This is a genomic window from Actibacterium mucosum KCTC 23349 (genome assembly GCF_000647975.1).
GTDB lineage: Bacteria > Pseudomonadota > Alphaproteobacteria > Rhodobacterales > Rhodobacteraceae > Actibacterium > Actibacterium mucosum.
The window spans coordinates 1-111,312 of sequence record NZ_JFKE01000004.1; the positions used below are offsets into that span (position 1 = coordinate 1).

The 111,312-nt window shown below is 61.3% G+C and carries 115 protein-coding genes and 2 tRNA genes (1 of these 117 only partly in view); 45 read left to right on the forward strand and 72 right to left on the reverse strand.

All coding sequences use genetic code 11. The features are described 5' to 3' along the window. Positions 1-88: 88 nt before the first annotated feature. The 6 genes from ACMU_RS09260 to ACMU_RS19455 all read right to left on the reverse strand — a co-directional run bounded on the left by ACMU_RS09260 (position 89) and on the right by ACMU_RS19455 (position 5,998). Complete coding sequence (locus ACMU_RS09260; RefSeq protein WP_035258935.1) at positions 89-1,717, reverse strand: alpha-D-glucose phosphate-specific phosphoglucomutase; 1,629 nt, start codon at positions 1,715-1,717, stop codon at positions 89-91. 51 nt (positions 1,718-1,768) lie between these two features. Beyond that, the gene (locus ACMU_RS09265; RefSeq protein WP_051588224.1) at positions 1,769-2,512 is read right to left on the reverse strand and encodes a DUF1868 domain-containing protein; all 744 of its coding nucleotides are present in this window, start codon (positions 2,510-2,512) and stop codon (positions 1,769-1,771) included. Next, positions 2,509-3,324, reverse strand: a complete 816-nt coding sequence (locus ACMU_RS09270; RefSeq protein WP_035258937.1) for a sugar phosphate isomerase/epimerase family protein — start codon at positions 3,322-3,324, stop codon at positions 2,509-2,511. The genes ACMU_RS09265 and ACMU_RS09270 overlap by 4 nt, the downstream gene beginning before the upstream one ends. 65 nt (positions 3,325-3,389) lie before the next feature. Then, entirely contained in the window at positions 3,390-4,328 is a 939-nt protein-coding gene (egtD, locus tag ACMU_RS09275; RefSeq protein WP_035258939.1) for an L-histidine N(alpha)-methyltransferase, read from the reverse strand. A gap of 6 nt (positions 4,329-4,334) precedes the next feature. Continuing rightward, positions 4,335-5,588 (reverse strand): ergothioneine biosynthesis protein EgtB, encoded by a 1,254-nt coding sequence (gene egtB, locus ACMU_RS09280; protein ID WP_035258941.1) that lies wholly within the window; start codon positions 5,586-5,588, stop codon positions 4,335-4,337. Then, positions 5,585-5,998, reverse strand: a complete 414-nt coding sequence (locus tag ACMU_RS19455; protein ID WP_051588225.1) for a DUF427 domain-containing protein — start codon at positions 5,996-5,998, stop codon at positions 5,585-5,587. Before ACMU_RS19455 ends, egtB begins: the two co-directional genes overlap by 4 nt. Positions 5,999-6,314: 316 nt before the next feature. Here ACMU_RS19455 and ACMU_RS09290 point away from each other — a divergent pair, with 316 nt between their 5' ends. The 5 genes from ACMU_RS09290 to ugpC all read left to right on the forward strand — a co-directional run bounded on the left by ACMU_RS09290 (position 6,315) and on the right by ugpC (position 12,142). Continuing rightward, on the forward strand, positions 6,315-7,610 hold the full coding sequence (locus ACMU_RS09290; RefSeq protein WP_152544573.1) for an extracellular solute-binding protein: 1,296 nt from the start codon (positions 6,315-6,317) through the stop codon (positions 7,608-7,610). 305 nt (positions 7,611-7,915) lie between these two features. Then, a complete protein-coding gene (locus ACMU_RS09295) occupies positions 7,916-9,214 on the forward strand; it encodes an extracellular solute-binding protein (protein WP_051588226.1) in 1,299 nt (432 codons plus the stop codon). A 64-nt stretch (positions 9,215-9,278) separates the two neighbouring features. Continuing rightward, a complete protein-coding gene (locus ACMU_RS09300; protein ID WP_035258946.1) occupies positions 9,279-10,160 on the forward strand; it encodes an ABC transporter permease subunit in 882 nt (293 codons plus the stop codon). 11 nt (positions 10,161-10,171) lie between these two features. Continuing rightward, on the forward strand, positions 10,172-11,068 hold the full coding sequence (locus ACMU_RS09305; protein WP_051588227.1) for an ABC transporter permease subunit: 897 nt from the start codon (positions 10,172-10,174) through the stop codon (positions 11,066-11,068). Between the two features lie 9 nt (positions 11,069-11,077). Continuing rightward, a complete protein-coding gene (gene ugpC / locus ACMU_RS09310) occupies positions 11,078-12,142 on the forward strand; it encodes a sn-glycerol-3-phosphate ABC transporter ATP-binding protein UgpC (protein WP_035258948.1) in 1,065 nt (354 codons plus the stop codon). A 112-nt stretch (positions 12,143-12,254) separates the two neighbouring features. Here the strand turns inward: ugpC and ACMU_RS09315 are convergent, their stop codons facing one another. Both ACMU_RS09315 and ACMU_RS09320 read right to left on the reverse strand, forming a co-directional pair. Continuing rightward, entirely contained in the window at positions 12,255-12,737 is a 483-nt protein-coding gene (locus ACMU_RS09315; RefSeq protein WP_035258950.1) for a hypothetical protein, read from the reverse strand. A gap of 107 nt (positions 12,738-12,844) precedes the next feature. After that, positions 12,845-13,264 carry a hypothetical protein gene (locus ACMU_RS09320; protein ID WP_035258952.1) on the reverse strand — a complete coding sequence of 140 codons (420 nt, stop codon included), beginning with the start codon at positions 13,262-13,264 and terminating at the stop codon, positions 12,845-12,847. Positions 13,265-13,360: 96 nt separating this feature from the next. On the opposite strand from ACMU_RS09320, the gene ACMU_RS09325 reads away from it, so the two are divergent. Both ACMU_RS09325 and ACMU_RS09330 read left to right on the forward strand, forming a co-directional pair. Next, positions 13,361-14,365, forward strand: coding sequence for a hypothetical protein (locus tag ACMU_RS09325; protein ID WP_035258953.1), 1,005 nt, complete (start codon positions 13,361-13,363; stop codon positions 14,363-14,365). A gap of 81 nt (positions 14,366-14,446) precedes the next feature. Then, on the forward strand, positions 14,447-15,736 hold the full coding sequence (locus ACMU_RS09330) for an O-acetylhomoserine aminocarboxypropyltransferase/cysteine synthase family protein (protein ID WP_035258954.1): 1,290 nt from the start codon (positions 14,447-14,449) through the stop codon (positions 15,734-15,736). A 90-nt stretch (positions 15,737-15,826) separates the two neighbouring features. Here ACMU_RS09330 and ACMU_RS09335 read toward each other — a convergent pair whose 3' ends face one another. Further along, a complete protein-coding gene (locus tag ACMU_RS09335) occupies positions 15,827-16,510 on the reverse strand; it encodes an SIMPL domain-containing protein (RefSeq protein ID WP_035258955.1) in 684 nt (227 codons plus the stop codon). 155 nt (positions 16,511-16,665) lie between these two features. Between ACMU_RS09335 and ACMU_RS09340 the strand changes: the two genes are divergently transcribed. Beyond that, positions 16,666-19,092 carry a hypothetical protein gene (locus tag ACMU_RS09340; RefSeq protein ID WP_035258956.1) on the forward strand — a complete coding sequence of 809 codons (2,427 nt, stop codon included), beginning with the start codon at positions 16,666-16,668 and terminating at the stop codon, positions 19,090-19,092. Positions 19,093-19,095: 3 nt separating this feature from the next. On the opposite strand, the gene hppD is transcribed toward ACMU_RS09340, so the two are convergent. Next, positions 19,096-20,199 (reverse strand): 4-hydroxyphenylpyruvate dioxygenase, encoded by a 1,104-nt coding sequence (gene hppD / locus ACMU_RS09345; protein WP_035258957.1) that lies wholly within the window; start codon positions 20,197-20,199, stop codon positions 19,096-19,098. 133 nt (positions 20,200-20,332) lie between these two features. Between hppD and ACMU_RS09350 the strand changes: the two genes are divergently transcribed. Continuing rightward, positions 20,333-20,803 carry an Lrp/AsnC family transcriptional regulator gene (locus ACMU_RS09350; protein WP_035259666.1) on the forward strand — a complete coding sequence of 157 codons (471 nt, stop codon included), beginning with the start codon at positions 20,333-20,335 and terminating at the stop codon, positions 20,801-20,803. Then, positions 20,803-22,698, forward strand: coding sequence for a monovalent cation:proton antiporter-2 (CPA2) family protein (locus ACMU_RS09355; RefSeq protein ID WP_035258958.1), 1,896 nt, complete (start codon positions 20,803-20,805; stop codon positions 22,696-22,698). Before ACMU_RS09350 ends, ACMU_RS09355 begins: the two co-directional genes overlap by 1 nt. A 65-nt stretch (positions 22,699-22,763) precedes the next feature. Here the strand turns inward: ACMU_RS09355 and ACMU_RS09360 are convergent, their stop codons facing one another. The 5 genes from ACMU_RS09360 to ACMU_RS09380 all read right to left on the reverse strand — a co-directional run bounded on the left by ACMU_RS09360 (position 22,764) and on the right by ACMU_RS09380 (position 27,649). Beyond that, a complete protein-coding gene (locus ACMU_RS09360) occupies positions 22,764-23,276 on the reverse strand; it encodes a CarD family transcriptional regulator (protein WP_035258959.1) in 513 nt (170 codons plus the stop codon). Between the two features lie 289 nt (positions 23,277-23,565). Next, on the reverse strand, positions 23,566-23,904 hold the full coding sequence (gene fdxA, locus ACMU_RS09365) for a ferredoxin FdxA (protein ID WP_035258960.1): 339 nt from the start codon (positions 23,902-23,904) through the stop codon (positions 23,566-23,568). A 49-nt stretch (positions 23,905-23,953) separates the two neighbouring features. Continuing rightward, positions 23,954-24,328 (reverse strand): RNA-binding S4 domain-containing protein, encoded by a 375-nt coding sequence (locus ACMU_RS09370; protein ID WP_035258961.1) that lies wholly within the window; start codon positions 24,326-24,328, stop codon positions 23,954-23,956. Continuing rightward, positions 24,328-27,078, reverse strand: coding sequence for a helicase-related protein (locus ACMU_RS09375; protein ID WP_035258962.1), 2,751 nt, complete (start codon positions 27,076-27,078; stop codon positions 24,328-24,330). Before ACMU_RS09375 ends, ACMU_RS09370 begins: the two co-directional genes overlap by 1 nt. 13 nt (positions 27,079-27,091) lie before the next feature. After that, entirely contained in the window at positions 27,092-27,649 is a 558-nt protein-coding gene (locus ACMU_RS09380) for a tetratricopeptide repeat protein (protein WP_035258963.1), read from the reverse strand. Positions 27,650-27,717: 68 nt separating this feature from the next. Here ACMU_RS09380 and ACMU_RS09385 point away from each other — a divergent pair, with 68 nt between their 5' ends. Genes ACMU_RS09385 through ACMU_RS09395 form a run of 3 tightly spaced genes read left to right on the forward strand, consistent with a single transcriptional unit; the run spans position 27,718 to position 30,835 of the window. Then, positions 27,718-28,008: an SCP2 sterol-binding domain-containing protein gene (locus ACMU_RS09385; protein WP_035258964.1), complete on the forward strand. Its 291-nt coding sequence runs from the start codon at positions 27,718-27,720 to the stop codon at positions 28,006-28,008. Positions 28,009-28,010: 2 nt separating this feature from the next. Further along, positions 28,011-28,976, forward strand: coding sequence for an alpha/beta fold hydrolase (locus ACMU_RS09390; RefSeq protein WP_035258965.1), 966 nt, complete (start codon positions 28,011-28,013; stop codon positions 28,974-28,976). Between the two features lie 32 nt (positions 28,977-29,008). Then, positions 29,009-30,835, forward strand: a complete 1,827-nt coding sequence (locus ACMU_RS09395; RefSeq protein ID WP_035258967.1) for a M3 family oligoendopeptidase — start codon at positions 29,009-29,011, stop codon at positions 30,833-30,835. 13 nt (positions 30,836-30,848) lie between these two features. Here ACMU_RS09395 and ACMU_RS09400 read toward each other — a convergent pair whose 3' ends face one another. Further along, positions 30,849-31,148, reverse strand: a complete 300-nt coding sequence (locus ACMU_RS09400) for a DUF4389 domain-containing protein (RefSeq protein ID WP_035258969.1) — start codon at positions 31,146-31,148, stop codon at positions 30,849-30,851. Positions 31,149-31,346: 198 nt separating this feature from the next. Here ACMU_RS09400 and ACMU_RS09405 point away from each other — a divergent pair, with 198 nt between their 5' ends. Beyond that, positions 31,347-32,714 carry a DUF3179 domain-containing protein gene (locus tag ACMU_RS09405; protein WP_035258971.1) on the forward strand — a complete coding sequence of 456 codons (1,368 nt, stop codon included), beginning with the start codon at positions 31,347-31,349 and terminating at the stop codon, positions 32,712-32,714. Here ACMU_RS09405 and ACMU_RS09410 read toward each other — a convergent pair. The 4 genes from ACMU_RS09410 to ACMU_RS09425 form a co-directional block, all read right to left on the reverse strand. Beyond that, positions 32,711-33,652 (reverse strand): endonuclease/exonuclease/phosphatase family protein, encoded by a 942-nt coding sequence (locus tag ACMU_RS09410; RefSeq protein WP_035258972.1) that lies wholly within the window; start codon positions 33,650-33,652, stop codon positions 32,711-32,713. The genes ACMU_RS09405 and ACMU_RS09410 overlap by 4 nt on opposite strands. A gap of 78 nt (positions 33,653-33,730) precedes the next feature. Further along, entirely contained in the window at positions 33,731-34,699 is a 969-nt protein-coding gene (locus ACMU_RS09415; RefSeq protein ID WP_035258973.1) for a Gfo/Idh/MocA family protein, read from the reverse strand. Between the two features lie 108 nt (positions 34,700-34,807). Further along, positions 34,808-35,689 carry an RNA polymerase sigma factor RpoH gene (rpoH, locus tag ACMU_RS09420; RefSeq protein ID WP_035258975.1) on the reverse strand — a complete coding sequence of 294 codons (882 nt, stop codon included), beginning with the start codon at positions 35,687-35,689 and terminating at the stop codon, positions 34,808-34,810. A gap of 148 nt (positions 35,690-35,837) precedes the next feature. After that, a complete protein-coding gene (locus ACMU_RS09425) occupies positions 35,838-36,860 on the reverse strand; it encodes an RluA family pseudouridine synthase (protein ID WP_035258976.1) in 1,023 nt (340 codons plus the stop codon). On the opposite strand from ACMU_RS09425, the gene ACMU_RS09430 reads away from it, so the two are divergent. Next, positions 36,859-37,167: a DUF6476 family protein gene (locus tag ACMU_RS09430; RefSeq protein ID WP_035258977.1), complete on the forward strand. Its 309-nt coding sequence runs from the start codon at positions 36,859-36,861 to the stop codon at positions 37,165-37,167. The genes ACMU_RS09425 and ACMU_RS09430 overlap by 2 nt on opposite strands. On the opposite strand, the gene ACMU_RS09435 is transcribed toward ACMU_RS09430, so the two are convergent. Continuing rightward, on the reverse strand, positions 37,155-37,772 hold the full coding sequence (locus ACMU_RS09435; RefSeq protein ID WP_035258979.1) for a CDP-alcohol phosphatidyltransferase family protein: 618 nt from the start codon (positions 37,770-37,772) through the stop codon (positions 37,155-37,157). The two genes, ACMU_RS09430 and ACMU_RS09435, sit on opposite strands and share 13 nt — an antisense overlap. Beyond that, a complete protein-coding gene (locus tag ACMU_RS09440; protein WP_035258981.1) occupies positions 37,772-38,353 on the reverse strand; it encodes a TetR/AcrR family transcriptional regulator in 582 nt (193 codons plus the stop codon). The genes ACMU_RS09435 and ACMU_RS09440 overlap by 1 nt, the downstream gene beginning before the upstream one ends. Before the next feature lie 206 nt (positions 38,354-38,559). Between ACMU_RS09440 and ACMU_RS09445 the strand changes: the two genes are divergently transcribed. From ACMU_RS09445 to ACMU_RS09455, 3 genes are read left to right on the forward strand one after another with little or no spacing between them, the layout of a single operon-like run. After that, entirely contained in the window at positions 38,560-39,024 is a 465-nt protein-coding gene (locus tag ACMU_RS09445; protein ID WP_035258983.1) for a nuclear transport factor 2 family protein, read from the forward strand. 15 nt (positions 39,025-39,039) lie between these two features. Then, a complete protein-coding gene (locus ACMU_RS09450; RefSeq protein WP_035258984.1) occupies positions 39,040-39,663 on the forward strand; it encodes a pyridoxamine 5'-phosphate oxidase family protein in 624 nt (207 codons plus the stop codon). Positions 39,664-39,681: 18 nt separating this feature from the next. After that, on the forward strand, positions 39,682-40,629 hold the full coding sequence (locus ACMU_RS09455) for an alpha/beta fold hydrolase (RefSeq protein WP_035258987.1): 948 nt from the start codon (positions 39,682-39,684) through the stop codon (positions 40,627-40,629). A gap of 278 nt (positions 40,630-40,907) precedes the next feature. On the opposite strand, the gene ACMU_RS09460 is transcribed toward ACMU_RS09455, so the two are convergent. Both ACMU_RS09460 and ACMU_RS19915 read right to left on the reverse strand, forming a co-directional pair. Next, positions 40,908-40,984, reverse strand: a tRNA-His gene (locus ACMU_RS09460). A gap of 64 nt (positions 40,985-41,048) precedes the next feature. Beyond that, positions 41,049-41,954 (reverse strand): bifunctional helix-turn-helix transcriptional regulator/GNAT family N-acetyltransferase, encoded by a 906-nt coding sequence (locus tag ACMU_RS19915; protein WP_035258989.1) that lies wholly within the window; start codon positions 41,952-41,954, stop codon positions 41,049-41,051. A gap of 102 nt (positions 41,955-42,056) precedes the next feature. Between ACMU_RS19915 and ACMU_RS09470 the strand changes: the two genes are divergently transcribed. After that, positions 42,057-42,254, forward strand: a complete 198-nt coding sequence (locus ACMU_RS09470; RefSeq protein ID WP_035258991.1) for a DUF6324 family protein — start codon at positions 42,057-42,059, stop codon at positions 42,252-42,254. 1 nt (position 42,255) lies between these two features. On the opposite strand, the gene ACMU_RS09475 is transcribed toward ACMU_RS09470, so the two are convergent. Both ACMU_RS09475 and ACMU_RS09480 read right to left on the reverse strand, forming a co-directional pair. Further along, on the reverse strand, positions 42,256-42,801 hold the full coding sequence (locus ACMU_RS09475) for a P-loop NTPase family protein (RefSeq protein ID WP_035259667.1): 546 nt from the start codon (positions 42,799-42,801) through the stop codon (positions 42,256-42,258). 18 nt (positions 42,802-42,819) lie between these two features. Further along, positions 42,820-43,278 carry an MmcB family DNA repair protein gene (locus tag ACMU_RS09480; RefSeq protein ID WP_035259669.1) on the reverse strand — a complete coding sequence of 153 codons (459 nt, stop codon included), beginning with the start codon at positions 43,276-43,278 and terminating at the stop codon, positions 42,820-42,822. Positions 43,279-43,392: 114 nt separating this feature from the next. Here ACMU_RS09480 and ACMU_RS09485 point away from each other — a divergent pair, with 114 nt between their 5' ends. Both ACMU_RS09485 and ACMU_RS19065 read left to right on the forward strand, forming a co-directional pair. Continuing rightward, a complete protein-coding gene (locus tag ACMU_RS09485; RefSeq protein ID WP_035258993.1) occupies positions 43,393-43,722 on the forward strand; it encodes an ArsR/SmtB family transcription factor in 330 nt (109 codons plus the stop codon). Further along, positions 43,715-44,560, forward strand: coding sequence for an SRPBCC family protein (locus tag ACMU_RS19065; protein ID WP_081805476.1), 846 nt, complete (start codon positions 43,715-43,717; stop codon positions 44,558-44,560). Before ACMU_RS09485 ends, ACMU_RS19065 begins: the two co-directional genes overlap by 8 nt. A gap of 208 nt (positions 44,561-44,768) precedes the next feature. Here ACMU_RS19065 and ACMU_RS09495 read toward each other — a convergent pair whose 3' ends face one another. Next, positions 44,769-45,410, reverse strand: coding sequence for a class I SAM-dependent methyltransferase (locus ACMU_RS09495; protein WP_035258996.1), 642 nt, complete (start codon positions 45,408-45,410; stop codon positions 44,769-44,771). Positions 45,411-45,494: 84 nt separating this feature from the next. Here ACMU_RS09495 and ACMU_RS09500 point away from each other — a divergent pair, with 84 nt between their 5' ends. Beyond that, positions 45,495-46,391, forward strand: a complete 897-nt coding sequence (locus ACMU_RS09500) for a LysR family transcriptional regulator (protein WP_035258998.1) — start codon at positions 45,495-45,497, stop codon at positions 46,389-46,391. Here the strand turns inward: ACMU_RS09500 and ACMU_RS19460 are convergent. From ACMU_RS19460 to ACMU_RS09525, 6 genes are all read right to left on the reverse strand, one after another. Continuing rightward, on the reverse strand, positions 46,388-46,528 hold the full coding sequence (locus tag ACMU_RS19460; RefSeq protein WP_161635658.1) for a hypothetical protein: 141 nt from the start codon (positions 46,526-46,528) through the stop codon (positions 46,388-46,390). The two genes, ACMU_RS09500 and ACMU_RS19460, sit on opposite strands and share 4 nt — an antisense overlap. A gap of 105 nt (positions 46,529-46,633) precedes the next feature. Beyond that, on the reverse strand, positions 46,634-47,098 hold the full coding sequence (gene nusB, locus ACMU_RS09505; RefSeq protein WP_035259000.1) for a transcription antitermination factor NusB: 465 nt from the start codon (positions 47,096-47,098) through the stop codon (positions 46,634-46,636). Beyond that, positions 47,095-47,637 (reverse strand): 6,7-dimethyl-8-ribityllumazine synthase, encoded by a 543-nt coding sequence (locus ACMU_RS09510; protein WP_035259002.1) that lies wholly within the window; start codon positions 47,635-47,637, stop codon positions 47,095-47,097. Before ACMU_RS09510 ends, nusB begins: the two co-directional genes overlap by 4 nt. A 3-nt stretch (positions 47,638-47,640) precedes the next feature. Further along, positions 47,641-48,750, reverse strand: a complete 1,110-nt coding sequence (gene ribB, locus ACMU_RS09515) for a 3,4-dihydroxy-2-butanone-4-phosphate synthase (protein ID WP_035259004.1) — start codon at positions 48,748-48,750, stop codon at positions 47,641-47,643. Between the two features lie 89 nt (positions 48,751-48,839). Next, on the reverse strand, positions 48,840-49,409 hold the full coding sequence (locus ACMU_RS09520) for a hypothetical protein (protein ID WP_035259673.1): 570 nt from the start codon (positions 49,407-49,409) through the stop codon (positions 48,840-48,842). After that, the gene (locus tag ACMU_RS09525) at positions 49,406-50,020 is read right to left on the reverse strand and encodes a riboflavin synthase (RefSeq protein ID WP_035259007.1); all 615 of its coding nucleotides are present in this window, start codon (positions 50,018-50,020) and stop codon (positions 49,406-49,408) included. Before ACMU_RS09525 ends, ACMU_RS09520 begins: the two co-directional genes overlap by 4 nt. Before the next feature lie 163 nt (positions 50,021-50,183). Here ACMU_RS09525 and ACMU_RS09530 point away from each other — a divergent pair, with 163 nt between their 5' ends. The 3 genes from ACMU_RS09530 to ACMU_RS09540 all read left to right on the forward strand — a co-directional run bounded on the left by ACMU_RS09530 (position 50,184) and on the right by ACMU_RS09540 (position 54,796). Then, the gene (locus tag ACMU_RS09530) at positions 50,184-51,515 is read left to right on the forward strand and encodes a capsule biosynthesis protein (protein ID WP_051588228.1); all 1,332 of its coding nucleotides are present in this window, start codon (positions 50,184-50,186) and stop codon (positions 51,513-51,515) included. Positions 51,516-51,633: 118 nt separating this feature from the next. Beyond that, positions 51,634-52,764 carry a polysaccharide biosynthesis/export family protein gene (locus tag ACMU_RS09535; RefSeq protein WP_236626231.1) on the forward strand — a complete coding sequence of 377 codons (1,131 nt, stop codon included), beginning with the start codon at positions 51,634-51,636 and terminating at the stop codon, positions 52,762-52,764. A 16-nt stretch (positions 52,765-52,780) separates the two neighbouring features. Further along, positions 52,781-54,796, forward strand: coding sequence for a capsular polysaccharide biosynthesis protein (locus ACMU_RS09540; RefSeq protein WP_035259009.1), 2,016 nt, complete (start codon positions 52,781-52,783; stop codon positions 54,794-54,796). Here ACMU_RS09540 and ribD read toward each other — a convergent pair. The 3 genes from ribD to ACMU_RS09555 all read right to left on the reverse strand — a co-directional run bounded on the left by ribD (position 54,764) and on the right by ACMU_RS09555 (position 57,121). Next, complete coding sequence (ribD, locus tag ACMU_RS09545) at positions 54,764-55,894, reverse strand: bifunctional diaminohydroxyphosphoribosylaminopyrimidine deaminase/5-amino-6-(5-phosphoribosylamino)uracil reductase RibD (RefSeq protein WP_236626232.1); 1,131 nt, start codon at positions 55,892-55,894, stop codon at positions 54,764-54,766. The genes ACMU_RS09540 and ribD overlap by 33 nt on opposite strands. Continuing rightward, positions 55,891-56,361: a transcriptional regulator NrdR gene (nrdR, locus tag ACMU_RS09550; RefSeq protein WP_035259011.1), complete on the reverse strand. Its 471-nt coding sequence runs from the start codon at positions 56,359-56,361 to the stop codon at positions 55,891-55,893. The genes ribD and nrdR overlap by 4 nt, the downstream gene beginning before the upstream one ends. Positions 56,362-56,446: 85 nt before the next feature. After that, positions 56,447-57,121: a glutathione S-transferase family protein gene (locus ACMU_RS09555; protein ID WP_035259012.1), complete on the reverse strand. Its 675-nt coding sequence runs from the start codon at positions 57,119-57,121 to the stop codon at positions 56,447-56,449. Positions 57,122-57,209: 88 nt separating this feature from the next. Between ACMU_RS09555 and ACMU_RS09560 the strand changes: the two genes are divergently transcribed. Beyond that, on the forward strand, positions 57,210-57,638 hold the full coding sequence (locus tag ACMU_RS09560; RefSeq protein ID WP_035259014.1) for a MarR family winged helix-turn-helix transcriptional regulator: 429 nt from the start codon (positions 57,210-57,212) through the stop codon (positions 57,636-57,638). Between the two features lie 54 nt (positions 57,639-57,692). Here ACMU_RS09560 and ACMU_RS09565 read toward each other — a convergent pair whose 3' ends face one another. Continuing rightward, positions 57,693-58,106, reverse strand: coding sequence for a secondary thiamine-phosphate synthase enzyme YjbQ (locus ACMU_RS09565; protein ID WP_035259678.1), 414 nt, complete (start codon positions 58,104-58,106; stop codon positions 57,693-57,695). Positions 58,107-58,179: 73 nt separating this feature from the next. Here ACMU_RS09565 and yghX point away from each other — a divergent pair, with 73 nt between their 5' ends. Further along, positions 58,180-59,076 (forward strand): YghX family hydrolase, encoded by an 897-nt coding sequence (gene yghX, locus ACMU_RS09570; protein WP_035259679.1) that lies wholly within the window; start codon positions 58,180-58,182, stop codon positions 59,074-59,076. Between the two features lie 16 nt (positions 59,077-59,092). Here the strand turns inward: yghX and ACMU_RS09575 are convergent, their stop codons facing one another. The 6 genes from ACMU_RS09575 to ACMU_RS09600 all read right to left on the reverse strand — a co-directional run bounded on the left by ACMU_RS09575 (position 59,093) and on the right by ACMU_RS09600 (position 66,062). Next, the gene (locus ACMU_RS09575) at positions 59,093-59,587 is read right to left on the reverse strand and encodes an SRPBCC family protein (RefSeq protein WP_236626246.1); all 495 of its coding nucleotides are present in this window, start codon (positions 59,585-59,587) and stop codon (positions 59,093-59,095) included. A 110-nt stretch (positions 59,588-59,697) separates the two neighbouring features. After that, on the reverse strand, positions 59,698-59,982 hold the full coding sequence (locus ACMU_RS09580; RefSeq protein ID WP_035259018.1) for an HlyU family transcriptional regulator: 285 nt from the start codon (positions 59,980-59,982) through the stop codon (positions 59,698-59,700). Beyond that, entirely contained in the window at positions 59,982-61,967 is a 1,986-nt protein-coding gene (gene rpoD / locus ACMU_RS09585) for an RNA polymerase sigma factor RpoD (RefSeq protein WP_035259020.1), read from the reverse strand. Before rpoD ends, ACMU_RS09580 begins: the two co-directional genes overlap by 1 nt. Before the next feature lie 118 nt (positions 61,968-62,085). Then, entirely contained in the window at positions 62,086-64,035 is a 1,950-nt protein-coding gene (gene dnaG, locus ACMU_RS09590) for a DNA primase (RefSeq protein ID WP_035259022.1), read from the reverse strand. 50 nt (positions 64,036-64,085) lie between these two features. Continuing rightward, positions 64,086-64,550 carry a hypothetical protein gene (locus ACMU_RS09595; protein WP_035259024.1) on the reverse strand — a complete coding sequence of 155 codons (465 nt, stop codon included), beginning with the start codon at positions 64,548-64,550 and terminating at the stop codon, positions 64,086-64,088. Positions 64,551-64,631: 81 nt separating this feature from the next. Beyond that, positions 64,632-66,062: a Glu/Leu/Phe/Val family dehydrogenase gene (locus ACMU_RS09600; RefSeq protein WP_035259026.1), complete on the reverse strand. Its 1,431-nt coding sequence runs from the start codon at positions 66,060-66,062 to the stop codon at positions 64,632-64,634. Between the two features lie 302 nt (positions 66,063-66,364). Between ACMU_RS09600 and ACMU_RS09605 the strand changes: the two genes are divergently transcribed. The 3 genes from ACMU_RS09605 to ACMU_RS09615 are packed head-to-tail and all read left to right on the forward strand — an operon-like array spanning position 66,365 to position 69,177. Next, positions 66,365-68,038: a TadE/TadG family type IV pilus assembly protein gene (locus ACMU_RS09605; protein WP_161635659.1), complete on the forward strand. Its 1,674-nt coding sequence runs from the start codon at positions 66,365-66,367 to the stop codon at positions 68,036-68,038. Next, on the forward strand, positions 68,035-68,595 hold the full coding sequence (locus tag ACMU_RS09610; protein WP_035259028.1) for a TadE/TadG family type IV pilus assembly protein: 561 nt from the start codon (positions 68,035-68,037) through the stop codon (positions 68,593-68,595). The genes ACMU_RS09605 and ACMU_RS09610 overlap by 4 nt, the downstream gene beginning before the upstream one ends. A 3-nt stretch (positions 68,596-68,598) precedes the next feature. After that, positions 68,599-69,177 carry a TadE/TadG family type IV pilus assembly protein gene (locus tag ACMU_RS09615; protein WP_152544575.1) on the forward strand — a complete coding sequence of 193 codons (579 nt, stop codon included), beginning with the start codon at positions 68,599-68,601 and terminating at the stop codon, positions 69,175-69,177. Here the strand turns inward: ACMU_RS09615 and ACMU_RS09620 are convergent. Further along, positions 69,174-69,650: a hypothetical protein gene (locus tag ACMU_RS09620; RefSeq protein WP_035259032.1), complete on the reverse strand. Its 477-nt coding sequence runs from the start codon at positions 69,648-69,650 to the stop codon at positions 69,174-69,176. The genes ACMU_RS09615 and ACMU_RS09620 overlap by 4 nt on opposite strands. Positions 69,651-69,711: 61 nt before the next feature. Beyond that, entirely contained in the window at positions 69,712-70,299 is a 588-nt protein-coding gene (locus tag ACMU_RS09625; RefSeq protein ID WP_035259034.1) for a TetR/AcrR family transcriptional regulator, read from the reverse strand. Between the two features lie 104 nt (positions 70,300-70,403). Here ACMU_RS09625 and ACMU_RS09630 point away from each other — a divergent pair, with 104 nt between their 5' ends. The 5 genes from ACMU_RS09630 to ACMU_RS09650 all read left to right on the forward strand — a co-directional run bounded on the left by ACMU_RS09630 (position 70,404) and on the right by ACMU_RS09650 (position 74,963). Further along, positions 70,404-70,703 (forward strand): hypothetical protein, encoded by a 300-nt coding sequence (locus ACMU_RS09630; protein ID WP_051588230.1) that lies wholly within the window; start codon positions 70,404-70,406, stop codon positions 70,701-70,703. A 69-nt stretch (positions 70,704-70,772) separates the two neighbouring features. Then, positions 70,773-72,059: a homoserine dehydrogenase gene (locus ACMU_RS09635; RefSeq protein WP_035259036.1), complete on the forward strand. Its 1,287-nt coding sequence runs from the start codon at positions 70,773-70,775 to the stop codon at positions 72,057-72,059. Between the two features lie 33 nt (positions 72,060-72,092). Continuing rightward, positions 72,093-73,058, forward strand: a complete 966-nt coding sequence (gene glpX, locus ACMU_RS09640) for a class II fructose-bisphosphatase (protein ID WP_035259038.1) — start codon at positions 72,093-72,095, stop codon at positions 73,056-73,058. Further along, the gene (gene recJ / locus ACMU_RS09645; RefSeq protein ID WP_035259040.1) at positions 73,055-74,809 is read left to right on the forward strand and encodes a single-stranded-DNA-specific exonuclease RecJ; all 1,755 of its coding nucleotides are present in this window, start codon (positions 73,055-73,057) and stop codon (positions 74,807-74,809) included. The genes glpX and recJ overlap by 4 nt, the downstream gene beginning before the upstream one ends. 79 nt (positions 74,810-74,888) lie before the next feature. Next, a tRNA-Glu gene (locus ACMU_RS09650) sits at positions 74,889-74,963 on the forward strand. Between the two features lie 40 nt (positions 74,964-75,003). Here the strand turns inward: ACMU_RS09650 and ACMU_RS09655 are convergent. The 4 genes from ACMU_RS09655 to ACMU_RS09670 all read right to left on the reverse strand — a co-directional run bounded on the left by ACMU_RS09655 (position 75,004) and on the right by ACMU_RS09670 (position 77,753). After that, a complete protein-coding gene (locus tag ACMU_RS09655) occupies positions 75,004-76,014 on the reverse strand; it encodes a GGDEF domain-containing protein (RefSeq protein ID WP_035259042.1) in 1,011 nt (336 codons plus the stop codon). 4 nt (positions 76,015-76,018) lie between these two features. Further along, positions 76,019-76,612, reverse strand: coding sequence for a heme NO-binding domain-containing protein (locus ACMU_RS09660; RefSeq protein ID WP_035259045.1), 594 nt, complete (start codon positions 76,610-76,612; stop codon positions 76,019-76,021). Positions 76,613-76,697: 85 nt separating this feature from the next. Continuing rightward, positions 76,698-77,399 (reverse strand): HAD family hydrolase, encoded by a 702-nt coding sequence (locus ACMU_RS09665; protein ID WP_035259046.1) that lies wholly within the window; start codon positions 77,397-77,399, stop codon positions 76,698-76,700. Positions 77,400-77,474: 75 nt separating this feature from the next. Further along, positions 77,475-77,753: a DUF3572 domain-containing protein gene (locus tag ACMU_RS09670; protein ID WP_081805507.1), complete on the reverse strand. Its 279-nt coding sequence runs from the start codon at positions 77,751-77,753 to the stop codon at positions 77,475-77,477. A 100-nt stretch (positions 77,754-77,853) separates the two neighbouring features. Between ACMU_RS09670 and ACMU_RS09675 the strand changes: the two genes are divergently transcribed. Beyond that, a complete protein-coding gene (locus tag ACMU_RS09675) occupies positions 77,854-79,215 on the forward strand; it encodes a diguanylate cyclase (RefSeq protein ID WP_035259051.1) in 1,362 nt (453 codons plus the stop codon). Here the strand turns inward: ACMU_RS09675 and ACMU_RS18755 are convergent. The 4 genes from ACMU_RS18755 to ACMU_RS09695 form a co-directional block, all read right to left on the reverse strand. Further along, positions 79,212-79,718, reverse strand: a complete 507-nt coding sequence (locus tag ACMU_RS18755; RefSeq protein ID WP_051588231.1) for a periplasmic heavy metal sensor — start codon at positions 79,716-79,718, stop codon at positions 79,212-79,214. The genes ACMU_RS09675 and ACMU_RS18755 overlap by 4 nt on opposite strands. After that, positions 79,715-80,092: a hypothetical protein gene (locus ACMU_RS09685; RefSeq protein ID WP_051588232.1), complete on the reverse strand. Its 378-nt coding sequence runs from the start codon at positions 80,090-80,092 to the stop codon at positions 79,715-79,717. The genes ACMU_RS18755 and ACMU_RS09685 overlap by 4 nt, the downstream gene beginning before the upstream one ends. Then, positions 80,076-80,669 (reverse strand): RNA polymerase sigma factor, encoded by a 594-nt coding sequence (locus ACMU_RS09690; protein WP_035259052.1) that lies wholly within the window; start codon positions 80,667-80,669, stop codon positions 80,076-80,078. The genes ACMU_RS09685 and ACMU_RS09690 overlap by 17 nt, the downstream gene beginning before the upstream one ends. A 90-nt stretch (positions 80,670-80,759) precedes the next feature. After that, positions 80,760-81,239, reverse strand: coding sequence for an EF-hand domain-containing protein (locus ACMU_RS09695; protein ID WP_051588233.1), 480 nt, complete (start codon positions 81,237-81,239; stop codon positions 80,760-80,762). 211 nt (positions 81,240-81,450) lie between these two features. Between ACMU_RS09695 and ACMU_RS09700 the strand changes: the two genes are divergently transcribed. Together ACMU_RS09700 and ACMU_RS09705 are read left to right on the forward strand one after the other, a co-directional pair. Beyond that, a complete protein-coding gene (locus ACMU_RS09700) occupies positions 81,451-81,828 on the forward strand; it encodes a DUF983 domain-containing protein (protein WP_035259054.1) in 378 nt (125 codons plus the stop codon). A gap of 71 nt (positions 81,829-81,899) precedes the next feature. Next, positions 81,900-82,496 (forward strand): NUDIX hydrolase, encoded by a 597-nt coding sequence (locus tag ACMU_RS09705; RefSeq protein WP_161635660.1) that lies wholly within the window; start codon positions 81,900-81,902, stop codon positions 82,494-82,496. Here ACMU_RS09705 and ACMU_RS09710 read toward each other — a convergent pair. After that, complete coding sequence (locus ACMU_RS09710; protein ID WP_035259058.1) at positions 82,488-83,378, reverse strand: DMT family transporter; 891 nt, start codon at positions 83,376-83,378, stop codon at positions 82,488-82,490. The two genes, ACMU_RS09705 and ACMU_RS09710, sit on opposite strands and share 9 nt — an antisense overlap. A 9-nt stretch (positions 83,379-83,387) precedes the next feature. Continuing rightward, entirely contained in the window at positions 83,388-84,431 is a 1,044-nt protein-coding gene (locus ACMU_RS09715) for an aldo/keto reductase (RefSeq protein ID WP_035259060.1), read from the reverse strand. A gap of 132 nt (positions 84,432-84,563) precedes the next feature. Here ACMU_RS09715 and ACMU_RS09720 point away from each other — a divergent pair, with 132 nt between their 5' ends. Both ACMU_RS09720 and metG read left to right on the forward strand, forming a co-directional pair. Further along, entirely contained in the window at positions 84,564-85,187 is a 624-nt protein-coding gene (locus tag ACMU_RS09720) for an ImuA family protein (protein ID WP_035259062.1), read from the forward strand. Positions 85,188-85,273: 86 nt separating this feature from the next. After that, positions 85,274-86,992 carry a methionine--tRNA ligase gene (gene metG, locus ACMU_RS09725; RefSeq protein WP_035259691.1) on the forward strand — a complete coding sequence of 573 codons (1,719 nt, stop codon included), beginning with the start codon at positions 85,274-85,276 and terminating at the stop codon, positions 86,990-86,992. Positions 86,993-87,010: 18 nt separating this feature from the next. Here metG and ACMU_RS09730 read toward each other — a convergent pair whose 3' ends face one another. From ACMU_RS09730 to ACMU_RS09765, 8 genes are all read right to left on the reverse strand, one after another. Then, complete coding sequence (locus ACMU_RS09730) at positions 87,011-88,912, reverse strand: beta-galactosidase (protein ID WP_035259693.1); 1,902 nt, start codon at positions 88,910-88,912, stop codon at positions 87,011-87,013. A gap of 11 nt (positions 88,913-88,923) precedes the next feature. Continuing rightward, on the reverse strand, positions 88,924-89,529 hold the full coding sequence (locus tag ACMU_RS09735; RefSeq protein ID WP_035259064.1) for a 2-dehydro-3-deoxy-6-phosphogalactonate aldolase: 606 nt from the start codon (positions 89,527-89,529) through the stop codon (positions 88,924-88,926). After that, the gene (locus ACMU_RS09740) at positions 89,526-90,449 is read right to left on the reverse strand and encodes a 2-dehydro-3-deoxygalactonokinase (RefSeq protein ID WP_035259066.1); all 924 of its coding nucleotides are present in this window, start codon (positions 90,447-90,449) and stop codon (positions 89,526-89,528) included. The genes ACMU_RS09735 and ACMU_RS09740 overlap by 4 nt, the downstream gene beginning before the upstream one ends. Beyond that, positions 90,449-91,219, reverse strand: coding sequence for an SDR family NAD(P)-dependent oxidoreductase (locus tag ACMU_RS09745; RefSeq protein ID WP_035259068.1), 771 nt, complete (start codon positions 91,217-91,219; stop codon positions 90,449-90,451). Before ACMU_RS09745 ends, ACMU_RS09740 begins: the two co-directional genes overlap by 1 nt. Continuing rightward, complete coding sequence (locus tag ACMU_RS09750) at positions 91,216-93,267, reverse strand: alpha-galactosidase (RefSeq protein WP_035259070.1); 2,052 nt, start codon at positions 93,265-93,267, stop codon at positions 91,216-91,218. Before ACMU_RS09750 ends, ACMU_RS09745 begins: the two co-directional genes overlap by 4 nt. Continuing rightward, positions 93,264-94,112 carry a carbohydrate ABC transporter permease gene (locus ACMU_RS09755; RefSeq protein WP_035259072.1) on the reverse strand — a complete coding sequence of 283 codons (849 nt, stop codon included), beginning with the start codon at positions 94,110-94,112 and terminating at the stop codon, positions 93,264-93,266. Before ACMU_RS09755 ends, ACMU_RS09750 begins: the two co-directional genes overlap by 4 nt. A gap of 1 nt (position 94,113) precedes the next feature. Continuing rightward, positions 94,114-95,001, reverse strand: coding sequence for a carbohydrate ABC transporter permease (locus tag ACMU_RS09760; protein WP_035259074.1), 888 nt, complete (start codon positions 94,999-95,001; stop codon positions 94,114-94,116). Positions 95,002-95,066: 65 nt separating this feature from the next. Further along, positions 95,067-96,305, reverse strand: coding sequence for an ABC transporter substrate-binding protein (locus ACMU_RS09765; RefSeq protein WP_035259076.1), 1,239 nt, complete (start codon positions 96,303-96,305; stop codon positions 95,067-95,069). A 130-nt stretch (positions 96,306-96,435) separates the two neighbouring features. Between ACMU_RS09765 and ACMU_RS09770 the strand changes: the two genes are divergently transcribed. Both ACMU_RS09770 and ACMU_RS09775 read left to right on the forward strand, forming a co-directional pair. Then, the gene (locus ACMU_RS09770; protein ID WP_035259078.1) at positions 96,436-97,221 is read left to right on the forward strand and encodes an IclR family transcriptional regulator; all 786 of its coding nucleotides are present in this window, start codon (positions 96,436-96,438) and stop codon (positions 97,219-97,221) included. Between the two features lie 17 nt (positions 97,222-97,238). Continuing rightward, positions 97,239-98,291, forward strand: a complete 1,053-nt coding sequence (locus tag ACMU_RS09775; RefSeq protein WP_035259080.1) for an ABC transporter ATP-binding protein — start codon at positions 97,239-97,241, stop codon at positions 98,289-98,291. Positions 98,292-98,500: 209 nt separating this feature from the next. On the opposite strand, the gene ACMU_RS09780 is transcribed toward ACMU_RS09775, so the two are convergent. The 8 genes from ACMU_RS09780 to ACMU_RS09815 form a co-directional block, all read right to left on the reverse strand. Beyond that, positions 98,501-99,475, reverse strand: a complete 975-nt coding sequence (locus tag ACMU_RS09780; RefSeq protein ID WP_152544576.1) for an SIS domain-containing protein — start codon at positions 99,473-99,475, stop codon at positions 98,501-98,503. A 19-nt stretch (positions 99,476-99,494) separates the two neighbouring features. Next, complete coding sequence (locus ACMU_RS09785) at positions 99,495-100,391, reverse strand: carbohydrate kinase family protein (protein ID WP_035259083.1); 897 nt, start codon at positions 100,389-100,391, stop codon at positions 99,495-99,497. Next, positions 100,388-101,434: an ABC transporter ATP-binding protein gene (locus tag ACMU_RS09790; RefSeq protein WP_035259085.1), complete on the reverse strand. Its 1,047-nt coding sequence runs from the start codon at positions 101,432-101,434 to the stop codon at positions 100,388-100,390. Before ACMU_RS09790 ends, ACMU_RS09785 begins: the two co-directional genes overlap by 4 nt. A gap of 3 nt (positions 101,435-101,437) precedes the next feature. After that, a complete protein-coding gene (argH, locus tag ACMU_RS09795) occupies positions 101,438-102,922 on the reverse strand; it encodes an argininosuccinate lyase (protein WP_051588235.1) in 1,485 nt (494 codons plus the stop codon). Continuing rightward, complete coding sequence (locus ACMU_RS09800) at positions 102,919-103,353, reverse strand: VOC family protein (RefSeq protein WP_035259087.1); 435 nt, start codon at positions 103,351-103,353, stop codon at positions 102,919-102,921. The genes argH and ACMU_RS09800 overlap by 4 nt, the downstream gene beginning before the upstream one ends. Continuing rightward, positions 103,350-104,228 carry a carbohydrate ABC transporter permease gene (locus ACMU_RS09805; protein ID WP_035259088.1) on the reverse strand — a complete coding sequence of 293 codons (879 nt, stop codon included), beginning with the start codon at positions 104,226-104,228 and terminating at the stop codon, positions 103,350-103,352. Before ACMU_RS09805 ends, ACMU_RS09800 begins: the two co-directional genes overlap by 4 nt. Continuing rightward, on the reverse strand, positions 104,228-105,115 hold the full coding sequence (locus ACMU_RS09810; RefSeq protein WP_035259091.1) for a carbohydrate ABC transporter permease: 888 nt from the start codon (positions 105,113-105,115) through the stop codon (positions 104,228-104,230). The genes ACMU_RS09805 and ACMU_RS09810 overlap by 1 nt, the downstream gene beginning before the upstream one ends. A 61-nt stretch (positions 105,116-105,176) precedes the next feature. Then, positions 105,177-106,439 (reverse strand): extracellular solute-binding protein, encoded by a 1,263-nt coding sequence (locus ACMU_RS09815; protein ID WP_081805477.1) that lies wholly within the window; start codon positions 106,437-106,439, stop codon positions 105,177-105,179. A gap of 130 nt (positions 106,440-106,569) precedes the next feature. Here ACMU_RS09815 and ACMU_RS09820 point away from each other — a divergent pair, with 130 nt between their 5' ends. Genes ACMU_RS09820 through ACMU_RS09830 form a run of 3 tightly spaced genes read left to right on the forward strand, consistent with a single transcriptional unit; the run spans position 106,570 to position 111,004 of the window. Further along, positions 106,570-107,742 carry an ROK family transcriptional regulator gene (locus tag ACMU_RS09820; protein ID WP_035259093.1) on the forward strand — a complete coding sequence of 391 codons (1,173 nt, stop codon included), beginning with the start codon at positions 106,570-106,572 and terminating at the stop codon, positions 107,740-107,742. A gap of 14 nt (positions 107,743-107,756) precedes the next feature. Further along, on the forward strand, positions 107,757-110,126 hold the full coding sequence (locus ACMU_RS09825; protein ID WP_035259095.1) for a PIG-L family deacetylase: 2,370 nt from the start codon (positions 107,757-107,759) through the stop codon (positions 110,124-110,126). Beyond that, a complete protein-coding gene (locus ACMU_RS09830; protein ID WP_035259097.1) occupies positions 110,123-111,004 on the forward strand; it encodes a DMT family transporter in 882 nt (293 codons plus the stop codon). The genes ACMU_RS09825 and ACMU_RS09830 overlap by 4 nt, the downstream gene beginning before the upstream one ends. Before the next feature lie 30 nt (positions 111,005-111,034). Here the strand turns inward: ACMU_RS09830 and ACMU_RS09835 are convergent, their stop codons facing one another. Next, on the reverse strand, positions 111,035-111,312 hold the 3' portion of the coding sequence (locus tag ACMU_RS09835) for a M20/M25/M40 family metallo-hydrolase (RefSeq protein WP_035259698.1). Its footprint extends 1,075 nt past the window's final position; only the last 278 of its 1,353 coding nucleotides appear in the window; its start codon lies off the right edge, out of view; it ends in the stop codon at positions 111,035-111,037.

Sequence of the window (111,312 nt, forward strand, 5' to 3'; positions counted from 1 at the left end):
TTTTTTGAGTTTTCTGCAAAAAAAGTCAAAAAAGATGGCAAGGCCCTGTAAAACAAGGCCCTGCAGCCAATTCGCAGTCTGTGCCCCGTTAGGTGATTACGTCTGGGGCGTCCCGGCCGGTCCGTTCCTGAATACCAGCCAATGCGTTTGCGGCATTGGCGACATCCAACAACGCATCCGCGGGGGAATCTGTCAGTCCATCCGGTCCATCAACCGCCTGTTCAAGGTAAACGCGCAGTGTCGCGCCGCTGGTGCCGGTGCCCGAAAGTCGGAACACAACACGTGCACCGCCTTCGAACCAGATCCGAATACCCTGCCCTTCCGACCGGCTGCCATCTACCGGATCGTCATAGGCAAACTCGTCGGCCTTTTTGATTTTCAACGCGGCCGCCTGTTCGCCTGGCAATGCCGGAAGCACAGTTCGGAGGTCATCCATCAGAGAGGCCGCAACCTCGGAATCGATCGCTTCATAGTCGTGCCGACTGTAATAGTTGCGCCCGAACCGCGCCCAGTGATCGGCCATCACATCGGAGACGCTTTCATTGCGGGCCGCAAGGATGTTCAGCCACAACAGCACCGCCCACAGCCCGTCTTTCTCGCGCACATGGTTGGAACCTGTGCCCGCGCTTTCCTCACCGCAGATGGTGGCTCGACCGGCATCCAGCAGGTTTCCGAAGAACTTCCAGCCCGTCGGGGTCTCGAACATCTCGATCCCCAGCGCAGCGGCAACGCGATCAGCCGCGCCCGAGGTCGGCATGGACCGGGCGATACCCGCCAGCCCGTCTTTGTACCCCGGTGCCATATGCGCGTTGGCGGCCAGAACCGCCAAACTGTCGGACGGTGTCACATAGCAGCCTTTGCCAACAATCATGTTCCGGTCGCCATCCCCGTCCGAGGCGGCACCGAAATCAGGCGCGTCCACGCCCATCATCAGGTCCATCAGCGGTTTGGCCCAGATCGGGTTGGGATCGGGATGTCCCTTGCCAAAGTCCGGCGACGGGGTGCCGTTCAGCACGGTGCCTTTGGGCGCACCCAACTGCTGTTCGAGGATCGCGTGGGCATAAGGACCGGTCACCGCGTGCATGGCATCGAAACGCAGGGTGAAACCACCGGCGAACAACTTGCGGATGGCGTCGAAGTCAAACAGCTCGGCCATCAGGGCGGCGTAATCAGTCACGGGATCGACTATCTCGACGACCATGCCGGCCAGCTCGGTCTCTCCCAAAGCATCCAGTGCGATGTCGTCCGCCTCGATCGTCGCATAGTTTTCGATGGTTTTCGTCGCCTCGAAAATGCGGGCCGTGACATCTTCGGGCGCCGGTCCACCATTCGAGATGTTGTATTTCAGGCCAAAATCCTCGTCGATGCCGCCCGGATTGTGGCTGGCCGAAAGGATTAATCCGCCGTTGGCCTCGCGCTTGCGGATCAGGTTTGATGCCGCCGGGGTGCTGAGCAACCCGCCCTGCCCCACGATCACCCGCGCCGCGCCTCCGGCTGCCGCCATGCGCAGGATCACCTGGATGGCGCTGTCGTTGAAAAAGCGGCCATCGCCGCCCACCACAAATGTTTTGCCCGCAACGCCGTCAATTGCCGTGAAAATAGACTGCACGAAGTTCTCAAGAAAATTCGGCTGCATAAAAACACGCGTCTTCTTGCGCAAACCCGAAGTACCGGGTTTCTGGCCCTCGATCGGCGTGGTCTTGATCGTAATTGTCATTTTTGTCCCAATGTTAGTTTCGCCGAACCTAGTCCGGCTTTTGTCCGGGCCTCAAGCGCTGGCCGGCTGTGACGCGCCCAAAAAGCCCAGATTTTCGAATGCGTGCATATTTTCAAAGCGGCAAAATTCAATTGCGCCCAGTTCGATCTCGGGCACAGCCTGCATCAAGAGCGCATTCACCTCGCTGCTGAGTGCGATGGTTGCCTCGGCCTCGGCCTGTGTCTGCCAGCGGATCGGATAAGACAGCGTAATATGAAAACGATAGGTCGCGTGGTCTGGTGCCCGGTAATTCAGGGCATCTGCCATGCGGTCACGGGCCGCGCGCAAAGCCGCATCTTGCGCCGCGGTTGCCCCTGCCACGGTCAACGAGTTGCCCCAAGCGATTTGAACGGGCTGGATTCGAAACTGCTGCGGCAGGTCCAACGACTGCAAAGTGTGTTTGTACAGCGTTGTCACCGCATCGATCGGCATATCAGCGGGCAGATGGTCCGGCCATTTGGGGGCTTCACGTTCTGGGTCATTGCGTCCCTGCATGACGGTCATATGCAGGCTGTTTTCCGGTAGAAACGCATAGGCACCTTGGGGCAACCCCCTGCGCAACCGCGCCTGCGCAGCGCAAAGTGCGTCGTGCGCTGGTCCTTTGGGGATGTGACACAGTGTTGTATTGCCGGCAAAGCGCATCACCTGCCCGTCCGCCGCAAACTTTTGCCCAACCCACACAGGCGCGGCGCCGCTGTCCTTTTGCCCGGTCAAAAAGGCAATCTGTTCCTCGACCGGGATGACGGGCTGGGTCACTGCCCCAACCCCTCGCGCGCGAGGTATTCCATAGACGCGGGAAGTCCCGCCTTGTCCCGCAATTCAAGGATCAGGCGCGGGTCAGCTCCAGTTGCCTTGATTGCCGCGAAAACCGCATGCCAGCGAATGGTACCCTGACCCAGCGCCCAGTGCCGGTCGGCATAGCCGTCGGCGTCTTGCAGATGCACATGGCCCAGCATTTCTCCCGCATGGCGAATGTAATAATCGACGGGCGGCGCGCCGGTGGAACCATGGGCGTAATGCGCATGACCGGTGTCGACGGACAGCTTTACCGCCACACTGTCAAAGCTTTCGGCAAGGATGCGTCGGTCGGCGGGGTTTATATCCTCGATATTCTCCAGCACCAGCGTTACACCCATATCTTCGGCCCGCTTCACAGCGGCGGCCAGCGTGTCATGGGTATTGCCGATCACCGAGGACCGGCCATTGGCGTAGTTGTCAATGTTGTTGTAATCCCACGTGGTATAAGGCGAATGCAGAACCATCGATGTCGCACCCAGCGCCTCGCAGACATCCAAACCCTGCGCCACACGGCGGCGCACAACGTCGCGGATTTCCGGATCGATTGAATGCAGGGTGAACCCCCAAAATGGGCCATGGATACCCAGCCGACCGGTGTACCCGTCCAACAGTTCTTTGTGCGCGGCGGCCAGATCGGCCCAGTCGCTCATCAACACTTTGGCGTCGACAAAGCTCTGCAATTCGAGGTCACGTTGTTTTTCGACGATCCAGTCGCGATAAATACGCAGATCTTCAAGCGCCAACGCAGCGCCAATGACGGGAACAGACATGTCGGGACCTTTATGCTGCAATTCGCAGCCCTTATGGCCCCGACAGGTCACAACATTATGTCATGTTACACCGGGATCAGAACCGACACCGAAAAGCGCGCCTGACGGTCGGTAATGAACTCGACCAATCGCCAACCGCCACGTGCAGCCATCGCTGCCAGACGGTCTTGCGTGTATTTATGGCTGTTCTCTGTATGGATGCTTTCCCCCGCGGCAAAGCGAATGGCCTCGCCGCCCATCACCACGGTTTGTTCCAAGCGCGAAACAAGGTGCATCTCGATCCGAGAATGCGCCTGATTCCACCGGGCCTCGTGGGCAAAAGCGGTCAGGTCAAAATCGGCCCCGCATTCCGCATTCAAACGGCGCAGGACGTTCAGGTTGAACGCCGCGGTCACACCTTGCGCATCGTCATACGCGGCAATCAGCTCGCCTGTATCCTTGACCAAATCGGCGCCCAGAATGAATGCCCGAACACCCGGCATCATGCGGACGCGCGACAACAGCTCTACCGCGCCCTCGGCCTCAAGGTTGCCAATGGTTGAGCCGGGAAAGAACACCGCCTTGGGCATGTCGGCATACTGCGCCGGCAAGGCCATCGCCCCCATGAAATCGGCCACCACCGGCACCACGTCCAGATCGGGATAGTCGCGCACCAGATCGCGCGCCACACCGCCCAGGAACTCGGCCGAGATGTCGGACGGCAGATAGGCCGCGATATGGTCAAAATCATCCAAAAGGATGCGCGTTTTCACGCTGGCCCCGCTGCCCAGCTCAAACAAGGCCCCGTCTTGTGGAACATATTTCGCCAGAGCCCCCACATGTTCGCGCAAAATCGCGGTCTCGGTGCGGGTGGGGTAATATTCGGGCAGTTGCGTGATCTCTTCGAAAAGCTCGCTGCCGCGATGGTCATAGAACCATTTGCTGTCCAGCCGTTTTTGCGGCAGCCCCAGCCCCTGCAGGGCCGATTGCAGCAACTCGTCATTATCGACAACACTTTTGTCCATAAGAAATTATCCGTCCTTGGCCAGCCGCAGACCAAGCATCTGCCAGCGCTGGTGGGGGTAAAAGAAAGTGCGATAGGAATGGCGCATCTGCGCCTTGGGCGTGGCGCACGAGCCGCCGCGCAGGACAAACTGGTTCACCATGAACTTGCCATTATATTCGCCAATGGCCCCCTGGGGCGGCTGGAAGCCGGGATAGGGCAAAAAGGCGCTGCCGGTCCATTCCCAAACATCACCCCAGACACCGGTGCCGGGCAGCGGGCGCAAATTGGCGTTGTCCAGAAAGTTGCCCTCGATCGGGGTGGCGGCGTGGGCGGTTTCCCACTCGGCCTCGGTCGGCAGGCGCGCGCCGGCCCAGCGGGCAAAAGCCTCGGCCTCGTAATAGCTGACATGCACCACCGGCGCGTCCAGGTTCACCGGCTGCGCACCGCGCAGGGTGAAGGTCCACCATTCGCCGTCCTGCTGCCACCAGTAAAGCGGATGCTGCCAATCCTCGGCCCGCGCGCGCGCGATGCCGTCCATCAGCCACAGCGGATCGTTGCCATAACCGCCATCGTCCATAAACGCGATCCATTCGCGGTTGGTGACGGGCCGGTTGGCCATCTGGAACGGTGCCACATAGGTCTTGTGGCGTGGCTGCTCGCAATCATAGGCGAACCCATCTCCGGAATAACCAATCTCGACCAGCCCACCATCATGCCTGTTGAACGCCAAGTCCGGGGCCGCCGTCACCGGCATCGGCTCGGGGTCGCGATAGGCGGGCATCAACGAGTTGTAGGACAGCGCGTGCAGCAGGTCGGTGACCAACAGTTCCTGATGCTGCATCTCGTGATGGCAGCCCAGCTCAACCAGCGTCGCGATCTCGTCCAGATCCTCGCGGTTCGATACCAGCAGCGTGGCAATCGCATCCTCGACATGGGCGCGATAGGCGGCGACATCGGCCACGGTGGGCCGCGAGATCATGCCCCGCTTGTCGCGCGCGTGCCGGGGGCCGGCCTGCACATAGTAAGAGTTGAACAGAAACGCAAAACGGTCGTCGGGCGAGGCATAATTCGCAACCCGAGGCCGCAAAATGAATTCTTCGAAGAACCACGTCGTATGCGCCAGATGCCATTTTACCGGGCTGGCATCGGTCATGGATTGCAGAACCATGTCCTCGGGGTTCAGCGGCTCGACCAGCTTGGCCGTCCGCCCTCGAACGTCGGCAAAAAGCGCCGCAGTTTCGCCGACACTTAGATCGGAATGAAGCGCTGCGTCGCTCATACTGGGGCCTCTTCAACGGTGACCTTGGTGGTATAGAACGACACGCGGCCATTGATCTCGGCGGCGAAATCCAGCGGGCTTTGATAGAACCAGGCGATGTCTTCCTCGATCACGTCGCCCTGCGCATCAGTGAGTGAAAGATATTCCGCGTCACCTTTCAGTGGGCAATGCGAGCTGGACTCGGAAGGCGCATACCGATCCACCAACGCGTCGCGCGGCAGGTACAGCGCCGGATCATAGACGTCGTTGCCGATTTCCTGCAGGCGCAGCGCCTCGGTTGTCTCGGCGATCACAGCGCCCTGATACAGCACGCGCACGCGTTTTTGCACCGGCTTCAACCGCATGAAGTGGGCCGCGTTGGCGGGGTTGTGGATTGTGTGTTTCAGCAGGTTTTCAGTCAGCTGCGCCATGAAAGCTCTCCCTGTGGCGGGCACATGAATCGCAGAGTCATGCCGCCAGATTTCCCGTCGATAAGAACATGGGCGCGCTTCACTTGCGCCCAACATGTTCGTGAATTGTTTCCTAAGGTAGGAAAGGGGGTGGTTCACAACAACAGCAGGAATTGCATCATGCTGGTGCAAAAACGAACCATGCTGACATGATGGTGACGCATCATAGCTGTCACAAAAATTAATCATTTGGTTCATAAATTCTATGCGTCGCGCTGCGACGTTGACGCCCACTTGCGGGCGCCTTGGGGGCGCCCTTCATGCATTGGAGCGAACTATGAACACTCTGCTGAAAGCTGCCGCGCTGTCGCTGGCCGCTGCCCCGGCTTTTGCCGAAACCGAGATCACCTGGTGGCACGCTATGGGCGGCCAGTTGGGCGAAACCGTCAACCAGATCGCCGCTGACTTCAACGCCAGCCAGAGCGACTACAAAATCACGCCGGTTTACAAGGGCTCGTACGAAGAGACCCTGACCGCCGGTATCGCTGCCTTCCGCGCTGGTGAGCAGCCCAACATCATGCAGGTGTTCGACGCTGGTGCCGCAACCGTGATCGGTGCAAAAGGCGCAACTGTTCCGGTTGCTGACCTGCTGGCCGACAACGGTGTTGACTTCGACATCAACGACTACATCGCCGGTGTGCGTTACTTCTACGCAGACGCCGACGGCAAAATGATCGGCATGCCGTTCAACTCGTCGACCCCGATCATGTACTACAACGCTGACGCTCTGGAAGCTGCTGGCGTTTCGGCTCCCAAAACCTGGGAAGAGTTCGCCGACGTGACCGCCCCTGCCCTGAAAGAGGCCGGCTATATCCCGCTGTCGCAGTCGCACCTGCCCTGGATCTTCACCGAGAACTTCTTCTCGCGTCACAACCTGCAGTTCGCTTCGAACAACAACGGTTACGACGGTGTTGACACCAAGATCCTGATCGACAACCCGGCCATCAAAGCCCACTTCACCGCTCTGACCGAGTGGCAGGAAGCTGGCCTGTTTGAATGGTACGGCACCGGCTGGGGCGACAACGCCAAGCCGTTCGAAGAAGGCAAAGTTGCCATGTGGCTGGGTTCGTCGGGTTCGTTTGGCGGCCTGCTGAAAAAAGACCTGGGCTTTGAATTCTCGGCCACCATGTTGCCCTATTGGGAAGCTGTAACCGCCGAGCCGACCCAGACCTTCATCGGTGGCGCAGCCCTGTTCGCAATGGCTGGCAAGTCGGCTGAAGAAAACAAAGCCACGGCCGAGTTCTTCCGCTTCCTGACCGCCTCGGACACCCAGTACTTCTGGCACCAGGCAACCGGCTATGTGCCGATCACCGAGGCCGCTTACGAAGTTGCCAAGGCTGACGGCCACTATGACCGCTTCCCGGCTGCCGAAGTTGGCATCCAGCAGCTGTCGCTGGCCGCTGGTGACTACACCAAAGGCTACCGCATGGGCTTCTACGTTCAGATCCGTGACGTGATGAACCGTGAATACGGCCGCATCCTGACCGGTGAAACCGACGTGGATACTGCGTTCAAAACCATCGAAGAAGAAGCCAACAAGCTGCTTGAGCGTTTCGCCAAGACCCAAGGCTAACTTTCGAATGCAAAAAAGAGGGGCGGCTGCAGCATGCAGCCGTCCTTTGCCATTTGAGTTTCTCCAATAGTTTCAGGGCGATGGAAGATCTATGAAAAATCTTTCACCAATTGGTCAAAAAATGTCGCAAACCTGTCATTCGGCATCCGTAGTTGCTCGCGGGTCCACGTCTGGCAGGTTCGGGCATGTCGCTTTTTGGCACGTCCGCACATGCTGCGATTTGGGCAATTTTCTCCCAACCGCCGGGCATGGAACCCTGTGCGCCGGCAATCTGCCCCTTGGGGCACCAAACTATTGAGACTGCTATGAAACTTCTCCCAATTGTCGCAACCCTCTCGGCGACACTTCTTTCAACTTCGGTTGTTGCAGAAACCCAAATCACCTGGTGGCACGCTATGGGCGGCCAACTGGGCGAAACGGTCAACCAGATTGCGCAGGACTTCAACGCCAGCCAGGACGACTATACGTTGATCCCGGTTTACAAAGGTTCGTACGAAGAGACCCTGACCTCGGGCATCGCCGCGTTCCGCGCGGGTGAACAGCCCAATATCATGCAGGTTTACGACGCAGGCGCTGCCATGATGATCGCTTCGGGTGGCGCGGTGCTGCCGGTGGCGGATCTGTTCGCGCAGAACGGCGAAGAAATCAATGTCGAGGACTATATCCCCGGCGTGCGTTACTTCTATGCCGACAGCAACGCCAAGATGATCGGCATGCCCTTCAACTCGTCGACCCCGATCATGTATTTCAACAAGGACGCGCTGGACGCTGCCGAGGTTGAAGCACCAAAAACATGGGAAGAATTCCAGAACGTCACGGCCCCTGCCCTGAAAGACGCCGGTTATGTGCCGCTCAGCCAGTCGGCCCTGCCCTGGATCTTCACCGAAAACTTCATGTCGCGCCACAACCTGCCCTTTGCGACCAACAACAACGGCTATGACGGGTTCGACACCAAGATCCTGATCAACAATGACGCCCTGAAAGGCCATTTCAAAGCCGTTGCACAGTGGTACGAGGACGGCCATTTCGGTTGGTATGGCACCGGCTGGTCCGACAACGCGCGGCCCTTCGAAGAAGGTAAGGTCGCCATGTGGCTGGGCTCGTCGGGATCGTTTGGCGGCCTGCTGCAGAAGGTAGACTTCCCATTCTCGGCCACCATGCTGCCCTACTGGGAAGGTGTGACCAAGGAACCGACTCAAACCTTCATCGGCGGTGCGGCCCTGTTCGCCATGTCTGGCCATTCGGCCGAAGAAGATCAGGCGACCGCTGCTTTCTTCCGCTACCTGACATCGCCCGAGGTTCAGTATTTCTGGCACAAGGCCACCGGCTATGTCCCGATCACCGAAGCCGCATACGAGCTGGCGCAGAAAGACGGCCATTACGAGCGCTTCCCCGCGGCCGAAGTTGGCGTTCAGCAACTGTCGCTGCCGGGCAGTGACAACACCAAAGGGTACCGTCTGGGCTTTTACGTTCAGATCCGCGACGTGATGAACCGCGAGTTCAGCCGCATCCTGACCGGCGAAACCGACGTGGACAGCGCCTTTGAGGCCATCGAAACAGAAGCAAACCAGCTGATGGCGCGCTTCGCCAAAACCCAGGGCTGATCCTGGCACATAATCCGGGTGACCGTTGCACGACGGTCACCCACACGAAACGAGGAAACCCTTTATGAAACGCGCGGGCTTTTCCAACCCCTGGCTACCGGTGGCATTGTTGCTGCCGCAATTGTCGATCATTGCCATCTTCTTTTATTGGCCGGCGGGTTGGGCCATCCATTCATCCTTCTTCTTGCAAGACCCGTTCGGGTTCGGGTCATCCTTTGTGGGCCTGGACAATTACACCGACCTCTTTGGCGCGGTGGAATACCGCAAGGTGGCGGGCTTTACCGTGATCTTCACCCTGCTGGTCACTTTCCTGTCGCTGGCCATTGCGCTGCTTCTGGCGGTCAAGGCCGACAAGGTGATCCGTGGCGCGCGCAGCTATCGCACGCTTCTGATGTGGGTTTATGCCATCGCGCCGCCGGTGGCGGGATTTCTGGGCATCATGTTCTTTCAGCAGGGCAACGGCCCAATCACCCAGTTCTTCGGGTTCTTCGGGTGGGAGTTCATGCTGGGCGTGAACTATACCGACACCGCCACCGCGATGGTCATCGTTTCGGTCTGGAAACAGATCCCGGTGAACTTCATCTTCTTCCTGTCGGGGCTGCAATCGATCCCGAAATCGGTGCAAGAAGCCGCCGTGATCGACAACAATTCCGGCACCTCGCGGTTCTGGGACATCACGTTCCCCTTGCTGGCGCCCACGGCGTTTTTCCTGCTGATCATCAATATCACCTATGCGCTGTTCGACACGTTCGGCGTCGTGGACACCTTGGTAAAGGGCGAGCCCGGCAACAACCCGCTGACACTGGTCTACAAGGTCTATGTGGACGGGTTCCGCGGCAATGACCTTGGCGGCAGCTCGGCCCAATCGGTGATCCTGATGGTGCTGGTGCTGATCCTGACTGTCTTTCAATTCCGGCTGATCGAACGCCGGATCCATTATACTTAAGGAGGCGCAACATGGCTGAGATCTCCCAAACCATCGCCACCCCTGCTGCGCCGCCGCGTCGGCGGTTCCGCTGGGGCCGTGTATTTGACCACGCCGTCCTGATCCTCGGCTCGGCCTTCATGCTGATGCCTGTGCTGTTGGCCCTGACCACGATGAGCTTTAGCGACGTTCAGATCGAGCGGCAGGGGATCATCTTTGGCCTGTCCGACCAAATGGGCGCGAATTTCACCAAGGCAATGACCGAGAAGTCGGGTTTTACCGAGGCGATCACCGGCACGCGCATGCTGATGAACTCGTTCATTTTGGGCATTGGTTTCGCGCTGGGAAAAATCGTCATCTCGATGATGGCGGCTTATGCAATTGTCTATTTCCGGCTGCGCTTTGCAACTTTCGCCTTCTGGATCATCTTCACCACGCTGCTGCTTCCGCTTGAGGTGCGCATCCTGCCGTCTTACGAGGTGGTGCAGGGAATGGGTCTGACCAATACCTATACAGGGTTGATCGTACCCCTGATTGCATCGGCCACGGGCACGTTCTTCTTCCGACAGTTCTTCCGGTCGGTCCCCGAAGAGATGATCGAGGCCGCACGGATCGACGGTGCCGGCCCGGTGAAGTTCTTTATCGATATCCTGGTACCGCTCAGCCGCACGATGATCGCGGCGATCTTCATCATCATGTTTGTCTTCGGCTGGAACCAATATCTGTGGCCCACCTTGATCACCACCGAAGAGGGTCTGTTCACCCTGGTGCGCGGGATCAAGCAGATCATCCAGGTTTTCGAAGGCGCAACCATTCCCGAATACGGCAAGGGGTTGGCTCTGGCGGTCATTGCCATGATCCCACCCGTCGCCATCGTGGTGTTTTTCCAGAACTGGTTCGTCAAGGGCCTGGTGGAATCCGAGAAATAAGAGGCAGAAATGGCCAAAGTTAGCTTGCAAGACATTCGCAAAGTATATCCCAACGGCGCCGAGGCGGTGACGCCCTCCAGCTTCGACATCGACGATGGCGAGTTGATCGTGCTGGTCGGCCCATCGGGCTGCGGCAAGTCCACGCTGCTGCGCATGGTGGCAGGACTGGAAGACATCACCGAAGGCACGCTGCGCATCGGCGACCGGGTGGTCAACGACGTGGACCCCGCCGACCGCGACATCGCGATGGTGTTTCAGAACTATGCGCTCTACCCGCATATGTCGGTTTACAAGAACATGGCCTACGGGCTGAAAAACCGCAAATTGCCCAAGGACGAGATCGACACCAAGGTGCGTCAGGCGGCCGAGATGCTGAACCTGACCGAGTTCCTGGAACGCCGCCCCAGCCAGCTGTCGGGCGGCCAGCGTCAGCGCGTGGCCATGGGCCGTGCAATCGTGCGCGAACCGGCGCTGTTCCTGTTTGACGAGCCGCTGTCGAACCTGGATGCCAAGCTGCGCAACCAGATGCGGATCGAGATCCGGTCGCTGCAGCGCCGCGTTAACGTAACCTCGATGTATGTGACCCACGATCAGGTCGAGGCGATGACCATGGCCGACCGCATCATTGTGCTGAACCATGGCCGAATCGAGCAAATCGGCACCCCGTCCGAGATCTATAACACGCCGGCCTCAACCTTTGTGGCCAGCTTCATGGGCGCCCCGCCGATGAACCTGATGCCGGCCACGTATGACGGTGCGGGCTACGTTCGGATTGGCGACAAGTCAGTGGCCGTGATTGCCAATGGTGCACCGAAATCTGATGTCCAGTTTGGCGTGCGTCCCGAAAACGTGTCGCTGACGGGTGTGCCCAAGGGTGCCGCCCTTCCCTTCACGCTGGATCTGGTTGAAGAACTGGGTGCATCGCGTCTGCTGCATGGCCGGATCGAAGGGCATTCCTTTGTCGTCAACACCGCCAACACCACCCGCATTCCGGACGGCCCGACCTATCTGGACATTCCAGCCGAGGCCGTGCACCTGTTTGCCCCCGACACCGGCCAGCGTTTGAGCGCCTGATTACAGCCAAGGCCTCTGACACAACCAAATCTTGTGTCAGAGGCATCGTGTACCTCGGTATGTGATCACCTCTGGCCAACGCGTTTTAGAAAAGGCCTGTGCCTAAGGGCGATTAGGAATCGTAGTTGCAAGTGTCCCAGGGGCCATAGAACATCAGTGTATGCCCCGGCAAAGCATCGATAAGCGTTTCCCCCTGTGGGTCGTCGCCTTCATCGTCTTCGCGGACCACCAATCCAAAGCTGTGGCCGTAAAACACTCTCGAAAACGGCTTGACCCAAATCTCTGACGTCACCGTGGCATCGATCTTGGCCAATAGTTTCGGAACGACATCTGTGGCGGTGCGGCAATCTGCATCGCCGCGCAGCCCGCAATTTATCACTTCGCAAGAGATCAGGTGACCCTCTTTGTCAAAAACATAGGCCGTAACGAAGTCGCGCACCTTGCCATCTTCAACCGCCAGCTGGAAATCGATCCAATAGCCGTTCCCCTGCTTGGTCTTTCCGACATGTTGCAGGTGTTCGTCATCGGGCGCCAGTGGGAAGCCTGTTTGGGTTACGTCAGTGCCCTCGACCGCGTCGGCAGAGCTCTCATCCATCTTGGGATGAGGGTCACCTCGACGCCGTGGCCGTCCAAACACGCGCCCCAAGACCTGTCTCAAGAAACCAACCACGCGCTTCACCTACAAAGTTCGACCAATCAGGTTCACGGAATTTGTATGTCTGCGCGATCAAATCGTACAGTGCTTTGTACGCCGTCCAGATAGGTGATGGTAATTGTGACATATTCCACGGAACCCAGGGGCAATCCAACAAAGGGCAGCGCGCCGTTTTCCATTTTCAGGGCGTTTGGGGCGGGCTCTTCGCGATAGCAGGGTTCGGCCTCGAACAGTTGATCCGCCACATCGGTATTCACCCCGTAAGCGATGGCAAACAACCCGCAACGGAAACTGGCCAAATGCGTGAAATACAAAAGATCCTGGCCTTCGTATTCGCGAACCGCGATCCAGTTGGCCTGAGTGACCTCAAGTATGGGTCGCACCTCTTCGGCAGTTGTAAACGCCGCGACAGGACTGCCACTGAACAAGGCGGCAGTGATCAAAGGCAGGGCAACAGAAATCTTCATGCAACATTCTCCTGCTATGGCTGGGCATATCGGGCTGGCCCCTTAAGGGGCTTGCAGCCTATAGTACCGCAAAAAGTGGCTTAGGCAGGGACGAGTATGGCTGCAAAGAAACCAAAACGCCAAAAGTTCAACATCGTCGTCGTGGGGCAAACCGGGCGTTTGTCCTTCGAAGCCATCATGTTTTTGGCCAGTCTGCGCGAAAGCGACCCGGATTTTCCCGGCCGCGTGTTTGTTGCCGAACCGCAACCGGGGCCTAAATGGCCCGGCGATCCGCGTGTCAGCCCACAGCCTGCCCGCGAATTGATCGAGAGTTTTGGCGCCGAGATCGTGCCCTTCGAAAGCCGTGACTTCGGCTGGGCCTATCAATACGGCAACAAGATCGAATGTCTGGAAGCCCTGCCCAAGGGCGAACCGTTCGTCTTTTTTGATACCGATACGCTGGTTACCGGCAAACTGTCAGAAGTGCCCTTTGACTTTTCTCGCCCATCCGCGTCGATGCAACGCGAGGGCACATGGCCAACGATCGAGCTTTATGGCCCCGGCTATACCGAGATATGGAAATCCCTCTATGACAAATTCGGGCTGGATTTCGAAGGCAGCCTGGATACCAGCCAGCCGGACGAATACTGGCAGCGCTACATGTATTTCAACGCCGGCTGGTTCTTTGGCCCCTGCCCCCACGCGTTCGGCGCAAAGTTTCGCGAATACGCCGTGGCGATACGTGACGATGCCCCGGCCCCGCTGGTGTGTCAGCCAATGGACCCCTGGCTGGACCAGATCGCGCTGCCGTTGGTGGTCCACGCAATGGGCGGTGGTCGTCCGGGTCCGGAACTGGATGGGCTGGATGGCGACGTGACCTGCCACTGGCGTGTGTTGCCACTGGCCTATGCGCGAGAAGACGACAGCGTGATCAGCCTGTTGGAATCCGTCACGGCGCCCAACAAGATCAAGAAGGTCATCAAGCTGTATGAGCCGATCAAGCGCATGATTTTCCAGTCAAAAGGCCAGAAAGTCCGCGCGATGTTCGACCGCTCTAACCTGCCCCCGCGCGAACAGATGATCCGCAACCAGATCAAAAAGGCCAACCTCTGGATGCGATAACTGTCTGTCGGTGCATCCTTCCTCTTTCCCACGCACCCCATTCACGCATAGGCTACACGCAACTGTGAATGGGAGGACATCATGACAGACACACCCTTTGGCTTTGAAACGCTGCAGGTTCACGCCGGTGCGCGCCCCGACCCGGCCACCGGTGCGCGGCAAACACCGATCTATCAATCAACCGCGTTTGTGTTCCGCGATGCCGATCACGCTGCGGCGTTGTTCAACCTGCAAGAGGTTGGATACATCTATTCGCGCCTGACCAACCCCACGGTTGCGGTGCTGCAGGAACGCATTGCCACGCTTGAGGGCGGCCAGGGGGCGGTATGCTGCTCGTCCGGTCACGCGGCGCAGATCATGGCGCTGTTCCCGCTGATGGGGCCGGGGCTGAACATCGTTGCCTCGTCGCGCCTTTACGGCGGCACGATCACGCAGTTCAGCCAGACGATCAAACGCTTTGGTTGGTCGTGTACCTTTGTGGATTTCGACGATCTGGACGCGGTCAAGGCGGCCATCGACGACAATACGCGCGCGGTGTTCTGCGAGTCGATCGCCAACCCCGGCGGCTATATCACCGATCTGGACGCCATCGCGGCCATCGCCAATGACGCGCAGATCCCGCTGATCGTCGACAATACCTCGGCCTCGCCCTATCTGTGCCGGCCCATCGAACATGGCGCCACGCTGGTGGTGCATTCCACCACCAAATACATGACCGGCAACGGCACGGTCACCGGCGGCGCCATCGTGGATTCGGGCAATTTCAACTGGACCGCCTCGGGCAAGTTCCCGTCGCTGTCCGAACCCGAACCGGCCTATCACGGGTTGAAGTTCCACGAGACCTTCGGTCCGCTGGCCTTCACCTTCCACTCTATCGCCATCGGCTTGCGCGATCTTGGCATGACAATGAACCCGCAAGGGGCGCATTACACGCTGATGGGGCTGGAAACGCTGAGCCTGCGGATGGACAAACACGTGGCTAACGCCATGGAAGTCGCGCAATGGCTGGAAAACGACCCGCGCATCGAAAAGGTCACCTATGCCGGGCTGCCCTCATCGCCTTATGCGTCGCGCGTGCCGCAGATCTGTCCCAAGGGCGCCGGGGCGCTGTTCACCTTTGCCATCAAGGGCGGCTACGAGGCCTGCGTGAAACTGGTGGATTCGGTAGAGTTGTTCAGCCACGTGGCCAACCTGGGCGACGCGCGGTCGCTGATCATCCACTCGGCCTCGACCACGCACCGCCAGCTGACACCCGAACAGCAAGAGGCCGCCGGTGCCGCGCCCAACGTTGTTCGTGTTTCCATCGGCACAGAAAACGCCGCCGACATCATTGCCGACCTGGATCAGGCTTTGGCCAAAGCGACGGCGTAAAAAACCAAACAGCGATCAGCCGGTCAAAAGCGCCAATCGCGCCCGGCTGATCGTCACACCCGCTATCACGGCGCGCCCGGATCGAGGGTGTCACTCGATCGCATAAACCAGCGATACCTGCGCAGACACGGCCAACTCACCCGGTGCGATCGGCACGTCAGCGGCAAAACTGCGCGCGGCTTCCATCATTGGCATGGGTGAAGGCGAAGCGCCCCCGGCCTCGCTGAGGCTTTGCAATTCGCCGAGTTCTACACCTGCTGCAACGGCATAAAGCTCGGCCTTGCGGCGGGCCTCGGTGACGGCTGCCTTGCGCGCCTCATCCATCGCGGGATCGGGGTCCTGCAATCCAAAGGCAACGCCTTGGAAACGGTTTGCACCGTCCCGGATCACCGCATCCAAAATGCCGCCAAGCTGGTCCAAATCCCGAACACGAACCGTCACCATATTGCTGGCATTGAACCCGTCCACCCGCCGGTTGGTGCCAGAGGAATTGTTCCACACCATGTAGAGGTTCAGCCCCGAGGTCTGAATATCGCGCGCCTCGATCCCCGCCTGTTCCAATGTTTGAAAAACGGCGGCCGTTCCGCGAGACACCTCGGCCATCGCGTCGCTGGCCGATTTCCTTGCCGCCTCGACGCCAAGGGTTATGGTCGCCATGTCCGGCTTGGCGGTAACCTCGGCCCGCCCGGTTACTGTGATCAGACGTTTGTCCATGTCAGCCATGGCAGGCATCGCGATACCGATCGCAACCAGCAAAGTCAGGAAAAATCGCATAAAACTCTCCAAATCTAGGCATTTCGCACCCGTTAGACGCAACAAATCACAAATTCCTTTGCATTGCGCGAAATGCTCGGCAATATCCTGCCACATCAGGGGTAAGGGGATATGTCGGGCTGTCAGGTTCGACCGATAGACGATAGATTTTTAACATGAAACCTCGTTTTGCGCTTTCGCTTTCTCAGGCAAAAGTTGACCTGCATCACCGTGGACCCGACGGATGGGTTGCGGTCGGCTCTGTATCGATCGAAAGCGACACGTTCCTGAAAGACCTTGCCGCCCTGCGCGACAAAGGTATTGAAATGGAACCGCGCGGCATGGATACGGTTCTTGTTCTGCCCGATGACCAGATCCTGTTTACAACGTGTACCGCAGCCCCTGAAGATCGTGCCGCAATTCTGCAGACCCTCGATGGGCTGACCCCCTACCCGGTGGATCAACTGGAATTTGACGCCTGGATTCAAGACGGGCAAACGCATCTGGCGGTGGTCGCCCGCGAAACACTGGACGAGGCAGAAGCCTTTGCCGTCGACAATGTGTTTAACCCTGTTGCGTTCTCGGCTGTTGCGCGAAACAACCATCCGATCTGGCTTGGGCCAACAAAATCGTCCATCGTCATCCTTTCCCGCGACGAAACAGAAAAGCGGGACACGCTTGCTGCTCCGGGCAGCAAGATCAGCACCCCGACAAAAGCAGAAACGCGAAAAGACGCCCCTGCGAAACCCGCGGAAACCACCGACAAGCCGCCCGAGTCCGACGAACCCAAAATCAGCGTCGCGCCCCTCGATCCACCGGAAACACGCCCAACCTTCCTGACCAGCCGTGATGGCAGGCCAAAACCACCAAAGGGCAAGCCCGTGGATGTGGCGCCGCGCATCAGCCTTGGGGCGTCTAAGCCGAAGCTGGAACCCCGTCTTTCGGGCGGGACCGTTGCGGTGACCGCAGCGGTCGCTCCGGTGATCGAGCCGGCTTCGGAAACCGTGATCGAAATGAAGGTGGGGCCGGCGGCCCAGACCAAGCCCAAGGTTGAACCAACCGAGCCCCCCAAGAAAGACCTTTTTGCCGAGAAGCCAGCCGAGGTAGAAAAACCCGCCAGCGTTTCGGTATCGGCGCCGATTGCCACAACAACGCTTGTTGCCCCTCCACCGCCCGCGAACGAGGCGGAAGCGCTGACCGTATTTGGCGCCCGCGCGTCCCAAACACCCAAAAAGTCCGGCCGTCCTTATCTTGCCTACGGGCTTTCGGCGGTTTTGCTGCTGGCACTGGGAGGCGGCGCTCTGTGGATGGCGCTGACATTCAGCAACAACATCGCCACGCTGCCGATCGAAGACCCGGCAGAGATTGCCGCGGCCAGCCCCCGCATTGCTGCCCCGGAATCCACTGTCGTCGTGCCACCCGTGGCCAGCGAACCCTCGCCCGTGGTTGAAGAAGCAGCGCCTGTGTTGAATGCGGCGCAAACCGCCCCCGCGACAGTGCCCAGCATTCCAGCCCCTGTCGAAACCGCGACCCCGGAAACCGTCGAAGTGGCCGCTGTCGCGCCACTTCCCGTGACACAGACTGCGGCGCCGGCGGCGCCCAGCGTACCGCCCCTGGCTGATGCACCCGTTGAGCTGGCATCGTTGCCAGCGACGCAAGGCACAGACCCTGCCGACGCGATAGACCCACGAGAAACGGCCTTCGAAGGCTATGAATTGACCGGCGTTTGGGCCGTTGCGCCAACCGTACCGCCCAGCCCCGCACCCGACCGTTTGGACAGCCTTTACCTTGCGGCCCTGGACCCTGCGGTGCGCGGGGAGGATGCCGTTGCCCTGCCCCTGCTGCAACCTGACGCTTTGCCGGGCTTTGGCTCGCTTGTGTCCTTAGCCCCGGGCCAAACCATTCAATTGGATGAACGCGGCCTCGTGATTCCCACACCCGAGGGCACCATGTCGCCCGACGGTATCCTGGTGTTTGCGGGCAAACCACCGCTGGTTCCGCCGTCGCGCCCGGCCAGCGTTGCGTCCGTTTCGCCAGAAGCCGCCGCCGAGGTATTGCGTGCGCGATTGGCGACCTTTACCCCACGACCACGCCCCGGCAGGTTTGCCGATCAGGCCGAGCGTGCAACGCTTGGCGGGTACAGCCGCGAAGATTTGGCCAATTTCCGCCCCAAGCCGCGCCCTCGTTCCGCACAGGACGACGCACAAGCGTCCGAGCCTGACGCCGAAGGCACCATGGTGGCTTCGCTTTTGCCCAAAGAGCGTCCGGCCGAGAAAGCGGCGGCCATTCAGAAAGAACTGTCAAAACCGGTTGCCCCTGCGGTGCCCGCAACATCGGTCGCTGTTGCACCTCGTATTCCAACCAGCGCCTCGGTCGCGCGTCAGGCCACGGTCGAAGACGTGGTGAATCTGCGGCGCATCACGCTTATTGGCGTTTTCGGAAGCGGTTCAGACCGCAGGGCGCTGGTGCGGCTACCATCCGGGAAAATCGTCAAACTCAAGGTTGGGGATCGCTTGGATGGCGGACAGGTTGCCGCCATTGGCGACGGCGACCTGCGTTACGTCAAGAATGGCCGCAGCATGGTGCTGGACGTTCCCAGCTAACCCCTATTCGGCCGCCGGCACGTCCAATTCACCACTGTCTATCTGCTCTTGCTCGATGCTTTCGAACAGCGCTTTGAAATTGCCCTCGCCGAACCCGTCATCGCCCTTGCGCTGAATGAACTCGAAGAAGATCGGCCCGATCACGGTTTTTGAAAAGATCTGCAACAGGATCTTGGTCTCGCCGCCATCCAGCACACCTTCGCCATCGATCAGGATGCCGTGCTTGGCCATCTTGTCCAACGGTTCGTCATGGCCCGCCACGCGGTCCTTGCTGAGGCGGTAATACGTGTCGTTCGGCCCCGGCATGAAGCGCAGCCCGCGGTCGTAAATCTCGTTGGTCGAGCCATAGATATCCTCGGTCCCCACCGCGATATGCTGAATGCCTTCGCCCTTGTATTTGTTCAGATAGGCGACGATCTGGCCCTTCTCGCCCCGATCCTCGTTGATCGGAATGCGGATGCGTCCACACGGCGAGGTCAGCGCGCGGCTGAAAAGCCCGGTGAACTTGCCTTGGATGTCAAAGAACCGGATCTCGCGGAAATTGAACAGATCGCCATAGAACTTGAACCACGTGTCCATATTGCCCTTGAACACGTTGTGCGTCAGGTGATCGAGGTAATAGAACCCCACCCCCTTGGGGTGCGCGTCGGCCACCCAATTGAACTCGTCATTATAGGGGTTGGTCTCGTAATACTGGTCGATGAAATAGATCAACGAGCCGCCAATGCCGTATATCGCCGGCACATCCATGGTTTTGCCGTCGCCCTCATAAGGCTTGGCGCCCTTGGACACTGCATGGTCAAACGCGTGCTGCGCATCGACCACCCGCCAGGCCATCGACGGCGCGCAGGGCCCGTGCTCGGCCACAAAATCCGCGGCGTGGCTGCCCGGCTCGGCGTTCAGCACATAGGTGATATCGCCCTGCTGCCACAACTCGATCGCGCGGGTTTTGTGGGTGGCGGTGTGGATATAACCCATACGCGCAAACAGATCGCGCAGCGCCTGCGGATCTTCGTGCGCGAACTCGACAAATTCAAACCCGTCCGTACCGGCGGGGTTGGCCTCGGATATCACGGATTTCGGGGCGTCGTGCGGGAATGGTCCCATTTTTGTTCTCCTGTTACGCGTTTGGCACAATTTTAGGGCATATGACGTGCGAAAGGCGCGCAAACTTGACATGAATCATGGTATTGTTTGCGGGAAACCCGCACACCTTTGGAAGTAGCCGATGGAATCCCGCATGACTCTTGATCCAATTGACCTTCGCTTGTTGTCGGCGTTGCAGGAAAACGCGCAACTGACCGCGCAAGAGCTGGGCGAGATGTTGAACCTGTCCTCCAGCCAGGCCGGGCGTCGGCGGCAACGGTTGGAATCCAACGGAATCATAACGGGCTATGCCGCACAGGTTGACGCCACGCAGCTGGGTCTGGACGTGCAGGCCTTTGTGCAGGTGCAGATGGCCGCGCATTCAGCCGAAGCGGATGAAAGCTTTCTGCGGGTTCTTGCCTTTCAGCCCGAGATCACCGCCGCCTGGACCCTGACGGGCGAGGCTGACTATCTGCTGCGTGTTGTCTGTGCTGATCTGCGCGCGTTGGATGACCTTGTGCGCAAAGTCCTGCTGCCACATGCCGCAGTGGCGCGGGTTCAAAGCCAGATCGTGATGAACCAAATCAAGACAGGTGGGCAATTGCCACTGGAAGGGGCGCGCTGATGCAGGAAATTCTTGCCTTCGGATCGATCTATCTGATCTTTGCGGTGATCATGGTGCCGATTGCGGCGCGGATCGGGCTGGGCTCGGTGCTGGGCTATCTGCTGGCGGGTGTGACGATTGGGCCGGTTCTGGGGCTGGTCGGATCCGAGACGCAGGATTTGCAGCACGTGGCTGAGTTCGGCGTGGTGATGATGCTGTTCCTGATCGGGCTGGAAATGGCGCCGCGTACCCTTTGGGACATGCGTCACCGGCTGTTCGGACTGGGAGGTATTCAGATTGTCTTGTCCATCGTCGTAATTGGCGGCGGGGGCCTGTGGATTGGTCTGCCATGGCAAACGGCGCTGGCCGTCGGTGCAATCCTTGCCCTGTCGTCAACCGCCATCGTCATGCAAACCCTGACCGAGAGAGGCCTGAACCGCACCCCCGGGGGGCGCAACGCCTTTGCCGTTCTGCTGACGCAGGATATCGCGGTGATCCCGATGCTGGCGTTGATGCCGCTGCTGGCAATTGCCCGTGGCCCTCAAATTGCCCCTGATGGCTCCATCACCGCGTCCCCGCATGCAGACGCGCATCACGGCGAAACGTTGATGCTGTTTTCCGATCTGCCCGCCTGGGCGCAGACGCTGACCACGCTGGGCGCCATCGCGGCGATCATCCTGGCCGGCCATTACCTCAGCCGCCCGCTCTTTCGGTTTATCCACGCCGCCCGCCTGCGCGAGATGTTCACCATTGTTGCCCTGCTGATTGTTGTCGGCATCGCCGCGCTGATGAACATGGTGGGCCTGTCGCCGGCGCTGGGCACGTTCCTGGCCGGTGTGGTGCTGGCAAACTCAGAATTTCGGCACGACCTGGAAAGCAATATCGAGCCGTTCAAGGGCCTACTTTTGGGCCTGTTCTTCATCACCGTGGGCGCCGGGATCAACACCTCATTGCTGTTGAACGAGCCGTTGACGATGCTGGGGCTGGCGCTCGGCCTGATGGCCGCCAAGGGCGCGGTGTTGTTCCTGCTGACGTTCATGTTTCCGATGCGCGGGCAAAACCGGTGGCTCTTTACACTGTCGCTGGCGCAGGCAGGCGAATTCGGGCTGGTGCTTGTGTCCTTTGCCCTGCAGACCCACGTTCTGACGCAGACACTGGGCCAGCAACTGCTGCTGATCATCTCGCTGTCCATGTTGTTGACGCCCTTTGCCTTTATCCTGCATGCGCAGCTGGCAAAGCGCCTGCGCGACGACACAGCCCCTCAGGATCCGGACGATATCGACGAACAGCATACCGTGATTATCGCGGGCATCGGGCGGTTCGGGCAGATCGTCAACCGCATGTTGCAGCTGTCCGGGTATCAGGCCACGGTTCTGGACCATGACTTGCGCACGATCGAACTGATGCGCAAATTCGGCTGGAAAGGGTTCCTTGGCGACCCAACCCGCCCTGAGCTTCTGCAAGCCGCGGGGATTGCAACCGCGAAAGTGCTGGTTGCCGCGCTGGACGACAAAGAGGCCACAACGCGGCTCGTCACCCACGCGCGCCGCGAGCGTCCCGACCTGTTCATCGTTGCCCGTGCCCGCGACCGCACACACGTGTTCGAGCTGTATCGCGCCGGCGCGGACCACATCGTGCGCGAAATGTTCGACAGCTCGCTGCGTGCCGCGCGATATGTTCTGGAAGACCTCGGCCTGACGGAATACGAGGCAAACGAGATGGAAACCGCGTTCTACAAACATGACCGCAAGGCCCTTTTAGAACTGGCAGAACTATGGAAACCGGGCGTGCCAGCGGATCAGAACCCTGAATACATGGAACGCGCGCAGGCCCTGAACAAAGAGCTTGAGGTTGCCTTGTTGAAAAACGCCGACGAAGAAGAGGCCGAGGAACAAGCCGGCCCCATCGGTGGCTAGGCACAAAAAAACCGCGCGGTCCGGGATCGGACGGCGCGGCCTGTTCTTTGACGTGGCGGGGGCGTTTAGGCCGCGGCGCGCGATACCAGAACGCTGTCCACTTCCTGCTGGGCCTTGACCTCGTCCATGCCACCAACGGCAGCCACTTCACGGGTCAGACGCTCCAACGCGGCCTCGTACAGCTGACGTTCGGAATAAGATTGCTCGCGCTGGTCGTCGCTGCGGTGCAGGTCGCGCACCACTTCTGCAATCGAGATCAGGTCACCCGAATTGATCTTCTGCTCGTATTCCTGCGCACGGCGCGACCACATGGCTCGCTTGACCTTGGCTTTGCCTTTCAACGTGGCCATCGCTTTGGACACCACATCCGGCGACGAAAGTGACCGCATACCAACCTCGGTTGCCTTATGGGTGGGCACGCGCAGGGTCATCTTGTCCTTTTCAAACGAGATCACAAAAAGCTCCAGCGAAATCCCGGCAATCTCCTGCTCCTCGATCGACACGATCTGGCCAACACCATGCGCGGGATACACAACATGATCATTGGGGCGGAACTCGGATTTATTGGTCTTGGTCATTCGGTCATTTTCCTTACTTGCCATAACGAGGCGACAAAAAACCACCTGCCCGCGCAAACGGGAAACAGGTGGGTGTCACGATGACATTAGCCGCGTAGAGGCTGCGGGAGCGTTCCGCACGGGTATGTCAGGCTTGGCGTAATCATTTTGTAACAACAATATAGCACGAAAATTGCGCAGTTTAAAGCGCAACAGCCAAAACCAGCCCGTAAAGCCTTGACTTTACAAGCTAAAAACGCTGAAAGCGCGCCTTTTGCACCTGCGAAAGGCCGTGCAGCGTGCGAATCGCTTAGTCCCCTTCGCCCGGCTTCTCCGAGAAATGGGTATCCAGTTTGTTCGGCGTACCGTCCAGCTCTTCCGCAGTCGGCAGCGGGTCTTTTTTCGTCACGATGACGGGCCAGATTTCCGAGTATTTGCGATTGAATTCAACCCACTTCTCGGTGTCGGCCTCGGTATCGGGGCGGATGGCATCGGCCGGGCATTCCGGCTCGCAGACGCCGCAATCGATACATTCGTCGGGATGGATCACCAGCATGTTTTCGCCCTCGTAGAAACAGTCCACGGGGCAAACTTCGACACAATCGGTGTACTTGCAGGCGATGCAGTTATCCATGACGACATAGGTCATGCGGGCGTCCTCTTGTCTTGTTTCCGCCTAGCTAATCCACGCGGCCAGATCATTCAAGCCGCCCGGGTGCGTTAAAATCCAGCGCTCTGCGATCTTTCTTGGTTGGACGCCCTTTTCCCTCGAAACGCGGTGCGGATGGAATGTTTTCCTCGCGCTTGGGAGTCAGATCGTCATATAGCGCTTGCGCCTCGGGCGCCGGGCCGCGCCGTTCGCCCAAGGCAATGACGCGCACAACCCGAATCTCGCGCCCTTGCGCAAAGGTCAGCGTGTCACCCGGCCCCACCTTCGTGGCGGGCTTGTCGACCTTGGTGCCGTTCACGCGAACATGGCCGCCCGACACCTGTTTGGTGGCAAGGCTGCGGGTTTTATAAAACCGCGCATACCACAGCCATTTGTCCAAGCGGATGGTCGGGCCCTCGGCCATTAATCCTTGGTCTTCAGCCCCATGAGGGCCGCAGCAAAAGGATTGTCAGGGTCGATCTTTTTCTCTTTGCGCGGTGGGCGGGCCTCGAAATTCTTGGCCTTGTTGCCGCCGTCGCGTGGCGGACGCTTGCCGCCTTTGCCTTTGCCCTGCGGGCGGCCTTTGCCCTGTGGACGGTCGCCGCCACGGCCACCTTGCGGGCGATCACCGCGCGGTTTGTTGCGGCGCACCGGTGCCCAGGTGAAGGTAAAGAACACCTCTACCTCGGGCTCGGCTGCCTCGGCCTCCATGGCGGGCGCACTTTCTTCCTCGGTGATCGGTGCAGGGGCAGCGCCGTCTGCATCGCCACTGGGCGCTGAAGGTTCGGGCGCGGCCTTAACCTTGGGGCGCTCGCCGCGTTCGGCCTTGTAGCCCAGACCGCCCATCAAATCGGCAAATTGTTCCAGCGTCATACCGGTAATCGACAACATGTCGGGGTTCGCCTCGAACCCGCCGCGGCTGTCCTGCGCGCGCAAAAGGTCCGCCAAGCGTTCCAACATGTCGATGCGGATCGCACGCGCGCCGGCCTTGCGATAGCCAGACAGTGTATACGCGCTGTCCTCGGCACCCTCGACCACCGGGATCGTCACCAGCCCGGGGGGCGGGCTTTCGGGGAACTCGTCCAGCCCAGCGGCCAGCGACGACAGCACAAGGCGCAAACGCGTCGGGGCAGGTTTCAGCAGCAATGGCATAAAGATCGTGAACTGGCCAAAGCGTACGCCGTGTTTGCGCAGCGCGCCGCGCGCGTCCTGATCCAGATCCTTGACCTCTTGCGCCACCTGGTCGCGGGGCAGAATGCCCAACGCCTCGATCAGGCGGAACGCGAACCCACGCGGCAGACCGGCCAGCGCTTCGTCGCGCTGCATGTTCAGCATCGGTTCGAACAAGGTGGCGACCTTGCGGTCAATGAAATGCTGCAGACGGCGGGTCACCTTTTCGGCGACTTCATCGCCGATCTCGTCCTCGACAAAGGCCTGCACCTGCGGGCGCAGCGGTTCGGGACCGGCCACCAGCTTGCCCACCGCGTGCTCGCCCCACATCAACCCGCCCTGCTCGGTAAAATCCAGCTCGGTATCGGGCGCGTTATAAAACCTGTCGGCGCGCAGGTGAAATTCGGGCTTCAACGCCGCAATCGACGCCTGACGCACGGTCTTGGCCTCGTCCGGGTTGGTGCTTGCATCCTGGCTAAAGCGGAACCCCTCGAGACGGCCCACAAACTGGCCCTCTACCGTCACTTCACCTTTTTCGTTCACGTCGGCCACAAGGCCCTCCTTCTGTTTCAACCGGCGAAGCAAGACTGACGTCCGCCGGTCAACAAATCTTTGTGTCAGCGCGCCGTGCAAGGCATCTGACAGGCGATCTTCTACCGCGCGAGTCGCGTCGCGCCAATGGGTTTCGTCATCAACCCAGCCTTTGCGCTGTGCGACATAGGTCCATGTGCGAATAAACGCCAATCTGCGCGACAAAGTGTCAATATCACCATCGGCACGATCCAGCCGCTTGATCTGGCGCGCCAGCCAGTCGTTGGGCACATGGCCGCCATTTTGCAGGAATTCGAAGATCCGGGCCAGCAAACTGGCATGTTCCATGGGCGAAATGCCCCGGAAATCAGGGATTCGGCACACATCCCACAACATCCGCACATCGGACGGCCCCACGATCCGGTCTGCCATTTCGGGCATTGTTGCAAGATTATGCAGCGCAATCTGGTCATCGGCCTCACGCGCGCGGGCCAGCCACGGGTCGTCAATGGGCATTTCCAGTGCCGAAGTCAGCCGTTCGACCGAACCAAAATCCAGCTCAGTGTTGCGCCATTGCAACTTTTTCAGGGGCGCAAAGCGGTGGTTCACAATGGCCTCGGCAAGCCCGGGGTCCAAAGGCCGCGCTTCGCCGGTCACACCAAAGGTGCCATTGCGCATATGGCGCCCTGCGCGCCCGGCGATCTGGCCCAGTTCATTCGGCATCAATTCGCGCATCCGGCGGCCATCGAACTTGGCAGTGCCGGCAAAAGCCACGTGGTTGATATCCAGATTCAGCCCCATTCCGATGGCATCGGTGGCCACCAGGTAGTCAACCTCGCCGTTCTGGTACAGGTCCACCTGCGCGTTACGGGTGCGCGGGCTCAGCGCGCCCATCACCACCGCGCAACCACCTTTCTGACGGCGGATCAGCTCGGCGATGGCGTAAACATTATCGACCGAAAAGGCGACGATGGCCGACCGTGGCGGCATGCGGCTAATCTTTTTCGACCCCGCATAGGTCAGCTCGGACATCCGGTCGCGCCGCATGAATTGTACCTTGGGCACCAGATCGGCGATGGCATTCCGGATCACGTCCGAGCCCAGAAACAACGTCTCCATCGACCCGCGCGCATGCAGCAGACGGTCGGTGAACACGTGGCCCCGGTCAGGGTCGGCGCACAGCTGAATCTCGTCGATGGCCAAGAACTCGGCGCCGATATCGGTGGGCATCGCCTCGACCGTGCACACCCAATACTGGGTCCGGCTGGGAACGATACGCTCTTCGCCGGTGACCAACGCGACAACCTGCGGGCCGCGCAGCGCGACAACGCGGTCATAGACCTCGCGCGCAAGCAGCCGCAAAGGCAGGCCAATCACCCCGCTGCGATGGCTCAGCATGCGTTCAATTGCATAGTGGGTCTTGCCGGTATTGGTCGGCCCGAGAACCGCCGTGGTCCTCGCCTGCTGCAGCATATCGCGTCCTATTTCACAGGGTGGTGCCCGAAACCTTTGCTTCAAGCCGCTCTATCGCGGTTTTTAGGTCGGGATCGTGGGGATGTATAGCCGAAGCAGCCTGAAAGGCCAGCAAGGCGCGCGCATCGTCGCCGGTTGCCTCCATTATGGCACCCAAGCCCGTCATCGCGCCGAAATGACTGGGGTTCAGACGCAGCGTCTGTTGTATATCCGACATCGACGGCCCGTACTGCCCGACATGAAAGAACGCAGTGGCCCGCATGTTATACGCCTCGGCAAAATCCGGTGTGTGATCGATCACCGCCGTCAAATGTTCGATTGCCAATACAAACTCTTCCGCTTCCAGCGCCTCGCGCCCACGTCTCAGCAACAAATCCGCGGCTGGCGAGCCCGATTTGGCCCATTCGCTGTAAATCTGCTGCTCAACTTTTTCCCAGTTCGGCAGATTCGGCTCTGCCAGCAACGCCAGCAGGTCATCTGCAGCTTCGGTTTGGGCCAAAACCGGCTGGCTCAGGCCGAAAACAAGGCCTGCCGCCACGACACAATTGAGAAACGGTGAAAGAGCGCGCATAACACCTATGAGTGTAATACTTTGCGGCGGAAAACCAAGCCCCGCCGCAATCAAAACGGAGAGAGAGCATGAGCGATACAGTCGCCACCGCCGTGGCCGCCCTGAACGAAAAAGTAGAAGGTGGGTTTGAAGACGGTACTGCAAAATTTGTGATCGAAGGCGAAGGCGCAATCGTGCTGGATGCCAATGGCGCGCGCGCTGCAGACGAAGACGCAGACGTGACCCTGACGGCCGATGCTGAAACCTTTGCTGGCATCCTTTCGGGCGAAGTGAACGCAACCGCCGCCTTCATGACCGGCAAGCTGACCGTCGATGGCGACATGGGTTTGGCCATGAAACTGGGCGGGGCTCTGTCCTAACCATGCAACCTGCGCCGTTTTACGCGGATGTCGCCGAGGCGCCCCCGGGCGGCGCAGCGTTCTGGATTACCGCCACCGACGGCGTCCGCCTGCGCATTGCCATGTGGACGGGTGGGGAAAAAGGGCAGGTTCTGCTGATCCCCGGCCGCACAGAATACATCGAGAAATACGGTCAGGCCGCGGGTGAGTTGATCGCCCGCGGCTTTTCTGTGGCCGTGCTGGACTATCGCGGCCAAGGGCTGGCGGACCGTTTGGCCGATGACCCGATGAAGGGCCATGTCGGGGCGTTTGCGGACTATCAGCTTGATATCACCGCCGCGCTCTCGGCCATGACGGCTTTTGGGTTGCGCGGGCCCTTGCATCTTCTGTGCCACTCGCTGGGTGGGTGTCTGGGCCTGCGCGCCCTGCACACGCAACCGGGAATCGCCAGCGCGGCGTTCTCTGCCCCGATGTGGGGTATCCTTCTGCCACGCCTGCTGGCCCCGATTGCCCCGGCAATTGCCGCAGTTTTGCAAACCCTTGGTATGGGCAGTCGCTTTGTGCCCGGCGGCAGCGGCGTGACCTACGTTGTGGCCAACGGATTCGACGGCAACACGCTGACCAAAGATCGCCAGATGTGGGATTACATGGCCCGGCAGGCCAAGTCCCATCCAGATCTGACGCTGGGCAGCCCAACAGTGCATTGGCTGCGCCGGGCCTTGGTGGAGTGCCATGACCTGATGGTCCTGCCCGCGCCCGCCACCCCGTGCCTGACCTATCTTGGGACGGACGAAGCGATCGTGGAACCAAAGGCGATCAAAACCCGCATGGCAAGCTGGCCCAGCGCGCGACTGGAACTCATTGACGGCGCCGAGCACGAACTGATGATGGAAATCCCCACCATCCGCACCAGGTTTTACGACGATATTGCCGCCCATTTCCTTCAAAACGGCACGGCCCCCTTGAATGCCGCGCCAACTGCCGACTAAGTGAAGGAAACGCTTAACTGCAAGGATTTCCCATGACGCTGCCCCTGCCTTTCCCCGTTTTCGACGCTGCACAGACCGGGGGGGCCGACGGGCTGGGCGATCTGCCGGAATGGAACCTCGATGATCTTTATGCCGGCGAGGACGCGCCGGAACTGACCCGCGATATGGAATGGCTCGAGGAAGCCTGCGCCAGCTTCGCCGCCGATTACGAAGGTAAGCTGGCCGGCCTTGATGCCGCGCAGATGCTGGACTGCGTGCAGCGCTATGAAGAGATCGACGTGATCGGCGGCCGCATCATGTCTTTCGCTGGCCTGCGCTATTACCAGAACACCACCGATGGCGACCGGGCCAAGTTCTTCTCGGACTGTCAGGATGCGATCACCCGATTCACCACACCGCTGGTGTTTTATTCGCTTGAAATCAACCGGATAGACGACGATGCTCTAGCAGGTCTGTTTGCCACAAACACCGATCTGGCCCGCTATAAACCGGTCTTTGACCGCCTGCGCGCCATGCGGCCGCACCAGTTGTCGGATGAACTGGAAAAATTCCTGCACGATCAATCGGTTGTGGGGGCGGCCGCATGGAACAAGCTGTTCGATGAAACCATCGCGGGGCTGGAGTTCACCGTTGATGGCGAGACCCTGAATATCGAGGGCACGCTGAACCTGCTGACCGATCCAGACCGCGCCAAACGCGAGGCCGCCAGCCGCGAGTTGGCCCGGGTTTTCAACAACAATATCAAGCTTTTCGCCCGCGTTCATAACACACTGGCCAAGGAAAAATGGGTCGAGGATCAGTGGCGCAACATGCCCACGCCGCAGACCGGCCGCCACTTGTCCAACCATGTCGAGGCCGAGGTGGTCGAGGCGCTGCGCAACGCCGTGGTCGCCGCCTACCCGCAGCTGTCGCACCGCTATTACGCGCTCAAGGCCAAGTGGATGGGTCTCGACACCCTGCAGGTCTGGGACCGCAACGCCCCCCTGCCGATCGAGGAAACGCGCCTGGTCAACTGGGCCGAGGCGCGCGAAACGGTCATGGACGCCTATGCGGGGTTCGACCCCGAGATGGCCAAAATCGCCGAACCCTTCTTTGACAAGGGCTGGATCGACGCGGCAGTAAAACCGGGCAAGGCCCCCGGCGCCTTCGCGCATCCCACCGTGACCACCGTCCACCCCTATGTGATGCTGAACTACCTCGGCAAACCGCGCGATGTGATGACCCTGGCGCACGAGCTGGGCCATGGCGTGCATCAGGTGCTGGCCGCCGGTCAGGGCGAATTGCTGTCGTCAACGCCCCTGACGCTGGCTGAAACCGCCAGTGTGTTTGGCGAAATGCTGACCTTCCGCAAACTGCTGGATGCCGCCAAAACCGACACCGAACGCAAGGTGCTGCTGGCCGGCAAGGTCGAAGATATGATCAACACCGTGGTCCGCCAGATCGCGTTTTACGATTTCGAATGCAAACTGCACGCCGCCCGCGCCGAGGGCGAGCTGACCCCCGAGGACATCAACGCGCTGTGGATGTCCGTGCAGGCAGAATCGCTGGGCCCCGTCTTCGAGTTCATGCCGGGATACGAGACCTTCTGGGCCTATATCCCGCATTTCGTGCACTCGCCCTTCTACGTCTACGCCTATGCGTTTGGCGACGGGCTGGTAAACGCACTCTACGCGGTCTACGAGGAAGGCGATGCCGCGTTCCAGGCCAAGTATTTCGACATGCTGCGGGCGGGCGGCTCCAAGCACCACACCGACCTGCTGGCCCCCTTCGGGCTCGACGCCACCGACCCGAATTTCTGGGCCAAGGGCCTGTCGATGATCTCAGGCTTTATCGACGAGCTGGAGGCGATGGAGGGCTGACCCTCAGCCCAACTCAGTCCAGCTCGGTCCACGGCCAGGGTTTCACCTCGCTGGCCGCGGTCTGATACCGCGCTGCCTTGGCGATCCAGACGCCAAGGTCGGTGCCAAAATCGGCCAGCCGCTCGTTCGGCTTGCGATCCGACACGGCCATGATGATGAATTGCACAATGGTCACCACGCCCAGGATCGTCTGCGCAAGCTGCAGCATGATCCACAGGATCACCATATAAAGCAGCCGGTTCAGCATCGCTTCCTTGGGCACGTCGGGCTGTTCGCCATGCAGGCGCCCCTCAATCCGATCGTCGTCATTCATCGCAAGCTCTCCTTTGTCGCCAACCTAGCCCCGGCCACATGCAAAATCCACCTCCAAGACGGGTGCAAAGCCCCGGATTGGACCGGCGGGGCGGGTGGGTGGGCGACGGGCCAATCCGGGGCGCGGGTTCACCAAACTGTTGGATGCCTGTGATCGCACCGTCTGGCAGGCTGACCCCAACCAATCAGAGGACCCGCCATGCTGACCCGCCGCCACTTCGCCGCCCTTGCCGGCAGCACCGCCGCCGCAACCGCCCTGCCTGCCCGGGCGCAGGCGTTTGACTTTGCCGAGACCCACCGCGCCCTGATCGAAGGCCCCGCACCGGATTTCTTCGATGCGCTGCTGGCGATCGAGAAACGCGGCAATCCTGACATGGCCGCCAGCCTGATCCAGGCCCTGCGCTTTTCGCGCGGCCCGCGTGACGCCATCGACGCCACGTTGCGGTCCATCACCGGGGCCGAACCCGAACCGGGCTGGTTTGAATGGATGCTCTGGCAAGAAGCCAACCCGCAGATCACCCCCCACCCCAGTTTCATCGATTTCAAACGCGACATGTTCCTGCGCATCGATCCCAATTTCGACGTCTTCCTGAAACCGCGCCACTTGAACCCCGACCGCATGAAGATCCGCCTGGAAGAGATCACCTGGGGCGGCGTGCGCAAAGATGGCATCCCCTCGCTCGACAATCCCACCCTGATCACCGCCGAGGCCGCCGATTATATGCGCGGCGATGACCTGGTCTTTGGCGTGTCAATCAATGGCGATACCCGCGCCTATCCGCTGCGCATCATGGGCTGGCACGAGATGTTTAACGAGGTGATCGGCGGCGTGCCCGTCGCGCTGGCCTATTGCACGCTGTGCGGCTCGGGCATCCTGTTTGAAACGCAGGTGCCGGGCCGGGCCGAGCCGCTGATCTTTGGCTCATCTGGGTTCCTTTACCGCTCCAACAAGCTGATGTTCGACCGCGCCACCCATTCGCTGTGGAACCAGTTCACCGGCAAACCGGTCTCGGGCAAGCTGGTCGACAGCGGGATCGAGCTGCAGCAACGCCCCGTCGTGATCACCACATGGGACCAATGGCGCGCCGACAATCCCGATACCCGTGTACTGTCGCTGAACACCGGGCATGATCGAAACTATGGCTCGGGTGTGGTCTATGCCGACTATTTCGCCTCGGACGATCTGATGTTCCCAACGCAGGTGGATCAACGCCAGCACCGGCAAAAAGACTATGTCTTCGGTGTGCGGCAGTTTGGCGGCGCCAAGGCCTGGCCGCTGGATGCGTTCAAACGGCGCATGGTGATCAATGACGGTATGCTGGACACGCCGCTGGTGCTGATCGGCGACCAGAAAACCCGCACCGTGCGCGCTTATGAGCGCGGCGCGCTAGAGTTTGCGGGCACTGCCGAGAACGTCACCGATACCAACGGCGCTAATTGGAAAGTGACCGAAGACGCGCTGCTTGGCCCCAACGGTGCCACCCTGCCCCGCGTGGCCGGACATATTGCGTATTGGTTTGCGTGGAACGGCTATCTGGGTGCCGAAAGCGAGTTGTACGAGGGTTAACCCTCGGGCAGCACAATTTCGGCCACGAACCCCCGGTGGTTCGAGCCCAACCCCTCGCCGAAAGGCGACAGCGACAGCAACTGCGCTTCCCGGCCCGTCAGGACATAGTCGATGGGCACCCCGTAATCGCCCCATTTGGCCGGCCAGCTGCCAATAGGCCGCCGGGGCAAGCGCAGTTGCGTTTCCCATGTCAGTGCAGCAAGCGACGCCGCCCACGGCGCGGCGTTGAAGTCACCCACCACCACAACCGGACCTTGGGTCCTGTTGACCAGACGAACAAGGTGCCTCTTCTGGTTGACGGCCTGCTCTTCGATCCACGGTTTCAGCATATGCGCAGCAATCACCGTGACGTCGGCAAAGCCAAGCTTTGCAGCGATGAATTTCCTGTCGTAAAACGCCGCCGCCTTGTGCAGCTTCACATGCGCGGGGGCCTCGCGAAAGTAGACACGTAACCCACATTGCCCTTCGCATACGGCAACATGCGGATAGGCGGCTTGCAAGACCGCTTGCCCTTCGCGCAGGCCCTCACTTTCGGCCAGCACAACGATATCCGCGTCAGCCGCAACGATCTGGGCTGCCAAGTCCAGCGCATCATACTGGTTGTCTTGCAGAATATTGAAGAACAGCACCTTCAGGTCGGCCTCGCGGTCCGCGGCCAACGGGGCCGAATTGACCAAGTGCCGCGCGACCAGTGCGGACGACAACAAAAGGGCGGCCAACACAACGAACCGTGCCCAACGCCACGCACCCAAAGCAGCCAGAAAAAGCCCACAGAGAAATGCAGCCAGCAGATGCAGCGGGGCAAGGTTGGCGTTCAGGCTGCTCATCACACCCAAGACGCCATTTGTAAGAACCCAAGGCGATATGCCTCCGATGCACAACGCCAGCAGGCTGAGACAAATCAGGACACCTGTCAGGCGTTGGCGGGCATCATGCATTGGCGGGCTCGGGTCGGATTGCGTTCCCGCCCTCTTAGGGCGATTCCCCGACCCTGCCCAACCTTTTTGGCCCTAATTTCAGCGCGCAGCTGCGTATGCGCGGTCAATCATTGCCTGCGTGCCTTTTGCATCCTCAAATGTCCACGCAAATGGCGTGCCATTGCGCACTGAGTCACCAAAGGCTTCGAACTGCGTGACGTAGTGGTTGGCGCTTGGGAACCGCTCTTCGCGGATCGACTGATTGGGTTGATGCAAGCGAAGGATCGCCGGACCAAACGAGTTCGGGTTGAACGGCGCGCTCAGGTGAATAACCCCCTCGGTCCCGTGAAAGAACATGTCCTGACGCGGATGCATGCGCATCGAGATCACGCAATTATAGCTAAAGCTGGGGAACCGCGCGGTCACGCGGGTAATCACGTCCACGTCGTTTTCAAACGTGATGTCGGCGGTCAGGGTGTCGGGCTCTTGCCCGGTGACCCAACGGGCCGAACCAAAGGTATAGACCCCAATATCCGGCAACGCGCCGCCGCCGGTTTCCGGCCGGTTGCGGATGTTGGTTTTGTCTTCGGCGTTGTTAAAGCTGAACACGCCGTCAACATGCACCAGATCACCGATCGCGCCGTCTTCCACCAATTGCTTGGTACGCTGCCATTGCGGGTGATGCACGATCATATACGCTTCGGTCGCCAGCAGGCCGGTCTCGTCGCGCTTGGCAATCAGGGGGTCGATCTCTTCGGCCTTCAGCGCCACCGGCTTTTCGCACAGCACGTGCTTGCCGGCATCCATCGCCTTCAACGCCCATTCAACATGCAGATGGTTGGGCAGCGGGATGTAAACCGCGTCAATGTCGGGGTCCGACAGCAGGCTGTCATAGCTGGAGTGAATTTTCAGATCCGGGCAAAACGCCTGATACCCCGCCGCTTTCTCGGCCGAGCTTGTGGCCAATGCGACCAGTTTTGCGCCCTTTGCGGCATGAATGGCCGGGCCCGTTGCGCCCTTTGCAAAATTCGAGGCACCCAGAATGCCCCAGCGAACCGGTTTTTGCATATTGAAATCTCCCCTGATGCCGTGAAACACCGTCACGTTAGCGCAAGCAAACGCCCGCCGAAAGGGCGGGCGCGGTAAGATTATTGATAATGTATTCGCCGCGGCGGATCAAGCCATTTCGCGGGCCAGTTCCTTCATCTTCTTCTGCAGCTTCTCAAACGCACGCACCTCGATCTGGCGGATACGTTCGCGGCTGACCTCGTACTGCCCGGACAGATCTTCCAATGTTTTCGGCTGATCCTGCAGGCGGCGCTGAATAAGGATGTCCTTTTCGCGGTCGTTCAGAACGCTCATGGCGTCTTCCAGCATACCGCGACGGTGATCCAACTCGTCCTTTTCGGCATAAGCCTCGGCCTGGTTGGCATCCTCGTCTTCCAGCCAGTCCTGCCACTGCGTGGTGGTGTCGCCATCGCTGCCCACGGTTGCGTTCAGCGAAGCATCACCGCCTGACAGACGCCGGTTCATCGAGATCACTTCATCCTTCGACACGTTCAGATCGTTTGCGATCTTTTCCACGTGCTCGGGCCGCAGATCCCCCTCTTCCAGCGCACCAATACGGGCTTTGGCCTTGCGCAGGTTGAAGAACAACTTCTTCTGTGCCGATGTCGTGCCCAGTTTCACCAGAGACCATGACCGCAGGATATATTCCTGGATCGAGGCGCGGATCCACCACATCGCATAGGTCGCCAGGCGGAACCCTTTTTCCGGGTCAAACCGTTTGACGGCCTGCATCAGGCCCACATTGGCCTCGGAAATCACCTCGGCCTGCGGCAGGCCATAACCGCGATAGCCCATCGCGATCTTGGCGGCCAAACGCAGGTGGCTGGTGACCATTTTGTGGGCGGCTTCGCTGTCCTGATGATCGGTCCAGCGTTTGGCCAGCATGTATTCCTCTTCCGGTTCCAGAAGCGGGAATTTGCGGATTTGCTGCAAATAGCGGTTCATCCCCTGTTCGGGGGACGGTGCAGGAAGGTTGGTATACGAGCTCATTTGGTCCCTCAACCTGTTAGACTTGGGTGTAGCCTACAAAACTAAACTAATCAGTTCAAGTAAATCGGCTTCACATTCCTTTGACCCCAATATGGGGGCCGCTTTCAAGAATGAAAGGTAAGGGTTGCAGAAATAGATTACGACTGCCCTAAAGGCGGAGTTTCTGTGCAAGCTCGCACATGTCTTTTGGCATTTCCGCCGAAAATTGCATCTGCGCACCGGATTCCGGGTGAACAAACCCCAAACTGGCCGCGTGCAGGGCTTGCCGGGGAAAGGCCGAAACGGCATCGGCGGCCTCGGGCGTGATCGACTTAGCCGGCAATTTGCGTCGCCCGCCATAGGTCTGATCGCCGATCAGACCGAACCCGGCATAGGCCATGTGCACCCGGATCTGATGCGTGCGGCCGGTTTCCAGCCAGCACTCCAGATGCGCCGCGACGCCGTTGAAATCCTCGACCACGCGGGCCCGTGTCACCGCATGCCGCCCGTTTGACCAGACCACCGCCTGTTTCTGCCGGTCGGTCTTGTGGCGCGCCAACTGCGTGGTCATTTTCAGGATGTTACCGGCCTCGAAACTGGCCCCGCGCACGCCCCGCAACCGCGGATCGCCCGCATCCGGCACGCCGTAACACAAAGCATGATAATGCCGCGTGACGGTGTGCTTTTCGAACTGCGCCGCCAGCCCGGTATGCGCCTTGTCCGACTTGGCCACCACCAGCAGCCCGCTGGTATCCTTGTCGATCCGATGCACGATGCCGGGGCGTTTCTCGCCGCCGATGCCCGACAGGCTGTCGCCGCAATGGTGCAGCAGCGCGTTCACCAACGTGCCCGAAGGTGTACCCGGCGCGGGATGCACGACCATGCCCACCGGTTTATTGACCACGATCAGCGCGTCATCCTCGAACACCACATCCAGCGCGATGTCCTCGGGCCGCGCTTCAACCTCGGAGGCCTCGGCAAATTGCAGCTCCAGAACGTCACCCTCGGCCACCTTCATGCGCGGCCCATCCACCGGCGCGCCGTTCAGCGTCACGCCACCCGCGTCGATCAGTTTCGCCAAACGCGACCGCGACAGCCCCGCACTGTCTGGCACATCGCGCGCCATTGCCTTATCAAGACGTGCGGGCGGGTTAGGCCCGATGGTCACGGAAAGGCGGCGGATGTCGGACATGGACAAGTCTCCGGATGAGATGGGCGAATTGCCGCCCAACCTGCGGTTCTTGCGCGGGTTGGTGACCGTGCTGACCGCGGTGATGATTGGCGGGCTTATATTGCTGCTGACGCTGATTGTCATCCGCTTCCGTGCGTCGGATGATTTTGCCCTGCCCGATGCGATCACCCTGCCCGAAGGCGCAACCGTGCAGGCGCTGACCAAGGGCGAGGGCTGGTGGGCCGTGGTGACCGGCGACAACCGCATCCTGATCTATTCGGCCCGCACGGGCGCATTGATCCAAGAGGTCGCGGTTCAGTCCGAGTGACCGGTGAACAGTTTTGCCGCCAGCACCATGCGGCTGACCGCGGTCACGAAGCACAAGGCGCCAAAGACCCACGCCATCGCCGCGAACCAACCCGGCCACAGGCATAAGGCCACGAAAAACGCGATGGTTTCAGTGCCTTCCAGGATACCCCCGGTGAAATAGAGCGATTTGACGCCCCGGGCGCGCGTGTCCATCTGGCGTTTTTCCGCCAGGATGGCAAAACCCAGGAAACTGGCGCCATTGGCATAGAAACTGGCCAACAGAAAGGCCCCCGCCGCGCCGTTTGCACCGGGATCGGCCCAGACAAAGGCCATCGGCACCGCGCCGTAAAAAATGAAATCGCAGACGATATCCAGAAAACCGCCGAAATCGGTCTTTTGCGTGGCCCGCGCCACCGCGCCGTCCAGCCCGTCCAGCAGGCGGCTGGCCAACAGGGGGATCAGCGCCCATGCAAAATGGCCCCACGCGATCATGCCGGCGCTGATCAGGCCCAGAACCAGCCCCGCCAACGTTACCTGATTGGCCGTCACACCACTTTGCGCGATGCCCCGCCCCAGCGCGTTGAGGGGCGGATCGATCAGTTTGCGCATGCCGGCGTCCAGCATCAGGCGGCCTCCACCTGTTGGCCAGTGGCCGTTTCGATCAGCAATTGCGCAGCGCCCTTGGCATTGCGGATCGCCTCGTCCTTGTTGCCCAAAACCGCCAGCACAATCGCGCCTTCCTTCAGCACCATCAGCTTGCTGGCCAGATCGCGGGGATCGCGCGCGCCGGCCTCGCGGGCCATGGCGGTGAACTGCTCTTGCAACACGCGTTTATGCTCGGCCGCCTGAACGTGGATCGGGTCAGAGTGATCCTGAAACTCGGCTCCCGCCTTGATGAACAGGCAGCCACAGAACCCTTCTTCGTGAAACCACTCGTCCAGCACGTCAAACAGCGCCAGCATCTGCCCCGCCGGGGTATTCGCCAATTGTTGCATACGGCGGGTAAAGCGGTTGCGGAACTCTTCATCACGCAGGCGCAGCACCGCAAGGATCAGTTCGTCCTTGGTGCTGAAGTAATTGTACATCGTGGTTTTCGAGATGCCGGTCTCACGCACAAGCGTGTCCATGCCCGTGGCATGAAACCCGTGCCGGTAAAACACGTGGAACGCCTTGCGTACCAACTCGTCCCGTCTGCTTGGGCGCATGCCCCATCCTTTCCTTACAGGTCTGTCAATAATCATAACAGCAAGCACCGCCGCAAAACAGACCGCTGATCAGATAGTTACCATCCCGATCACATAACAAGATGAGGTCTATCAAAAAGATTTGAGCGAAAATAGTTGAAAAAGATTACCGATCAGTACATTTACAAACTATCAAAAAGAACTGATCGGTAAACTTAGGAACTGCCATGTCCCGTCCACCCCTGCCCCCCTTCACCGCTGAAACCGCCGCACAAAAGGTGCGCGCCGCCGAAGATGCGTGGAACACCCGTAACCCTGATATCGTGACGCCCGCCTATAGCGACGACAGCATCTGGCGGAACCGGGCCGAGTTTCCCCGCGGTCATGCGGAAATCCACGCTTTCCTGACCCGCAAATGGCAGCGCGAGCATGAGTATCGCCTGATCAAAGAGCTTTGGGCCTTTACCGAAAACCGCATCGCCGTGCGCTTTGCCTATGAATGGCGCGATGCCGAAGGCAACTGGACGCGCAGCTATGGCAACGAGAACTGGGAGTTCGATACCGATGGCCGTATGGCGCGCCGGTTCGCCTCGATCAACGATCTGCCGATACAGCCCGAAGACCGCCTGTTTCACTGGCCGCAAGGCCGTCGTCCGGATGACCACCCCGGTCTGTCCGACCTCAACCTGTAAGCGCGGAGAACCCCCATGCCGCTGGCCTATCACGACATTGCCTTCACACCCGAAGTTGTTGCGTTGCAAGAGAAAAACGGCTCTGCCGCCGCCTATGCCAAGTATCGTGGCCCCGAATATCAGGGCGGCGACGAAATTGGCCCGCAAGAGGCACAGTTTATTCACGAACGCGACGGTTTCTTTCAGGCAACCGTGTCGTCCAGCGGCTGGCCCTATGTACAGTTTCGCGGTGGGCGCCCGGGGTTCCTGCGCGTGCTCGACAGCCGGACCATTGCCTTTGGCGACCTGCGCGGGAACCGGCAATATATCTCGACCGGGAACCTGTCCGGCGATGACCGTGTGGCACTGATCCTTGTGGACTACCCCAATCAGCGCCGCCTCAAAGTGCTGGGACATGTCGACATCCGTGACCCCGCCGACCACCCCGATTTGACGGAAACCCTGCGGATGGAGGGCACCAAGCAACCCATCGAGCGGCTTTACGTCATCAAGATTGCTGCGCTGGACTGGAACTGCCCGCAGCATATTCCGCAACGCTTTACCCTGTCAGAACTGGAACCTGTGCATGCAGAAATGCGCAACCAGATCGCGGCCCTTCAGGCCGAAATCGAGGCTTTGCGGGCCCAACTGAAGTCCTAACTTAAACTGGAGCAAACCATGAACTTTCTAACGAACAGCATCGCCGCGGCGGTGCTGGCCGGTATCGGCTTGTCTGGCGCTGCCCAAGCGGCGCAGATCTCGACCTTTGACGTGGCGCTGAAAACCGCGCAGGTGAACGGGCTGACCGTGGCCTATCGCGAGGCCGGCGACCCCGCCAACCCCACCGTGCTGCTGCTGCACGGCTTTCCGACCTCGTCGCATATGTTCCGCAACCTGATCCCCGAGCTGGCCGGCGATTACCACGTCATCGCACCCGACTATGTGGGCTATGGCGCCTCGGACATGCCCCCGGCCGACGCATTCGACTATACGTTCGACAATCTGACGGCCCATGTCGAAGGTCTGCTGGACCAGAAAGGCATCGACACATTCGCGGCCTACGTGATGGATTACGGCGCACCAGTTGGCTATCGCCTGTTCGCCAACAACCCCGAACGCGTGACCGGTTTCATCATCCAGAACGGCAACGCGTACGAGGAAGGCCTGCGCGAATTCTGGGATCCACTGCGCGCCTATTGGGCCGATCCCAGCGCGGCCAATGCCGACGCGCTGCGCCCGTTCCTGACCATCGACGGCACCAAGTGGCAATACGTGACCGGCGTGGCCGACCCCTCGGTCATCAGCCCCGACAACTACTGGCACATCCAGTACCTGCTGGACCGTCCGGGCAATCAGGAGGTGCAGTTGGAGCTGTTCTACGACTACCGCACCAACCCCCAGCGTTACCCGCAATGGCAAGAGCTGCTGCGCGAGCACCAGCCGCCGGCATTGGTGGTTTGGGGGGCAAATGACCCGATCTTCCCGGCAGAAGGCGCGCACCCCTACAAAGAAGACCTCACCGATGTCGAGTTCCACCTGCTGGATACCGGCCATTTCGCTTTGGAAGACAAGGGCGCTGTGATCGCCGCCGAGATGCTGGATTTCCTGGCCCGGATCGACCACTGACATCCCCCCGCGGGTCCGGTTCGCCGGGCCCGCAGCATAGGTATTATGCTCAGGGTGAATGAATAAATGGGCCGTTTTTTGGTGATTTCACCCATTTTTGCGATATATTGAGATCAACAAATCGAGATCACACCATTCACACACGAATTTACGAGGAGACAGACATGTTCAAACGCCATCGCCCGCTTGCCGCCCCGTTTCCGATCACGGCCCTGTTCGTTCTGCTGGGCGAACTTCTGCGCGTCGCCGTTCTGTGAAATCAATGTGTCTGGGGGGGATGGTACCACCTCCCCGGCTCGAACGGGGGACCTCCTGATCCACAATCAGGCGCTCTAACCAACTGAGCTAAGGCGGCACGCCGAAGCGATTTACTCTCGACGCGCAGCAAATGCAAGGGCCAGATGTCACTAAAATGACGCCTAAAGAGTTTTCATCCAGCTCTGTTCGACAAGGTCCAAACCAAAGCTGCGCACCGGTTCTGAAGACATCAAAACGAACCCGTTTTGCGCGTATAAGGCACAGGCCGCGCGGTGGCTTTCATGGGTCCAAAGCACCATGGTTTCGAACCCTTTGTCCCGCGCCCAGTCGACACAAAGGTTCAACAATTGCAGGCCCAGACGCTGCCCGCGTGCCGCGGGCTCTACCATGAACATGCGCAGCTTGGCTTGCTTGGCTTCCGGTCCCCTGACGCAGAAAATACAGCCCAGCCGCTGATCATTGCGGTGGGCGATCCAGGCCCGCTCCACCGCCGGGTCACGGTCGCGCAGATAATCTTGGATGATCCCGGCCACCAAAGTTTCAAAGCTGTCGTCGAACCCTTCGTTCCCACAATAGTGTTCCGCATGACGTTGCAGAACCCAGCCCGCGTCGCCGGGGGCAAGGTCGCGAAATTGCACGGGCTCGGGCCTACCGCCCAGCACCTGCTGCACCCCGTCCAATGCCTCGGCCACCTGCGTCACAGCCCCCGGGCCGGCCTGCGCAAACATCGCCGCGATACCCGCGCGCGAGCGTTGAACACACATGGCGTTCAGCTCTTCACCAGCCGGGCTAAGATACAATTCTACCCGCCGCGCGTCGGCCTCGCTGCGTTTGCGGATGATCAAACCGTTGCGCTCCATCGCCTTCAGGCTGCGGCTCAGCTGCCCCTCGTCCACCTGCAGCTGCGCCACCAGATCGCGCGCCGTCAGGCCGGGCTCCCGCGCCAGCTCGAACACCACGCGCACCTCTCCCAGGCTGTGCCCGCTGTCCAGATAGGCCCGGTCAAGAACGCCCAGTCGTGCGGTATAGAAACGGTTAAAGGCGCGGATTGTGTCAATGTTGTCCATGCCGGTATCTGAGGCAAATTACTTGACTTTGTCAAGTGATTCTCCCCTTGCCCCTCTCAGCACGCCACGATACCTCAACGCCAGTCAAACCGGAGGCACCCCATGGGCATCAACAGCGAAAGCGAAATCGCCGCAAATCTGCAAATCGGCCCAACCACGCTGGGCATGGTGCGCATCTATGTCGAAGGCAACGGCATCGACCTGCCGCTGGACTTTGACCCCGACGAGGCCGAAGAGATCGCCGAAGAGATCAAGGCCGCAGCCAACCGTGCCCGCGCGATGGCAAAGGACAAGAAGTAGTTCAGCGATGCGGCCGGCCCAGATTCCCCTGGGCCAGTGCGGTGCGCATATTGGCCATAAAGGCCCGCACCTGCCGCGGCGATTGCAGGTGATAGACGGTTTTGTCGGGGCCCAGCCCGTCAACCAATGCCTGCGCCTTCACCTGCCATGACTGGCGGGTGGTCCAGATAAACCGGTAAAACTCCCACGAAAACTGCTCGGGGCAATTTTCAGGCAAATCGGGCCGCGTCCGCCCGTAATACCGCAACGTGCGTTTCAGCACTCGCCAGCCACGCAGCCACAGCGGCAGGTCCAGCCAGATCACCGTATCCGCGCGCGCGGCGCGATCGGCCCATGTGGTGGAATGGCCGCCCTCGAACACCCATTCGGGCCGGGCCTGTGCCTCAAGGCACATCGCGGTTTTCTCGGCCCGCGCGCGTTCTTGCCAACCGGGTTTCCAGTGGATGTGATCGATATGGATCACCGGCAGCCGCGCCGCCTGCCCCAGCGCCCGCGCCAGGGTGGACTTGCCCGATCCGGGCTGGCCGATGATCATCACGCGTTGCATGGCCGCAGCCATAGCCAATTATGGGGATTCGTCCACCCACAAGGCGCCCGGTTTGGGGTCGCGAAACGCCTGTAGCCGCAGCGCCGCGTGGCGGCTGAACTTTTGCATCATCACCTTGCGCCGTGCCGCCGGCAGTTTGTCCTCGGGCCCCATGCGGATGATCTCGGCATCATAGGCATCGGCCAGAATCAGCCCGGTATCGTCGGGCAAAAGCTCGGTCGGAAACGCCTCATCCACCGCCCAGAAGAACCGGTCGCACCATTCCAGATAGCCCTGCCACTTGCTGTCAGACATAAAATCGGCGCGGCTGGATTTGCACTCGATCACCCAGATCTCGCCCTTGGGGCCCAAGGCCATCACATCCACTCGCAACCCGCGCGTTGGTACAAGTTCTTCAACAGTAACAAAGTCATAGGCGCGCATGTGGCGGCACACGCCACGCGCCAAAAGTTGCCCGGGTTGCATTTGATCGCTCATGCGCGCCAGCGTGAACAATTCATGAACAAAAGGCAAGCAAAAGATCGGACTTGACGTGATACCAAAAGGTATCGCATCAATATAACACCAAATGGTATCACAACAGGAGGCCCCATGCCCCCACATACCCAAGCCACCTTTCGCGCCCTGGCCGACCCAACCCGGCGCGAGATCCTGCATCTGCTCAGCGCGCAGGACATGACCATCGCGCAGGTGGCCGAGCAATTCACCATGACCCGCGCCGCCGTCAAAAAGCACCTGACCGTACTGTCCGATGGCGGGCTGATCGAGGTGCAGCCGCAGGGGCGCGAACGCGTCAACCGGCTGCGCCGCGACGGGATGAAGCCGGTGATCGACTGGCTGACCACATTCGACATCTTCTGGGACGACCGCCTGGCCGCCCTGAAATCTGCCATTGAAACCTATGAGGCCCCCGATGACTGACACAACCATCAGCAAATCCGTATTCCTGCCCGCCACGCGCATGGTGGTCTGGCAATACCTGACCGACCCCGCCAAGATGGAGCGCTGGTTCCACCCCGCCGACGCCCCCCTGGCCGAGGGGCAGGATTACACCCTGCGCAACGGCCGCGACGGTGATCGCATGTGCTGGGGCAAGGTGATCGAGATGCGCGCGCCCGAATACATGAAATGGGATTTCACCGTTGGCCCGATGGAGGGCGCAATGTCCACCGTCGAATGGCATCTGGCCGACGCGCCGGGCGGCACGCGGCTGACGATGGCCCATGCCGGGCTGCCCGAAACCGCCGAGGCCTTTGGCCTTGTGCTGGCGCTGGACAAAGGCTGGCACGCCTTTCTGGGCAATCTGCACGTGCTGGCCGAGGCCGACGCCACAGGCGATTACTCGGCAACCATCACCGTGCCCGCCACGCCCGAGACGGCAAAGGTGGCAATTTTTGACGAGATGGATATCTGGTGGTCAAAACGCGTGGACCGGTCCGATAATGGCGTCACCGTGCATTTCGGCGGCAGCCATGTCAGTTTTGACTTCGCCGGCGACGATGATGGCGGGTACCACTGGCATTGCCGCGACGCCAATATGCTGATCGAGGATGTGGACGACGCCACCGAATGGGCCGGCACCAGCCTGATCTGGCATATCCGCCCCGAACCCGGCGGCAGCCGCATCACCCTGACCCATCAGGGCCTGAACGCCGATCTGGCCTGCCACGATGTCTGCACCCGCGGCTGGCAGAAATATTTTGAAACCAGCCTGCGCGCGCATCTGTCCGGCGAAACCCCGATGCCGGAAACCCGCTGACCCCCTTGCCCTGCCCGCCATCGGCCCTTATGTGGGTCGGTGGCGGGTTCTGCCCTTCGCGTTTCTGTGGCAAAATTCCGGTGGCCTTAAGCAATTCCGAGGGAGCTGGCTCTGTTCGGATCCTGGTCCGTTTACCTGGCGCCCACCTGTATATACAGGTCCTCGGGAATTAAACGCCTCAACGGTTGTTGGTGGTCCCGCCGCTTACCTACAGTTTCCGTGCCACGATATAGCGCGCCGGCGGCGCCTTGGCCGGGTAATTGCCGGTCTCGATGATCTCGAACCCTGCGGCGGTGATCCCGGCCTCCAGTTCGGTGATCTTGGGCAGGTTCACGTAAGGCGCGCGGCCCAGCAGGCGCATCACCGGCACCGCGACATTCATCATCAGCCAGAACGCCACTGCCTGCCCGTCGGGCTGTGACGGGGTTTTGGTGATGTAATAGCCGCCGGACCTCAGGCGTTTATGCGCCAGCCGCGCCACCGCCGCCTGATCGGGCAACAGGTGCAGGATGTTGAAACCCAGGACCGCGTCCAGCGGGGTTTCATCGGCCAGGGCCTCTTCAACAGTACCCGCGCGCGAGGTCAGGTTGTCGATCCCCTCCTCGGCTGCCTTGCGCTGGCCGATGGCAACCATCGCCGGCGACAGGTCGGTGGCGGTATACTGCCCCACACCCGGTGCCAAAAGGCGCGCAGTGCCCCCGGTGCCCGCGCCCAGCTCCAGCACGTGGTCATCGGCGCCCAGATAGCTGCGCGTGCGGTTCAGCGTATATTCATACGCGTCCATGTCGGCGATGGGGCGCGCGGCGTATTTATCTGCGATCTTGTCCCAGAAAGCGGCGTTTTCATGCATAAGATGTCTCCTTTGCAACCAAGATAGCCCCGCCGCCCTGCCAACAAAATTGCCGAAATCTCTGCAACCTATATACAGGAATGCATGAACTGGGACGCCATCGCCTTTGACTGGAATCAGGTCCGCGCCTTTCTGGCCACCGCCGAAGAGGGCTCGCTCTCGGCCGCCGCGCGCGCCCTGAAGCAGACCCAACCGACGCTGGGCCGGCAGGTGGCCGCGCTGGAGGATGAGCTGGGCGTCGTCCTGTTTGAACGGATCGGCAAAAAGCTGGAGCTGACACCGGCTGGCCGTGATCTGCTGACCCATGTGCGCGAGATGGCCGAGGCCGCAACCCGCGTATCCCTGATGGCCGAGGGGCGCAGCCAGGCCATTGACGGTACGGTAAGGATCACCTGCTCGGACGTATTTGCCGCCGACCTTTTGCCCAGGTTCCTGCTGCAATTGCGCGGCATCGCGCCCGATCTGCAGGTTGACGTGGTGGCCGAGAACGAGATCAGCGACCTTCAGCGCCGCGAGGCCGACATTGCCATACGCCACGTGCGCCCGGAACAGTCCGACCTGATGGCACGGCTGATCGGCAACCAGAGGGCAAATTTCTATGCCGCGCCCGCATACCTTGCGCGCAAAGGCACGCCCAAGACACTCGCAGACCTTGTGAACCACGAATTTGTGCTGTTCGGCGACTTAAACCGGACGTTGGAATTCCTGGCCAACATTGGTGTGCCCCTAAGCGCCGCGAATTTTCCCATGGGCTCAAAAAACGGCAATGCCGCGTGGGCCATGGCGCGGGCCGGTCTGGGCCTTGCGGTGATGGCCGATGTGGTGGGCGATGCCGCGCCCGAGATGCAAAGAGTGCTGCCCGACGCAGATCCGATCGAGTTTCCCGTCTGGCTGACCACCCATCGCGAGCTGCACACAAGCCGCCGCATCCGGGTTGTATTTGACCTGCTGGCCGAATACCTGGGCGGTTTCAAAACCTAAGCGCGCGCCCGCACGCTGTGGCGGGTCACAACTTGGGCCAACCGCCCACCCAAAACGGTCATCAGGTCAGCCAAACCGCTTAGGCGGGAGGCGTGGCGCGGGTCAATATCCATCAGGGAAATCAGCGTGTTTTGCATATCAATGGCTCCGTTTCTTCTTGAGCTCATGTCTATGCGCATGCGGCCCCCGCCGGAATTCTCGAAAACCGGCGATGGGATATGCGTTTGTGTATGGATCGGCGCTTAAAACGCCTCAGGCCGCGCTTCGCGGGCCATGTGATCAAGAACCGCGTTCACGAATTTCGGCTCGCGGCCTTCGGGGAAAAAGGCGCGGGCGACGTCGACATATTCGGTGATTGCCACCTTGGGGGGCGTGTCCTTGCCCACCAGTTCCGCCCCGGCGGCGCGGAACAGCGCGCGCAGGGTGGGGTCGATCCGGTCGATGGGCCAGTTGGCCGCCAGCGCCCGGTCGGTCATCTGGTCGATCTGCGCCTGGTTGGTCACCGCGCCTTCCAGAACGTCCGCAAACAGGATCGCGTCACCTTCAGCCAGTTCATCCCCGGCCAGTTCCATGCCGAACCGGTGGTCGGTGAACTCTTTGCGCACTTGGTCAAGGTTCAGGGCCGAATGCTCCATCTGAAACAGTGCCTGCACGGCGTAAAGACGCGCGGCCGATTTCATCTGGCGTTTATTGGGGGCCTTGGTCATGCGTGGTCGGTTCCTTCGCCTGCAACCTGAAAGCTGCCCGTGGGGCGGAAACCCACGCCGCTGTCGGGTTTGCCCCATTTGCGTTGCAACGCGATCAGGTGCAGCGCGGCCTCGGCTGCGCCGCCGCCCTTGTTCTGCTGGTCCGGGTCCGCTCGCACAACGGCCTGCTCGCGGTTTTCCACGGTCAGGATGCCATTGCCCAGGCACGCGCCCTGCAACCCCAGCAGCGTCAGCCCGCGCGAGCTGTCATTGCAAACCGTATCGTAATGCGTGGTCTCGCCGCGGATCACGCAACCCAGCGCCACGTAGCCGTCAAAGTTCGACAACCGGTGCGCCTGCCCGATGGCCACCGGGATCTCCAGCGCGCCGGGCACCTCGATCAGCTCGTACGTGGCGCCTGCCGCGTCAAGCGAGGCCTTGGCGCCCGCGACCATATTGTCGGCGATGTCCTTGTAATAAGGCGACACCACGATCAGCACCTTGACCGGTTTGTCAAAGCTGGGCAGCGGCAGGATATAGTGGCTTTCGGAACCGGCCATGGTTTATTCCCCTGAAATGCGTTTGGTAGAGACGATCGACAGACCGTAAGCCTCAAGCCCCACGACCTTGGGACGCGGCGAGTTGGTCAGCAGAACCAGTTCGCTCAACCCAAGAGCCGACAGGATCTGTGCTCCCAAACCGTATTGGCGCAGCGTCACGGGCGACACCGAGTCGTCCAACTGCAATTTCATTTCGACATCGCGCAGCAAGACCACAACGCCGCGGCCCTCGGCCTCGACCAGCTTCATGGCGTCGCGGAATTCGTCGGCACGGCCCATCGGGCCTGTGCCCACCACGTCCAGCATCGGGTGCAGCGTGTGCATGCGCACCATAACCGGTTCGGGCGATGAAACGTCGCCCTTGGTCAGAACGATATGCTCGCTGCCATGGGTCTCGTCGGTGAAGATACGCATCATCCAGTCGCCGCCAAATTCCGACCGGATCGACCGGACCGAGCTTTCGCGCACAAGATTGTCGTGGCGGCGGCGATAGGCGATCAGGTCGCTGATCGTGCCGATCTTCAGATTGTGTTTCTGGGCAAAGGCCACCAGGTCAGGCAGCCGTGCCATGCTGCCATCTTCGTTCATGATCTCGCAGATCACACCAGACGGGTTCAGCCCGGCAAGGCGGCTGACATCCACCGCGGCCTCGGTATGGCCGGCCCGCACCAGAACCCCGCCCTTGCGCGCGCGCAGCGGGAAGACATGGCCCGGCGTGGCGATATCGGCGCCGGTCTTGGTGGGATCGATTGCCACTGAAACCGTCCGCGCGCGATCAGCGGCCGAGATCCCGGTGGTCACGCCTTCGCGCGCCTCGATCGAAATGGTGAACGCAGTTTCGTGCCGCGACGAGTTCTGCGACGACATCAGCGGCAGGTCCAGCGCATCGATCCGGTCACCGGTCAGCGACAGGCAGATCAGACCGCGCCCATAGGTGGCCATGAAGTTGATCGCATCGGGCGTCGCCATCTGCGCGGGGATCACCAGATCGCCCTCGTTCTCGCGGTTCTCGTGGTCGATCAGGATGAACATGCGCCCGTTGCGCGCATCTTCGATGATCTCTTCCGTCGACGAGATGGCGTCGCCGTAATTGGGTTCCATTGTGTCTGACATCAAAGTCTCCGTTCAACGGCGCTGCATTATCCCAAGGGCCAGCGGATGGCCAGAGGGCAATACCATATACGCGGCCTAGTGTCCTTGCGTTACTGATCCGTGAAATATTGCGCGCCGGTCAGGTGCCCGGCCATGCGGCCATGCAGGGACCAGGTGCGCTCGTCGCTGGTCTCGCCCACCACCAGAACCGATTTCGGCGTGACCCCACCCTGCGCCAGCAATGCGCGCAGCTTGTCGCGCGTGATTGCGGCGCTGTCGGTGAAACGCGGCGCGTCGGCGGCCAGGTCAATCAGGTCGCCCATCGCGCTCAGATCCCGGCCACGCAGCGGTGGTTGCGCCGCGCCTAACCGGGCAACTTTGACCAGATCGCGCAGCTTGTCGGCCCGCGCTGCCTCCATCGTCTGATCAGCCCGAAACAGGCGCAAGGCGTTGGAAGAAAACAGAAATGCCACGATATCGGTGCCCGTTGTCGCACGCACGGTCGCATAGGTACGATAGTTCAGCCCGATCTCGGCCGCGCGCCGCACCCTGCCACGCACAACCTCAATCGGCAGGCTGGGCAACAAGTCGCGCCGCGCCTTGCCCCAGCAATGTCTGCGCCAGCTGGTGCCGGCCTCCATCGTGGGGCCGTTATTGTGGCCAATCACTGCGCGGCTCATGCGGCCTGCCATTCGGTCAGGCGCGCCACATAGCGGGCCATTGTGTCAATCTCCAGGTTGATCGAGTCGCCCACGGCAACCCCACCCCATGTCGTGACCGCCTTGGTATGCGGGATGACATTGATGCCGAAGGTCGCACCGTCGACCTCGTTCACCGTCAGCGATGTGCCGTTCAGCGTGACCGAGCCTTTGGGCGCAATAAAACGGGCCAGTTCATCGGGTGCACGGAAGGTCATGCGCGTGCTGTCGCCCTCGTCTTCCATCGCGATCAGCTCGGCCAGACCATCCACATGGCCCGACACGATATGCCCGCCCAGTTCGTCGCCAACCTTCAATGCCCGTTCAAGGTTCAACTGCCGCCCCGGCGCCCAAAGGTTTGCGCCACCAATATTAGTCTTCGACACTGTCTCGGCCGAGATCTCCACATCGAACCAATTGCCAACCTCGTCCGTTCCGCGCGAAATCACGGTCAGACACACACCATCACAGGCAATCGAGGCACCCAGATCGATCCCCTCGGGGTCATAGCTGGTGCCGATCCGCGCCATCAGATCGCCGCGCTGCGTGACCTGCCGGACGGTGCCGATATCGGTGATGATGCCAGTGAACATAGGCGCGCTCCTTTCGGTGTTACCCCTCAGTTAGTCCGCGCAGGTCGCCAGAACAAGACGCAATATCCGCGCGCCTGCCACGCCTCCGCCCAAAATCAGCCGCTTTTGCAGGGCACAGAGCTTTTTTAATGACTTTGTGCCCCGATGCGGGCACATCGGATTTATGGATTGGGTCGGGTATGACAAACGGCGGGTGCGCACAGTGACGGGGGAACGCGATCAGTCGCGGCATTTCCTGTTTCTTCAGGGGCCGCACGGGCCGTTCTTTGCCCGCCTTGCGGCGATGCTGACCACTGCCGGGCACAAGGTCTGCCGTGTGGGTTTCAACCGCGGCGATCAGATGTTCTGGACCCGCAGCGGCGCCTATCACGCCTTTACCGACAGCCCCGAGAACTGGCGCCAATACGTTGCAAAACTGGTCGAAGCGCAGGGCATTACCGATCTGGTGCTTTATGGCGACACGCGCCCCATGCACGCACAGGCCATTGAAGTTGCCAAATGGGCCGGCCTGCAAATCCATGTCTTCGAAGAAGGCTACCTGCGCCCCTATTGGGTGACCTACGAACGCAACGGATCCAACGGCCATTCCCGCCTGATGCAGGTGGATGTCGCCGACATGCAGTCCGATCTGGACGGGGTTGATGCCGATCCGGCCCCCGCCCCGGCGCGCTGGGGCGACATGCGCCATCACATTTTCTACGGTGCCCTTTATCACTTCCAGGTGATGTTCAGAAACGGCACCTATGACGGGTTCAGGCCGCATCGCGATCTGAGCGTATCGCAAGAGTTCCAACTCTACCTCAAACGTCTGGTCTCGATGCCCTTCCGCGCGCTGGACCGGGCGCAATCAACCATGCGCGTGCGCTATGGCGGTTTTCCATATCACCTCGTGCTGCTGCAGCTGGAACACGATGCCAGCTTTCAGACACACAGCCCGTTTTCGTCGATGACCGAGTTCCTGCAGGTGTGTATCGAAGGCTTTGCCAAAGGTGCCCCGAAACACCACCACATGGTGTTCAAAGCCCATCCGCTGGAAGATGGCCGCGCGCCCCTGCGTCGTGAAATCCGCCGGCTGGCGCGCAAGCTGGGCGTGGCAAACCGCGTGCATTACGTGCCCGGTGGTAAATTGGCGGCGTTGTTGGACCATGCACGGTCGGCAATCACGGTGAACTCCACCGCGGCGCAACAGGTGCTGTGGCGCGGGCTGCCGCTGAAAGTGTTCGGCGACGCGGTCTTCGCCAAACCTGAATTTGTCTCGACCCAGGCCCTGCCCGAGTTCTTTACCCGCCCCAAGCGCCCCGATGCCCGCGCCTATCGCGATTATCGCCGCTACCTTCTGGAAACCTCGCAGATCCCCGGCGGGTTTTATTCGTCGCGCGGTCGCCGCTATCTTTTGCGTCAGGTGGTCGACCTGATGCTGTCCCCCGACGACCCCTACGACATGCTGCGCCTCGGCCATGCCGCCCCCCGGCAAGCGCTGCAAGTGGTGCACTGACGCATAACCACGCCCGCGGCCAAAACAGACTCTAGCTTTGGCCCCCAAATTTATGTAGAATCAGTACAAATTATAAAAAACACACCCGAGGCAGACCAAGAAACGAGGAGCCCGAGCAGTGAAAATCAAGGCATCCCGCAGTGCCAGGGCCATTGCCCTGCTGGCACTGGTATCCACCGTGGCGGCCTGTGGCCTGCCGCGATCGGGCCCCAACAAACGCGAAATCTTTGCCGGATCGGTCCAGAAACAAGGCGACGCCTTCGTGGTTTCGGTCAATGACCGTGTCACTCGGGCCACGTCGATTGTACCTGCGCTGGGCTTTTCCGACGCGTTCAAGAATGCCGGCGTGATCGGGTCCGACACGATCCGCCCCGGCGACACGCTGGGCCTGACGGTTTACGAAAACGTCGATGACGGCCTGCTGGCCGGTCAAGGCATCAATGTCTCTACCCTGGACGAGGTTCAGGTGGACGGCTCGGGCTTTATCTTCATTCCCTACGCCGGTCGCATCCGCGCCGCCGGGAACACGCCTGAACGCCTGCGCCAGATCATCACCGAGAAACTGGACGCCCAGACGCCCGACCCGCAGGTTGTGGTGCGCCGGGTGGCCGGCGACGGCTCGACCGTGTCGATCATCGGCGGGGTTGGCGGCCAGGGTGTCTTTGCCATCGAACGGCCCACCCGCACGTTGTCGGCCATGATCGCCTCGGCTGGCGGCATCACCATCCCGCCCGAGATCGCCCAGATCACCGTGCAGCGCGGCACCCACAGCGGCAAGATCTGGTTCCAGGACCTGTTCGAGAACCCGCAGCTCGATATCGCCCTGCGCGGCGGTGACAAGATTTTGGTCGAGGAAGACACCCGCGCCTTCACCGCGTTGGGGGCCACCGGAGGTCAAAGCCGCGTGCGGTTTGACACACAGTCCCTGTCCGCCATCGAGGCCATCGCACAGGTTGGCGGCCTGAATTCGAACCTCGCCGACCCCACCGGCGTCTTTGTTCTGCGCAACGAACCGGCCGAGATCGCCAATGTGGTACTGGGCCGCGACGACCTGATTGGGGACCAGCGTATGATCTATGTGCTGAACCTGACCGAACCCAACGGCATGTTCATGGCCCGCGACTTTGCCGTCCGCGACGATGACACGGTTTACGTGACCGAAGCGCCGTTCGTGCAATGGCAGAAAACCCTGTCGGCCATCACTGGCACCGCCGCCTCAGCCGACGCGCTGAACTCGCTGGCACAGTAAAGACAGGGCGCGGCACGTGGCGAACGAGGCCGCCCCTGACAACCTGAACGCCGGGGCTGAAAGGCTCCGGCGTCTTTTCGTCTATAATGGCGGGTTCCTGACGCAATCGCGTATCCGGCGTATCCTGGCGCTGTCGGGTTATCGCGTGACGCTGGGCAAACCGGGCGCGGGCGACATGGTGGGCGTCTGGGGCCAATCGCCCACTGCCCCGCGCGGTCAGGCCGTGGCGGCGCGCACCGGTGCGCCGATCCTGCGGGTCGAGGATGCGTTTTTGCGCTCGATCCTGCCGGGCCGCGCCGGCGGCGGTCCGCCGCTGGGCCTGATGTTGGACACGAACGGCGTTCATTTTGACCCCACCACGCCCAGCGATCTGGAAAATCTGCTGGCCACACACCCGCTGGACGATACCGCGCTGCTGAACCGCGCCCGCGACGCCAGCGCCCGCCTGCACGAGTTGCACCTGACCAAATATACCGGGTTTGACCCCGCCCTGCCCGCGCCCGATCCCGGCTATGTGGTGGTGGTGGATCAAACGGCGGGTGACGCCTCGGTCACGGCCACGGGTGGCGGAGAGGCCCAGTTCCGCGAGATGCTGGCCTTCGCCCAGATCGAAAACCCCGGTGCCCGCATCCTGATCCGCACCCACCCCGAAACCCGCGCCGGCAAACGCGTGGGCCATTTCACCGCCGATCAGGCCACGGGAAACATTGAGCTTTTCGACGATCCAGTTTCGCCCTGGACACTGCTCGATGGGGCTGTCGCCGTCTACACCTATTCCTCGCAACTGGGGTTCGAGGCGATCCTGGCCGGCCACAAACCCCGCGTCTTTGGGCAACCCTTCTATGGCGGCTGGGGCCTGACGCAGGACGAGGCCCCGGTGCCCCGTCGCGAACGCCGTCTGACCCGCGCACAAATTTTTGCCGCCGCGATGATCCTCGCGCCCAAATGGTACGACCCGTTTCGCGATGAACTCTGTTCATTGGAACGCGCCATCGACATTCTGGATGCCGAAACTCGCGCGTGGCGCGACGATCACGCCGGTTGGCAGGCCCGCCATATCCGCCTGTGGAAACGCCCACATATGCAGCGCTTCTTTGGCGCATCCACGCCCGTGCGCTTCCTGCGCGACGACGCCCCGACCGGCGCCCGCGAAATGTCCTGGGCCGGCAAAACCGCGCCCGAGGCACATGTCACCCGCGTCGAAGACGGCTTTCTGCGCTCGCGCGGGCTGGGCGCGGCGCTGGTCCCGCCGCTGTCGCTGGTCCTCGACGATCTCGGCATCTACTACGACCCCTCGCGAAGAAGCCGCGTCGAGCGGCTGATTGAGCGGCGCCAAACGCTGACTGATGCTCAGCGCACCCGCGCCATCAACCTGATCACCCGCCTGCGCCGCACCGGCGCCACCAAGTACAACCTGCCCGGCCGCCCCCTACCCAACCTGCCCGCGGGCCAGGTGATCCTGGTTCCCGGTCAGGTTGAGGATGACGCCTCCATCCGCCTGGGATGCGGGGCCGAGGCCACCAACCGCGCCCTTCTGGAACGCGCGCGCGCCGAAAACCCCAATGCCATCATCGCCTACAAACCCCACCCCGATGTCGAGGCCGGCCTGCGTCCCGGCGCGGTTGACGCCCAAAGGCTGGCCGATCTGGTGCTGACCGACGTGCCCGCCGACGCAGCGCTGGCGGCGGCCGATGCGGTCTGGACCCTCACGTCGCTGATGGGGTTCGAGGCGCTGGTGCGCGGGTTGCCCGTCACCACGCTGGGCGCGCCCTTCTACGCCGGTTGGGGGCTCACGCGCGACCTGGGCCCGGTGCCCGCGCGGCGCAGCGCACGGCCCGACCTGGCCGGTCTCGTGCACGCCACGCTGATCGACTATCCGCGCTATCTTGACCCCGTCACCGGGCGCCCCTGCCCGGTCGAAGTTGCGCTGGATCGTCTGGAAAGCGGCAAGGTCTATACCGGCGGGCCGCTTAACCGCCTGCTGGCCAAGGCGCAGGGCCTATTGGCCAGCCGCGCCCATCTGTGGCGCTGAGGCGCGCCGCCACACATGCATCACATCGCCACCTACTGCCCGCGTGTCGGCCAGTTCGAACCGCGGCGCCTCGGACAGCGCGTCGATCCCCAGCGCGCCGATGGCCGGTCGCCCCTCGGCGCCCAAAGCCACCCCGGCGGTGAACCCGATCAGTTCGTCCACCAGATCGGCCTGCAACAGCGCCGCCGCCAGAGCCCCGCCACCTTCGCAGAACACGCGTGTCAGCCCCTCGGCCCCCAGCGCTTGCAACAACGCCGGCGCGTCGACACCGCCACCGGGCGACACCGGCACCTCGATCAGTTTCGCCCCTGCTGCCAGCAACGCCTCGCGCGGGGTTTTTGAAACGCGCGACCCATGGGCCAGCCATAACGGCACCTCGCGCGCCGAGCCCACCAACTGCCCGTCCAAAGGCACGTCCAGCCGCCGCGTGGCCACCACGCGCACCGGCTGCTGTGTCGCCCCCATGCCGCGCACGGTCAGCATCGGGTCATCAGCCCGTGCCGTGCCGCCACCAACCAGCACCGCATCGTGGCGCATGCGCATCGCGTGCACCATGCGCCGCGCCGCCGGTCCGGTGATCCACTGGCTTTCACCCGCCGCCGTGGCGATGCGCCCGTCGAAACTGTTGGCCAGTTTCAACGTTACCATGGGACGGCCTTGTTCGATCCGGGTCAGAAACCCGATCTGTGCAGCCCGCGCCGCGCCCGCCATCAGGCCGGTTTCAACTTGAATACCTGCCGCCCGCAGCATCGCATGCCCTCCACCCGCAACACGCGGATCGGGGTCTTCCAACGCGGAAACCACCCGTGCCACACCGGCGTCGATCAAAGCTTGTGAACAGGGCGGAGTTTTGCCGTAATGCGCACAGGGCTCCAACGTGACATAGACCGTGGCACCCCTGGCCGCATCGCCCGCCTGCGCCAGAGCCTGCGGCTCGGCATGGGGCCGCCCGCCCGGCGCCGTACGCCCGCGCCCAACAATCCGCCCATCCTTGACGATCACGCAGCCCACCGCAGGGTTCGGCCAAACCTGACCCAGCCCCCGCGCTCCGAGGCTCAGCGCCAGCGCCATATAGCGCCGGTCATCCATCCCGCTCATCCCCCTTCGGGTTTGACGTCAGGGCGCAGTTCGGAAACGAAGTCTTCGAAATCGTCCGCGGCCTGGAAGTTCTTGTAAACACTGGCAAACCGAACATAGGCAACGGTGTCGATCCGTGCCAGCGCTTCCATGACGATCTCGCCGATCATCTTGGACTGAATGTCGGTTTCGCCCATGCTTTCCAGCCGCCGCACAAGGCCCGAGATCATCTGGTCGATACGCTCGGGGTCGACGGGTCGTTTCTGCATCGAAATGCGGATCGAACGTTCCAGCTTGTCCCGGTCAAAATCTTCACGGCGGCCATTGGACTTGATCACGACAAGATCCCGCAGCTGCACGCGTTCATAGGTTGTGAACCGCCCCCCGCAGGCCGGGCAGAACCGGCGCCGCCGAATGGCCACGTGGTCCTCAGCCGGGCGCGAATCCTTTACCTGAGTATCGACATTTCCGCAGAACGGACAGCGCATGGCCTTCCCCTTGGTCCAGAACCCCAGTTATCCACAGGTACTATAGGACGCCCTCTAGGGTTTGTGTAGAGAAGATTTTTCGCCACTAGCCGCGGGCGGCTTTTTCCTGCAACTCGCTCAGATACGCGCCGCGCCGGGCCACGAAACCGGCCAGCTGCGCGGTGTAATCCGGCGCCACCGCGTCGCGGACCGACGGGCGCGCCGCCACGGCCCGGCGCCAGGTCTGAACCTTGTCCAACCCGTTGAACACGCCGAAATTGCCGATGTCGTCGAACAGGTCGAAATAGCGAAACACCGGGCCAAACGCCGCGTCGACCAAGCTGAACCGTGCGCCATCGAAATACGGACCGTCACCCAGAACATCCGACAGCTTCTCGGCCTTGGTCCGCATCCGCACGGCGGCTGCGGCCAGTCTCTCGGCGCTGTCGGCGGCGTAGAAAGACGCGATGTCGTTCAGAAACGCCGAGGCGACCTCGATCCATCCCCGGTGCCGCGCACGGGCCAGCGCGTCGGCGGGGTGCAGCGGGTTGGGTTGGGTGTCCTCCAGGTATTCGACGATCACGGCACTTTCGAAAACCGCCACTCCCTCCACCAGCAGCACCGGCGTCTTACCCATGGGCGAGACCTCGAGGAACCATTCTGGTTTGTTCGACAGGTCGATGTCGCGGCGGGTGAAGGGCACCCCTTTCTCGGTCAAGGCAATCGCGGCGCGCTGTACATAAGGGCACAGGCTGTGGCTGATCAGGGTCAGGTTGGTCATGGGGCAGCTCCGATTTTACATGCGATTGCATGTAAATGGGTGCGCCTAGAGGATTGTCAAGGTACATGCGTTTGCATATTCCTACCCTATGTCGAACCACACCCAAACCTGGATTGCGCTGGCCCGCGCGCATACTCATCTTTTGACCGGGGTCGAGGCCGGGCTGAAAGCCGCCGGCCTTCCACCGCTGGCGTGGTACGATGTCCTGTGGGAACTGGAGCAATCCCCCGACCCGATGCGCCCCAAAGATCTGGAGCCTCGGCTGTTGTTACCGCAATACGGTTTGTCGCGCCTGCTGTCGCGGATCGAAGCGGCGGGCCTGATTTCCCGACAGCCCGATCCTGCCGATGGGCGTGGTCACTTACTGTCCCTGACACCCGACGGTCGGGCCACGCGCGCCGCCATGTGGCCGGTTTACGACGCCGCGCTGCGCGCCGGGTTCGACGGGTTGGCCGACCCGCAGCTGGCGCGCCTCACGCGGTTGTTGTCGCAGATCGGCCCGGCAGACAAAGTTTAAACTTCGGGGTTTTCATGGGGCCGAAAGATGCAAAACCCCGTTAAACTATGCCACTCAGCCGTCGGGCGCAAAATGCGCCGCGATGTGGCGCGTATGCGGCCGGTCGCGATGCTCGAACAGGTAAATCCCCTGCCACGTGCCCAACGCCATCCGCCCGCCCGACACCGGTATCTGCAAGCTGACCGGCAACAGCGCCGCCTTGATATGCGCGGGCATGTCGTCGGGCCCCTCGTAGGTGTGGGTCAGGTACCCCATCGACGGATCGGTGCTGGGTGGCACCAACCGGCGAAAGAAGTTCTGCAGGTCGGTCTGCACCTCGGGATCGGCGTTCTCCTGGATCAGCAAACTGCACGACGTGTGCCGCACCAACAGCGTCAGCAACCCGTCGCCCTGCACCCAGCGCGCCACCTGGCCGGTGAACTCGTAAAGCCCCGCCCCCCGTGTCGCGATTGTGAACTTCGTTTGCATGATCAGCCCCCCGGGCTTGCGCGATTCTGCGCTATCATCTGTGTCATTGCACAGGGAGGCAATCATGAACAAGATGACACCCGAACCCCGGATGACCGCCAAGGATTTCGACCAGGAACTCCTTGATCTGTATGACTTTTACGCGCATGGCAAAATCACCAAGCGCGAGTTTCTGGACCGCGCCGGCAAGTTCGCAGTGGGCGGAGTGACCGCTGTTGCGCTGCTGAGCATGCTCAGCCCGAACTATGCGCTGGCCGAACAGGTCAGCTTTAACGATCCCGACATCACGCCCGAGTACATCACCTATCCCTCGCCCAACGGCCATGGGCAGGTGCGCGGCTATTACGTGAAACCCGCCGGCGCCACCGGCCCCCTGCCCGCCGTTGTTGTGGTGCACGAAAACCGCGGCCTGAACCCGTATATCGAGGATGTCGCGCGCCGCGTTGCCAAGGCCGGGTTCATCGCGCTGGCGCCCGACGGGCTGAGCAGCGTCGGCGGCTATCCGGGCAACGATGCCGAGGGGCGCGAGCTGCAGCGCACCGTCGACCGCACCAAGCTGATGAACGATTTTTTCGCGGCTTATGAATACCTTGCAGGCCATTCTGATACCACGGGCAAGATCGGCTGCACCGGGTTCTGCTATGGCGGTGGCGTGTGCAACGCCATGGCGGTGGCCTATCCCGAACTGGGCGCCTCGGTTCCCTATTACGGCCGTCAGGCCCGTGCCGAAGACGTGCCGCGCATCCAGGCGCCGCTGCTGCTGCATTACGGCGAGCTGGACACACGCATCAACGAAGGCTGGCCGGACTACGAGGCGGCGCTGAAGGCCAACGGCAAAACCTATACCGCGCATATCTATGCCGGCGCCAATCACGGGTTCCACAACGACAGCACGCCGCGTTACGACGAAGCGATGGCCGAGCTGTCATGGCAGCGCACCATCGACTTTTTCAAGCAGCACCTGTCGTGACCACGGCTCGGGGGCGTCAGGCGCCCTCGACCAGATTCTTGAGGTTTTCCAGACCCTTCTGGTAGTCCGGACCAACCCAGCCATCCATCATCAACCCCATCCAGCGCAGCATGGGGTTGTTGCCATTGTCGCTGGTGAAGCCCCAGGTGACCTGCGTGGCGTCGCCCTGCGCGACCAGGTCGAAATAGGCCATCGCGGTGCCCATGTCGCCAAAATCCAGCGCGGTTTTCAGGTGGCTGGGTGCGGTGGCCTCGACGATCTCCATATTGCCGCTGCCCACTTGCGGGTGGTCCGAGGCCCAGGTCATCGTTGCGCCCACGCCCTCGGCCACGTCGCCATAGGTCAGCTGCACCTCGGGGTCACGGCTGAGCCAGGGTGACCAGGCTTCGGTCGCTTTCAGGTTGGCGACATGCGGGAAAATCTCCTCAGCCGGGGCGTCGATCGCGATCGACCGCGCCACGGATGTTTCCTTGGGCAGGAAGAACGCGCCGATCAGAAAAACCGCCAACACCAAGATAACAATACGAAAAATCCATTTGAGAACGGACATACCTACACCTTTTGCTGAAAATTCAGGCACAGGCTACCAGTTTGCCGGATTCGGACAAGGCTGGTGTGGGGTCAGGCAGGGGGGCGTTGGTCGAATAAATGGTTGCCCTGTTCGTCGATGGCCTGTTTCGCCTTGCGGATCGATACCTCGATGGCGACATCCTCGGCGTTGCAGACATCGGCACGCACCAGCTGATGGGTCTTTACCGCGCCATCGAAGTCTTTCTCGATCCGCGCGGCTACCCGAAAGCCGCCCGCATCTTTCATCGGTGCGGCAAAGATGCGGAACCCCTCATAGGTGACGGGTTCCGCCTCGGGCTTGGGTTTGCTGCCAAACAGGCGCGACAGGATCGACATCACTGATCCAGAAAGCTGCGCAGTTTGCGCGAGCGGCTGGGATGTTTCAGCTTTCTCAGGGCCTTCGCCTCGATCTGACGAATACGTTCGCGCGTCACGCTGAACTGCTGCCCCACCTCTTCCAGCGTGTGGTCTGTGTTCATACCGATACCGAACCGCATGCGCAGCACGCGTTCTTCGCGCGGGGTGAGCGAGGCCAGAACCCGGGTCGTGGTTTCCTTCAGGTTCTCCTGAATGGCGGAATCCAGCGGCAGCACGGCGTTCTTGTCTTCGATGAAATCGCCCAGCTGGCTGTCTTCTTCGTCGCCGATGGGGGTTTCCAGCGAAATCGGTTCCTTGGCGATCTTCATCACCTTGCGAACCTTCTCCAGCGGCATTTGCAGCTTTTCGGCCAGTTCTTCCGGCGTCGGCTCGCGGCCGATTTCGTGCAGCATCTGGCGGCCGGTACGCACCAGCTTGTTGATCGTCTCGATCATGTGCACCGGGATACGGATCGTGCGGGCCTGATCGGCGATAGACCGGGTGATCGCCTGACGGATCCACCAGGTGGCGTAGGTGGAGAATTTATAGCCGCGGCGGTACTCGAACTTGTCCACCGCCTTCATCAGGCCAATATTGCCTTCCTGAATAAGATCAAGGAATTGCAGGCCACGGTTGGTGTATTTCTTGGCAATCGAGATCACCAGGCGCAGGTTGGCCTCGACCATCTCTTTCTTGGCCTGACGTGCTTCTTTCTCGCCCTTTTGCACCTGCTGCACGATGCGGCGGAACTCACCGATATCGACGCCCACATACTGGCCGACCTGCGCCATCTCGGCGCGCAGTTCCTCGACCTTGTCCTGCGAGCGTTCGGTGAAGGCCTGCCAGCCGCGGCCGGGCTTGGCGGCCATCCGCTCCATCCAGGTTGGGTCCAGTTCGGAGCCCTTGTATTCCTCGACAAATTCGCGGCGATTGATGCGCGCCTGGTCGGCCAGCTTCACCATGCCGCTGTCGATCGACATGATCTTGCGGTTGATGCCGTAAAGCTGGTCGATCAGCGCTTCGATCCGGTTGTTGTGCAGGTGCAGTTCGTTCACCAGGTCGACGATTTCCTGGCGCAGCTTCTGATACGCAGCCTCTTCTTTGTCCGAGAAACTGTCATCCTCGTTCAGGGTGGCCGACATCCGCATGTCTTGCATCTCGGACAACATGGCATAGTCGCGCGCGATCAGGTCCAGTGTTTCCAATACCTGCGGCTTCAACGCTGCTTCCATCGCGGCCAGGGACAAGTTGGCCTGTTCGTCTTCGTCGTCTTCTTCTTCAGCCTTGATCGGGTTGCCGTCGGCGTCCAGTTCGGGCTGCGCTTCGGCCTTGGGCTTGGTATCTGTGTTGGCGGCGACGTCCGCGACCGGTGCGGTGTCGTCCTCTTCCCCGTCCATCGAACGGCCAAAGGTTGCGTCCAGATCGATCACATCGCGCAGCAGGATGTCTTCGCTCAGCAATTCGTCACGCCAGATGGTGATGGCCTGAAAGGTCAGCGGGCTTTCGCACAGGCCCGAGATCATGGTGTTGCGGCCGGCCTCGATCCGCTTGGCGATGGCGATCTCGCCCTCACGGCTGAGCAGTTCGACCGAGCCCATCTCGCGCAGATACATGCGCACCGGGTCATCGGTGCGGTCCAGCTTTTCGGTTTCGGTCTGCGCGACGGTAACCTCGCGCGAATTCGAAGTGGTGGTAACCTCGGTCGAGCCTTTTTGCTCTTCGTCTTCGGCCTCTTCCTCTTCGATGATGTTGATGCCCATTTCGGACAGCATCGACATCACGTCTTCGATTTGTTCCGAACTGACCTGATCCGGCGGCAGAACCTGGTTCAGCTGTTCATAGGTGATATAGCCCCGCTCACGCGCATCGCCGATCATCTTCTTGACCGCGGCCTGGCTCATATCGAGCGAGACATCCTGGTCCTGAACGTCGGTCTTGCTGTCGTCAGTGTCTTTTGCGGCCATGTTTTGCTCCTGCTACGGGGCGGGTGATTCGTTTTGGCGGTTCTGCGAATCAATACCGCGAATCAACCGGATGCACACCCGTTTAGCTGTGTTTCTTTATTCAATCATGGCCGTATCGTCACGGCCCCTTATCTGCGTCCTGCCCAAAGCCGATCTGGTTCAGCAACTCGTCAAAGGCGTTACGCTCTTCCTTGTCCATCCGGGCTCCGTTGGGCCCAACTTCGAATTCCCCGCGCTCTTCATTGCCGGATCGCCCGGCACTGTTGCGCGCCTCGGCGGCCTGACTGAGCCGCCATGTCAGCCCCTCATCTGCCAGGCCGTCAATATCCTGCACGGCCTCGGCCACCTCACGGGCCGATCCGCGCGCCGCTTGCAGTTTCTGAATCTCTTCGCCCAGGCAAAGGGCGGCTTTTTCGGTATTCTGCGGACTGACCTGCGGGGGTGATATTTGCACATGGCGCAGTGCAAACAGGTTTTCAAGGGGACCCGTGCCCAAATCCGCCTCCAACTCAGCGCGCAAATTGTCTGCTTCGGCATGGCGCAGCAGAGCATTTTGCAAGCGTTGATGTTCTGCGCCCGTGAAATCGAGCACTTCCAGCGGGCCTTCGAACTGCGTGATCAGGGTTGGATGGGTCACGAACCCGGCCAGGATCACAGCTTCGCGCAGTGCTTCGGGAAACTGATCGTCGGCAGCAGCAAGGGCAGAACCTTTGGTGGACGACAGAACCGCGGGACCACGCGGCGCAAAACGGCCGCCACGCTTGCCCTGCCCTTGCGGACGCGCCATTCGAAACAATTGCCAACGCAGGTTTCGAATTTCTTCACCGTAATGCTGCCGGATAGACGGATCCTTGATCCGGCCGATGGCGGCGCGCAGGTCCTTGTCCAGCGCGGCCTTGCGTTCGGGGCTGTCAAAACTTTTACCCTCGGTCTCGCGTTGCCAAAGCAACTGAACCATGGGTTTGGCCTCATCCAATAGCTTGGCAATGGCGGGGGGGCCTGCGGCACGGATCACGTCATCGGGGTCCTGCCCCGGTGGCATGACGGCAAAACGCAGCGACTGTCCCGCCTCGATCAGAGGCAATGACAGGTCGATCACCCGCAACGCGGCGGCCATACCGGCCCGGTCCCCATCCAGCGCGATGGTCGGCTCGGGTGATATGCGCCAAAGATGAGCCAGCTGATGCTCGGTCACGGCGGTACCCAGGGGCGCCACGGCCGCTGTAAAGCCAGCCTCCGACAGGGCAATCACGTCCATATACCCCTCGGCCACGATCAACGGCGCACCTTTGCCCGCTGCCTCGCGCGCCCGCGCGTGATTGTAAAGACTGCGGCCTTTGTCGAACAACTCGGTCTCGGGCGAGTTCAGGTATTTCGCTTTGTCATCCGGATCCATTGCGCGACCGCCAAAGGCGATGGCCCGACCGCGCGCGTCGCGGATCGGAAACATGATGCGGTCGCGGAACGTGTCATAGGGCTTGCCGCCACGGTTCGACGGTTTGGCAAGGCCCGCGGCCAGAATCAGATCTTCGTCAACGGACTTGCCGCGCAAGTGGTCCCAAAGCGCCTGCCAACCGCCGGGGGCATAGCCGATCTCCCACCGGGCCAGCGCCTCGTCTTGCAGGCCCCGCCCCGCCAGATACTGCCGCGCAGGCGAGCCCGCACCTGTTTGCAGCTGCAGGCGGAAGAACTGCACGGCAAGTTCCATGACCTCATGCAACTGCGTGCGCCGGTCCGCCTTTTCTCGGGCGCGCGGATCGCTGGCCGGCATTTGCATTCCCGCCTCGCCGGCCAAGATCTCCACCGCTTCCATGAAGCCGACATTTTCGGTCTCGCGCACGAAGGTGATCGCATCCCCTTTGGCGTGGCAGCCGAAGCAATAGTAATACCCTTTGCGATCGTCGACGTGGAAGCTGGCAGTTTTCTCCTGGTGGAACGGGCAAGGTGCCCACATGTCGCCCTTGGCCTGGTTCGATTTGTGGCTGTCCCACATGACCTTGCGGCCCACCACGTCGCTGAGCGACAGGCGGGTGCGCAATTCATCAAGGAAACCGGGGGGCAGCGACATGCGTCATATATTGAGCCGCCGACCAGCAAGTGTCCAGTGGGCGTGCGCGCTTAATACGCCCCCATGCCCAGCACCACCATGATCACCAGAATGGCCGTAATCAGAACCGGCGCTTCGATCGCAAAACGACGGGCGCGCGCCGGGGCTTTGGCCTGAAAGGCATCGCAATTCTGTGACAGGGCTTCCAGATCTTTGCGCGCCGCCTTGATGCGTGAATCCAGAATGCCCGCCATCAGGAAAGCCACGATCACAAGAACGCCATAGGTTGACAAAATGTCTCCAAACCCTGCGATTGCCCCGCTTGTCCAGGCGCGCGCCAACCCCAGAAGCATCGTCAATCCCCCTGCCGAGCCCAGAGCCAGCCCGGATACCCGCGAAATACGGGCCAGGACATTTGCGGCCACCATACCGCTTCCGGCGGCAATGGACGGATACAAAACCAACGCCAAAAACAGCGCCCCGCCGGCCCAGAAAACACCTGCTGCAATATGTAGAAAATGAACAGCCAACAACACGGATGGCCTCCCCCTATGTTAATTTGCTTTACATAAGGGGAGGCCATCCGTGCTTTCAAGCCAGCGGCGAAAGAAAAAGCGTCAGAGTCCTTTTTCGCGGTAACTGCGCGACACACGTTCGATTGACACGATATAGGCCGCGGTGCGCAGGTCGGTGACGTCATCGCGGCTGTGCCAGACCTCGCGCATCGACTGGTACGCAGCCCGCATCGTGTCATCGAGACCCGAGCGGACCAGCTCCAGTTCGTCCGCCCCGCGCAAGTATCTATCCTTAAAATCAGGGCGCAATGACCACGCATCGCCGAGGTAATTATCAAGCCGCTCCAGTTCATCCACAATCAGTTGATGGCGCGCCTCTTCCTGACGGCGCTGCATACGGCCAAACCGGATGTGGCTGAGGTTCTTGACCCATTCGAAATACGACACCGTCACACCACCGGCATTGGCGTACATGTCGGGGATGATCACCGTGCCGCGGTCACGCAGCACCTCATCAGCCCCGGCGGTCACGGGGCCGTTAGCGGCCTCGATGATCAGGGGCGCCTTGATCCGGTCGGCATTGGACAGGTTGATGACCCCTTCCAGCGCGGCGGGGATCAGGATATCGCACTCTTCCTCCAGCACGCTGGCCCCGTCGGTCTTGTGACGTGCATCCGGAAACTCTGCGACACCTCCGTTTTTGACGATCCAGGCCTTCACGGCCTCTACATCCAATCCGTTGGGATTAAACAACGCGCCGTCGCGTTCGATGATGCCGGTGATGATGGCGCCGTCTTCGGCCTGCAGGAACTTGGCGGCGTGATAACCGACATTGCCCAGCCCCTGCACGATCACGCGCTTGCCTTCCAGCGTGCCGTTCAAACCGGCCTTGGCCATGTCACGCGGATCACGGAAGAACTCGCGCAATGCATATTGCACCCCGCGGCCCGTCGCCTCAACCCGGCCCTGGATGCCGCCCGCATGGGCCGGCTTGCCGGTCACGCAGGCATTGGCGTTGATATCGGTGGTGTTCATGCGGCGGTACTGGTCGGCGATCCACGCCATCTCGCGCTCGCCGGTCCCCATGTCGGGCGCGGGCACGTTTTGCGACGGGTTGATCAGGTCGCGCTTGGCCAGTTCATAGGCAAAGCGACGGGTGATCAGTTCCAGCTCATGCTCCTCATATTCGCGCGGATCGATGCACAAGCCGCCCTTTGAGCCACCAAAGGGCGTTTCCACCAGCGCGCATTTGAATGTCATCAGGGCGGCCAGCGCTTCGACCTCATCCTGATTTACGCCCAGAGCGTACCGGATGCCGCCTTTGACCGGCTCCATATGTTCGGAATGGACCGAGCGGTAGCCCGTGAAGGTCTGGATCTGACCACGCAGCCGGACGCCAAAACGCACGGTATAGGTCGCGTTGCAGACGCGGATCTTCTCTTCCAATCCGGGTGGCAGATCCATAAGCGCCACTGCGCGGTTGAACATCATGTCGACGGATTCACGAAAACTTGGTTCTTGGATGCTGGTCATCGGCCCCTCCTCAGGCACAGAGACTCACTTTGAACACGGTTCTCACCGTAAACATGAATTGTTTCTTGGCCAGTAAACAATCGCCTTTGAAACATTCGATTGGTAACCGCCGGTGATCGGTAAAACGTTAAAATACAGATAATTCAAACAAACTGCCCCAATGCTGCCCCATTCTTCGCCGACAAAACCGGGTGGGGATTCGCGCAGGCGCGATGTTGCGTTGCGTGTTTCAAAGAGAGGTGCTTGATATGTTGCTTCGCCTTGCAACCGGTTTGTCCACATGCCGCACGATTGTGCGCCGCATGAAGCAATTCCGTAAGGACGAAGATGGTTCGATGGTTCTGTTTTCGCTTTTCATCCTGATGTTGATGTTGATGGCCGGCGGTATGGCCGTTGATGTTATGCGCGCCGAATACATGCGTGTGACAATCCAGCAGACGCTGGACCGCGCCGTTTTGGCGGCAGCCGACCTTGATCAGACCGAAGATGCCAAAGGCGTCGTGGTCGACTATTTCGACAAGGCGGGTCTTGCCGCCTACCTGGACCCGAACGATGTGTATGTGAACCATTCTTCTGCCGCCGGGCAGTTGAGCTATCGCCGGGTTTCGGCAACCGCCAGCACCGATGTCGACGCGATCTTCATGCAGATGCTTGGAATCGACACACTGGCTGCTGCGGGGTCATCGACCGCAGAAGAAGGCATCACCGATCTGGAAATCTCGTTGGTGGTGGACGTGTCGGGGTCGATGGGCGACCCGTCGAGCACCGGCAACTCGAAGATCTACGAGCTGCGCGAAGCCGCGAAGGATTTCTCGTACTATATGCAATGTAACCCCAACACGACCCGCAACTCAGGGGCGACATGCTCTGTCGGTGAGGGCAAAGTGTCGATCACGCTGGTTCCCTATTCCGAACAGGTTGTTGTCGGCGAAGACCTGCTGGACGGGTTTGACGTGTCGGCCGAACACGACGACAGCCACTGTGTCACCTTTGCAGCAAGCGATTTTGACACTGTTTCAATTCCGTTGGACGTTGAACTCAGCCGGACAGGTCACTTTGACCCGTGGGGCAACGGCACGTATGCCAGCAACAACCGCAGAACCTGCCGTACGAATTCATGGCGTGAAATCCGGTTGTTTGTCGAAGACTGGACAGAGCTGGGCGGATACATCAACAGCCTGTCGGCCGGTGGCAACACGTCGATCGACCTGGGCATGAAATGGGGTGCGGCGCTGCTGGATCCGTCTGTGCAGCCCATCGTGCAGGAATTCACGAACACGGCTTATGGCGCAGGCAACAAGAAGATCCACGCATCTTTCGCCAACCGGCCCTATGCCTATACCCAAGACTATTCGATGAAAGTGATCGTTCTGATGACAGACGGTCGCAACACGTCGCAGCACTATCTGAAAGATGAGTATCGCGATGGTCTGTCCGAGGTATGGCGCAACACGTATTATAACGACCGTTATTCGATCTATAACGCCGATCGGGACGAGTACTATTACACCTATGACGGCACGTGGAACCCCGAGCCCTTCGGCGATATGGATGGCGAGGAAGTGACGACAACCAACACCTATTGCTACTGGTCCTGGTGGTATGGTCGCCGTTGCTACACCGAAACCGTGACCGAGGTTGTGAACCAGCCCGGGTCGGCCGTGCAGATGAAATACCAGGAAGTGTGGGAGGAGTTCACCACCGATTGGTTCGGCGATTGGTCCTGGCTGCCCAATCCGGAACAAAGCTGGGGCAACTCGACCAAAAATACGCGCCTGAACAACATCTGCAGTGCTGCAAAGAATGCCGGCATCATCATATACACCATCGGTTTCGAGGTGTCGGGCAGTGATGGCACCGTCATGTCGAACTGCGCCACAACGCCCGCGCATTACTTCAGTGCCAACGGGTCGAACCTGGCTCAAACCTTTGGCGTCATTGCAAGTTCGATCAACCAGCTGAGGCTGACCCAATGATCAAGTTTCCGAGTATCTTCAAACGCCTGCGCCGATTTAGGCGCCGGGAAGGCGGCACCGCCACGATGGAGTTTGCCATCTTCTTTCCGGTGTTTTTTGCCATCTTCCTTTCCGGGTTCGAGCTGTCCTTTGTCATGATCCGCCAAATGTGGCTGGAACGCGCGCTGGACATGACCGTACGGGACCTGCGTCTTGGCACATGGCCGAATGTCAGCCAGGACGTACTGAAGGCCGATATCTGTGATGGCATGGGGAATCTGGTCCAGAATTGCGACAGCGAGCTGATGCTGGAGCTTCGGACCGTGGACCGCGTTTCATGGGTGACCCCCAACCCGGCTGCAACTTGTGTTGACCGGGGAGAAGACGTGCAGCCCGTCACATCGTTCGAACCGGGCACCGAAAATGAAATGGTTCTAATTCGCGCCTGTATCCTGATGGACCCGATCTTCCCGGGCACGGCCTTGGCGCTGATCCTTGAACAGAACCGCGGCGATGGCGTCGCCTTGGTGGCAACGTCCGGCTTCGTGAACGAACCCGGCACCGGAACGGAGAGCTAAGCCATGAAAATGCTACGCCCCCTCACCCGTGCCCTGCGCCGTTTTCGTCGTGACGAACGTGGTTTGATCACCGCCGAAGCCGTGATCGCCATGCCATTTCTTGTCTGGTGGTACATCGGCAGCTTTGTGTTCTTTGACGCATTCCAAGCCCGTAACGTAAACCTGAAAGCGGCCTATACGGTCGCCGACATGCTCAGCCGTGAAGATGGCTCGGTCAACGCCAACTATATTTACGGGCTGGAGCGGGTTTATAGCTATCTGGCCACCGGCAGCGGTTCGAATGCAGCCATTCGGGTCACCTTGGTACGGTGTTCCCAGAATTGCGACCAAGACAATGGGTATCGCTTGCTTGAAGTGGACTGGTCGATGGGCACCGACGATCTGGCCGCGCTGACGACCGGGCAGATGTCCACCTATCTGGATGATATCCCAATCATGCCAGCTGGCGACCGGGTGATCCTGCTGGAAACGTTCATCGACTATGAACCGGCTTGGGATGTGGGCATTTTGAACCCGTCAGACTTCGACAACCTGATTGTCACGCGCCCGCGCTTTGTCCCACAGATCCAGTTCGAAAGCTAACGAGCCGGACGCTGGGCCAGAACCGCGCTGATGGCCTCGGCCATGAATTTGGTTTGCCCGGCGGATGTGACGCCCCCAACACCAAACCGGCGCCCCATGCTCCACCACAGGCCCGGCGCCCAGTTGCGCCCAATGCCTGTGGACAGTGTAAGAACAAAGCCGTTCGACGGCTTCATGGCGAACATGCCACGGTCAATTCGAGTAACATCGTCCATCGGCACCAACAACGCACCGTTTTCCAACGAAATCCCTTCATCCGTCAGGATCAACGCCGCAGCCGTTGCGCGACGCATCCATTCCGCCATCGCCAGCGCCCCCAGCCCTATTGCCAGGATCAATGCCTGAAATCCTACGGACGAATGATCGCGCCCCAAGGCCAGGATCAAACAGATCGCGCCCAGCAGGGCAAGTGTGCCAATTCCGAAGACACGGCGACCAATCGAAGGCGCCACGCGGGCGATGGGTTCGGGCATTGAAGGCACCTCTTGTTGCAATTGGCCCTCCCTTACCGTCTTGGACGACAAAAGGCGAGACCTACGCACCCACTGCCTTGCGGACCATGTCCCAATAGTGGTTCGCGATCTCTTCGACGCTCAGCCGTCCATCATCCCGGAACCACGTTGTCACACCGGTCAACATGGCAATCACCGCCATACCGGCAAGCTTTACATCACCCACGTGAAACGCGCCGGCACCCTGACCGTCCTGCAGGATATTCTCCAAAACCATCTCATAGGCTTTTCGCTGCACTTCGATCCGCGCGAAATTCTGAGCCTCGAGATTGCGCAATTCCATGTAGGCGATGAACACAGCGTCGGGACGTTGCAGATGAAAATGGATGTGGTGACGTGTAAACGCCTGCAACCGGTCCATTGGCGTGCCACCGGGATCCGCATCACTCCACGATTGCAGAAGGCTCTGCATATGTGTGGACATCATGTCGTAAAGCAGGCTCTGCTTGTCAGGGGTGTAGTTGTACAGAGCCCCGGCCTGCACCCCTACCTCGCCCGCGATTTGGCGCATCGACACCGCGGCATATCCGTGGCGGGCAAAAAGTCGCTCGGCCGCTTCGCGCACCAAAGGCCCCGTAATTTCCGAGTGAGAGCCTGTTTTACGCGCCATGTCCCGCCTTTCTGAACGATTGTTCATTTTGAATAACGCGCGTGCCGCTTGCTGTCCATCGGCGGGTCGGGATATGGTCGCGCCGAACGTTACCCGGGGCATTGATGCGACACACGCTGATCTTGATTCTGATTGCGGCCCTGCCAGGGTGCACGACCTTTCCGGATGTTGATATTGCATTGGCCGCAGACGGCGACGACGCAACGACACCTGAAATTCGGCCGATCGGGGAATTGCTGGCTTCGATCGACGCGGCGCGCCTGACACCGGAAAGCGGCCTGACCCTTGCCGCACGCGCGGCAAGCCTGCGCAGCCGTGCACGGGCGATCAATGGACAGGTTTTGACCAATCGTGAGCGCCGCAAATTGCGGCAAGCGATACTCCGACACCGGCGCGAGCGCTAACCCGCGTTGCATGCCCCCGCGCAAACCGGTAACACCCCTGCGAATACAGAATTTTCGGGAGATATCCGAATGACCACCCCGTTGCGCCTTGGGATTGCCGGGCTTGGAACCGTCGGCATCGGCGTTGTGAAGATCGTGCAGAGCCATGGCGAGCTGTTGAGCAACCGCGCAGGCCGCCCGGTTCAGATCAGCGCCGTCTCGGCCCGCAGCCGCGACAAGGACCGGGGCGTTGATTTGAGCAGCTATGCCTGGGAAGACGATGCCGTTGCTCTGGCCAAACGTGACGACGTTGATGTTCTGGTAGAGCTTATCGGCGGAACCGAAGGGCCCGCCTTTGATGCCGTAACCGCCGCATTGAACGAAGGCAAAGACGTGGTTACCGCCAACAAAGCGCTTTTGGCCGTACATGGCCAACCGCTGGCTGAACTGGCCGAAGCCAAGGGATGCGCGATTCGGTTTGAGGCCGCGGTTGCCGGTGGCATTCCAGTTATCAAAGCACTGACAGAAGGTTTGGCCGGAAACGCAATCAACCGCGTCATGGGCGTGATGAACGGCACCTGCAATTATATCCTCACCCGGATGCAATCTGCGGGCCTGAGCTATGACGAGGTGTTTCAGGAAGCCAGCGATCTTGGTTACCTGGAGGCTGATCCAAATCTGGACGTTGGCGGGATCGATGCCGGGCACAAGCTGGCGCTGTTGGCTTCTATCGCTTTTGGCACCCAGCTTAAGTTCGACAAGATGGAGCTGGAAGGTATTCAGCGCGTCACCATCGAGGACATCAACCATGCTGCCGATCTGGGCTTTCGCATCAAGCTGCTGGGCGTTGCACAGATGACCGGGCGCGGGCTGGAACAACGCATGTCACCCTGCCTGGTGCCAACCAATTCGCCGCTGGGTCAGCTTGAGAATGCCACCAACATGGTGGTGCTGGAAGGCGACGCCGTCGGACAAATCGTTCTGCGTGGGGCCGGTGCGGGCGAAGGACCAACGGCCAGTGCGGTGATGGGCGACGTGATGGATTTGGCGCGTGGCAGCCGATTGCCGGTCTTTGGTCAGCCGGTGGATATGCTGGTGGATGCTCCGTCGGCTCGCGTGGCAGCCCCGGCCCCCTACTACCTGCGCCTGAACCTCACGGACAAACCCGGTGCGATGGCCAAGGTGGCCTCGGTTCTGGGCGATGCCGGCATCTCTATCGATCGGATGCGCCAATATGGCCACGACGACAGCACAGCACCCGTACTCTTTGTTACCCACAAAACCACGCGCGACGCGCTGGATCACGCGATCAGCGGCCTTGATGCCACCGGCGTGGTCGAAGACGCTCCAGTCGCCTTGCGTATAGAAGCATTCTGACCCACCAGCCTTTCATCCCAAGGATTTCTCCCCATGCCCACCGCACCTGATTTCAACGACCGTATGCTTTCACTGGGCCTTGCCCGTGTGTCCGAGGCTGCCGCCATGGCGTCCGCCGGGCTGGTAGGGCGCGGCGACGAGAAAGCCGCAGACCAAGCCGCTGTAAACGCCATGCGCGATCAGCTGAACAAGCTGGATATTCAAGGGGTTGTGGTCATCGGTGAAGGTGAACGCGACGAGGCACCGATGCTGTATATTGGCGAGGAAGTGGGGGCTGGCAACGGCCCCGCCGTTGATATCGCGCTGGATCCGCTGGAAGGCACCACCCTGACCGCCAAGGACATGCCAAACGCGCTGACCGTGATTGCCATGGCCCCACGCGGCACCCTGCTGCACGCGCCCGATGTCTATATGGACAAGCTGGCGATTGGCCCGGGGTATGAGACCGACGTTGTTTCGTTGGACATGACACCCACCGAGCGCGTGAATGCGCTGGCCAAGGCCAAGGGCTGCGCGCCGGAAAACATCACAGTCTGTGCTCTGGAACGTCCGCGCCACGAGGCCATGGTGGCCGAGCTGCGCGCCACCGGCGCCGCGATCCGCCTGATCACCGATGGCGACGTGGCTGGCGTGATCCACTGTGCCGAGGCCGAGATCACCGGCATTGACATGTATATGGGGTCTGGCGGCGCGCCAGAGGGCGTGCTGGCCGCGTCGGCCTTGAAATGCATGGGCGGACAGATGTGGGGTCGACTGATGTTCCGCAATGATGACGAACGTGGCCGCGCCGCCAAGGCGGGTATTACCGATCTGAACCGGATTTACAGCCGCGATGATCTGGTCACCGGCGATGTGATTTTTGCTGCAACTGGTGTCACCGACGGCTCGATCGTCAAGGGCATCAAGCGTGAACCCACGCATCTGACCACCGAGACCATCCTGATGCGTTCGAAAACCGGGTCGGTGCGGCGCATGCTCTACCGTAACCCGGTGAAGTGAGCGATGCAGGTGCATTCCTTGGCGTTGACCGGTCCCTGACCGGTCGTCGCTGGCTTGGCCCCACCGACGACTCGCGCCGGGCCGCCGAGGCTCTGGCGCAACAAACCACGTTACCCTTGTCGGTCGCGCAAGTGCTGGCAAACCGGGGCGTGGATGCCGCCGGTGCCGAGGGTTTTCTGACACCGACCCTACGAGACCTGCTGCCCGACCCACGGGGCCTGCGAGATTTGGAGGTCGCCGCGACCCGCTTTCTGGCCGCCGTTCGGGCGCAACAGAGAATCGCGGTTTTCGGCGATTACGACGTGGATGGCGGCGCTTCATCCGCTTTGCTGATCACTTGGCTGCGCCAGATGGGCCTGCCCTGCACGCTTTATATCCCCGACCGAATTGACGAAGGTTACGGCCCGAACGCGCCGGCCATGGCCGCGTTGGCCGCTGAACATGATCTGATCATCTGCGTTGACTGTGGGACACTGTCCCACGACGCCATCGCCGCGGCGGATGGCGCGGATGTTGTGGTGCTGGACCACCACCTTGGCGGCGAGACCCTGCCCCCCGCGCTGGCCGTGGTGAATCCGAACCGACAGGATGAAACCGGTGATTTGGGTCATCTCTGTGCCGCCGCCGTTGTGTTTCTGATGCTGGTAGAAGCTGGGCGTCAGCTGCGTGAAGCGGGTCAAAAAGGGCCAGATCTGATGGCCATGTTGGACCTTGTCGCGCTCGCCACCGTGGCCGATGTGGCGCCCCTGATCGGGGTGAACCGGGCCTTTGTGCGGCAAGGGCTGACCGTAATGGCGCGCCGGGCGCGCCCCGGTTTGGTGGCTTTGGGGGATTTGGCACGACTTGATACTGCTCCGTCAGCCTATCATCTGGGGTTCGTTCTGGGCCCGCGGATTAACGCGGGCGGACGCATTGGGCAGGCAGACCTGGGCGCACGACTGTTGGCAACCGACAATCCTGCCGAGGCTGCACAATTGGCTGCACGTCTGGACGCATTGAATACGGATCGCCGCGCGGTTGAGGCGCAGGTGCGCGAAGAAGCCATGGCCCAGGCCGAGGCGCGCGGGCTGGACGCCCCGCTTGTCTGGGCCGCCGGCGACGGCTGGCATCCCGGAGTGGTGGGCATCGTCGCGGCCCGACTTAAAGAAGCTACAAACAGACCGGCCGTCGTGATTGGTCTTGAGGGCGATCTTGGCAAAGGCTCGGGCCGTTCTGTTTCTGGCATCGATCTTGGCGCGGCGATTCATCGGGTTGCGCATGAAGAATTGCTGATCAAGGGCGGTGGCCACAAGATGGCCGCGGGTTTGACCGTTGCGCGCGACCAGTTAGAACCGGCCATGGCGCGCCTGTCTGCACTGTTGGCCAAGCAAGGTGCAGACAAGATTGGCCCGGCCGACCTGAAACTGGGCGGTATCCTGATGCCCGAGGCCGCGCGGGTTGAGTTGATCGAAACGCTGGAAAAGGCTGGGCCATTCGGCGCCGGCGCGCCCGCCCCGCGGTTCGTGTTTCCCGATATGCGGATCAGTTTTGCCAAACGGGTCGGCGACAGCCACCTGCGACTGACGTTCGGCGCGACCGGTGGTGCACGCCTGGAGGCCATCGCCTTTGGCGCGTTCGATACACCTCTTGGCCCCGCCTTGGAGCAACATAACGGCGCTGCTTTTCACCTGGCCGGGCGCCTTGAAATCAACGAATGGGGCGGCCGGCGCAAACCACAATTGCGCTTGGAAGACGCGGCAACAGCCGGTTGAGAATTTTCCGGAATTTTCTGCAAAAACCCTCTTGCACCCCCCCGGCGTTTTGCCTAAACAACGCCTCACGCAACGCGGCGCTCCGTTCGTCTATCGGTTAGGACGCCAGGTTTTCAACCTGGAAAGAGGGGTTCGATTCCCCTACGGAGTACCACGATTGCGGATTTTTCCGCAAAACAGGTTCAGTAAAAACGCTATACAGCGGCTTGTTTTTGCTGACTTTTCAGATCTTCAAACATCGTTGCCTGCGCCCGTCCGGCATGTTTGGACGCGTAGGTTGCCGTATCCGTATCCGCAAGAATTCGATCCGCATTGGGCTCTGCGTAAAGCGTGGACTGGGCTATGCCGATACTGGCCGAAATACGGCAAACCGCATCGCCGAAATCTATTGGCACTTCCAACCCATCAATTACCCGCAGCGCGATCTTCATCAATGCCTCTCGCGAAACGCAATCGGCGAGGATCAAAAGAAACTCGTCTCCACCGATCCGAACCGCAAGGTCATCTTCCTCAATTTCGGCACAAAGAACCTTTGCGACGTGAACCAGAACATGGTCACCGGCAGCATGGCCATAGGTGTCATTGACCTGCTTGAAAAAATCCAGGTCAATATGGACAAGGGCAAAGTCCCGCGCGCCGTCGATCAACCGTGCAAGGGCGGCATCCATGGCGCGCCGATTGTGAAGACCGGTTAACGTGTCGGTAAAGGCCCGCTTTTCGGCCTCGTTGCGTGCATTCTCAAGGCGACGGGTCAGTGAATTCAGTTCCCCCGTAACTGCGCTTTTGGCCTCCACGAGGTAAAGCATCTCTACCGCTAGATCGGTAGGCGCAAAGTCGCCCAGGTTCAGATCGTAGGTTGAAACTGCATCCACAACGCCGATTCCGAACGACAGGTTGATGACAGCCCCGCCATCTTCCGTTCGCGCCCAAACACCGCGCAGGGTGCCTTTGTCTTTTTGCCCCACGAAACCAAGATGAACCTGCCCGCCCAACTGCTTCAAAAGCTGAGCAAGTGCATGTGTCCCACGCGGGCGTTTCACTTCGAAAACCTCCAGAACATGCGCGCCGACCAGTTCCCGCCCCGGGCAAATCTTGTTCAGCGTTGGCCCTGCGAAAGTAATCATGCCCTCGCCACTGATACACATGCTCATGGGCATCAGCTGCGCCAACGCAGCATCACTCAGGGTCTTCTGGATCGTGGTCATCTTTTTATCCTGCACCCGAGGCCAGCCTGAAGCTGCGCCCCTCGGTATGGCTGCTATCCAGCAACTCGATTGAAATCTCGGCGGCTTCGCCGGGTTTTGACGGGGGTACAAGATCAATCAATACAAGCGCGCCATAATCATCGGCCATCGCCCACAAAACGCCCTGAAGAACCTGGGAAGTCCCAGGAAATGGTTCGCTGCAAATCAACTGAAACCGGGTTGGCGGCTCGTCGCGCACCTCGATCACCGGCATGTCCAGATCGGGCACGGCCAGTTGGGCACGGTCGCGTAAATCTTCCAAAGAGTGGAGAAAGCCGACAAAGTCCTCGCCACCAAAGCGCAGCAGACGGCGTACGCGTTCTTCATTGCCATGGGATACAATGAAAGACCCCAGATCTTCCAAGAGTGCCGCCCGGGGTTTCCCCAGAACCGATTCTGCCGATTCCAACAGGGCATGAGTGACGCCGGTGTCGTAGGACAACATCGCTTCAAACCCTTCGGTCGGAGCACCAGCTTTCTTCGACATTTCAACCCACTTGGCGGGGCCGTAGTTGTCTTGCAAAAAGATTTGCAGCGATCTGTTGATCAAGCCATGCACAGCATTTTTCCCTTCGAGGCTCGCTAAACGCTAGCCCCGCTGGGTTAACAATTGCCGAATGCATGCAGCTTTCTGTGTGCCGGGCCTAGGCGGCCTGCGCGGAAAGGTATCCCGGCAGATGCCCGATATCTGGCAAGACAATATCCGCCAGATCCGCCAGATCAGCCGCAGTTGCCAAACCGGTCAAAACACCCACGGTACCCATTCCGGCCGCCCGTCCCGCCAACAAGTCATGGCGGCTGTCACCAACCATCAGAATGCGACCGGGATGAATGCCCGTTAAATCTGCGAATGCAAGCAGCTGCCCAGTCGCCGGCTTGGCTCCAAAACCTGAATCGCAACCGGCCACAAACTCAAATTTCTCAATAATTCCAGCGCGTTGAAGATGGGTCTTTGCAGGTGCTTCGGCATCGTTGGTTGCCACCCCCAGGCGAACGCCACCCGCGATCAACGCGCTTAGAAGCGGCTGCAGCGGCGTGGCCTCCTGCATCGGCGCCTCGGCGGCTGAACGGTTCATGCGCATCACCAATGCTGCGGGCGACGAACCCGGCAGGAACGGCAACAAAAGCGAGGCCACTTCGGACGGTGTCCCGGCAATCGCCGGGCTATCCGGGGCAAATCTCTGAGCGGCCACGTCGAAACCGATGGCCGTGCCCATTTGCCGAATGCGTTGAGCGTCACCACCACCAATGGTCGACAGAAAATCCATGGCCCATGCGTTCCACGTTGCCTGGAAATCGAACAAGGTTCCATCCTTGTCGAAGATAATACCTTCGATCCCGTTCATGTCACGATGTCCTCCCTGCCCGCAACTATGGGTGGATTTGCGTGTTCGATCAAGAGTCGGAATTCAGAACGTTGTTCACGTCCAATGCACCTGCTCGCCGCCGGGCAGGGCAAATCGCGCCTCTTGAACAGCAGTATTCGGGTGCCCAAGATCCGCACATAGCGCGATGACCCACGCGTCGTCCATCGACAAAAAATCTAAAACGGAAACAAGGAACTCGGCCTCACCGGCCCGTGCGCGCAGATCGTCTGACGACAATCCCGAGGCGCCAAGGAAAACGGGCAGTAACTCGTCGTTCGCAACCAGCCAGGACAGGGCCTGTAACGCGAATGTTTCCGCCTGAACCTGTTTCACCAAGGATATCCTAAAGGGTTTGTTAACACTTCGTGCGCATTACTAGCGCAAATGGAGACCCGCGAACAATAACCACCGTTTCACAGGCAAGGAGTACGTTATGCCGGGGCGAATCCTCGTTGTCGATGACGTAGCCACAAATCGTATCGTTATGAAAGTACGCCTGTCGGATGCTTACTATGACGTGCTGCAGGCAGATTCAGGAACCACCGCGCTTGAGATGGTGCACCGGGAAAAACCGGCTTTGGTCTTGCTTGATATGGTCATGCAAGACAAATCAGGTTTGGAGGTCTGCCGGGAGCTGAAGGCCAATCCCGACACGGCGCACATCCCGGTCATCATGATCACCGCAGCCAGGCAACCCCGCCAGAAACTGCGTGCCCTTCAGGCCGGCGCCGACGATTTTCTGACCAAGCCGCTGGACGAGATGATGCTGCTTTCCCGCGTACGGTGCCTGCTGCGCGCCCGCGCGGCAGAGCAAGAGCTTGCCCTGCGCGAAGGCACACAACGCGCATTGGGCTTTCACGAGCCCGAGCAATTCTTTGTGCCTGCCGGGCGGATTGCCCTGATTGCCAACAAGCGCGAAGAAGCCCTTGGTTGGAAATCCGCGCTGAAGGGCAAGGTATCGGGCGAGCTTCATGTCATGACACGTGCGCAGGCCTTGGCCAGCACCGAAAAAGATGTTCCGGACATCTTTGTTATCGCGTCAGACCTTGACCGCCGGGGGGGCGGGTTAACGATGCTGACCGACTTGCGCTCACGGCAGGCAACGCGCCATGCGGGCGTTGTGATGGTCGTGGACGAAAATGCGCGGGAAACCGCCGCAATGGCCCTGGACCTTGGGGCCAACGACCTGGTCACCGCACCCTTCGAAACCGAAGAAATGGCGCTGCGCCTGATGACGCAGATGCAACGCAAGGCGCAGGCAGACCGATTGCGCACCTCGTTGCAGGATGGGTTGCAAATGGCTGTTACGGACCCGCTGACCGGGTTGTTCAACCGGCGATACGCCATGCCGCATCTGTCCGCGATGGCCGAACAGGCACAGGCAAAGAATGCGCCATTCTGTGTTTTGCAGCTGGATGTAGACCGGTTCAAACAAGTGAATGATCGCTATGGCCATCCTGCGGGCGACGCCGTTTTGGAACAGTTGGCCCGCCAATTGCGCAGCGAGACACGGGCCGTTGATATGGTCGCCCGGACTGGAGGCGAAGAGTTCCTGATTGCCATGCCGGACACCGGGGAAGACGAGGCCGCTGAAATCGCCGAACGCTTGCGCCATCGCATTGCCGAAACACCGATCCTGCTGCCCGGCGGAAAGGGCGCATTGGCTGTATCGGTCAGTATTGGCATGGCCATGTGGCACAGCCGCAGCTGCACCGTCGATGATCTGATGGAGCGATCAGACTCGGCGCTTTATGCCGCCAAGGCTGACGGCCGCAACAAGGTAGCCGCCGCCTAGTCCTGCTGGATAGCGGGTCGTTTGCGGTCAGGGCCACGCTTCAGCGCTTGCTGCATGCGATCAGCAAGTGCTGCGCGATCCTCTGCTGTCATCTCTGTCAGCTGAAGAAGCAACTGCGCCCGAACCTTGGTGACCTGACCGTTCACGCGGGCCTCCTGCGCGGTCATGATGCGTTCTACGGCCTTGGGGTCAAAAGGTTCAGCACGCAAGGCTGACACGAGATCATGAAATCCCTTTCGAACCTCGCGGCGGGCTTGCCTGATCTCGTCGCGTTGCCCATGCAGCGATTGTTGCAACTTGGTACGGTTGTCTTCGTCCAGCACCTTCATCAAGGGGCCATAATTCAACAACTCCGGAGGCACCCGCCCCGCCTGTCGCGGATCATTGCGATTGGCTGCAACACCCAACACCAAACCCACCACCAACAGGTTCACTGCCAGCGAAGCAACGAGCGCTATGCGCAATCCGCGCCCGGCACGCGGTTGTTTCGAACTCTCGTTCATGCGTCATCTCCGGCCAAAAGGTAGTCATAGCTGGGCACCAGATCACCCAGCCCATAAGCGCTGTCGGCGGATGGCCAGATTGCTCCGGTCACGGCGTTCAAGCTGCCCGGTTCGGTATAGCCCAGCCAAACACCGGCAACGGTCGCCGTTGCCAGCCCCGTTACTGTCGGCCAGCCCCCCAGCGCGGCCAGAACCCAACCCAGCCCGCGCCGTTTTGGCGAGGCCATTGGGGCCATTTGCGGCATCTCGCGCAGGGCATCCTGGGCGACCCTTTCAAAAAGGGCAGCTGGCGGTACAGGCTGATCGGCCCGCACGGCATCAAACAGCGCATCCAGCGCGGCCTCATCCTTTATCTGTTCATCGCGTTCCGTCATCTTCATACCCCAAAGCTGCGCGTTGCCCCGAAAGCTGTTTGGCCAGTTGCCGCTTACCCCTTGCGGTCAAACTTTCCACAGCTTCCACGCTGATCTCAAGAATTTCGGCGATCTCGGGGTTCGACAGCCCCTCGATATGCCTGAGTACCACGGCCTGCCGCTGCCGGTCCGGTAAGGATTGCAGTGCCGCCTCAAGTGCGGATGCCCGAGCCGAAGCCAGCATCTGCGCCTCGACCCCAGGGCTGTTATCGGCGGTCTCATCCGCCGCGTCCAACCCCGTATCCCGGCGTTTACGCAGCCGGTCTGTGCACAGGTTTGCCACCACGCGATACAGCCATGTTGTTACCTTGGCCTCGCCCTGCCGCCACTTCGGTGCAATCCGCCACAGACGCAGCATTGCTTCCTGCGCCACGTCCTCGGCCTCGGCCCCGTCGCCAAGCACGCGCAACGCGTGGCCGTAAAGGCGCGGTGTCAGCCGCAGCGTCAACAGACGGGCGGCGCTGGCATCCCCATTGCCGTACCCGATCAAAAGCGCTTCGTCCGAAACCTCGGTTTGTGCATCAAAGGCCATTTCCATACTGCCCAAGGCCTAGCCTGTTCCTGTGAGTGGGACAATGGGCACGGGCCAGCCAGGGACGTTGGCCAGCCCGTGCAAAGCGTCAGAGGGTTAACGACGCTTATGCTTGCCACGCATCGCTTCGAACTCTTCAAGGCTCAGCGCGCCATCGCCGTTGGTGTCGAGCCGGGCAAAGACATCTTCGCGGGCGGCAATCTCTTCGACGCTCAGCAGACCGTCACCATTGGTGTCCTTGCGCTCGACCATACGGGCGGCGAATTCTGCGCGGCGGTCATCGCTGACACCTTCACGCCCGCCCTCACGGAACTTGCCTTTGCGCGGGCTGGCCTCGGCCATTTCTTCCGGGCTCAGCAGACCGTCACCGTTGGCATCCACCTCGGCAAAACGCTCGGCCGCTTTGGCCTCGAACTCGGCCTGGGTGATGGTGCCGCTGCCGTCCGTGTCCAACGTTTCGAACATTTTGGCGGCACGTTCGCCTTTGCCACCTTCCCCGCTTGCAGCCATAACCGGCAGCGCGGTTGCGCCCAGAACAGTTGCCAGCCCGATCGCGGTCAAAGTCTTGATTTTCATATCAGTATCTCCTGCATTGTGTTGCACGCCGTCTCGTCCGGCGTTCACAAGGTCAAACGCGGGGGCACAGCGTTTCCGTCGCAAAAGTTCGATTTTTTTTGCGACATGGCGCCGCAACGGCGTTTTGTCCTCTTTTTTATGGAGGTCGCGTTCTTATTCTCTTGTCCAACGCCGCGCCCGGAACGGGTGCGTGACATTTCGAGAGCTGAACATGACAACCTTAGTTGAACGCGAGCTGAAGCCGGCGCTGATCCACGGCTGGCGGCGCAAGTGCCCCAATTGCGGGGCCGGGCCAATGATGCAGGGGTACCTGAAGGTGCGCGATACCTGTTCGGTCTGTAACGAGCCGCTGCACCACCAACGGGCCGATGACGGCCCGGCCTACCTGACAATCCTGATCGTGGGCCACCTTATGGCCCCGCTGATCCTTTGGGTTTACACGGAATACCGTCCGGACCCCTTGGTGATGATTTCCATCTTTTCGGTTGGCTGCGTGGCTTTGTCGCTTTACCTTCTGCCAAGGCTCAAGGGTGCATTGGTTGCCCTGCAATGGGCTAAACGGATGCATGGGTTCGGAGCAAGCAACTGACAGACGTACCGATACGCGACGCCGCCACGCTGATCCTGCTGCGCGGCAGTGGTGATCGGGCGCGGGTGTTGATGGGGCAGCGCGGCAAGTCCGCGGCCTTCATGCCCAACAAATACGTTTTTCCCGGCGGTGCGGTGGACGCGGCGGATGCCGACATACCTCTGGCGGGTCTGCCCTCGGCACAATGCATGGACCGGTTGACTCTGCAATCCGGCCCGGTGCCGCCTGTTGGTATTGTTGCGGCTGCCATTCGTGAGCTTTGGGAAGAGACTGGTCTGATCCTTGGCAAAGCCGGATCCTGGCCGCGCCTTGTGCCCGCCGATTGGCGCGAATTTGCGGAACTGGGGTACCGCCCCGATGCCTCGGCCCTGCGGTTCATCTTTCGCGCCATCACCCCTCCGGGTGCTCCTCGCCGGTTTGATGCGCGGTTCTTTTTGGCAGACGCCGACCATCTTGCAAACGACCCCGATGATTTCACCAATGCGCAAGACGAGTTGAGCCATTTGCATTGGGTTCCTTTAGCCGAGGCGCGGAAACTGGACCTGCCATTTGTGACCGAGGTTGTGTTGGCCGAGATTGCAGGCTTGCTGCGGCGCGGTGAACCCGATGACGCCATACCCTTCTTTGACAATACCGGCCCCGAAGGCCGCCTGACCCGCCTAGCCTGACAGGATCACCCCAACGACCGAGGCCGCCAGCAGCGCGATCCCCAATAGCTCGCGCCGATTAGGCATTTCCGACAGCAGGATGGCCGAAACGAGGATCGAAAAGATCAACTCCACCTGCCCTACGGCGCGGACGATGGCGGCGTTTTGCAATGTGAATGCGGTGAACCACCCAAGGCTGCCCAACATTCCGGTTACGCCCACGGCTGCCGTCACCCGCCAGGCGCGGGCGACCGCCTGCAATGCGCCCGGCTCGCGCCAACGCAGCCACACTGCCATTCCCAGTGACTGCATCGTGGTTACGGCCGCCAATGCCACTGCTGCGCGCAGGAAATAAGGCGCATCTCCCAGCGCCAGAGTGGCGCCGCGATACCCGATGGCAGACATCGCAAAGCAACCACCTGCCAACAGGCCCAGCCCAGCCGAAGGTCCGTCCAGCCGCAGCCCCGCGTTCTTGGGCAACGACAGCAAAACCACTGCGACCACCCCAATCGCCATAGCGGCAATCGCGGCGTTGCTGACGCCCTCGCCCAGGATCAACAGCGAAAACCCCGCCACCATCAGCGTTTCGGACTTGGTAAAGGCGATGCCCACTGCAAAGTTGCGTCGGGCAAACAGCGCCACGGTGGCCATAGTGGCCACCACTTGGCAAAATCCCCCAACCGCGCCATAGGCCCAGAAGGTGGGCGGCAGGCCCGGCATGTCAGCGCCAGTTGTTGTCAACACGGCCAGCGTCAGCCCAATGGCCAGTGGCGCGGCAAACACAAACCGCGCGAAGCTTGCCGCGCCGGTGCTAAGCCCCGCGGTCTTTAGCTGCTTTTGCAGAAAAAACCGCCAGGTCTGCACCGCCGCAGCGGCCAGCGTTATGGGGATCCAAAGCGGCAACTGCCGGGCTTAGAACGGCAACGGATGCGCTTTGTGCACCTCTTCGATGTCTGCCAGAACCTCATCGGACAGCGTCACATCAACGGTCCCAAGAATGGTCTCCAGCTGCGCGGTTGATGTGGCGCCAATGATCGGGACAACCGGGAACGGGCGTGACATCACAAAGGCAACCGCCATTTGCACCGGGTCCAGACCGTGCTTGCGCGCCAGGTCGATATAGGCGGTTGCGGCCGCCCACGAACGCGGCGTGATCCGACCATTGAGGGTGTCATTGATCGACCGACGGCTAAGCGGTGGCGTCACGTCGCCGGCGTATTTCCCGCTGAGGAACCCGGCAGCCAGCGGGGTGTATGCCAGCAATGTCACCTGCTCGTTCACGCCCAGCTCGGCCAGATCGCTGTCGTACAGTCGGCACAGCAGCGAATACTCGTTCTGGATGGTTTCCACGCGCGGCCCACCGGTGACCTCGGCCCTTTGCAGCCATTGCGCCGTGCCCCACGCAGTTTCATTCGACAGCCCGAAATGGCGCAGTTTGCCGGCCTTCACCAATTCGTCCAGCGTATCCAACACCTCGTCCATATGTTCGATGACCTCGGCCTTGTTCTGTGCCGAGGCATCATAGCTCCAGAACTGCCTGAAATGATACGAACCCCGGTTGGGCCAATGCAGCTGATAGATGTCGATCATATCTGTCTGCAGGCGTTTCAGCGATGCCTCGAACGCCTCGGTGATCGTGGCCCGGCTGATGGGGGCACCATCGCGCACGGCGGCCATGCCCGCACCGGACACTTTGGTGGCAATGATCACATCATTACGCCGCCCGGTCTTTGCGTTCCATGTTCCGATGATCTCTTCGGTGCGGCCCACTGTTTCGGCGCGGACCGGGTTCACCGGGTACATCTCCGCCGTATCGATGAAGTTGATTCCGCGATCCAGTGCCATATCGATTTGTGCATGGCCCTGGCTTTCGGTGTTCTGGCTGCCCCATGTCATTGAGCCCAGACAAATCTCGGAAACGGTCAGATCGGTCTGACCGAGTTGTAGCATGCGCATCCCGCGCCCCCCGTTTATGTATTAATTTCGCAGCCAAATTGAGGGGCCGGGCGACAAAGGGCAAGGGCAATTTTTGCCCAATTCAGGCCCGCCCCACTTGAGAACAAAAAGAGAACATGATAGTTTACCCCCATGACCGCACAGCTTTTGCCCCGTAGCGCGCGCCGCGCCCCCCAAATCTTGCAGGTTTTGGACAAGTTGGAGTTTGCCACCGGCCGCGCCCACGAGATCTGTGGCCCCGCACGCCGCACGCTTAGCCTGACAGTTGCGGCGGCCACGCAGGGCCCGGTTTTCTGGATTCAACCCTCGTGGATGCCCGACCGGCTGTACCCTGACACGGTGAACCGGCTGCTGCCACCGGGGCGGTTGACCTATATCGACCCGCAACGGCCCGAGGATCTGCTGTGGACGATGGAAGAGGTTTTGCGTAGCGGCGCGGTACCTTTGGTGGTCGCCGACCTGCACGCGGTGCCGGGCCTGACCGCGGTGCGCCGGCTGCATCTGGCAGCGGAAACGGGGGCCGAGGGGAATGGTTTTGCGCCGCTGGGCCTGATCCTGACCGCCGGGGATGGCGGTGCGCCTGGGGTCGAAACCCGCCATCACATCGCGCCCGATCACGCCGCTGACCTCAGCGCATGGCGGCTGGAACGCCGCCGCGCCCGCACCGCGCCACCATGCAGCTGGCAGATGCGGCGTGAAGGAGGCCAGTTCTGCCTGCATCCCCCGAAAAACGTCGCCACGCCAGCTCTGGCATGACTGCAACTTGCGAAAACATACGCCTTCCCTAGCCATCGCGGCACGCCTGCGCTAAACGAAGCCAGAACGCAAGAAAGGCTATGGAAATGGCGCGCATACTCATCACCTCGGCCCTGCCCTATATCAATGGCATCAAGCATCTGGGCAATCTCGTCGGCAGCCAGCTGCCCGCTGACTTATACGCCCGCTACATGCGTCAGCGCGGTCACGAGGTTATGTTCATCTGCGCCACCGATGAACACGGCACCCCGGCCGAGCTGGCCGCCGCCAAAACGGGCGAGGACGTCGCCGATTACTGCGCCCGTATGCATGGCGAACAATCAAAGCTGGCCGAAGGGTTTCGGCTGTCATTCGACCATTACGGACGTTCCTCGTCGCCGCAGAACCACGAGTTGACCCAGTATTTTGCCGGTCGCTTGGCCGAAAACGGGTTCATTCAGGAAGTGTCCGAAAAACAAGTCTATTCCAACGCTGATGGCCGCTTCCTGCCTGACCGCTATATCGAGGGCACCTGCCCCAATTGCGGCTATGACCGCGCCCGCGGCGACCAATGCGAAAACTGCACCAAACAGTTGGACCCGACCGACCTGATCAACCCACGCAGCGCCATTTCCGGTTCTACCGACCTGGAAGTGCGCGAGACCAAGCATCTGTACCTGCGCCAATCCGCCCTGAAGGACGAGATCGACGCATGGATCGACAGCCAGCAAGGCTGGCCCCTGCTGACCACCTCGATCGCCAAGAAATGGCTGCACGATGGCGACGGGTTGCAGGATCGCGGCATCACGCGCGACCTGAAATGGGGTGTGCCGGTCAAGAAGGGCGACGACGATTGGCCCGGCATGGAGGGCAAGGTCTTTTATGTTTGGTTCGATGCCCCCATCGAATACATCGCGGCCACCGCAGAATGGGCCGAGGCCCAAGGCAAGACCGCGGCCGACTGGGAACGCTGGTGGCGCACCGACAAAGGCGCCGAGGATGTTCGATATGTGCAATTCATGGGCAAGGATAACGTGCCCTTCCACACGCTCAGCTTTCCCGCCACCCTTATGGGGTCACGCGATCCGTGGAAGAAGGTCGACTATATTAAGTCCTTCAATTATTTGAACTATGATGGTGGGCAGTTCTCAACCAGCCAGGGCCGTGGCGTGTTCATGGACCAGGCGCTTGAAATCTTACCGGCGGATTACTGGCGTTGGTGGCTTCTAAGTCATGCCCCGGAAAGTTCGGATAGTGAATTTACGTGGGAGAGCTTTCAGACAGCTGCCAACAAGGATTTGGCCGATGTGTTGGGCAATTTCGTCAGCCGCGTGACCAAGTTCTGCCGCTCGAAGTTTTCCGAGGCGGTGCCCGAAGGCGGTGATTGGGGCGACCGTGAAAACGAATTGATTGCCGACCTGACCACCCGCGTCCGCACCTATGAAGGGCATATGGAGGCGATGGACGTGCGCAAAGCCGCGACCGAACTGCGGACGATCTGGGTGTCTGGCAACGAATATCTGCAATCGGCCGCGCCGTGGTCGACCTTCAAGGAAGACCCTGCTGCCGCCGCAGCACAGATCCGTCTGGCGCTGAACCTGATCCGTCTTTATGCGATCCTGTCCCGGCCCTTTATTCCAGATGCAGCGGACAGCCTGATGGCGTCCATGGGCACCGACAATTGGGACTGGCCAGGTGAAATAAACGCGGCTTTGCAGAATCTGCCGGTGGGCCATGCCTTTACCGTGCCCGAAGTGACCTTTGCCAAGATCACCGATGAGCAGCGCGAGGAATGGGTCGCCAAATTCGCGGGCCAACGCAGCTGAGCCCCTGTTCAGCCGCGATTATCGCGGCTGACGCAGCACCCCGGCGGGCGGCAGGATGGTCCCTGCCACTTCGTGATCCACCGTGTCATGGTTAAACCAGAACCGCTCGGTTCCAGTGTCGCGCACGCGCACGGCCTCGGGCAGGTTCATCGTGGTCACGCCGGCGTTCTGACAGGCGCGCCGCAGGATCCGGCGCATGGCCTCACCGTCGCCCCAACCGGCCACATAGGTCAGGTTGCCTGCCTGCATCACAGCTGGGTGGCCGTCGGCGCAGACCTCGACCCGCTCGGCCTGCCCTTCCAGAATCTCGCGATAGCCGATGAAGCTGCCACCTTGGCTCAGCGCCTCGGGACAATCCACGCGAAGGCTTTCCAGCCGCGCAACCGTCACGTCCAGCCCCGGCACAGCAGGTGGCAAGGGCACCGGAATGGTCATGTCACCGTCCCGCGCCGCTGTTCGCGGGCCAAGAACCACCTGCGCATCGCTTTTTGTCAGCGCTGCCTTCAAGTCGTCAGGCATGTGCATCATCCCCGGTGCGGCGACCACGCCGTAAGCCGCGAAATCGCGGGTTGAGGGCGGCAGGATGTCCACCGACAATCCCAATCGACGCAGCGCCCGATACCAATCCAGCACCAAGCCAAAATAGCTCAACCCCGCCCCATGCGGTTGTACCGACCATGCCCAGTCGGCGTCATAATCAAAGATCAGCGCAACCGGCGCCTGCGCCGGTTCACCCTCGCCGAAATCGCCCAGTTCGCTGGCCACGCGTTGTACCTCGGCCAACGCTGGCGCAGGCGCACTGTCGGGACGCAGCAATCCCGAGTGCAACTGCTCCTGCGCCATCGGCGCCTGCCGCCAGCGGAAGTAACACACCGCCTCGGCCCCGTGAGCAAAGGCCTCCCAGCTCCACAACCGAACCATGCCGGGCAGCGGCGCAGGGTTGGACGGGGCCCAGTTCACCGGGCCGGGCTGCTGCTCCATCACCCACCAGCGCCCGCGTCCCACGGCGCGGTAAAGGTCGTGGTGAAAGGCCTGGAAATCCGGATCACCCTGTCGGGCAAAGCGGCGTTGTTGCTCGGGCGTAGCGCCAACGCGATCTTCCAGAAAGCCCAGCGGATAGCTGTCCCAACTGGCGATATCCAGATCCTCACCCACCGCGAAATGGTCGAAATCCGTAATCCGCCCCATATAGTTATGCGCCACCGGCGCTTTGGACTTGGCGCGAATGATCGCCACTTGCCGCCGGTTAAACGCCACAACCTGGTCTGAGCTAAACCGCCGAAATGCCAGTGCATGTGCCGGGTTGGGCTCGGTCACGGTCAGGTTCGGCAGATCAACCTGATCAAACCGATCATAGTCCATCGACCAGAAAATATTGCCCCAGGCATCGTTCAGCGCGCCGATGGTTTCATAGCGCGCTTCCAGCCACTTCTGAAACGCCCCGCGCGCTGCACCGGAATAAGAGATCACTGTGTCATGGCAGCCATATTCATTGTCGGTCTGCCACGCCGCAACATGCGGATTGTCACCATACCGGTCCGCCAGCAGCCCCACGATCCGGTCGCATTCCTGTGCATAGCCTTCGTGGCTGAAACAATAATGTCGACGCGAGCCAAATTTGCGCGGGCGACCTTCGGCATCTACGGCCAGCATGTCGGGATGCCGGTCCACCATCCAACGCGGTGGCGTTGCCGTTGGTGTGCCCAACACCACTTTCAACCCGGCACCACCCAGCACCGCAATAGCGCGGTCCAGCCAGTCAAATTGAAGCTCACCCGGCGACGGTTCCAACCGCGACCAGGCAAATTCGCCAATCCGCACCCAAAGGATGCCACTTTTGGCCATCAGGCGTGCGTCTTCGGCCCATTGATCCTGCGGCCAATGTTCGGGGTAATAGCAAACCCCCAGCGTGCGTTGCATGTTCATCTTTCTTAGCCAAGCGCCGCGTCATAGGCCGCAACGATGGTTGCGGCGCGTTGGGCAATCTCTGCCGTTGTCAGGCCGGGCGTATATAGGCTGGTTCCCAGCCCGAACCCCGTAGCCCCCGCAGCAAACCACGTGCCAAAATTGTCGGGCCCCGCCCCGCCAACCGCATAGACCGGAGTCTCTGGCGGCAGTACGGCGCGGATGGCTTTGACATAGCTTGGCCCCAACTGAGCAGCCGGGAAAATCTTCAACCCGTCTGCACCGTGCCGCAGCGCGGTGAACGCCTCAGTCGGTGAAAATACGCCGGGATAGGACAGCATTGCGGCCGCCTTCGTGGCGTCAATCACTTCGGGATTGCAATCGGGCGAGACGACCAAACGCCCACCGGCCGCCTTTACGGCGGCCACATCGTCGGCAGTCAACACCGTGCCCGCACCGATCAAGGCGCGATCACCGCAGTTTTCTGCCATGGCGGCAATGCTGCGCAGCGGCTCGGGCGAGTTCAACGGCACCTCGATCTGGTCAATCCCGGCCTCGATCAGCGCTTCTGCGGCTTCAACAGCCTGCGGATGAGTGATGCCACGCAAAATGGCGATAATATTTCGGCTCATGCTGTTGTCTCTTGCATCGTTTCATAAGCGGCGCGCAAACCATTCAACACGCATGTGTTGGCATCGGCCATTTGTGCCACAACCCCTTGCGAGGACAACGCCTCGCGGTAAATCTCAGACAGGGCATCCGCCCCAATCAGAACCACGTTCTGGCCCAACCAATAGGGTCGTGTGGCCATCAATTCCAGCCCGATCAACAGGCCTGACAAACGACCTCGCGCGGCACCGGGTGCCATATCGGCCACCAATGTCGCCGCACGGATGTTGAAAAGTTGCGCGGCCACGGCCTGTGGGCGGCGCATGGCATCTGACAGCCCTTCGGCAAAGGCCCCCGCGTCATGTCCGCCTTTCGCCACGGAATGGCGTAACATGGACTTCTCGGACAGCAGGGCGAACATCTCTCCGGTCATGAAGGTTTGAAAGGTGACGATTTCCTCTGCGCTGATATGCACCCACTTCGTGTGTGTGCCCGGCAGGCAAAGAACGCCATCAAACTTGTTGTTTTCGCTAAGAAAACCCGCGATCTGCGTTTCTTCACCGCGCATCACGTCGGCCGGCTTTGTCTGCTTGACCCCCGGCAGGATGCGCACCTGCAGGCGCGGGTCCGTGCAATCCACCGGCACGGCGTCGTCAAAACCCGGTGGCTTGCACGGCACCGTGTGATAGGCCGCTTCGGCCCAGCCCTGACGCGAGCCGGCCATGCCGCAAACCATCACCGGGATGTGGCCGGATTCAGGCAGGTAGGGACCAACCAGATCCAGCAACGCGCCCTCGAACCCGTCGCGGGTCAGGCTGCCAGCGCCGGTGTGCGCCTCAAGCGACACAAGGGGCTTGGGCCCCGGCCCCATCAGCCAGACACGCAGGTTCGACGTGCCCCAATCGGCCGCGATCCAGGTGATATGTCCCGACCCGTCGGCCATCAGCCCGACACCACCACGCCCGCATCCACCACCATCGACTGCCCGGTCATGCCGCGGCTGGCGTTCGAGGCCAGAAACAGCGTGGGTTCGATCATGTCCTCGGGCGCGAGGGTCTCTTTCAGGCACTGCTTGTCGATATGGGCGGCCAAAGCTTCGGGCGTCACCCACATCTCTTTCTGCTTGTCGGTCAGAACCCAACCCGGCGCCAGCGCGTTCACCCGGATCTTGTCGGGGCCGAACTCGCGCGCCAACCCGCGCGTCATCGCGTTGATGCCGGAATTGCCGGTGATATAGGCCGGATACCCGTCCTGCCCCATCATGTAACTGATCGAGGTGAAGTTCACGATCGACCCGCCGCCCGCGGCTTTCATGCCGTCGATCACCGCCTGACACGCAAAGAAATAGGCCTTTTGGTTGATCGCCATCATCCAGTCCCAGAACTCTTCGGTCACCTCTTCGGTGCTGTGGCGCTTGTCATTGGCGGCGTTGTTGATCAGGGCAGTGACGGGACCATGCGCCGCGCTGGCCTGCGCAATCGCGCCTTGCAGGGCGGCGATATCGGTGATGTCGCAAGGAATGAAAAGCGGCGCCTGGCCGTGCTTGGCCGCCATCGCCGCCACAAATTCGCTGGCATCCGAGCGCTGAACGAAGGCCACCTTGGCCCCTTGCGCCAAAAACCCGTCTGTCAGCGCCGCGCCAATGCCCGAGCCGCCGCCAGTGATGAACACCGATTTGCCGTTCAGGTCGGGGAAGGTTGCGGTCTCGGTCATGTCTCTCTCTCAATTCTTTGGCCCTGCAGCACCCAGATTGTTTCGGGGAAGCGCCACGGCAGGGTCAAACCATGTGTCATCAAATACGCACCCGACACCTCGACCGGCCCGGATTTTAACGCCGGGCTGCCGCGCGACAATTTCACCGCGCTGTCCCGGTTCAAAAGGGTAATGCGATAGCGCGCGTCGCGCTGCAAGCCTGTCAGACGCAAAGGGCGAGGCAAAATTTGGTCGCCAGCGGCTGTTTTGGTCGCAAATACAACGAATTGATCGCCGTTGTTAGACCGCTGCAACTCGGCCGTGACGGACGGGTCGGCGCTTTGCAGGCGCAGAATGTCGCCGGCCAGCATCCAGTCGCGATTGGCCTTCCACCATGTGGTGACCTGCTTCAGGGTCTGCGCTTCGTCCTCGGTCAACTCGCGCGGGTCCATCTCGAACCCCATATGGCGGCTGGCGGCGACCCAGGCGCGCAGCTCCATCGACAGGGTGCGGCCCGAGGTATGGCAGACACGCGGGCCCACATGGCTGCCAGTGACGGCGGCGGGCAGGAACTGCGCGGCCTCGTGCTGAATGCGGGTGCGTTCCAATGCGTCGTTGCTGTCGGACAGCCAGACACGGTGGGTATGGGCCAGAATGCCTGCATCGATCCGGCCGCCGCCCGAGGCGCAGCTTTCAATCTCTACATCGGGATGGGCGTGGCGCAGATCACCCAGCAAGCGATACAGCGCATCGGTTTGCGCCGCGGTTGCGATGGGCAGCACGCGGTTATGGTCCCATTTCAGATAGTCGATGTCGTGCGCGGCAAGCAAAGCGTCCAGCACGCCAAACAGGTGGTCGGCGACGGCCGGGTTGGCCAGATCCAGCACCCGTTGCTGGCGCCCTTCGATCTGATCCGCGGGGCCAAGGATCCAATCGGGATGGGCCCGGGCCAGATCGCTGTTCAGGTTCACCATCTCAGGCTCAACCCACAGGCCAAAACCCATGCCCAGTGCATGAACCGCGTCGATCAAAGGCTTGAGGCCATTGGGGTATTTGCGCGCGTCCACCTGCCAGTCACCCAGCGAGCTGGTGTCATCGTCGCGCCGCCCGAACCAGCCATCATCCAGCACGAACCGCTCGGCCCCCAGCGCGGCGGCGCGCGCGGCGATGTCGGTCAGCTCGGCCAGATCGTGGTCGAAATAGACCGCCTCCCAGCAATTGTAATGCACAGGGCGCGTGGGTGTGGGCCATTGCACGACGTGATCGCGGATATGGCGCTGCATGGCGATGGCGGTGCCGTTGAACCCTTGGTCAGATACGGCAAGGATCAGCGGCGCGGTGCGGAATTTGGTGCCCGCCTGCAGGGTGCCGCTGGCATGGCCCCACTGGATCTGGCGGCGGCCATCGGGCAGTTCCTCGGCCACCATCCGGTGCCCGCCGGACCAGCCGTAATGCATGGAAAACACCCGGCCGGTGTCGTTGGTGGCCCCGGTTTCGGGGAAAAGCGCAAAGGGTGGGTGTTCGTGGCCTGAGCGCCCGGTGCGCGCCTCGCGCATGTGGATACCCGGGCGCCACGGGGTGGACCGGCGCTGAAACTCGCCGATCCAGCGGCCGGCGTAGTCGATGATGTCGGTGGCGTGTTGCGGGCCGGGTAAAACCGGCGCGGCGAGCCAATGCAGCGCCAGGCGCTCTTCAGCTTCGAAAACCGTTTGCGCGGTGATGACATCGCCCGCTGTCGCGATTTCAAATCGCAAGGACAGCCCCAACGCTTCATCGCGGAAATGCAACGCCTCGCCGGTTTCGCGGAATTTGGGGAAGATCGGCGTGTCATCGCGATAGGCCACCAGCCCGGGCTGGCCGGGAAAGCTGCGCGTGTCCTCAGGGCACAGCGACAGGGGCGGGTTCGCGTCCAGCATGCCGCCGGTTACATCGCCCTGCCCGGCCTGCGCCAGCGCCGCCAAATCCTCGCCATGCGGCAGGGCGCTGCTCCAGTAAACCGTCCAAGGAATGCCGCCATCCGAGGCCAGCACCCATGTCTGCCCCGGGGCGTCAAACCGCCATGTCTTCACTTCACAGCCCCCAGCGTGAGGCCCGCGATGAAGTGGCGTTGCATCAGGAAGAACATCAGCACCGGCGGCAGCGCCGCGACGATCGACCCGGCCGAAACCAGGTGCCAGGCCGCCACCCACTGACCGTTCAGCGAGTACAGGCCGGCGGTGATCGGCTGGCTCTCGGCGCCTTGGGTCAGCACCGTCGCCCAGAAATAGTCGTTCCAGATGAAGGTGAAGATCAGCACCGAAAGTGCCGCGATGGCCGGTTTCATCAGCGGGATGACCACGTACCAGAAGATGCGGATCTCGGACACACCCTCAACCCGCGCGGCCTCGATCAGTTCAAACGGCAAGGCGCGGATGAAGTTGCGCATGAAGAGCGTGCAGAACCCGGTTTGGAACGCCACGTGGAACAGCACCAGCCCGGTGGCGGTGTTATAGACCCCCATGTCCAGCGTCAGGTCGCGCACGGGCACCATCAGGATCTGGAAGGGCACAAAGTTGCCTGCCACGAACATAAAGAAGATCAACAGGTTGGACCGGAACTTGTACACGCCCAGGGCAAAGCCCGTCATACAGCTGAGCGCCACCGCCCCGATCACTGTGGGGATTGTCACGCGGAACGAGTTCCACAGGTAATTGCCAAAAGGCGTGTTCTCGAAAATCGCGGTGTAGTTTTCCAGCAGGTTAAAGCTGGTGGGCCAGCCCCAGTAATTGCCTGCCGTGATGTCACCGCCTGAGCGGACCGAGGTCACGGCAACCGCGATCAGCGGCAACAGCCACAGGATCAGCGCGACGGGCAGCGCGACATTGTACAGCGTGCGGGTGGTGGCGCGGGTTTTCTCAATCGGTGTCGGAAACATCTCAGCGCCCCTTCTCGTCCTGGTACATCTTCCACAGGAAGCCGGTGATATAGACCATCATGATCAGGAACAGCACCACGGCGATGGCCGCGCCATAGCCCATGCGGAAGCCGTATTCGCTGAACGCTTGTTCGTACATGTAAAAGGCCAGCACCCGGCTGGAGCCCCACGGGCCGCCATCGGTCATGATCGACACAAGGTCGAACGACCGCAACGCGCCGATCACGGTGACAACCACGGCAATGAAGGTGGCCGGGCGCAGTTGCGGCAGGATCACGTACCACAGCATTTTCACGCCCTTGGCGTTGTCCAGCCGCGCGGCCTCGATCTGTTCGGGGTCCACGGCGTTCAGGCCGGTCAGATAGAGGATCATGCAATAGGCCGTCTGCGGCCACAGGCCCGCGGCGATAATGCCATAGGTGACATAGCGCTCGTCGGCCAGCACCGCGATCGGGTCCAGCCCAATGGCGCCAAGGGCCACGTTCAGCAGGCCAAAGGACGGATCGTAGAACCAGGAAAAGACCAGACCCACCACAACCTGAGAAATCACGAAGGGGAAGAAAAACAGCGACTTATAGATGCGAATGCCGCGCACGGTCTGGTTCAGGAACAAGGCCACGAACAACCCGGCGGGGATGGCCAGCATGTAAAGCACCAGCCAGATCACGTTGTTTTTTAACGAGGTATAGAAGGCCTCGTCATCCATCAGCTCCACGTAATTGCCCATGCCGACATAGGATTTTTCGCCCAGCCCGTCCCATTCGTAAAGCGAGATGCTCATCGACTGAAAGATTGGGAAAATGACGTACAGCGCGAACATCGCGATGCCGGGGGCCAGGAACAGCCAAGGCGCAAGGCGCTGCTGGTTTGCTTTCCAATAGCTCTGCATGAAAGGGGGGCCTTTGGATCAGGGGATGGGCCGGGCAACCCGCAAGGCTGCCCGACCGAAAAGGTTTACTTGTAGACGCGCGCGCGGGTCTTTTCGAGGCGCTCCAGAATGGCGTCCAGACGCTCAGGCTTCACCATGAATTCCTGGAAGCCTTCCATGCCAACCTTGGCCATTTCAGCCGGGGCGTCACGGTCAAAGAACTGCGCGATCCCGCCGGTGGTCGAGCTGAGCATCGAATAGCCGGCCTGCAGGAACTTGTCGTCGCCAACCTGGCTGTCCTTGTTGATCGGCAGCTGGCCCAGCGTGTCGTTGATCGCGGTCTGCACATCGGCGCGCGCCAGGTAGGCCAGGAATTTCTTGGCATCTTCCTTGTTCTTGGCGTTGGCCGGGATGTGGATCGTGTCGGTCGGGGCCTCTTCGGCCAGCGGCACGTCGGGGTTGATGACCGGGAACTGGAAGAAGCCCAGCTGATCATCGGTCAGACCCGCTTCGCGCAGCGGGGCCACGGCAAAGTTGCCCATCACGTACATGGCGGCATCACCCTGCACCATCGGTGCCAGCGCTTCCTGCCAGCTGTAAGCGGCGTGGTTTTCCAGGAAGAAGCCAGCGTCGATCAGCTGTTTCCAGTTGGCCATGGTGGCGCGCACGCGGTCATCGGTCCAGGCAACCTCGCCCTTGGTCAGCGCCATGTGGAAATCATAGCCGTTGGTGCGCAGGTTCAGATAATCAAACACGCCGCCCGCGGTCCACAGGTACTTGGTACCAATGGTGATCGGCGTCACACCGGCGTCGGTCAGCTTGGCGCCGGCCGCGATGAATTCATCCCAGTTGGTGGGCACGTCGATGCCATTGGCCTCGAAGATGTCCTTACGATAGTACACGCCCCACTGATAATAGGTGTAGGGCACACCCCACAGCTTGCCGTCGATGGTCATCGACCCCTTGGCCGAGGCCAACGACTCGTTCAGGCCGTTTTCTTCCCAAACATCATCCACCGGCTCGAACAGGCCCGCGTTGACATAAGGCAGCATGCGGTTGCCTGCATACCAGTTGGCCAGGTCCGGCGCGTCGGCGGTCAGGAAGTTACGGATCGAGGTCTTGTAGCCCTCGTGATCGAACAGGTTCCACGTCACTTTGACATCCGGATTTTCGGCTTCAAAGCCAGCAATCAAAGCTTCGAACGCAGCTTTGGGCGCGGGATCCGAGGTGTCGGTGTTGATCACCAGCTCACCTGCAAACGCCACGCTTGCCAGAAGCGTCGAGGCCGCCATCGCCGAAGCGAGCGGCTTGGAAAATTTAAGCATTTTAGTCCTCCCGATTTGGTTCCAAATATTGAAACCAAGTTTTAACTATTGAAAATACTGACTGCCGAATCTAGGGTTGTCAATAGCTTCCTTGCGGCCAACCGCAGGGAACCAAAGGGACGGAATTGAAATGAGCAAGCCAGCGCGCAGCGACGGAACAGTCGGTAAAGCATTGGAAATATTGGATTTGGTAGCCAGCCTTGGCCGCCCCGTGCGGTTCACCGAATTGCTGGAACAATCCGATCACCCCAAGGCGACGCTGTACCGGTTCCTGCAGACGCTCACGAATCAAAACATGCTCAGCTATGACCCCGACACGCAGACTTATGCGTTGGGCGTGCGGCTGGTGCGGCTGGCGCATGCGGCCTGGGCGCAAAGCTCTCTGGCCCCCGTTGCCCGCCCGTTCATTGACGCCTTGGCGCAGGAAACCGGCGAAACCGTGCACCTTGCGCAGATGGAGGGCGGTCAGGTCCTCTATGTCGACAAGCGCAACGCCGCCAACCCGGTCGAGATGTTCAGCCAGGCCGGCAAGGTTGGGCCCGGCTATTGCACCGGTGTGGGCAAAGCCATCATGGCCTTCATGCCGCAAGACGCGCAGGACCGCGCCCTCAGCCAGCAAGCCTATTACGCGTATACGGGCAACACGCTGAGCAGTGCCGAACGCCTGCGCGGCGAGTTGGAAGAAATCCGCGCCGATGGCATCTCGTATGACCGCGAAGAGCATGAGCCCGGCATCATCTGTATCGCCGCGCCGATCCTGTCTGGTGGCCGCCGCGTGATTGGCGCCTTGTCGATCACGACAACCACCACCCGAAACTCGCTGGACGGTTTGAACACCTTCCGCCCCGCCCTGACAAAAACAGCAAAAGCAATCGGGACAGAAGCCGCAAACTGGCAATTCCCGACACAGAATTAATCCTTTGGAGGAGCCGCATGTCGCGCGTTGAACTGACAAACGTCATTAAGAAGTATGGCGAAACACAGGTGATCCACGGCGTGGATCTGCAGATCGAAGAAGGCGAGTTTTGCGTCTTTGTTGGCCCGTCGGGCTGCGGCAAGTCCACGCTGTTGCGCATGGTGGCAGGGTTGGAGGAAACCACCGGCGGCCAGATTCAGATTGGCGCCCGTGATGTAACCACCGCCGATCCGGCAGAACGTGGCGTGGCCATGGTGTTTCAGACCTACGCCCTCTACCCGCACATGACGGTCGAGGAAAACATGGGGTTCGGCCTGAAGATGAACGGCGTGCCAAAGGATCAGATCGCCGCCAAGGTGGGCGAGGCCAGCCGTATTCTGAAGCTGGACGAATACCTCAAACGCAAACCCAAGGCCCTGTCCGGTGGTCAGCGTCAGCGCGTGGCCATCGGCCGCGCCATTGTCCGCGGCCCCGAGGTGTTTTTGTTCGACGAGCCGCTGTCGAACCTCGATGCCGAGCTGCGCGTGGATATGCGGGTGGAAATCGCCCGCCTGCATTCCGAGATCGGCGCCACGATGATCTATGTGACCCACGACCAGGTCGAGGCGATGACCCTGGCCGACAAGATCGTGGTGCTGCGCGCCGGGTATATCGAGCAGGTCGGCTCGCCCATGGATCTGTACAAAGACCCCGACAACAAATTCGTAGCGGGCTTCATCGGCTCGCCGTCGATGAACTTCCTGAACGGCACAGCCTCGGGCGGCACGGTGACCATTCCGGCGCTTGACGGTATGCAGATCCCCTGCCCGGCCTCGGCCAATGGCGACGTGATCGTTGGCCTGCGCCCGCAGAACCTGAACGTTGTCGCCGCCGACAGCCCCATCAAGGTTGACCTGTCCGAGCAACTGGGCGGCGTGGCCTATGATTATCTGAAAACGCCCACGGGCGAGAAGCTGGTGGTCGAGACAAAGGGCGACGAGGTGATCGCCGCCGGCACATCGGTTCAGGTACAGTTTGACCCGGCCACCGCCTATTTCTTCGACCCCGCAACCGAGGCACGGTTGCGCTAAAGAAACCGGAAACAGCCGCGACACCAAAATTGGACGCTAAAGACCGCGGGGTGGCGACCCAACGGGGGCATTGGGCCGCTTTATGGCGGCAAAGTACCTCTATTGGGTGATCCGCAGTGCAAACGGATGCATAATCGCCAACCCTCTGGGGCGGTCTGGCGATCAGCCGGGCGCCTTCGGCGCTGTTAACCGGCTGGGGTGCGTTTAACCTACAGTGTCACCGTCTCTTTCTTCAGATTGGGTGGTGCGTCGGGGTTGCGGCCCCGGTTCCGCGCCGCCTGCTCCAGCGCCAGATAGGCCACCACCAGCTGCTCCAATCCGGCCAACATCGGGTGGGAGCCATCGTGTGGGCCGATCTCCACAACCGTTGCGCCCAAGGCGCGGGCCTTTTCGGCGGCGTCATCCGACGGGCTCAGTGCGATCACCGGCATGTCCGGCCCGATCACCGCCGCCGGTCCGTGCCAGACCTCAGCCGAGGAATAGCCCGACGCGTGCACTCCGCAGACCTCCAGCATCTTCAGCGCCACCTCCTGCGCGATGCCCAAAACCGGACCACGCCCCACAACGAACGCGCGTCCAGCGGTGGACAACATATCGGCAAGCGCCGCATCGGGCCGCGACATCTGCGCTTGCAAACGCGCAGGCAACCCCGCCAGCGCCTTTAACAATTCAGCATCGCGTGCCCAGTGGCCAATAACCCAAAGGCCCGCCAGAACCGAGTTCACATAGCTTTTGGTCGCCGCAACCGCTTTTTCCGGTCCCGCACGCACGTGCAACACGTCGGTGCCCACCTGTGCCAAAGGACTGTCAGGCGCGTTGGTTAAGACCAACACCGGGGCGCCCCCGCTTGCGAAACCCTTCGTGGCGGCCCCCAAATCCTGACTGCGACCCGACTGGCTGATCGCGATGGCCTGCACTGCACCGCCTTGAGGCGATGCCCCGAACCGCGACACCACCGATGGCCCGACCGAGGCGACCGGACGTCCCGACAAGATTTCGATCACGTATTTCAAGTAGGTCGCCGCATGATCGGATGACCCGCGCGCGATGGTGACAAAAGCCGCCGGATTGCGCTCTGTCCAACGCGCGGCAATGGCGCGAAACTCTTCCTGAACGTCGGGCGCGGACAATCGCGCTGCGGCCTCGGGGATCTCCCCGATCTCGGCCCGCATCAAAGTGGTCAACTGAATTACTCCTGCAATTCTAATATCTTGCTTGTTGTGGCTCAGGCAATGGCGCAATCAGCTTTGCCCCGCCGATACCGCCCACCGCCGCAATCGCGGCCCCGCCGCACGCGTTACCCGCATGCAAACAGTCACGCAGCGATGCACCGCCAAGCCAGGCATCAAGGAACCCGGCGTTGAACGCATCCCCGGCCCCGGTAGCGTCTACGACATCCCGAGGTTCGGCAGGCACCTGCACCTGACCCTCGCCGCGCGCAACGGCCATGGCTCCATCGCCGCCCTGCTTGACCACCGTCAATGGCGCCGGGGTTGCGGACAAGCCAGCGGCTTGTAACCGTTGCATTTCAGTGGCCGAGGGCAAGAACAGGTCCAACTGGGCAATCAGGGCGGCTGCATCGGCGGGCAACGTATCCTCCCACCCGCAGTCGGATGAAATGGACATGCCCGTTTCGCGCGCAAACCCGATCAGCTCGGGGTGTTCCGCCAGTGTGTGCAATTCGCCCACATGCAAGTGCCCCATCCCCCCGACCTGCCCGGCATCAGGCAGCAGCGCCGAGGGCCCGGCACGTTTGGTCAAAAAGGCGCGATCATCTCCACCGGTCATCGCCACGGTCAGTTGCGGGCCCGTGTCCGTGGTCAGCTTGCACATCTCCGTACCGACGCCTGCCGCGCTGATCTGCTCGATCATCACGCCCGAAAGCGGCCCAAAAGACAGTCCCGTAGCCAACTCGGCCTGCCGTCCCAACGCAGAAAGATAGGCCGCTGTAATAAACGCGCCACCGCCTGGACAGATCTGCAGGCCATCGGCAAACACCTCGGTCCCCAGGCTGGGCAGGCGCGGCATGTCGTAAAACAACAGGTCGGCATAGACCCGCCCGGCGCACAGAACACCCGGCTTATGCGCGCGCGCCGTCACCGCACCGCCTGTCCGCTGGCGGCATCAAAAACATGCACATTGGCCGGATCAGCGCCCAGTTGCACCGTCTCGCCCACTTCGGGCGGGGTGCGGCCATCGGCGCGCGCGATGATCTCGCCCGAGGGTGTGTCGACATAGATCAGCGTCTCGGAGCCAAGCGGCTCGCGCAGGATCACCTTGCCGGCCGTCACCGCCTGCCCGCCGCTCAGCATCAGGTCATCGGGCCGCACGCCCAGCACCAGATCGGCGCCATCGGGCCCGTTGGTGGCAAAGGTGCCCGAGGGCAATGCGATACCCCCGCCGGTTCCCTTGCCCGTCAGCATGTTCATCGCCGGGGCCCCGATAAAGGTGGCCACGAACATGTTGGCGGGGCTGTGATACACCTCGGCCGGGGTGCCGACCTGTTGGATATGGCCGTCTTTCATGATCACGATGCGGTCGGCCATTGTCATCGCCTCGACCTGGTCATGGGTTACGAAAATGATCGTGTTGCCAACGCGTTGGTGCAGTTTCTTGATCTCAAGCCGCATCTGCGTGCGCAGTTGCGCGTCGAGGTTCGACAGCGGTTCGTCGAACAGGAACACCGCCGGGTCGCGCACCATGGCCCGGCCGATGGCCACCCGCTGACGCTGGCCACCCGACAGTTGATTGGGTTTCCGCTCCAACAGCGGCGTCATGTCCAAAATCTCGGCCACCTCGTTGATCCGCGCGTCTTTCTGCGCGCGTGGCAGTTTCGAGGTGCGCAGGCCAAACCCGATATTCTTGCGCACCGTCATATGCGGATAGATGGCGTAGTTCTGAAACACCATCGCGATGTCGCGATCCTTGGGTTCCAGGTTGTTGACCGTGCGCCCGGCGATCTCGATCTCGCCCGACGTGGTATCCTCCAGCCCCGCGATCAGGCGCAGCGTGGTGGATTTGCCGCAGCCCGAGGGGCCGACGAACACCACGAACTCGCCATCGGCAACGTCCAGGTTGATGCCATGCAACACCTCGGTTTTGTCATAGGTTTTGACAAGGTTTCGGAGGGCAAGATTGGCCATGGGTCAGCTCTTCTTCAGGTCGGTGAAGGCGCGGGCCAGCTGGTCCTGCGCGGTTGCATAGCGGGTGGTGCGGGTGGCGGCGGCGGCAGTCAGCGCGTCCAACTCGGCGCCGTATTCTTGCAGCGCTGCGCGCAGCGCGTGGGGGGCGGGCCCGCCGGGGCGGTTGCGCCGTGCGATGAATGTTTCGGGGGATGTGGCATCGGCGAAAGCCGCGTCGCTTAGTGAACTGTCGCGGCCTGCCACATCGCGGAACGCCGCCGCGAAGGCGGCAAAACCGTGGCCCAGCGGCTGCCCGGCGGCAATCACCGCGCGGGCGGTTTTGGCCGCCACCTCGTGGGCCTGCCGAAAGGTCAGCCCGTCATCTCGCACCAGCGTATCGGCCAGCTCGGTCACCGTCACGCAGGCGGCATCGGCATTGGCGCGCACGCGGGCGCCATTGACCGAACAGGCGGGCAGAAACGCGGTCAGCAAGGCAATCACCCGCCCGCCGCTGTCAAAAGCGGCATAGCCGGCCTGCTGCACCTCGCCCTCGCTGTCATTCATGTCGGTAAACGGCGTGTTGTGCATCACGTTCACCACCATGTCGCAGCGGCCCACCGTGGCGCTGGCCAGGTGGCGCATATGTTCGATCGGCACCGGGTTGCGCTTTTGCGGCATGATCGAGCTGATCTGAACCAGCGCGTTGGGCACGTAAAGCTGCCCCACCTCAAAACTGGACCAGAACGCCATATCCTGCACCACGCGGCCCAGATGCAAAAACACCAGCTTGATCGCGGAATACAGCCCCGTGACATAATCGACCGAGGCGATGCAGCCATAGGAATTGAGGAGCGGGCCGGAAAACCCGAGAAGGTCGGCCACACGGCCCCGGTCGATGGGAAAACCCGACGTTGTGATCGCCGCAGCCCCCATCGGGCAATGGTCGATCCCGTCAATGGCGGCGTTCAGCCGCGCCATGTCGCGCAAAAGCACCTCGATCATAGCGGCCAGGTAGTGGCCAAACGTGCTGGGCTGGGCCGGCTGGCCATGGGTATAGGCCACGATCAGGGTGTCGGCCTCGTCCGCTGCCTTGGCGATCAGCGCTTGGGTCAGAGTGGCCAGCGCGGCCTGCAACGCCTCGGCCCGGGTCCGCAGCGCCAGTTTGAACATGGTGTGGTCCATGTCATTGCGCGACCGGGCGGTGTGCAGCGCCCCGCCCAGATCGCCCAACCGCGCTTTCAGCTCGGCCTCGACCAGAAAGAAATAGTCTTCGTGCTCGCCCGTATAGGTCAGGCTGGCGATGTCGGTTTCGGCCTCAATCGCGCCCAGCGCCCCGGCAATGGCCGCCGCGTCTTCGGCGCCCAGAATGCCGGTTTCGGCCAGCATCACCAGATGCGCGCGGTTGATCGCCATCATGTGGCCCGCGTAATGGGTTTTCACCCCCTCAAACAGCGGCGCCAGCACCGTCTCCATATAGGCGGGATCGGGGAAAACAGAGGTATCGGTCATGCCGCCAGCCCCGCGCGCACCGGGTCGGTGTCATAGGTGACCAGTTCGATATGATTGCCCGCCGGGTCAAGGAAATTGAACGTCATCGCCATGCCGTAATCATGTAGCCCCTCGCGCGTCAGCGGTTTGCCGTCATAGCCTTCCAGATCGGCATGGGGCAAAAGCCGCGCAAACGCCAAAAACGCCTGTGGACCCAGATGGAAAGCCACGGTTCTGTCGCCCCCTTCCGGCCGATCCCCCACAAAGAGAGAGATCACGTGAACCCCGTTCGCCGTGGCCAGAAACACCGGATGATCATCGGGCGGGTTATCCTGCCGCCATTTGCCGTATTCGCGCATGCCCAGCACGCGCGTGTACCAGCCGATGGCCGCAGCGCGGTCGCGCACGTAAAGATGCACATGGTCCAGTCGATCGGGCTTAACCAAGCTCATCCCTTCAACCCCGCCATAACCACGCCGCGGATGATGAACCGCTGGAAGATCAGGAAGACAATCAGGGTGGGGATGGTCGAGATCGCCGCCCCGGTCATGATCAGTTCCCACTGCACATCGGCCTCGTCGCCGAAGGTCGAAAGCCCCACCGGCAGCGTGTACATCTCGACCGAGTTGGTGACGATCAGCGGCCAGATAAACGCCGTCCAGTTGCCCAGGAACACAAAGATCGCCAAAGCCGCCAGCGCCGGTTTCACCAGCGGCATCGCCACCGTCCACCAGATCTGCAACTCGTTCAGCCCGTCGATCCGCGCGGCCTCGATGAAATCATCGGGCACGGTTTCAAAGAACTGCTTCATCAGGAAGGTTCCGAACGCCGTCATCAGCCCGGGGAACATGATGCCCCATGTGGTGTCCAGCCAGCCGAACTGCTGGCTCATCAGATACCACGGGATCACCAGCATCTCGGTCGGGATCATCAGCGTCGAAAGGATCGCGATGAAGACGATATAGCGGCCGGGAAAGCGGAACTTGCACAGGGTATAGCCCACAAGGCTGTCGAACAGCACGTTCGACAAGGTGGTGATCGTGGCAATGATCATCGAGTTCAGGAACCACATGTAGAACCGCCCATCCTCCAGCACGAAGGTATAGTTCTCGATGGTTGGTTCCTTGGGGATCAGGTTGACGTCATAGATCTCGTGCGGCCATTTCAATGAGGTCGAGATCATATAGGCAATCGGCATCACCATCGCCACGCCGCCGATGAACAGGATCAGCCAGCGCAGGATCTGCCCCATATTGGCCGAGCGCCGCTGCGCCGTGCCGGAAAACAGCGTCTCGGTGCTGGCGCGGATATTGTCGGTGGCGGCCATCAGCGGTCTCTCAGAATGCGCAGCTGAATCAGGGAAACGATCAGCAGGATCAGGAACAAAACGACGGTCTGTGCCGAGGCATAGCCCATGTCGAAAGCGTTGAATGCGGTGTCATAGATCATCAGAACCAACGGCTTGGTAGAGTTCAGCGGCCCGCCGGGGTCGTTCGACGTCATGTTGAACACATGGTCGAAAATCCGCAGGAACCCGATGGACGAGAACACCACGATAAAGACGATGGTCGGTTTCAACAGCGGGATGGTGATCTCGAACAGCACGGTCCACCACGGCACCCCGTCGATGCGCGCGGCCTCGTAGTAGCTGCGCGGGATGGCGCGCAGGCCGGCCATGAAGATGATGATCTGAAAGCCCAGACCAGCCCAGACCGCCGGTGCCAGGATCGATGGCAGCGCGTTGGTGGTCGACCGCAGAAACTCGATCTGCGGGATGCCGGCGGCGGCCAGGTAATTGTTGAACAGACCCACCGGCACAGGCTGGTAAAACCCGCGCCACACCCATGCCATCGCCACGGCGCTGGTCATAAAGGGCAGGAAATAGAGCATGCGGATAAAGCCGTGCATGAACCGCACGCGGTCAAGGTGATAGGCAATGATGAACGAGATCACCAGGCTGACCGGCGTTCCGATCAGCAGATAGACAAAGGTGTTCTTGAAGACCTTCCAGAACACCTCGTCCTGCATCAGCTTGGCGTAATTGTCCAAACCTGCCCAGGTGCGGTCGCCCAGCAGGTTCCAGTTCTGCAACGAGATCAGCATCGCATTGCCCGTGGGATAGAACCGGATCACCACATAAAACAGCACCGGGATGGCCAGGAACGCCCAGGCCCAAACGATCTGTTTCTGCCGGATTGTCAGGTTGCGATACATGCCTGTCGCCCTTGCTGCCTTTTGGTTGGGAAACGGGCCCCGCTTGGGGGCCCGCATCCGATCAGTTCGAGGCGTAGTAGTCGTCGAGCAGTTTCTGCTCGGCCTCGGCTGCCACGGCGATGGCATCGGTGGCCGCCTGGCCCTCGATATCCATGCGCTGCACCATGTCCATCAGGATCTGGCGCTGGCCAGATTCATTGGCAAACTTGGTGGTGTTGGCATAGGCCAGCCCGCGAATGAAAGGACCAAAGACCGGGTTATTGGCGTTGCTATCGGTCAGGCCAACCGACGGTTTCGCTGGCAGCTCACCCACCACGTCCAGCCAGATCTGCATGGCCTCGTCCGAGGTCACGTATTGCATGAACTTCACCGCGGCGTCGTATTTCTCGCCCTCGGCCTTGGTGGTGATCGCGTTCACCCAGTAAGACGAATAGTTGAACCGTTCGCCGGCCGCATTGGCGGGCAGTTCGGTTACGCCCCATTTCAGGCCGCGCGTCTTGTTCAGGCTGCCGATCCGGAACGAGCCGTCGATATGCATGCCCGCGCGGCCCGCCTTAAACGCCGCTTGCGGTTCGTCCATAAAGCCAAAGGCGGTGACCTTGTGGTCATTGGCCAGGCCCGTGTAGAACTCGATCGCTTTCACGCCCGCGTCTGAATTGTAGTTCACGGTGTGATAGTCATCCAGATAGGGCTCGCCGCCCATCTGACGCACCAGAACCTCGCGGAACCAATGGTGGTCCTGCGCGTTCATACCGGCGGTGATGCCCACCTGCGTCAGGTTCCCGGCGCCGTCAGCCTTGGTCAGCTTCTTGGCGATCTCGATCATCTCGTCCAGCGTTTCGGGCGGGCTGTCGATACCCGCCTCGTCAAACAGACGCTCGTTATAGAACAGCGCCAGCGAGCGCACGGCAGTGGGCAGTGCCCAGTAATTGTCGCCCTCGCGCATCGCGCCAACCATCGGGAAGAAGTCGGCCGACACTTGATCAGCCGGGAACGCATCCGTCGGCAGCGGCTGGATCAGCTGCGCCGCCTTGTAATCGTTCAGCCAGCCGTAAAACAGCTGCACCACGTCAGGCCCCTCGCCCGCCGGAATGGCCGCGGCCACCTTGGTGCGGTAATCGGCATAGGGGAAATGGGTCATCTTGACCGTGATATCGGGGTTCGCGGCCTCGAAGTTTTCGATCAGCTGCTCCATCGCGGCAACACGCGCGTCAAAGAAATACTGCCAATACTCAATCTCGACAGCATTTGCCGCCGAACCTGCAAAGGCTGCGATCGATGCCGCAGCACCCAACAGCCAGCTTTTCATACCAAATTTCGCCATTGTCGGTCTCCCTGTGTCGTCTTGGCCAAGACATTTTCGGAATCTGTTGTGCAGGGCACTTGCGGCCCCTGTTCCCCATCGTTAACTCAAGTTAGTTGAATTATCAAGCTAGTTGAGTTAACCCGGAAACATGACCACCAAAACCCTCCACCCCGCCGGTGCAAATCCCGGCCGATCGCGCAGCCATAACCGGCAGATGGTGCTGGGCCATGTGCGCCGCGCGGGCCAGATTGGCCGGGCCGAGATCGCCCGCGCCTCGGGTCTCAGCACGCAAGCCGTGTCGAACATCATTGCCGACCTTGCGGGGGACGGGCTGTTGTTGGAGGGCGAGCGTGTCTCCAGCGGGCGCGGCCTTCCCGCGGTGCAATACTCGCTGAACCCTGCCGGAGGGTATGCGCTGGGGGTCGAGATACGGCCCGACGTTTTGTTGGTGGCGCTGTTGGACCTGAACGGTGATACTGTCTTTTCCCGCCGCACACCGCTGGTTGATACCCGGCCCGAAGAAGTCACCGCGCAAATCCTGACCTTGCGCAAGGCCGCACTGACCCATGCGGGCGGAGATCCCGCGCGGCTGATGGGCGCCGGTATCGTGATGCCCGGCCCCTTTGGCACCGCCAGCGCCGCGCAAAAAGGCCTCGAATTGCCGGAATGGAGCGACATAGACGCCAACCTGTGGTTCACCACCGCGCTGGACCTGCCGGTTTTTGTCGAAAACGACGCCAACGCCGCCGCCATGGCCGAACGCAATGGCGGCGCGGGTGAAGGGGTGTCGCATTACGCCTATCTGTATTTTGGCGCGGGTCTGGGCCTTGGCATCGTCACCAATGGCCAGCTGATGCAGGGCGCCTTTGGCAATGCCGGCGAGATCGGCCATATCACCGTGCCCAGCGGCAACGGCGCCGTGGTTCTGGAACAGGCCGTCAGCCGCCTGTCTCTGCAGGCACATCTGGCCGAAAACGGCATCGCCGCCGCCACCAGCGACGCGCTGGCACAGCTTTACGATGCCTCGGACCCCCACCTGATGGGCTGGCTGAACCAGGCCGCCGAACCGTTGACCCACGCCATCACCACGATCGAGAACCTGTGCGACCCGCAGACCATCATCCTGGGCGGGGCGATGCCCGATCAGATCCTCGACCACCTGATTGTCGCTTGCGCGCTGTCTGACCGCTCGGTCTCGAATCGTGACGAACGGGAACTGCCGCGCCTGATGCGCGGACGCTCGGGCCGGATGTCGGCCACCCAGGGCGCCGCTGCACTGGTCTTGAACCACTCTTTCACGCCCCGCCTGACCCCGCATTAACCCGGAACGCTGCCATGCCCCTTACTGCTCCTGACCGCATCGCCGAACAACGCCGCCAGCCGCGCCTGATCCAGCTGTGGTTTGCCCTGCAACCGCTGAAATCCACCCTGCGTTTCCTGCATTCCGGCGCGCATCCGGATGACGAGATCTCTGGCCTGATGGCGGCGCTGACCTTCCGCGACGGGATCTCGACGGCCTATGTCTGCTCCACCCGCGGCGAAGGCGGCCAGAACGATATCGGCACCGAAGCGACCGAGGTTCTGGGCGCCCTGCGCACCGCCGAGATGGAGCGCGCCTGCGACGTGCTGGACATGCGCATGTATTGGCTGGGTGACGGGCCGGACGATCCGATCTTCGATTTCGGCTTTTCCAAAAGCGGCGACGAGACGCTGGGTTATTGGCAATCCGACCACACGCTGGCCCGCTTCGTGCAGGTGGTGCGGACCGAGAAACCCGATATCCTGTGCCCCACATTCCTCGATGTGCCCGGCCAGCACGGCCACCACCGCGCCATGACACAGATGGCCCATCGCGTCATGTCCGCCGCCGCCGATCCCGGTTTTGACAGCAACCTGCCGCCCTGGCAGATCGGCAAACTCTACCTGCCGGCCTTCTCCGGCGCCGGTCAAACCTATGACGACGATCTGCCGCCGCCGCCCGCCACCCTGACCATCCCCGGCCAAACGCCCGACCCGGTGACGGGTTGGAGCTATGATCAGATCGGCCAGCACTCGCGCGCCTATCACCGCACCCAGGCCATGGGCCATTGGGTGCCCGCCGGGGCCGAACGCGACTGGCCGCTGCACCTGGCCGAAAGCCACGTGGCCGGCCCCGATCTGGACCTGACCTCGGGCCTGCCCGCCACACTTCGCGCCTTTGCCGATGCCGCCGGCCCCGATCTGGGCGCCAAGCTGACCGCCGCGCAGGACGCGCTGGATTTCGCCGCCACCGATTTCCCCAATACCGATGCCATCCTGCGCCACGCCACCGAGGCGCTGCGCCTGATCCGCGAGGTCACGGCCGCCTGCCCTGACGCATTGGCGCCCCAACTGATGCACCGCCTGTCGCTGAAAGAGCGCCAACTGGCCCGCGTCCTCTACCTGGCGTCCAGCGCGGAGGTCCGGGCACGGACCGACAAGCGGTGGCTGACCCCGGGCGACACCGCCGACGTAACGCTGGAGACCCGCGACGGCACCACCGACGCGCTGACCACGCGGCTGGACCTGCCTGCGGGTTGGGAACAATCCGGCCCCCACACCCTCGCCACAACCGCCCAGGCCGCGCCGCGCGATGGCTACCGCATGACCTATGATCCGCTGAACCCGCCGGCCCCGCGCCTGCGGGTGGATTGCGCGGTGAACGGCGTTCACGCCACAACGTTGCTGCCCTTCGAAGACCCGCCTGCCATGCTGCCCGCGCGACAGGCCGACCTGTCGCCGGATGCGCAGGTGCTGAACCTTGCCCAGCCAAACCGCGACCTGTCGATCCAGCTGCAAAACCAGTTCCCCACCGACGCCACCCCGGCGCTGACCCTGCCCGAGGGTTGGACTGCTGAGGCCACCGGGACAGGCTTTGACATCACCGCGCCGCCGGATCTGCCCGCCGGCATCTACACCCTGCCCCTGACGCTGGGCGGCCACCCGGCCCAAACCGCCCGGCCCATCGCCTATCCGCATATCGCCCCCACGCTCGCCTTGGCCCCGGCGCAACTGCGCGTCTGCGCGGTGGATGTCGCCCTGCCCCGGGCCCGCGTCGCCTATGTGGGCGGCGGCAATGACCGGGTGGATCACTGGTTGGGCGCTATCGGCGCCGATGTCACCGCGCTGGGGGATGAAGATCTGGCCCAGCCTAACCCGCTGGCCGGGTTCGACACGCTGGTGATCGGCATCTTTGCCATCCGGTTCCGCCCGTCGCTGGCCGTGATCCTGCCCGCGATCCACGAATGGGTACGCGCCGGGGGCAACCTGGTGACGCTTTATCACCGCCCGTGGGACAATTGGCACCCCGACACCACCCCACCCGCGCGCCTGCAGGTGGGCCAGCCCTCGCTGCGCTGGCGCGTCACCGACCAGACCGCCGCCGTCACCCATCTGATCCCCGATCACCCGATCCTGACCGGCCCCAACCCCATCGGCCCCGCCGATTGGGAGGGCTGGCATAAAGAGCGTGGCCTCTATTTCGCCAGCGATTGGGACGCGGCCTATCAGCCGCTGTTGGAAATGGCCGATCCGGGCGAGGCCCCCCATCGCGGCGCCCTGCTGGCCGCGCGTATCGGCGCCGGGCAGCATGTCCACTGCGCCCTGATCCTGCATCACCAGATGGAGAAGCTGACCCCCGGCGCCTTCCGTCTGATGGCCAACCTGATCACCCCCCCGCGCCCATGACCAACCTGCCGCCGCGCAACAACCTTGCCGGCGGGGCCTGGTTGATTGCCGATATGTCGCTGAACATCTGGGCCTTGTCGATCGTCAAGGCGATGGGGGCGGATATCCCGGCCGCGCAGGTGGTGTTTCTGCGCGCCAGCGTCGGGCTGATCCTGATCCTGCCGTGGATCCTGCGGTCGCGCGCCCAGTTCGCGCAGATCGAGCATCTGCCGCTGCAACTGGCCCGCGTCGCACTGTCATCGATCACCCTGACGGCCAGCTTCTTTGCCATTGCGCGCATGCCGCTGGCGCTGTTCACCGCCATCGGGTTCACCCGGCCGATGGTCACGATGCTGATGGCGGCGCTGTTTCTGCGCGAGACCATCCTGGGTCGGCACTGGATCGCGGCGCTGGTGGCGCTGATTGGCGTTCTGGTCGCGGTGCGCCCGTCCGAGCTGACCGTGCCGGCGCTGGCGCTGGCGGCGCAGGTGCTGGTGGTGGTGACCTCGTCGGCGGTCGTCATCCTGACCCGCCGCCTGCGCGCCGCGCCGCCGGTGGTGATGATGGCGTTTTATACCGGCGGGCTGGCGCTTTGCACCGCCGGGCCCGCCGCGTGGTCGTGGCAGCCGCTGACCGGGGGCACATTGCTGCCGCTGCTGGCCGTTGGCGTCTTTGCGCAGGCCGCGCAGTTCTGCTTTCTGCGCGCGCAGTTCTGGGGGGACGCGGCGGTGCTGTCGGTGCTGAGCTATCTGAGCATGGTGTTTTCCGGCGCTATCGGATTCTTCATCTTTGGCGAAGTGCTTAAACCCCATGTGTTGCTGGGGGCGGCGCTGGTGATCGGTGCGGCGCTGTCACTGACCTTGTCGCGCCCCAGCAAGCCCCGCGCGGGGATCCGCTGACCGCGCGGTCAAACCGAGGGAACCAGCGCCTCAGCCGTGCAGTCGGCCAAGCTCGTCCAACACGGCCGCACCGGTCTTGATGCCGTCGATAAACCGGACAACCTCAAGGTTCTCGTTGGGCGCATGGTTGGCCTCGTCGGCGTTTGCGTAAGGGATCACGAAGGCATCTTTGCCGAGGATCTTGGTAAAAACATAATCCGGCAGTGACCCGCCAACCGTGGGGTAAACCAATGGCTCTACCCCACGCGCCGCGGCAATCGCCCGCGTCAGGGGGGCGGCATAGGGGCTGTCCAGCGGCGTCTTCGATG

Bases quoted from the DNA above. Each gene is read 5' to 3' on its own strand.
- ACMU_RS09480 (WP_035259669.1), bottom strand. From the start codon at position 43,278: ATGAGCGATCAAATGCAACCCGGGCAACTTTTGGCGCGTGGCGTGTGC.
- ACMU_RS09635 (WP_035259036.1), top strand. From the start codon at position 70,773: ATGACCACCCCGTTGCGCCTTGGGATTGCCGGGCTTGGAACCGTCGGC.
- ACMU_RS09815 (WP_081805477.1), bottom strand. From the start codon at position 106,439: ATGGCGAAATTTGGTATGAAAAGCTGGCTGTTGGGTGCTGCGGCATCG.
- ACMU_RS09620 (WP_035259032.1), bottom strand. From the start codon at position 69,650: ATGCCCGAACCCATCGCCCGCGTGGCGCCTTCGATTGGTCGCCGTGTC.
- ACMU_RS09520 (WP_035259673.1), bottom strand. From the start codon at position 49,409: ATGAGCCGCGCAGTGATTGGCCACAATAACGGCCCCACGATGGAGGCC.
- ACMU_RS09290 (WP_152544573.1), top strand. From the start codon at position 6,315: ATGAACACTCTGCTGAAAGCTGCCGCGCTGTCGCTGGCCGCTGCCCCG.
- ACMU_RS09765 (WP_035259076.1), bottom strand. From the start codon at position 96,305: ATGCTTAAATTTTCCAAGCCGCTCGCTTCGGCGATGGCGGCCTCGACG.
- ACMU_RS09675 (WP_035259051.1), top strand. From the start codon at position 77,854: ATGCCGGGGCGAATCCTCGTTGTCGATGACGTAGCCACAAATCGTATC.
- fdxA (WP_035258960.1), bottom strand. From the start codon at position 23,904: ATGACCTATGTCGTCATGGATAACTGCATCGCCTGCAAGTACACCGAT.
- ACMU_RS09425 (WP_035258976.1), bottom strand. From the start codon at position 36,860: ATGTCCGACATCCGCCGCCTTTCCGTGACCATCGGGCCTAACCCGCCC.
- ACMU_RS09685 (WP_051588232.1), bottom strand. From the start codon at position 80,092: ATGACGGAACGCGATGAACAGATAAAGGATGAGGCCGCGCTGGATGCG.
- ACMU_RS09625 (WP_035259034.1), bottom strand. From the start codon at position 70,299: ATGGCGCGTAAAACAGGCTCTCACTCGGAAATTACGGGGCCTTTGGTG.
- ACMU_RS09665 (WP_035259046.1), bottom strand. From the start codon at position 77,399: ATGAACGGGATCGAAGGTATTATCTTCGACAAGGATGGAACCTTGTTC.
- ACMU_RS19460 (WP_161635658.1), bottom strand. From the start codon at position 46,528: ATGCAAAACACGCTGATTTCCCTGATGGATATTGACCCGCGCCACGCC.
- ACMU_RS09740 (WP_035259066.1), bottom strand. From the start codon at position 90,449: ATGGCCGACGGGTCGGGACATATCACCTGGATCGCGGCCGATTGGGGC.
- ACMU_RS09455 (WP_035258987.1), top strand. From the start codon at position 39,682: ATGAACTTTCTAACGAACAGCATCGCCGCGGCGGTGCTGGCCGGTATC.
- ACMU_RS09405 (WP_035258971.1), top strand. From the start codon at position 31,347: ATGCTGACCCGCCGCCACTTCGCCGCCCTTGCCGGCAGCACCGCCGCC.
- ACMU_RS09260 (WP_035258935.1), bottom strand. From the start codon at position 1,717: ATGACAATTACGATCAAGACCACGCCGATCGAGGGCCAGAAACCCGGT.
- ACMU_RS09340 (WP_035258956.1), top strand. From the start codon at position 16,666: ATGAAACCTCGTTTTGCGCTTTCGCTTTCTCAGGCAAAAGTTGACCTG.
- ACMU_RS09320 (WP_035258952.1), bottom strand. From the start codon at position 13,264: ATGAAGATTTCTGTTGCCCTGCCTTTGATCACTGCCGCCTTGTTCAGT.
- ACMU_RS09630 (WP_051588230.1), top strand. From the start codon at position 70,404: ATGCGACACACGCTGATCTTGATTCTGATTGCGGCCCTGCCAGGGTGC.
- ribB (WP_035259004.1), bottom strand. From the start codon at position 48,750: ATGTCAGACACAATGGAACCCAATTACGGCGACGCCATCTCGTCGACG.
- ACMU_RS09410 (WP_035258972.1), bottom strand. From the start codon at position 33,652: ATGCATGATGCCCGCCAACGCCTGACAGGTGTCCTGATTTGTCTCAGC.
- ACMU_RS09720 (WP_035259062.1), top strand. From the start codon at position 84,564: ATGACCGCACAGCTTTTGCCCCGTAGCGCGCGCCGCGCCCCCCAAATC.
- ACMU_RS09555 (WP_035259012.1), bottom strand. From the start codon at position 57,121: ATGACCAACCTGACCCTGATCAGCCACAGCCTGTGCCCTTATGTACAG.
- ACMU_RS09295 (WP_051588226.1), top strand. From the start codon at position 7,916: ATGAAACTTCTCCCAATTGTCGCAACCCTCTCGGCGACACTTCTTTCA.
- ACMU_RS09395 (WP_035258967.1), top strand. From the start codon at position 29,009: ATGACGCTGCCCCTGCCTTTCCCCGTTTTCGACGCTGCACAGACCGGG.
- ACMU_RS18755 (WP_051588231.1), bottom strand. From the start codon at position 79,718: ATGAACGAGAGTTCGAAACAACCGCGTGCCGGGCGCGGATTGCGCATA.
- ACMU_RS09830 (WP_035259097.1), top strand. From the start codon at position 110,123: ATGACCAACCTGCCGCCGCGCAACAACCTTGCCGGCGGGGCCTGGTTG.
- ACMU_RS09530 (WP_051588228.1), top strand. From the start codon at position 50,184: ATGGATTGGGTCGGGTATGACAAACGGCGGGTGCGCACAGTGACGGGG.
- ACMU_RS09305 (WP_051588227.1), top strand. From the start codon at position 10,172: ATGGCTGAGATCTCCCAAACCATCGCCACCCCTGCTGCGCCGCCGCGT.
- ACMU_RS09335 (WP_035258955.1), bottom strand. From the start codon at position 16,510: ATGCGATTTTTCCTGACTTTGCTGGTTGCGATCGGTATCGCGATGCCT.
- ACMU_RS09380 (WP_035258963.1), bottom strand. From the start codon at position 27,649: ATGCGCGCTCTTTCACCGTTTCTCAATTGTGTCGTGGCGGCAGGCCTT.
- ACMU_RS09440 (WP_035258981.1), bottom strand. From the start codon at position 38,353: ATGCGCCCAAGCAGACGGGACGAGTTGGTACGCAAGGCGTTCCACGTG.
- ACMU_RS19065 (WP_081805476.1), top strand. From the start codon at position 43,715: ATGACTGACACAACCATCAGCAAATCCGTATTCCTGCCCGCCACGCGC.
- ACMU_RS09300 (WP_035258946.1), top strand. From the start codon at position 9,279: ATGAAACGCGCGGGCTTTTCCAACCCCTGGCTACCGGTGGCATTGTTG.
- ACMU_RS09485 (WP_035258993.1), top strand. From the start codon at position 43,393: ATGCCCCCACATACCCAAGCCACCTTTCGCGCCCTGGCCGACCCAACC.
- argH (WP_051588235.1), bottom strand. From the start codon at position 102,922: ATGACCGATACCTCTGTTTTCCCCGATCCCGCCTATATGGAGACGGTG.
- ACMU_RS09745 (WP_035259068.1), bottom strand. From the start codon at position 91,219: ATGACCGAGACCGCAACCTTCCCCGACCTGAACGGCAAATCGGTGTTC.
- ACMU_RS09695 (WP_051588233.1), bottom strand. From the start codon at position 81,239: ATGAAAATCAAGACTTTGACCGCGATCGGGCTGGCAACTGTTCTGGGC.
- ACMU_RS09600 (WP_035259026.1), bottom strand. From the start codon at position 66,062: ATGACCAGCATCCAAGAACCAAGTTTTCGTGAATCCGTCGACATGATG.
- ACMU_RS09790 (WP_035259085.1), bottom strand. From the start codon at position 101,434: ATGGCCAATCTTGCCCTCCGAAACCTTGTCAAAACCTATGACAAAACC.
- ACMU_RS09690 (WP_035259052.1), bottom strand. From the start codon at position 80,669: ATGGAAATGGCCTTTGATGCACAAACCGAGGTTTCGGACGAAGCGCTT.
- rpoD (WP_035259020.1), bottom strand. From the start codon at position 61,967: ATGGCCGCAAAAGACACTGACGACAGCAAGACCGACGTTCAGGACCAG.
- ACMU_RS09735 (WP_035259064.1), bottom strand. From the start codon at position 89,529: ATGAGCCGAAATATTATCGCCATTTTGCGTGGCATCACTCATCCGCAG.
- ACMU_RS09390 (WP_035258965.1), top strand. From the start codon at position 28,011: ATGCAACCTGCGCCGTTTTACGCGGATGTCGCCGAGGCGCCCCCGGGC.
- dnaG (WP_035259022.1), bottom strand. From the start codon at position 64,035: ATGTCGCTGCCCCCCGGTTTCCTTGATGAATTGCGCACCCGCCTGTCG.
- rpoH (WP_035258975.1), bottom strand. From the start codon at position 35,689: ATGAGCTCGTATACCAACCTTCCTGCACCGTCCCCCGAACAGGGGATG.
- ACMU_RS09375 (WP_035258962.1), bottom strand. From the start codon at position 27,078: ATGCTGCAGCAGGCGAGGACCACGGCGGTTCTCGGGCCGACCAATACC.
- egtB (WP_035258941.1), bottom strand. From the start codon at position 5,588: ATGAGCGACGCAGCGCTTCATTCCGATCTAAGTGTCGGCGAAACTGCG.
- ACMU_RS09610 (WP_035259028.1), top strand. From the start codon at position 68,035: ATGATCAAGTTTCCGAGTATCTTCAAACGCCTGCGCCGATTTAGGCGC.
- ACMU_RS09450 (WP_035258984.1), top strand. From the start codon at position 39,040: ATGCCGCTGGCCTATCACGACATTGCCTTCACACCCGAAGTTGTTGCG.
- ACMU_RS09825 (WP_035259095.1), top strand. From the start codon at position 107,757: ATGCCCCTTACTGCTCCTGACCGCATCGCCGAACAACGCCGCCAGCCG.
- ACMU_RS09755 (WP_035259072.1), bottom strand. From the start codon at position 94,112: ATGTTTCCGACACCGATTGAGAAAACCCGCGCCACCACCCGCACGCTG.
- ACMU_RS09655 (WP_035259042.1), bottom strand. From the start codon at position 76,014: ATGACCACGATCCAGAAGACCCTGAGTGATGCTGCGTTGGCGCAGCTG.
- ACMU_RS09770 (WP_035259078.1), top strand. From the start codon at position 96,436: ATGAGCAAGCCAGCGCGCAGCGACGGAACAGTCGGTAAAGCATTGGAA.
- ACMU_RS09325 (WP_035258953.1), top strand. From the start codon at position 13,361: ATGGCTGCAAAGAAACCAAAACGCCAAAAGTTCAACATCGTCGTCGTG.
- metG (WP_035259691.1), top strand. From the start codon at position 85,274: ATGGCGCGCATACTCATCACCTCGGCCCTGCCCTATATCAATGGCATC.
- ACMU_RS09580 (WP_035259018.1), bottom strand. From the start codon at position 59,982: ATGTCGATCCTGTCGCGCCTGTTTGGCAGCAAACCCAAGCCCGAGGCG.
- egtD (WP_035258939.1), bottom strand. From the start codon at position 4,328: ATGGACAAAAGTGTTGTCGATAATGACGAGTTGCTGCAATCGGCCCTG.
- ribD (WP_236626232.1), bottom strand. From the start codon at position 55,894: ATGAGCGGGATGGATGACCGGCGCTATATGGCGCTGGCGCTGAGCCTC.
- ACMU_RS09705 (WP_161635660.1), top strand. From the start codon at position 81,900: ATGGGGCAGCGCGGCAAGTCCGCGGCCTTCATGCCCAACAAATACGTT.
- ACMU_RS09350 (WP_035259666.1), top strand. From the start codon at position 20,333: ATGACTCTTGATCCAATTGACCTTCGCTTGTTGTCGGCGTTGCAGGAA.
- ACMU_RS09510 (WP_035259002.1), bottom strand. From the start codon at position 47,637: ATGGCCGGTTCCGAAAGCCACTATATCCTGCCGCTGCCCAGCTTTGAC.
- glpX (WP_035259038.1), top strand. From the start codon at position 72,093: ATGCCCACCGCACCTGATTTCAACGACCGTATGCTTTCACTGGGCCTT.
- ACMU_RS09810 (WP_035259091.1), bottom strand. From the start codon at position 105,115: ATGTATCGCAACCTGACAATCCGGCAGAAACAGATCGTTTGGGCCTGG.
- ACMU_RS09495 (WP_035258996.1), bottom strand. From the start codon at position 45,410: ATGCATGAAAACGCCGCTTTCTGGGACAAGATCGCAGATAAATACGCC.
- ACMU_RS09330 (WP_035258954.1), top strand. From the start codon at position 14,447: ATGACAGACACACCCTTTGGCTTTGAAACGCTGCAGGTTCACGCCGGT.
- ACMU_RS09385 (WP_035258964.1), top strand. From the start codon at position 27,718: ATGAGCGATACAGTCGCCACCGCCGTGGCCGCCCTGAACGAAAAAGTA.
- ACMU_RS09775 (WP_035259080.1), top strand. From the start codon at position 97,239: ATGTCGCGCGTTGAACTGACAAACGTCATTAAGAAGTATGGCGAAACA.
- nrdR (WP_035259011.1), bottom strand. From the start codon at position 56,361: ATGCGCTGTCCGTTCTGCGGAAATGTCGATACTCAGGTAAAGGATTCG.
- ACMU_RS09730 (WP_035259693.1), bottom strand. From the start codon at position 88,912: ATGCAACGCACGCTGGGGGTTTGCTATTACCCCGAACATTGGCCGCAG.
- ACMU_RS09800 (WP_035259087.1), bottom strand. From the start codon at position 103,353: ATGAGCTTGGTTAAGCCCGATCGACTGGACCATGTGCATCTTTACGTG.
- ACMU_RS09560 (WP_035259014.1), top strand. From the start codon at position 57,210: ATGTCGAACCACACCCAAACCTGGATTGCGCTGGCCCGCGCGCATACT.
- ACMU_RS09715 (WP_035259060.1), bottom strand. From the start codon at position 84,431: ATGCGCATGCTACAACTCGGTCAGACCGATCTGACCGTTTCCGAGATT.
- ACMU_RS09415 (WP_035258973.1), bottom strand. From the start codon at position 34,699: ATGCAAAAACCGGTTCGCTGGGGCATTCTGGGTGCCTCGAATTTTGCA.
- ACMU_RS19455 (WP_051588225.1), bottom strand. From the start codon at position 5,998: ATGGCGCAGCTGACTGAAAACCTGCTGAAACACACAATCCACAACCCC.
- ACMU_RS09500 (WP_035258998.1), top strand. From the start codon at position 45,495: ATGAACTGGGACGCCATCGCCTTTGACTGGAATCAGGTCCGCGCCTTT.
- ugpC (WP_035258948.1), top strand. From the start codon at position 11,078: ATGGCCAAAGTTAGCTTGCAAGACATTCGCAAAGTATATCCCAACGGC.
- ACMU_RS09435 (WP_035258979.1), bottom strand. From the start codon at position 37,772: ATGCTGGACGCCGGCATGCGCAAACTGATCGATCCGCCCCTCAACGCG.
- ACMU_RS09615 (WP_152544575.1), top strand. From the start codon at position 68,599: ATGAAAATGCTACGCCCCCTCACCCGTGCCCTGCGCCGTTTTCGTCGT.
- ACMU_RS09475 (WP_035259667.1), bottom strand. From the start codon at position 42,801: ATGCAACGCGTGATGATCATCGGCCAGCCCGGATCGGGCAAGTCCACC.
- ACMU_RS09270 (WP_035258937.1), bottom strand. From the start codon at position 3,324: ATGTCTGTTCCCGTCATTGGCGCTGCGTTGGCGCTTGAAGATCTGCGT.
- ACMU_RS09400 (WP_035258969.1), bottom strand. From the start codon at position 31,148: ATGAATGACGACGATCGGATTGAGGGGCGCCTGCATGGCGAACAGCCC.
- ACMU_RS09805 (WP_035259088.1), bottom strand. From the start codon at position 104,228: ATGGCCGCCACCGACAATATCCGCGCCAGCACCGAGACGCTGTTTTCC.
- ACMU_RS09565 (WP_035259678.1), bottom strand. From the start codon at position 58,106: ATGCAAACGAAGTTCACAATCGCGACACGGGGGGCGGGGCTTTACGAG.
- ACMU_RS09355 (WP_035258958.1), top strand. From the start codon at position 20,803: ATGCAGGAAATTCTTGCCTTCGGATCGATCTATCTGATCTTTGCGGTG.
- ACMU_RS09760 (WP_035259074.1), bottom strand. From the start codon at position 95,001: ATGCAGAGCTATTGGAAAGCAAACCAGCAGCGCCTTGCGCCTTGGCTG.
- ACMU_RS09820 (WP_035259093.1), top strand. From the start codon at position 106,570: ATGACCACCAAAACCCTCCACCCCGCCGGTGCAAATCCCGGCCGATCG.
- ACMU_RS09700 (WP_035259054.1), top strand. From the start codon at position 81,451: ATGACAACCTTAGTTGAACGCGAGCTGAAGCCGGCGCTGATCCACGGC.
- ACMU_RS09605 (WP_161635659.1), top strand. From the start codon at position 66,365: ATGAAGCAATTCCGTAAGGACGAAGATGGTTCGATGGTTCTGTTTTCG.
- ACMU_RS19915 (WP_035258989.1), bottom strand. From the start codon at position 41,954: ATGGACAACATTGACACAATCCGCGCCTTTAACCGTTTCTATACCGCA.
- hppD (WP_035258957.1), bottom strand. From the start codon at position 20,199: ATGGGACCATTCCCGCACGACGCCCCGAAATCCGTGATATCCGAGGCC.
- ACMU_RS09445 (WP_035258983.1), top strand. From the start codon at position 38,560: ATGTCCCGTCCACCCCTGCCCCCCTTCACCGCTGAAACCGCCGCACAA.
- ACMU_RS09360 (WP_035258959.1), bottom strand. From the start codon at position 23,276: ATGACCAAGACCAATAAATCCGAGTTCCGCCCCAATGATCATGTTGTG.
- yghX (WP_035259679.1), top strand. From the start codon at position 58,180: ATGACACCCGAACCCCGGATGACCGCCAAGGATTTCGACCAGGAACTC.
- ACMU_RS09430 (WP_035258977.1), top strand. From the start codon at position 36,859: ATGGACAAGTCTCCGGATGAGATGGGCGAATTGCCGCCCAACCTGCGG.
- ACMU_RS09315 (WP_035258950.1), bottom strand. From the start codon at position 12,737: ATGGATGAGAGCTCTGCCGACGCGGTCGAGGGCACTGACGTAACCCAA.
- nusB (WP_035259000.1), bottom strand. From the start codon at position 47,098: ATGACCAAGGCCCCCAATAAACGCCAGATGAAATCGGCCGCGCGTCTT.
- ACMU_RS09470 (WP_035258991.1), top strand. From the start codon at position 42,057: ATGGGCATCAACAGCGAAAGCGAAATCGCCGCAAATCTGCAAATCGGC.
- ACMU_RS09525 (WP_035259007.1), bottom strand. From the start codon at position 50,020: ATGTTCACTGGCATCATCACCGATATCGGCACCGTCCGGCAGGTCACG.
- ACMU_RS09370 (WP_035258961.1), bottom strand. From the start codon at position 24,328: ATGGCCGAGGGCCCGACCATCCGCTTGGACAAATGGCTGTGGTATGCG.